The 105,642-nt window shown below is 59.6% G+C and carries 108 protein-coding genes (1 of these 108 cut by a window edge); 66 read left to right on the top strand and 42 right to left on the bottom strand.

The window, feature by feature from the left end:
- Positions 1-807: chromate transporter (locus tag C1949_RS08195; RefSeq protein ID WP_146040300.1), on the top strand; the 807-nt coding region annotated here is incomplete at its 5' end.
- A 6-nt stretch (positions 808-813) separates the two neighbouring features.
- On the opposite strand, the gene C1949_RS08190 is transcribed toward C1949_RS08195, so the two are convergent.
- The 3 genes from C1949_RS08190 to C1949_RS08180 all read right to left on the bottom strand — a co-directional run bounded on the left by C1949_RS08190 (position 814) and on the right by C1949_RS08180 (position 2,683).
- On the bottom strand, positions 814-1,467 hold the full coding sequence (locus C1949_RS08190; protein ID WP_104737988.1) for a 7-cyano-7-deazaguanine/7-aminomethyl-7-deazaguanine transporter: 654 nt from the start codon (positions 1,465-1,467) through the stop codon (positions 814-816).
- 207 nt (positions 1,468-1,674) lie between these two features.
- Positions 1,675-2,481, bottom strand: coding sequence for a M48 family metallopeptidase (locus C1949_RS08185; RefSeq protein WP_104737987.1), 807 nt, complete (start codon positions 2,479-2,481; stop codon positions 1,675-1,677).
- Between the two features lie 67 nt (positions 2,482-2,548).
- Positions 2,549-2,683: an entericidin A/B family lipoprotein gene (locus tag C1949_RS08180; RefSeq protein ID WP_104737986.1), complete on the bottom strand. Its 135-nt coding sequence runs from the start codon at positions 2,681-2,683 to the stop codon at positions 2,549-2,551.
- A 206-nt stretch (positions 2,684-2,889) separates the two neighbouring features.
- Between C1949_RS08180 and C1949_RS08175 the strand changes: the two genes are divergently transcribed.
- The gene (locus C1949_RS08175) at positions 2,890-5,028 is read left to right on the top strand and encodes a methyl-accepting chemotaxis protein (protein ID WP_104737985.1); all 2,139 of its coding nucleotides are present in this window, start codon (positions 2,890-2,892) and stop codon (positions 5,026-5,028) included.
- Here C1949_RS08175 and C1949_RS08170 read toward each other — a convergent pair.
- The 3 genes from C1949_RS08170 to C1949_RS08160 are packed head-to-tail and all read right to left on the bottom strand — an operon-like array spanning position 5,013 to position 6,105.
- On the bottom strand, positions 5,013-5,663 hold the full coding sequence (locus C1949_RS08170; protein WP_104737984.1) for an SOS response-associated peptidase: 651 nt from the start codon (positions 5,661-5,663) through the stop codon (positions 5,013-5,015). The two genes, C1949_RS08175 and C1949_RS08170, sit on opposite strands and share 16 nt — an antisense overlap.
- Complete coding sequence (locus tag C1949_RS08165) at positions 5,660-5,908, bottom strand: putative signal transducing protein (RefSeq protein WP_104737983.1); 249 nt, start codon at positions 5,906-5,908, stop codon at positions 5,660-5,662. Before C1949_RS08165 ends, C1949_RS08170 begins: the two co-directional genes overlap by 4 nt.
- A 2-nt stretch (positions 5,909-5,910) precedes the next feature.
- A complete protein-coding gene (locus C1949_RS08160) occupies positions 5,911-6,105 on the bottom strand; it encodes a CPXCG motif-containing cysteine-rich protein (protein WP_211287101.1) in 195 nt (64 codons plus the stop codon).
- Positions 6,106-6,220: 115 nt separating this feature from the next.
- On the opposite strand from C1949_RS08160, the gene C1949_RS08155 reads away from it, so the two are divergent.
- Complete coding sequence (locus C1949_RS08155) at positions 6,221-7,378, top strand: 1-acyl-sn-glycerol-3-phosphate acyltransferase (protein WP_104737981.1); 1,158 nt, start codon at positions 6,221-6,223, stop codon at positions 7,376-7,378.
- 12 nt (positions 7,379-7,390) lie between these two features.
- Here C1949_RS08155 and C1949_RS08150 read toward each other — a convergent pair whose 3' ends face one another.
- Positions 7,391-7,666 carry a hypothetical protein gene (locus C1949_RS08150; protein WP_104737980.1) on the bottom strand — a complete coding sequence of 92 codons (276 nt, stop codon included), beginning with the start codon at positions 7,664-7,666 and terminating at the stop codon, positions 7,391-7,393.
- A 278-nt stretch (positions 7,667-7,944) separates the two neighbouring features.
- Between C1949_RS08150 and C1949_RS08145 the strand changes: the two genes are divergently transcribed.
- The 7 genes from C1949_RS08145 (at position 7,945) to C1949_RS08115 (ending at position 14,365) form a co-directional block, all read left to right on the top strand.
- A complete protein-coding gene (locus tag C1949_RS08145) occupies positions 7,945-8,406 on the top strand; it encodes an outer membrane lipoprotein (protein WP_104737979.1) in 462 nt (153 codons plus the stop codon).
- A gap of 218 nt (positions 8,407-8,624) precedes the next feature.
- Positions 8,625-11,417, top strand: coding sequence for a monovalent cation/H+ antiporter subunit A (locus C1949_RS08140; RefSeq protein ID WP_104737978.1), 2,793 nt, complete (start codon positions 8,625-8,627; stop codon positions 11,415-11,417).
- Positions 11,417-11,743 carry a Na+/H+ antiporter subunit C gene (locus C1949_RS08135; protein WP_104737977.1) on the top strand — a complete coding sequence of 109 codons (327 nt, stop codon included), beginning with the start codon at positions 11,417-11,419 and terminating at the stop codon, positions 11,741-11,743. The genes C1949_RS08140 and C1949_RS08135 overlap by 1 nt, the downstream gene beginning before the upstream one ends.
- Positions 11,743-13,260, top strand: a complete 1,518-nt coding sequence (locus tag C1949_RS08130) for a monovalent cation/H+ antiporter subunit D (RefSeq protein ID WP_104737976.1) — start codon at positions 11,743-11,745, stop codon at positions 13,258-13,260. Before C1949_RS08135 ends, C1949_RS08130 begins: the two co-directional genes overlap by 1 nt.
- Positions 13,261-13,262: 2 nt before the next feature.
- Positions 13,263-13,763: a Na+/H+ antiporter subunit E gene (locus C1949_RS08125; protein WP_211287102.1), complete on the top strand. Its 501-nt coding sequence runs from the start codon at positions 13,263-13,265 to the stop codon at positions 13,761-13,763.
- The gene (locus C1949_RS08120) at positions 13,748-14,017 is read left to right on the top strand and encodes a K+/H+ antiporter subunit F (RefSeq protein ID WP_104737974.1); all 270 of its coding nucleotides are present in this window, start codon (positions 13,748-13,750) and stop codon (positions 14,015-14,017) included. The genes C1949_RS08125 and C1949_RS08120 overlap by 16 nt, the downstream gene beginning before the upstream one ends.
- Positions 14,018-14,026: 9 nt before the next feature.
- Entirely contained in the window at positions 14,027-14,365 is a 339-nt protein-coding gene (locus tag C1949_RS08115) for a Na+/H+ antiporter subunit G (protein WP_104737973.1), read from the top strand.
- A gap of 27 nt (positions 14,366-14,392) precedes the next feature.
- Here the strand turns inward: C1949_RS08115 and C1949_RS08110 are convergent, their stop codons facing one another.
- A complete protein-coding gene (locus tag C1949_RS08110) occupies positions 14,393-15,718 on the bottom strand; it encodes a Na+/H+ antiporter NhaC family protein (RefSeq protein WP_104737972.1) in 1,326 nt (441 codons plus the stop codon).
- 130 nt (positions 15,719-15,848) lie between these two features.
- Entirely contained in the window at positions 15,849-16,406 is a 558-nt protein-coding gene (locus C1949_RS08105; RefSeq protein ID WP_104737971.1) for an OmpA family protein, read from the bottom strand.
- Positions 16,407-16,560: 154 nt separating this feature from the next.
- On the opposite strand from C1949_RS08105, the gene C1949_RS08100 reads away from it, so the two are divergent.
- Entirely contained in the window at positions 16,561-17,202 is a 642-nt protein-coding gene (locus C1949_RS08100) for a hypothetical protein (protein ID WP_104737970.1), read from the top strand.
- A 25-nt stretch (positions 17,203-17,227) separates the two neighbouring features.
- Here C1949_RS08100 and C1949_RS08095 read toward each other — a convergent pair whose 3' ends face one another.
- The 5 genes from C1949_RS08095 to C1949_RS08075 form a co-directional block, all read right to left on the bottom strand.
- A complete protein-coding gene (locus C1949_RS08095; protein ID WP_104737969.1) occupies positions 17,228-17,929 on the bottom strand; it encodes an ABC transporter ATP-binding protein in 702 nt (233 codons plus the stop codon).
- A gap of 13 nt (positions 17,930-17,942) precedes the next feature.
- Positions 17,943-18,710 (bottom strand): high-affinity branched-chain amino acid ABC transporter ATP-binding protein LivG, encoded by a 768-nt coding sequence (livG, locus tag C1949_RS08090; RefSeq protein ID WP_104737968.1) that lies wholly within the window; start codon positions 18,708-18,710, stop codon positions 17,943-17,945.
- On the bottom strand, positions 18,707-19,963 hold the full coding sequence (locus C1949_RS08085) for a high-affinity branched-chain amino acid ABC transporter permease LivM (RefSeq protein WP_104738002.1): 1,257 nt from the start codon (positions 19,961-19,963) through the stop codon (positions 18,707-18,709). Before C1949_RS08085 ends, livG begins: the two co-directional genes overlap by 4 nt.
- Positions 19,963-20,889, bottom strand: coding sequence for a high-affinity branched-chain amino acid ABC transporter permease LivH (gene livH, locus C1949_RS08080; protein WP_104738001.1), 927 nt, complete (start codon positions 20,887-20,889; stop codon positions 19,963-19,965). The genes C1949_RS08085 and livH overlap by 1 nt, the downstream gene beginning before the upstream one ends.
- A gap of 112 nt (positions 20,890-21,001) precedes the next feature.
- Positions 21,002-22,129: a branched-chain amino acid ABC transporter substrate-binding protein gene (locus C1949_RS08075; protein ID WP_104737967.1), complete on the bottom strand. Its 1,128-nt coding sequence runs from the start codon at positions 22,127-22,129 to the stop codon at positions 21,002-21,004.
- Between the two features lie 308 nt (positions 22,130-22,437).
- On the opposite strand from C1949_RS08075, the gene C1949_RS08070 reads away from it, so the two are divergent.
- Positions 22,438-22,740: a DUF2288 domain-containing protein gene (locus C1949_RS08070; RefSeq protein ID WP_104737966.1), complete on the top strand. Its 303-nt coding sequence runs from the start codon at positions 22,438-22,440 to the stop codon at positions 22,738-22,740.
- Positions 22,741-22,767: 27 nt separating this feature from the next.
- Here the strand turns inward: C1949_RS08070 and phnE are convergent, their stop codons facing one another.
- The 4 genes from phnE to C1949_RS08050 are packed head-to-tail and all read right to left on the bottom strand — an operon-like array spanning position 22,768 to position 26,031.
- Positions 22,768-23,532 carry a phosphonate ABC transporter, permease protein PhnE gene (phnE, locus tag C1949_RS08065; RefSeq protein WP_104737965.1) on the bottom strand — a complete coding sequence of 255 codons (765 nt, stop codon included), beginning with the start codon at positions 23,530-23,532 and terminating at the stop codon, positions 22,768-22,770.
- On the bottom strand, positions 23,529-24,362 hold the full coding sequence (locus C1949_RS08060) for a PhnE/PtxC family ABC transporter permease (protein ID WP_104737964.1): 834 nt from the start codon (positions 24,360-24,362) through the stop codon (positions 23,529-23,531). Before C1949_RS08060 ends, phnE begins: the two co-directional genes overlap by 4 nt.
- Positions 24,362-25,165 carry a phosphonate ABC transporter ATP-binding protein gene (locus tag C1949_RS08055; RefSeq protein ID WP_104737963.1) on the bottom strand — a complete coding sequence of 268 codons (804 nt, stop codon included), beginning with the start codon at positions 25,163-25,165 and terminating at the stop codon, positions 24,362-24,364. The genes C1949_RS08060 and C1949_RS08055 overlap by 1 nt, the downstream gene beginning before the upstream one ends.
- Positions 25,162-26,031: a putative selenate ABC transporter substrate-binding protein gene (locus C1949_RS08050; RefSeq protein ID WP_104737962.1), complete on the bottom strand. Its 870-nt coding sequence runs from the start codon at positions 26,029-26,031 to the stop codon at positions 25,162-25,164. Before C1949_RS08050 ends, C1949_RS08055 begins: the two co-directional genes overlap by 4 nt.
- Positions 26,032-26,196: 165 nt before the next feature.
- Between C1949_RS08050 and C1949_RS08045 the strand changes: the two genes are divergently transcribed.
- Positions 26,197-26,988, top strand: coding sequence for a hydroxypyruvate isomerase family protein (locus tag C1949_RS08045; protein ID WP_104737961.1), 792 nt, complete (start codon positions 26,197-26,199; stop codon positions 26,986-26,988).
- On the opposite strand, the gene C1949_RS08040 is transcribed toward C1949_RS08045, so the two are convergent.
- Positions 26,989-27,414: a PA0061/PA0062 family lipoprotein gene (locus C1949_RS08040; protein ID WP_104737960.1), complete on the bottom strand. Its 426-nt coding sequence runs from the start codon at positions 27,412-27,414 to the stop codon at positions 26,989-26,991.
- Positions 27,411-28,664, bottom strand: coding sequence for a transporter substrate-binding domain-containing protein (locus C1949_RS08035; RefSeq protein ID WP_104737959.1), 1,254 nt, complete (start codon positions 28,662-28,664; stop codon positions 27,411-27,413). The genes C1949_RS08040 and C1949_RS08035 overlap by 4 nt, the downstream gene beginning before the upstream one ends.
- A 215-nt stretch (positions 28,665-28,879) precedes the next feature.
- Between C1949_RS08035 and C1949_RS08030 the strand changes: the two genes are divergently transcribed.
- Positions 28,880-29,731 carry an SDR family NAD(P)-dependent oxidoreductase gene (locus C1949_RS08030; protein ID WP_104737958.1) on the top strand — a complete coding sequence of 284 codons (852 nt, stop codon included), beginning with the start codon at positions 28,880-28,882 and terminating at the stop codon, positions 29,729-29,731.
- Positions 29,732-29,865: 134 nt separating this feature from the next.
- On the opposite strand, the gene C1949_RS08025 is transcribed toward C1949_RS08030, so the two are convergent.
- The 5 genes from C1949_RS08025 to rfbB all read right to left on the bottom strand — a co-directional run bounded on the left by C1949_RS08025 (position 29,866) and on the right by rfbB (position 34,272).
- Complete coding sequence (locus tag C1949_RS08025; protein WP_170063030.1) at positions 29,866-30,732, bottom strand: alpha/beta fold hydrolase; 867 nt, start codon at positions 30,730-30,732, stop codon at positions 29,866-29,868.
- A gap of 122 nt (positions 30,733-30,854) precedes the next feature.
- Entirely contained in the window at positions 30,855-31,733 is an 879-nt protein-coding gene (gene rfbD, locus C1949_RS08020; RefSeq protein WP_104737956.1) for a dTDP-4-dehydrorhamnose reductase, read from the bottom strand.
- Positions 31,733-32,278, bottom strand: coding sequence for a dTDP-4-dehydrorhamnose 3,5-epimerase (gene rfbC / locus C1949_RS08015; RefSeq protein ID WP_104737955.1), 546 nt, complete (start codon positions 32,276-32,278; stop codon positions 31,733-31,735). Before rfbC ends, rfbD begins: the two co-directional genes overlap by 1 nt.
- Positions 32,275-33,153 carry a glucose-1-phosphate thymidylyltransferase RfbA gene (gene rfbA, locus C1949_RS08010; protein ID WP_104737954.1) on the bottom strand — a complete coding sequence of 293 codons (879 nt, stop codon included), beginning with the start codon at positions 33,151-33,153 and terminating at the stop codon, positions 32,275-32,277. The genes rfbC and rfbA overlap by 4 nt, the downstream gene beginning before the upstream one ends.
- A gap of 21 nt (positions 33,154-33,174) precedes the next feature.
- Entirely contained in the window at positions 33,175-34,272 is a 1,098-nt protein-coding gene (gene rfbB / locus C1949_RS08005; protein ID WP_104737953.1) for a dTDP-glucose 4,6-dehydratase, read from the bottom strand.
- A 133-nt stretch (positions 34,273-34,405) separates the two neighbouring features.
- Here rfbB and C1949_RS08000 point away from each other — a divergent pair, with 133 nt between their 5' ends.
- The 34 genes from C1949_RS08000 to flhB all read left to right on the top strand — a co-directional run bounded on the left by C1949_RS08000 (position 34,406) and on the right by flhB (position 68,863).
- Positions 34,406-35,323: a GNAT family N-acetyltransferase gene (locus C1949_RS08000; RefSeq protein ID WP_104737952.1), complete on the top strand. Its 918-nt coding sequence runs from the start codon at positions 34,406-34,408 to the stop codon at positions 35,321-35,323.
- On the top strand, positions 35,313-36,047 hold the full coding sequence (locus C1949_RS07995) for a class I SAM-dependent methyltransferase (RefSeq protein WP_104737951.1): 735 nt from the start codon (positions 35,313-35,315) through the stop codon (positions 36,045-36,047). Before C1949_RS08000 ends, C1949_RS07995 begins: the two co-directional genes overlap by 11 nt.
- On the top strand, positions 36,031-37,431 hold the full coding sequence (locus C1949_RS07990) for a hypothetical protein (RefSeq protein ID WP_104737950.1): 1,401 nt from the start codon (positions 36,031-36,033) through the stop codon (positions 37,429-37,431). The genes C1949_RS07995 and C1949_RS07990 overlap by 17 nt, the downstream gene beginning before the upstream one ends.
- The gene (locus C1949_RS07985; RefSeq protein ID WP_170063028.1) at positions 37,431-38,174 is read left to right on the top strand and encodes a class I SAM-dependent methyltransferase; all 744 of its coding nucleotides are present in this window, start codon (positions 37,431-37,433) and stop codon (positions 38,172-38,174) included. The genes C1949_RS07990 and C1949_RS07985 overlap by 1 nt, the downstream gene beginning before the upstream one ends.
- On the top strand, positions 38,167-39,285 hold the full coding sequence (locus C1949_RS07980) for a DegT/DnrJ/EryC1/StrS family aminotransferase (protein WP_104737948.1): 1,119 nt from the start codon (positions 38,167-38,169) through the stop codon (positions 39,283-39,285). The genes C1949_RS07985 and C1949_RS07980 overlap by 8 nt, the downstream gene beginning before the upstream one ends.
- Positions 39,286-39,304: 19 nt before the next feature.
- The gene (locus C1949_RS07975) at positions 39,305-39,712 is read left to right on the top strand and encodes a sugar 3,4-ketoisomerase (RefSeq protein WP_104737947.1); all 408 of its coding nucleotides are present in this window, start codon (positions 39,305-39,307) and stop codon (positions 39,710-39,712) included.
- 82 nt (positions 39,713-39,794) lie between these two features.
- Complete coding sequence (locus C1949_RS07970; protein WP_104737946.1) at positions 39,795-44,117, top strand: glycosyltransferase; 4,323 nt, start codon at positions 39,795-39,797, stop codon at positions 44,115-44,117.
- A 253-nt stretch (positions 44,118-44,370) separates the two neighbouring features.
- Positions 44,371-45,570: a flagellin gene (locus C1949_RS07965; protein ID WP_104738000.1), complete on the top strand. Its 1,200-nt coding sequence runs from the start codon at positions 44,371-44,373 to the stop codon at positions 45,568-45,570.
- A 74-nt stretch (positions 45,571-45,644) separates the two neighbouring features.
- Entirely contained in the window at positions 45,645-46,049 is a 405-nt protein-coding gene (locus C1949_RS07960; RefSeq protein ID WP_104737945.1) for a flagellar protein FlaG, read from the top strand.
- A 97-nt stretch (positions 46,050-46,146) separates the two neighbouring features.
- Positions 46,147-47,601: a flagellar filament capping protein FliD gene (gene fliD, locus C1949_RS07955; protein WP_104737944.1), complete on the top strand. Its 1,455-nt coding sequence runs from the start codon at positions 46,147-46,149 to the stop codon at positions 47,599-47,601.
- Between the two features lie 4 nt (positions 47,602-47,605).
- Positions 47,606-47,974, top strand: coding sequence for a flagellar export chaperone FliS (gene fliS / locus C1949_RS07950; protein WP_104737943.1), 369 nt, complete (start codon positions 47,606-47,608; stop codon positions 47,972-47,974).
- 132 nt (positions 47,975-48,106) lie between these two features.
- The gene (fliS, locus tag C1949_RS07945; protein WP_104737942.1) at positions 48,107-48,490 is read left to right on the top strand and encodes a flagellar export chaperone FliS; all 384 of its coding nucleotides are present in this window, start codon (positions 48,107-48,109) and stop codon (positions 48,488-48,490) included.
- A gap of 10 nt (positions 48,491-48,500) precedes the next feature.
- The gene (locus C1949_RS07940) at positions 48,501-48,797 is read left to right on the top strand and encodes a flagellar protein FliT (protein WP_170063027.1); all 297 of its coding nucleotides are present in this window, start codon (positions 48,501-48,503) and stop codon (positions 48,795-48,797) included.
- A gap of 327 nt (positions 48,798-49,124) precedes the next feature.
- Positions 49,125-50,594 (top strand): sigma-54 dependent transcriptional regulator, encoded by a 1,470-nt coding sequence (locus C1949_RS07935; protein ID WP_104737940.1) that lies wholly within the window; start codon positions 49,125-49,127, stop codon positions 50,592-50,594.
- Between the two features lie 110 nt (positions 50,595-50,704).
- Entirely contained in the window at positions 50,705-51,961 is a 1,257-nt protein-coding gene (locus C1949_RS07930; RefSeq protein WP_229744284.1) for a sensor histidine kinase, read from the top strand.
- On the top strand, positions 51,948-53,369 hold the full coding sequence (locus tag C1949_RS07925; protein WP_104737939.1) for a sigma-54-dependent transcriptional regulator: 1,422 nt from the start codon (positions 51,948-51,950) through the stop codon (positions 53,367-53,369). The genes C1949_RS07930 and C1949_RS07925 overlap by 14 nt, the downstream gene beginning before the upstream one ends.
- 160 nt (positions 53,370-53,529) lie before the next feature.
- Positions 53,530-53,862, top strand: a complete 333-nt coding sequence (gene fliE, locus C1949_RS07920; protein WP_104737938.1) for a flagellar hook-basal body complex protein FliE — start codon at positions 53,530-53,532, stop codon at positions 53,860-53,862.
- Positions 53,863-53,890: 28 nt separating this feature from the next.
- Entirely contained in the window at positions 53,891-55,609 is a 1,719-nt protein-coding gene (gene fliF / locus C1949_RS07915) for a flagellar basal-body MS-ring/collar protein FliF (protein WP_373289748.1), read from the top strand.
- The gene (gene fliG, locus C1949_RS07910; protein ID WP_104737936.1) at positions 55,602-56,624 is read left to right on the top strand and encodes a flagellar motor switch protein FliG; all 1,023 of its coding nucleotides are present in this window, start codon (positions 55,602-55,604) and stop codon (positions 56,622-56,624) included. The genes fliF and fliG overlap by 8 nt, the downstream gene beginning before the upstream one ends.
- Positions 56,625-56,696: 72 nt before the next feature.
- On the top strand, positions 56,697-57,479 hold the full coding sequence (gene fliH, locus C1949_RS07905) for a flagellar assembly protein FliH (RefSeq protein WP_104737935.1): 783 nt from the start codon (positions 56,697-56,699) through the stop codon (positions 57,477-57,479).
- Positions 57,476-58,828 (top strand): flagellar protein export ATPase FliI, encoded by a 1,353-nt coding sequence (gene fliI / locus C1949_RS07900; protein WP_104737934.1) that lies wholly within the window; start codon positions 57,476-57,478, stop codon positions 58,826-58,828. Before fliH ends, fliI begins: the two co-directional genes overlap by 4 nt.
- Positions 58,821-59,276, top strand: a complete 456-nt coding sequence (fliJ, locus tag C1949_RS07895) for a flagellar export protein FliJ (protein WP_104737933.1) — start codon at positions 58,821-58,823, stop codon at positions 59,274-59,276. Before fliI ends, fliJ begins: the two co-directional genes overlap by 8 nt.
- 72 nt (positions 59,277-59,348) lie before the next feature.
- Positions 59,349-59,654, top strand: coding sequence for an STAS domain-containing protein (locus C1949_RS07890; RefSeq protein WP_104737932.1), 306 nt, complete (start codon positions 59,349-59,351; stop codon positions 59,652-59,654).
- 2 nt (positions 59,655-59,656) lie between these two features.
- Positions 59,657-61,390 carry an ATP-binding SpoIIE family protein phosphatase gene (locus C1949_RS07885; protein ID WP_104737931.1) on the top strand — a complete coding sequence of 578 codons (1,734 nt, stop codon included), beginning with the start codon at positions 59,657-59,659 and terminating at the stop codon, positions 61,388-61,390.
- A 38-nt stretch (positions 61,391-61,428) separates the two neighbouring features.
- Positions 61,429-61,764 (top strand): Hpt domain-containing protein, encoded by a 336-nt coding sequence (locus C1949_RS07880; protein WP_170063026.1) that lies wholly within the window; start codon positions 61,429-61,431, stop codon positions 61,762-61,764.
- Positions 61,765-61,854: 90 nt separating this feature from the next.
- On the top strand, positions 61,855-63,285 hold the full coding sequence (locus C1949_RS07875; protein WP_229744282.1) for a flagellar hook-length control protein FliK: 1,431 nt from the start codon (positions 61,855-61,857) through the stop codon (positions 63,283-63,285).
- 215 nt (positions 63,286-63,500) lie between these two features.
- On the top strand, positions 63,501-64,007 hold the full coding sequence (locus tag C1949_RS07870; RefSeq protein WP_104737929.1) for a flagellar basal body-associated FliL family protein: 507 nt from the start codon (positions 63,501-63,503) through the stop codon (positions 64,005-64,007).
- Between the two features lie 9 nt (positions 64,008-64,016).
- Positions 64,017-64,988: a flagellar motor switch protein FliM gene (gene fliM, locus C1949_RS07865; RefSeq protein WP_104737928.1), complete on the top strand. Its 972-nt coding sequence runs from the start codon at positions 64,017-64,019 to the stop codon at positions 64,986-64,988.
- Positions 64,989-65,022: 34 nt separating this feature from the next.
- Complete coding sequence (gene fliN, locus C1949_RS07860; protein WP_104737927.1) at positions 65,023-65,490, top strand: flagellar motor switch protein FliN; 468 nt, start codon at positions 65,023-65,025, stop codon at positions 65,488-65,490.
- Positions 65,490-65,927, top strand: a complete 438-nt coding sequence (fliO, locus tag C1949_RS07855; protein ID WP_104737926.1) for a flagellar biosynthetic protein FliO — start codon at positions 65,490-65,492, stop codon at positions 65,925-65,927. Before fliN ends, fliO begins: the two co-directional genes overlap by 1 nt.
- Entirely contained in the window at positions 65,924-66,676 is a 753-nt protein-coding gene (fliP, locus tag C1949_RS07850; protein ID WP_104737925.1) for a flagellar type III secretion system pore protein FliP, read from the top strand. Before fliO ends, fliP begins: the two co-directional genes overlap by 4 nt.
- 11 nt (positions 66,677-66,687) lie before the next feature.
- Positions 66,688-66,957 (top strand): flagellar biosynthesis protein FliQ, encoded by a 270-nt coding sequence (gene fliQ / locus C1949_RS07845; protein WP_104737924.1) that lies wholly within the window; start codon positions 66,688-66,690, stop codon positions 66,955-66,957.
- Positions 66,957-67,733: a flagellar biosynthetic protein FliR gene (gene fliR / locus C1949_RS07840; protein ID WP_104737923.1), complete on the top strand. Its 777-nt coding sequence runs from the start codon at positions 66,957-66,959 to the stop codon at positions 67,731-67,733. The genes fliQ and fliR overlap by 1 nt, the downstream gene beginning before the upstream one ends.
- Positions 67,733-68,863, top strand: a complete 1,131-nt coding sequence (gene flhB, locus C1949_RS07835) for a flagellar biosynthesis protein FlhB (RefSeq protein WP_104737922.1) — start codon at positions 67,733-67,735, stop codon at positions 68,861-68,863. Before fliR ends, flhB begins: the two co-directional genes overlap by 1 nt.
- A gap of 7 nt (positions 68,864-68,870) precedes the next feature.
- On the opposite strand, the gene C1949_RS07830 is transcribed toward flhB, so the two are convergent.
- Entirely contained in the window at positions 68,871-69,818 is a 948-nt protein-coding gene (locus tag C1949_RS07830) for a flagellar motor protein MotB (protein ID WP_104737921.1), read from the bottom strand.
- The gene (gene pomA / locus C1949_RS07825) at positions 69,818-70,591 is read right to left on the bottom strand and encodes a flagellar motor protein PomA (protein WP_104737920.1); all 774 of its coding nucleotides are present in this window, start codon (positions 70,589-70,591) and stop codon (positions 69,818-69,820) included. The genes C1949_RS07830 and pomA overlap by 1 nt, the downstream gene beginning before the upstream one ends.
- 151 nt (positions 70,592-70,742) lie before the next feature.
- On the opposite strand from pomA, the gene C1949_RS07820 reads away from it, so the two are divergent.
- Complete coding sequence (locus C1949_RS07820; RefSeq protein ID WP_104737919.1) at positions 70,743-71,459, top strand: SIMPL domain-containing protein; 717 nt, start codon at positions 70,743-70,745, stop codon at positions 71,457-71,459.
- A 3-nt stretch (positions 71,460-71,462) separates the two neighbouring features.
- Here C1949_RS07820 and C1949_RS07815 read toward each other — a convergent pair whose 3' ends face one another.
- Positions 71,463-72,242, bottom strand: coding sequence for an alpha/beta fold hydrolase (locus C1949_RS07815; RefSeq protein WP_104737918.1), 780 nt, complete (start codon positions 72,240-72,242; stop codon positions 71,463-71,465).
- A gap of 109 nt (positions 72,243-72,351) precedes the next feature.
- Between C1949_RS07815 and C1949_RS07810 the strand changes: the two genes are divergently transcribed.
- Positions 72,352-73,227: an alpha/beta fold hydrolase gene (locus tag C1949_RS07810; protein WP_104737917.1), complete on the top strand. Its 876-nt coding sequence runs from the start codon at positions 72,352-72,354 to the stop codon at positions 73,225-73,227.
- Here the strand turns inward: C1949_RS07810 and C1949_RS07805 are convergent, their stop codons facing one another.
- The 6 genes from C1949_RS07805 to C1949_RS07780 all read right to left on the bottom strand — a co-directional run bounded on the left by C1949_RS07805 (position 73,228) and on the right by C1949_RS07780 (position 80,021).
- A complete protein-coding gene (locus C1949_RS07805) occupies positions 73,228-74,808 on the bottom strand; it encodes a cation:proton antiporter family protein (protein WP_104737916.1) in 1,581 nt (526 codons plus the stop codon).
- Between the two features lie 168 nt (positions 74,809-74,976).
- Positions 74,977-76,407: an aspartate kinase gene (locus tag C1949_RS07800; RefSeq protein ID WP_104737915.1), complete on the bottom strand. Its 1,431-nt coding sequence runs from the start codon at positions 76,405-76,407 to the stop codon at positions 74,977-74,979.
- A 317-nt stretch (positions 76,408-76,724) separates the two neighbouring features.
- The gene (locus C1949_RS07795; RefSeq protein ID WP_104737914.1) at positions 76,725-77,114 is read right to left on the bottom strand and encodes an ectoine synthase; all 390 of its coding nucleotides are present in this window, start codon (positions 77,112-77,114) and stop codon (positions 76,725-76,727) included.
- A 13-nt stretch (positions 77,115-77,127) separates the two neighbouring features.
- Positions 77,128-78,414, bottom strand: coding sequence for a diaminobutyrate--2-oxoglutarate transaminase (gene ectB / locus C1949_RS07790; RefSeq protein ID WP_104737913.1), 1,287 nt, complete (start codon positions 78,412-78,414; stop codon positions 77,128-77,130).
- Positions 78,415-78,428: 14 nt separating this feature from the next.
- Positions 78,429-78,950: a diaminobutyrate acetyltransferase gene (ectA, locus tag C1949_RS07785; protein ID WP_104737912.1), complete on the bottom strand. Its 522-nt coding sequence runs from the start codon at positions 78,948-78,950 to the stop codon at positions 78,429-78,431.
- Positions 78,951-79,250: 300 nt separating this feature from the next.
- Positions 79,251-80,021 carry an SDR family oxidoreductase gene (locus tag C1949_RS07780; protein ID WP_104737911.1) on the bottom strand — a complete coding sequence of 257 codons (771 nt, stop codon included), beginning with the start codon at positions 80,019-80,021 and terminating at the stop codon, positions 79,251-79,253.
- Between the two features lie 233 nt (positions 80,022-80,254).
- On the opposite strand from C1949_RS07780, the gene speA reads away from it, so the two are divergent.
- On the top strand, positions 80,255-82,174 hold the full coding sequence (gene speA, locus C1949_RS07775) for an arginine decarboxylase (RefSeq protein WP_104737997.1): 1,920 nt from the start codon (positions 80,255-80,257) through the stop codon (positions 82,172-82,174).
- Between the two features lie 4 nt (positions 82,175-82,178).
- Here speA and C1949_RS07770 read toward each other — a convergent pair whose 3' ends face one another.
- Genes C1949_RS07770 through C1949_RS07760 form a run of 3 tightly spaced genes read right to left on the bottom strand, consistent with a single transcriptional unit; the run spans position 82,179 to position 84,570 of the window.
- Entirely contained in the window at positions 82,179-82,895 is a 717-nt protein-coding gene (locus tag C1949_RS07770) for a hypothetical protein (RefSeq protein WP_104737910.1), read from the bottom strand.
- Between the two features lie 11 nt (positions 82,896-82,906).
- Positions 82,907-83,587 (bottom strand): SDR family oxidoreductase, encoded by a 681-nt coding sequence (locus C1949_RS07765; protein WP_104737909.1) that lies wholly within the window; start codon positions 83,585-83,587, stop codon positions 82,907-82,909.
- 14 nt (positions 83,588-83,601) lie between these two features.
- On the bottom strand, positions 83,602-84,570 hold the full coding sequence (locus C1949_RS07760) for an alpha/beta fold hydrolase (protein WP_104737908.1): 969 nt from the start codon (positions 84,568-84,570) through the stop codon (positions 83,602-83,604).
- Positions 84,571-84,796: 226 nt separating this feature from the next.
- On the opposite strand from C1949_RS07760, the gene C1949_RS07755 reads away from it, so the two are divergent.
- The 3 genes from C1949_RS07755 to C1949_RS07745 all read left to right on the top strand — a co-directional run bounded on the left by C1949_RS07755 (position 84,797) and on the right by C1949_RS07745 (position 89,121).
- Positions 84,797-87,688 (top strand): HD domain-containing phosphohydrolase, encoded by a 2,892-nt coding sequence (locus tag C1949_RS07755; protein ID WP_104737907.1) that lies wholly within the window; start codon positions 84,797-84,799, stop codon positions 87,686-87,688.
- Between the two features lie 89 nt (positions 87,689-87,777).
- Positions 87,778-88,521, top strand: a complete 744-nt coding sequence (locus C1949_RS07750; RefSeq protein WP_104737906.1) for a lysophospholipid acyltransferase family protein — start codon at positions 87,778-87,780, stop codon at positions 88,519-88,521.
- Between the two features lie 219 nt (positions 88,522-88,740).
- Entirely contained in the window at positions 88,741-89,121 is a 381-nt protein-coding gene (locus C1949_RS07745) for a rhodanese-like domain-containing protein (RefSeq protein ID WP_104737905.1), read from the top strand.
- A 42-nt stretch (positions 89,122-89,163) separates the two neighbouring features.
- On the opposite strand, the gene C1949_RS07740 is transcribed toward C1949_RS07745, so the two are convergent.
- The 3 genes from C1949_RS07740 to C1949_RS07730 form a co-directional block, all read right to left on the bottom strand.
- Positions 89,164-89,619, bottom strand: a complete 456-nt coding sequence (locus C1949_RS07740) for a hypothetical protein (RefSeq protein ID WP_104737904.1) — start codon at positions 89,617-89,619, stop codon at positions 89,164-89,166.
- 79 nt (positions 89,620-89,698) lie between these two features.
- Entirely contained in the window at positions 89,699-91,072 is a 1,374-nt protein-coding gene (locus C1949_RS07735; RefSeq protein ID WP_104737903.1) for a sigma-54-dependent transcriptional regulator, read from the bottom strand.
- Entirely contained in the window at positions 91,069-92,571 is a 1,503-nt protein-coding gene (locus tag C1949_RS07730; protein ID WP_104737902.1) for a sensor histidine kinase, read from the bottom strand. Before C1949_RS07730 ends, C1949_RS07735 begins: the two co-directional genes overlap by 4 nt.
- A gap of 166 nt (positions 92,572-92,737) precedes the next feature.
- Here C1949_RS07730 and C1949_RS07725 point away from each other — a divergent pair, with 166 nt between their 5' ends.
- Positions 92,738-93,127, top strand: coding sequence for a DUF4168 domain-containing protein (locus tag C1949_RS07725; protein ID WP_104737901.1), 390 nt, complete (start codon positions 92,738-92,740; stop codon positions 93,125-93,127).
- Between the two features lie 75 nt (positions 93,128-93,202).
- Here the strand turns inward: C1949_RS07725 and C1949_RS07720 are convergent, their stop codons facing one another.
- Positions 93,203-94,099: a LysR substrate-binding domain-containing protein gene (locus C1949_RS07720; RefSeq protein WP_104737900.1), complete on the bottom strand. Its 897-nt coding sequence runs from the start codon at positions 94,097-94,099 to the stop codon at positions 93,203-93,205.
- Between the two features lie 122 nt (positions 94,100-94,221).
- Between C1949_RS07720 and C1949_RS07715 the strand changes: the two genes are divergently transcribed.
- The 11 genes from C1949_RS07715 (at position 94,222) to C1949_RS07665 (ending at position 104,151) form a co-directional block, all read left to right on the top strand.
- The gene (locus C1949_RS07715) at positions 94,222-95,334 is read left to right on the top strand and encodes an S-(hydroxymethyl)glutathione dehydrogenase/class III alcohol dehydrogenase (RefSeq protein WP_104737899.1); all 1,113 of its coding nucleotides are present in this window, start codon (positions 94,222-94,224) and stop codon (positions 95,332-95,334) included.
- Positions 95,335-95,535: 201 nt separating this feature from the next.
- On the top strand, positions 95,536-96,384 hold the full coding sequence (gene fghA / locus C1949_RS07710; protein WP_104737898.1) for an S-formylglutathione hydrolase: 849 nt from the start codon (positions 95,536-95,538) through the stop codon (positions 96,382-96,384).
- An 81-nt stretch (positions 96,385-96,465) separates the two neighbouring features.
- Positions 96,466-96,942: a 2-C-methyl-D-erythritol 2,4-cyclodiphosphate synthase gene (ispF, locus tag C1949_RS07705; protein WP_104737897.1), complete on the top strand. Its 477-nt coding sequence runs from the start codon at positions 96,466-96,468 to the stop codon at positions 96,940-96,942.
- Positions 96,935-97,990: a tRNA pseudouridine(13) synthase TruD gene (truD, locus tag C1949_RS07700; RefSeq protein WP_104737896.1), complete on the top strand. Its 1,056-nt coding sequence runs from the start codon at positions 96,935-96,937 to the stop codon at positions 97,988-97,990. Before ispF ends, truD begins: the two co-directional genes overlap by 8 nt.
- Positions 97,990-98,739 (top strand): 5'/3'-nucleotidase SurE, encoded by a 750-nt coding sequence (surE, locus tag C1949_RS07695; RefSeq protein WP_104737895.1) that lies wholly within the window; start codon positions 97,990-97,992, stop codon positions 98,737-98,739. Before truD ends, surE begins: the two co-directional genes overlap by 1 nt.
- Positions 98,740-98,741: 2 nt before the next feature.
- Positions 98,742-99,413, top strand: coding sequence for a protein-L-isoaspartate(D-aspartate) O-methyltransferase (locus C1949_RS07690; RefSeq protein ID WP_104737894.1), 672 nt, complete (start codon positions 98,742-98,744; stop codon positions 99,411-99,413).
- Between the two features lie 23 nt (positions 99,414-99,436).
- Positions 99,437-100,360 carry a polyprenyl-phosphate transporter gene (locus C1949_RS07685; protein ID WP_104737893.1) on the top strand — a complete coding sequence of 308 codons (924 nt, stop codon included), beginning with the start codon at positions 99,437-99,439 and terminating at the stop codon, positions 100,358-100,360.
- 52 nt (positions 100,361-100,412) lie between these two features.
- Positions 100,413-101,300 carry a peptidoglycan DD-metalloendopeptidase family protein gene (locus tag C1949_RS07680; RefSeq protein ID WP_104737892.1) on the top strand — a complete coding sequence of 296 codons (888 nt, stop codon included), beginning with the start codon at positions 100,413-100,415 and terminating at the stop codon, positions 101,298-101,300.
- Positions 101,301-101,542: 242 nt separating this feature from the next.
- Complete coding sequence (gene rpoS, locus C1949_RS07675) at positions 101,543-102,472, top strand: RNA polymerase sigma factor RpoS (RefSeq protein WP_407651861.1); 930 nt, start codon at positions 101,543-101,545, stop codon at positions 102,470-102,472.
- Positions 102,473-102,664: 192 nt separating this feature from the next.
- Positions 102,665-103,237, top strand: a complete 573-nt coding sequence (locus C1949_RS07670; protein WP_104737890.1) for a LemA family protein — start codon at positions 102,665-102,667, stop codon at positions 103,235-103,237.
- Positions 103,234-104,151, top strand: coding sequence for a GIDE domain-containing protein (locus tag C1949_RS07665; RefSeq protein WP_104737889.1), 918 nt, complete (start codon positions 103,234-103,236; stop codon positions 104,149-104,151). The genes C1949_RS07670 and C1949_RS07665 overlap by 4 nt, the downstream gene beginning before the upstream one ends.
- Before the next feature lie 3 nt (positions 104,152-104,154).
- On the opposite strand, the gene C1949_RS07660 is transcribed toward C1949_RS07665, so the two are convergent.
- A protein-coding gene (locus C1949_RS07660; RefSeq protein ID WP_104737888.1) for a putative bifunctional diguanylate cyclase/phosphodiesterase crosses the window boundary here: on the bottom strand, positions 104,155-105,642 show its 3' portion. 579 nt of this gene lie beyond the right edge of the window; 1,488 of the gene's 2,067 nt are visible here — the last part of the coding sequence; its start codon lies beyond the right edge, outside the window; it ends in the stop codon at positions 104,155-104,157.

The following is a 105,642-nucleotide window of genomic DNA, read 5'->3' as shown; positions in this document are numbered from 1 at the left end:
GTGGGCGGGCGACTGCGGCCATTGGCCTTTTCGCCTTCGGCGGCGGCCCAGGCGCCGTCTGATGGCGGCGGGGATGCGCTGCTGAATGATCATAGTCCGATACCTGAGCATGCCCGCTTCAACCTGTGGCGCCTGCTTCGAGTTTTGCTGGTCGGGGCTGCACTCTGGGCCTTGCCAATGGGCCTGCTGATGCTGTGGCAAGGCTGGCACGGGCCTCTGACCGAGATGGCCTGGTTTTTCACCAAGGCGGCGCTGCTGACCTTCGGTGGCGCCTACGCGGTGCTACCGTATGTCTATCAGGGCGCCGTGCTGCAATACGGCTGGCTCTCGCCGTTGCAGATGATCGACGGCTTGGCGCTGGGTGAAAGCACGCCGGGGCCTTTGATCATGGTGGTCGTGTTTGTGGCGTTTCTTGGTGGCTATCAGGGCGCGTTTTTGGGGGCTGACCAGGCGCTGGTTGGTGGCATGCTGGCGGCGCTGATGGTCTGCTGGTTCACCTTTCTGCCGTCGTTTCTGTTTGTGCTCGGCGGCGCACCGTTGATCGAGGCCACCCGTGGCGAACTGCGCCTGACAGCAGCCCTGACCGGCGTAAGTGCCGCTGTTGTGGGTGTTATCGTCAATCTGGCGCTGTACTTCGGCTGGCACGTTTTCATGCCGGCTGACGCCGCAGGGCCGGATTGGCTGGCGCTGGGAGTGGGGCTAGTTGCGGCCGGCTTGCTGTTCGGGAGGGGCTGGACGGTGCTGCAGACCCTGCTGCTGGGCGCTGCAGCAGGGCTGCTGTTGGGCTGGACTGGGTTGGTGCCCTGAGTCGGCTCAGGCGGCTGAGGTCGCCGGGCCGCCGAGACGATTCATCAGGGCGCGCAGCAGCACTCCATACAGAGGCAGGAACAACAGCATGCTGATGGTCAGCTTGATGGCGTAGTCGACCGTGGCGATCTCGACCCAATGCTCGGCCATGAACGGGTTGCTGCTGTGCCAGAAGGCGACCGAAAAGAAGGCAAAAGTGTCAGCCAGATTGCCTAGCACCGTAGACAGGCTTGGTGCGATCCACCAGGCCCTGATGCGTCGCAGGCGGTCGAATACCTGAATGTCCAGCAACTGGCCGATCACGTAGGCGACGAAACTGGCCAGCGAGATGCGCAGTACGAAGTCGTTGAACGATAGCAAAGCCTCAACGCCACGGTAACTGCCCTCCTGAAACACCACAGACACCACGTAAGACGCAACCAGCGCCGGCAGCATGACGCGCGCAATAACGCGGCGGGCGGCTTGTTTACCGAGCAGGCGAACGGTCAGGTCGGTAGCCAGGAAAATGAATGGAAAACTGAAAGCGCCCCAGGTGGTGTGGTAGCCGAACAGGGTGATGGGCAGCTGCACCAGATAGTTGCTGGCGATGATTATGGCAATGTGAAAACTGATCAGCAGTGCGAGCGCGCGGCGCTGCATGCCGGAGGTAAGTGCGGTCATGGTCTGTCCTTTTTTACGATTCGAGTCTGTTGACTCGCCGTTTTGTCAAATGGGGTGAGGGAACCCATATCGTTCGTCAGTGGGCGCGTAATGATGTTTCGACGGTCCCATGGCGACGGCGCGCAATTGTACGGGTTTTGCGCGGATTAACCAGAGTATTTGCTGCTTTCCGACCGGCGGAGCTGCTGGGCCGCCGGTCGGAAGGACTTACTTGGAAGCTTCGTACAAACCTTGGACGCGTGGAGCAGCGGCTTGCAGTGCCTGAATCCGGCCAGAGGAGGATGGGTGGGTACTCATGAAGGCTGGTGGCTCGCCTTCGGAAGCGGCCTGCATCTTTTGCCACAGACTGACCGCCGCTTGCGGGTTGTAGCCGGCGCGGGCTGCCAGTTCCATACCGATCAGGTCGGCTTCGCTTTCGTTGGAGCGGCTATTGGGCAAGGTCAGGCCGTATTGCACTGCCATCTGGGCTGCCTGGTTTCCACCTTCGCCCAAGCCCAGCAAGGCGCTGGCGAGCTGGGTGCCCATTTGGGTTGCATAGGCGCGGGAAATCGCCTCGCGTCCATGTTCACGCAGCGCGTGGGCAATCTCGTGGCCCATGATCTGGGCGATCTCGGCATCGGTCAGTTGGAGGCGGTCGATGATGCCCGAGTAGAATAGAATTTTGCCGCCCGGCGCACAGCTGGCATTGAGCTGATCGTCCTTGATCAGGTTGACTTCCCAGTCCCAGCTGCTGGCGTCAGGACGAAAATGCGGCACCTGCGCGATCAGCTTGGCGGCGATGCGATTGAGTCGTCGCACGGTGGACGCATTGGTATTGAGCAACCCCTGTTTCTTGGCCTCGTCGAGCGTTTCCTGATAGGACTCCGCGGCCATTTGATTGACCTCTTCACTGGACAGGCCGCTCATCATGTACTGGGTGCGGTTGACGCCAACATTGCCGCCCTGGGTGGTCTGCACGCTTTGGCAGCCAATCAGCAAGACGGTGGGGAGTAGAAGGGCGTATCGCAGTTTCATCGCTAACTTCCTTGATAGGTTGAGGGTAAACACTGCCGCTGCTCCCTAATCAGGCAGCGGCCCGAATTCATTTGCTGGCAGCACCTTCGATGCTATCGCCAACTTTTTGGATATCCTTGCCGAGGCCTTCCATGGTATTGCACCCGGCCAGGCTGGTGGCACCGAGCAAGACACAGAGCAGCAGTATCAGTGATTTGTTCATGCTCTATTCTCTCATTAGATGTTTAGAGGGCGTTGTATGTCGCCGGGCATTGCCCCGTCGCTGCAGACGTGACTGGAAAATATTAAGCCATTGGACCCGCATTTGGGTAAAACTATACAAAAGGCTGTAGATTTTTGGTCTCTGGCCGATAAAAACGATGAACCGGTATCTTTCGCCGCTCTGTTGCGCCAACGTCGAGGTATTACATGAAATTCAGGTCAATTCAGCTCTCCATCGCCGTGCTGGCCGGTGCCTGCCTGTTCATCGCCGTTGGGGTGATGACGCTGTATTCGGTTTACTCCACCGAGCGGAGTCAGTCGTTGGTGCAGCAACGCTCGCGGGCTTTGATTGATGGCTTGGTTAAGGATCGTGTGATTGCGATTGCCGCCGGTGAGCAGGCGCGTATTCGTCGCCATCTGGAGTACCCACTTGGCGTTGCATCACAGCTCGCGCAGCTTAATTCCATGCTCGGCCAAATTCAGGGTGACGGCATGCCTGCGCTGATGATGGGGCGCGAGGAGATGACGCGGGTTATTCGGATGACGCTGGAGAGTAATCCGAACCTCTGGGATGCCTACGTCGGTTGGGAGCCCAACTCGCTGGATAACCTCGATAGCTTTTTTGAGGGTATCGAGACTGATGGTTATGACGGCTCGGGCCGCTACATGCCGATGTGGTATCGCAACGATGACGGCAGCCTGAGCCTGGAGGCGCTGGGCGACATGGAGAGCGAAGTCGTCCTCGATAATGGTGTACGTACCGGCGAATACTATCTGTGTCCGCGCGAGACCAAGAGCAACTGTGTGATTGACCCTGCACCCTACCAAGTGGGTGGCAAAACGGTTCTGTTGTCTTCGTTTACCGTTCCGATTATGAGTGACGGCCAGTTCATGGGGATTGCCGGCGCTGATCTGTCGATGGACTTTCTGCAGGGTATGCTGCAAGCAAGCAATGCGGATCTGTATGGCGGGCAGGGTGAGCAGGCGTTGGTGAGCGGCAGTGGCCGCCTTGTTGCCTACACCGGTGATGGGGCCAAGCCGGGAGACCAGGCGTCGAAAGTGCTGGATGCCCAGGAGCTGGACGCGATTGCCAAGCTGGGGAGCGAACCGCTGTTTGAGGTGGATCACGAAGGCGTGTCGCACATGCAGCTGATCATGCCGATTACCCTCGAGGGCACTGGGGTTCGCTGGGCGTTGGTGATCAAGCTGCCGCTAGATGTGGTAATGAAAGACTTCAACCAGCTGGATGTTGAACTGACCGACATGCGTCAGCAGGACACATTGCTGCTGGCAGGTATTGGTCTGCTGGTTGCCCTGGCGGGTCTCGGTGTGATGGTGCTGCTGGCCTATGGCCTGGCCAAGCCGGCTCGTCAACTGGTTGCGATGCTGGATGACATCGCCAAGGGTGAAGGTGATCTGACCAAGCGGCTGAATGTGGATCGGGCTGATGAGCTCGGCTCTATTGCCCGTGGCTTCAATGCGTTCCTCGACAAGCTGCAGGGCATGATTCGTGAGGTCGTCGGCTCGGTCCAGCAGGTCACGGATGCTTCGGAGCACACTGCTGATATTGCGCTGCGTACCAATGACGGCGTTCAGCGTCAGCTCAGCGAGATCGATCTGGTCGCTACGGCGGTAACCGAGATGACTGCGACTGCGCAGGATGTGGCGCGCAATGCCTCGCAGGCCGCCAGTGCCGCGCATAACGCCGACGGGTCAGCCTCCCACGGGCGTGAAGTGGTGCGGGCAACCGCCGAGACGATTCAAAATCTGTCGCAGGATATCCAGCGGGCGGTCGACAGTGTGCAGTCACTGGCACGCGACAGCGAAAATATTACCGGCATTCTCGACACCATCCGCGGTATCGCCGAGCAAACCAATTTGCTGGCGCTGAACGCTGCCATCGAGGCGGCGCGTGCGGGAGAGCAGGGTCGCGGGTTTGCGGTGGTTGCCGATGAAGTTCGCAATCTGGCGCAGAAGACCCAGAGTTCGACCGAAGAAATCCAGCACATGATTGAGCAACTGCAAAATGGTACACGGGAAACCGTCAAGGTCATGGAGCAGAGTCGTGCCCGTACTGAGCAGAGCGTGTTGCAGGCGGAGGAAGCTGATGCAGCACTGACCTCGATTACCCAGGCGGTGTCGGTGATCAATGATATGAACAACCAGATCGCCAGCGCAGCCGAGGAGCAGAGTGCGGTTGCCGAAGACATCAACCGCAACGTCACTACCATTGATACGGTTGCCAAGGATGTGGCCAAGGGCGCAGGAGAGGCCTCTGAGGCCAGTGCGTCACTGACCAAACTGGCCGAACATCAGCGTCGTCTGATCAATCAGTTCAAGGTCTGAGCCGGGCCCGCGGGGCTGCAGCAATGCGGCCCCTGGGTTGCGGGGTTGCTGACGGCAGTACTGACCGGATAGGTCATTTCGATGCGGCTGTCGGCGTTCATGAGTAATGGTTGCAGGGCGCTGACAGCGGTGTGCTCAGCCAGCCAGATAGCCTGCTCACCGCTGTTCAATGCTACCGGCATGCGGTCACTCAGACGGCTGGCTAGGCCTTTGGCGGGCACCGTGATCAGGGCGCAGCTGTCCCAGAACTGGCCGTCATCAAGCTGATAACGTTCCCATATACCCGCCAGCGCCAGCCCCCCTTCTCGACGGCGCAGATACCAGGGCTGCTTGCGCGCACCCTGCTGCAGCCAGAGAAAATAGCCGTCCACCGGAATCAGGCAACGGCGCTGGGCGAAGGCGTGCCGGAACATCGGCTTCTCATGCAGATACTCCGCCCGGGCAGAGAATGTCGCGCGGCTCAAGTCCTTCAACCAGCCAGGGGTCAGATTCCACAGTACCGAGGTACACTCCAGTTTGCCGACGTGCTTGCGCAGGATCAGCACCTGTTTGCCCGGTGCCAGGTTCCACTGCGGCTGCCAGCCGGCCGGGAGGTCCGAATGGGGCGCGTTGAACTGGGCAAGACGGCCACTCATGAACGGGGCGCCTCCAAATCGTCGTCGCCGACCGGACTGGCGCTCAGGTAAGCGTGGATCAGTTCAAGGCTTCGGCTGCTGTCTTCGTCCGCTACCCAGAGTCCGAGCAGGTCGTGCACGGGCAGATCGCCAATTGCCCCCTGCAGATAGCCGCCACTGACATGGCAGCGGATGTGGTGATCAGCCAGAACGCCAGCCAGCAGCGTAGCCTCTGCCATGTCCGCAGGGCGGTAGATGCATTGCATGCTCAGTCCTGTTCTCGGCGCAGATCGACGTGATAGTCGTCGCCTTGCTCGTCAATCCAGACACTGACGTGAATCGGCTGACAGCAGACCTGACAGTCTTCGGTGTAGGATTGGGCTCCACCGCTCAGATCGAGCAGCAGGGTGATGGGCTCGCCGCAGTGAGGGCAAGCCAGATTGGCTTCTTCCAGTGCCTGCACTGTAAATACTCCTTGCGGCTTGTGTGTGACACGAAGTGTAGCCGCATCGTCAATCTGGCGAAACCACGGTTGGCAACGCATAATGCGCGGCTGACGACAAGACTCTGAGGGTGACATGAGCGAGTTCGAGGGCATTCGCCCGTACAACGATGCCGAAGTTCCGGGCGTGCTGGAGCGTCTGCTGTCTGACCAGGACCTGATGCGCATGCTGGCGGGCTACCGCTTTCCGCGTCTCAATCGGCTGCTGCCGGGGCTGGCTCGGTCGGTAGTGCAAATGGCGCTCAAGCGCGAAGCGCGCGGCGTTAAATCGGTTGACGACCTGCAGCACAGGCTGGAGCCCTATCTGGACCGCCTGATCGAGCGTAGCACCCTGACTGTCACCTACAGCGGCCTGGACAACCTGCGCCGTGATCAGGCTCACCTGTTTATCGCTAATCACCGTGACATCGTCATGGATCCGGCGTTCGTCAACTATGCGCTTTATCATGCGGGCCACCCGACGCCGCGTATTGCCATTGGTGACAATCTGCTGCAACGCCCCTTCGTTGCTGACCTCATGCGCTTGAACAAGAGCTTTATCGTGCACCGGTCGCTAACCGGGCGCCGCGAGAAGCTGCAGGCGTACCAGACCATGTCGGCCTATATCAGCCACTCGATTGCTGAGGGCCAGTCGATCTGGATTGCCCAGGCGGAAGGGCGTGCCAAGGACGGGTTGGACGAAACCGACTCGGCAATCATCAAGATGTTCTGCATGGGCCGCAAGAGTGAACCCTTCGCCGAGGTGATCCGCTCGTTGAGCATGGTGCCGGTGTCCATCTCCTACGAGTGGGACCCCTGTGATGGCATGAAGGCGCGCGAGCTGGAGCAGCGTGCGCGCGAAGGTAGTTACAGCAAGGAGCCGGGGGAGGATGACCGGTCCATTGCCATGGGGCTCACCGGGTACAAAGGGCGTGTGCATGTTGCCTTCGGCGAACCGCTGACGGCTGAATATGGGGATGCCAAGCTGGTTGCGGCGGCGGTGGATAGACAGATTCTCGGGCACTATCGACTGTATCCGAGCAACTATCTGGCGTTTGAGCAGTCCGAAGGCCTGCCAGCGGCTTTGGCCGACTGGCGCAAGGAATACGCAGCGGCTGATCTGGCTGCAGAAGAACAGCGTTTCCAGGCGCGCCTGCAGGCGTTGCCTGAGGCCCAGCGGCCATTCTGGCTGCTGCAATATGCCAATCCGGTACGCAGTCGTTTGCGGGTTTTGGCTGAGTCGGCTGGCGAGTAGGTCGGAGCGGGGTCAGACTTGGGTGCTGATCATGCTCAGTGTCAGAGCCATCGTCAGACATACGGTACCGACGCTGTAGAACAGACGGTTGATACGCTGGTCGCGTTGCAGGTTCAGGTCTGACGTGCTGGCTGGCAAGGTAGCCAGGCGCTGGCGGCCCAGGCTGCTGCGCAGTTGGGTGGCAATCCACAGCCAGCTGCCATTGATGGCGAAGAACAGCGCCAGACCGTTGAGGACCAGCGCCGGGTTTTCAAGGTAGTACAACCAAGCTGCCTGTAGTGGAAACATGGCAGAACCTCCGGTGTCTCGGATTCGGGCAACCAGGTTCTATTGGTTTTTTTGTTGGTTACGACGAAACGCAGAAGAATGTTTAGGCGCGCCGCTCTCAGCGCGTCTATTGATAAGCGCGGCCGATGTTATGCCACGGCGCGATTAAATTCGACTCGGATTGATCAAAATCCGATCAACGGTTTGCCCGCAAGACGGCCAGTATTGCCTGTTGACAATACAGCGCGCACCCTTGCGGAATAGGCCTGAGTAAAAGGCGCGATAACTGAGGTGTCGTTATGAAAAAGCGGTATGTGGTAACCCTGATGCTTAGCGCAGTTCTGGCGCTGGGTGGTTGTGCCTCCTCGCTGACCGGCGATGTGTACAGCCGTGATGACGCGCGTGCGCCGCAAACCGTGCGCATGGGGACAGTTGAGTCAGTGCGTTTGGTGCAGATCGAAGGCACCAAGACGGTCATCGGTCCGGCCGCGGGTGCGGCTATCGGTGGTGTGGCCGGCAGCAGTGTTGGTGGCGGCAAAGGCAGCGCCATTGCTGCCATCGTCGGTGCTCTGGCCGGTGGCGTGGCTGGCGCCGCTGCCGAGGAAGGTATCACCCGCACCCAGGGCGTGGAAATTACCGTCCATGAAGACGGCGGCTATACTCGTGCCTATGTTCAGGAAGTGGCAGAAGGCGTGAACTTTGCTCCCGGTGACCGTGTGCGCATCATGTCGGTGAATGGCCAGTCCAGGGTGGTCAAGTAGGCCCTGGCAGCCTCTGCGGGCGGCAATGCCCCGTTGCCGCCTCGCTGGCGCTACGCATTTTGTAACGGATTCAGCGGCTTGCGTTGATCGATGGTGTCAACTTGCCCCTATAATGGCTTGCACTTCCTGACCTGGATTGCCCGGCAATATATGCCTTGATGCGGTGTTGTCCGTGCTGGGTTGGAGGTCGCAATGGCCATATAAGGAGTAAGTCCTGCATGACCCTGGCGCTGATCGTCGTTCTTCCGCTGCTTGGCAGCCTGCTTCCACTGTTGTTCAAGAACCAAGGGCGCTCGCTCTGTGCTGCAATGGCCATGGTGGCCCCCGTTGTTGGGCTGGCGCTGCTTTGGCGTCATGTTGATGCGGTTTTTGCTGGCAACGCTCTGATTCAGTCCTGGCCCTGGCTCAGCGAGCTGGGTCTCAACATCAGTTTTCGGCTTGATGGCCTGAGCTTTCTGTTTGCCCTGATGATTCAGGGGATCGGCCTGCTGGTCATTCTGTACGCCCGCTATTACCTTTCCAAGAACGACCCTATGGGGCGTTTCTTCTGTTATCTCCAGTTGTTCATGTCGGCCATGCTCGGTGTGGTGCTGTCCGAGAATCTGCTGCTGATGATGGTGTTCTGGGAGATGACCAGCCTGTCATCCTTCCTGCTGATCGGCTACTGGTCGCATTCCACTGATGCGCGCAAGGGCGCGCGTATGGCGCTGGCCGTCACTGGTGCCGGCGGTCTGGCGCTGCTGGCCGGCATCTTGCTGCTCGGCCAGGTCGTCGGCAGCTACGAGCTGACAGATGTGTTCGCGGCGGGGGAGCAGATTCGTCAGCACGCGCTGTATCCGGTAATCCTGGTGCTGGTACTGCTGGGCGTGTTCACCAAGTCGGCGCAGTTTCCCTTCCACTTCTGGCTACCGCACGCGATGGCGGCGCCGACGCCGGTTTCTGCCTATCTGCATTCGGCGACCATGGTCAAGGCCGGGGTGTTCCTGCTGGCGCGCCTGTATCCGGCGCTGGCCGGCACCGACTTGTGGTTCTACATAGTCAGCAGCGCCGGTATGGCGACATTGCTGGTGGGTGCCTGCACCGCGCTGTTTCAGCATGATCTCAAGGGGCTTCTGGCCTACTCGACCATCAGTCATCTGGGGCTGATTACCCTGCTGTTTGGCCTCGACACCCGGCTGGCCGCGGTGGCGGCGGTATTCCATATCATCAACCATGCAACCTTCAAGGCCTCGCTGTTTATGGCTGCCGGAATCATCGATCACGAGACCGGCACCCGCGATATGCGGCGTATCAACGGGCTGCTTCGCTTCATGCCGCATACGGCGGCGCTGGCGATGGTCGCGGCGTCGGCGATGGCGGGGGTTCCGCTGCTCAACGGCTTCCTCAGTAAGGAAATGTTCTTCACCGAAACCCTGGAACAGCACATGCTCGGCAACTGGAGCTGGCTGATCCCGCTCGGGGCGACCCTCGGTGGGGTCTTCTCGGTGGCGTATTCGCTGCGCTTCGTGCACGACGTGTTTTTCAACGGCAAACCGGTGAATCTGCCCAAGTACCCGCCCCACGAACCGCCGCGCTATATGCGGGTGCCAGTCGAGATTCTGGTGGTCATGTGCCTGGCGGTGGGGCTGGCACCTGGCTTCACCGTTGCCGGTCTGCTGGCTGTGGCTGCCGAGTCGACAGTGGGCAATGCGCTGCCCGAGTACAGTCTGGCGATCTGGCATGGCTTCAATCTGCCGCTGCTGATGAGCTTTTCCGCTATGGTGCTGGGCATTTTGGTCTACTCGTTGCGCCGTCCGCTGTTCGACTGGTACGCCCGTCAGCGTGATGTGGATGCCAAGTTGGTCTTTGAGGCCGCTGTGCAGCGCCTGGTGCGCGGTGCGGGCCAGGTAACCTTGTTGCTGGAGAACGCCTCGCTGCAGCGCTACCTGCTCTGCCTGTTGTTTGCCGCGCTGGTGGTGACTGGCTTCTGGTTGGTGCAGCTGCCCGCTCTGCGTGGTTCGGTGGCGCTGACGCCAATTGACGGCGTGACCCTGGCGGGAGCAGTGGTGATGATGCTCAGTGCAGTCGCGACCGTCTACTGGCACCGTCTGCGGCTGGTCTCTCTGGTCATGCTCAGCGTGGTTGGTCTGGGTGTGGTGCTGGCCTTTGCCCGCTTTGCTGCACCGGATCTGGCGCTGACCCAGATCTCGGTCGAGGTGGTGACCATCGTTCTGCTGATGCTGGCGCTGTTTTTCCTGCCGGCGCGTACCCCGCGCGAATCTTCTGGCCTGCGCCGCAGCCGTGATCTGGTCATAGCGCTGCTGTGCGGCACGCTGGTCGGTGCGTTGGCCTTTGCCGTGCTAACCCGGCCGTATGACAGCATCGCCGACTTCTTCCTCGCCAACAGTGTCACCGGTGGTGGTGGTCACAACGTGGTGAACGTCATCCTGGTCGACTTCCGTGGCTTCGATACGATGGGTGAAATCAGCGTGCTCGCCATCGCCGCTATCGCCATCTACGCCCTGATCGACGGTCTGCGCCTGCGCATTCCCGGCGCCGACAGTCTTGGCAAGCCCTGGGCACACCGTGGCGACCTGCTGATGCTGGTTAATCTGTCCCACCTGCTGCTGCCGCTGGCGCTGATGATCTCGGTCTACATCTTCCTGCGCGGCCACAATCTGCCTGGGGGCGGCTTTATCGCCGGCCTGATCACTGCGGTTGCGCTGATTCTGCAGTACGTTGCCAGTGGCGAAGCCTGGACCTCCCAGCGCTGGCCAGTGAATTATCACTGGTTGGCTGGCGCCGGTGTGCTGATCGCCGGCGCCACGGGGCTGGGTAGCTGGGTGTTCGGCTATCCGTTCCTGACCAGTGCGTTTGATCATTTCCACATTCCGCTGATAGGCGACATCGAATTGGCGACCGCGATGCTGTTTGATCTGGGCGTGTACCTCACCGTGGTAGGCGCAACGCTGCTGATTCTGGCGAATCTCGGCAAGCTGTCGCAGCCGCGCGTAGCAGAAGGAGGATACTGATGGAATTGTTGTATGCCCTGGCACTGGCTGTGCTGACCAGTTGCGGGATTTACCTGATGCTGCGTGCGCGTACTTTCCCGGTAGTGGTTGGGTTGGCGCTACTGAGTTATGCGGTGAACCTGTTTTTATTCGCAATGGGACGGCTGGGTGATGCCGCTCCGGCAGTTCTCGGGAAGGCCGAGGTCTATGCTGATCCGCTACCGCAGGCGCTGGTACTGACGGCGATTGTCATCGGCTTTGCCATGACGGCCTACGCGCTGGTACTGGCGCTGCGGGCGCAGGGCGAGCTGGACAGCGATCACGTTGACGGCAAAGGAGACCATTGATGAGTCACCTGCCAATCCTGCCAGTTCTGGTGCCGATGTTTGCCGGTGCGCTGCTGCTGGTGCTCGGCGCAAGCATGGATACCAAACGGGCGCTGTCGTTGTTGGCGACCTTTCTGCAGATTCCGCTGGCGGCGATGCTGCTGGTCGAGGCAGGGCAGGGCATCAGTGTCTACGCGCTAGGCAACTGGATGCCGCCGTTCGGCATTGTGCTGGTGGTTGACCGCCTCAGTGCACTGTTGCTGCTGGTAACCGCGGTGCTGGCCTCGGCGGCGCTGATCTACGCGGTGCGCGGCGATGACGCTGCCGGACGCAATTTCCATCCGTTGTTCCAGTTTCAGTTGATGGGTATCAACGGCGCCTTCCTCACCGGTGACCTGTTCAACCTGTTCGTATTCTTCGAGATTTTGCTGATCTCGTCTTACGCTCTGCTATTGCATGGCGCGGGTTCGGCACGGGTGCGCGCTGGCCTGCATTACCTGTTGCTCAATCTGACCGGGTCGGCACTGTTTCTGATTGCCGTTGGCACCCTGTATGGTGTGACCGGCACACTGAACATGGCCGACATGGCACTCAAGGTGCGGGCGCTGGATCCGGCTGACGCGCCGCTGGTGGGCGCGGCGGGCATGCTGTTGCTGGTCGTCTTCGGTCTGAAGACGGCAGTCTTTCCACTCTACTTCTGGTTACCCCGTGCGTATGCTGCCGCCGGTGCCCCGGTCGCTGCTTTGTTTGCGATCATGACCAAGGTCGGGCTGTACTCGATTTTGCGGGTCTACACCCTGATTTTTGGGGCCGAGGCAGGCGAACTGGCGAACATGGCTCTGCATTGGTTGTGGCCGTTGGCGCTGGTGACATTGCTGCTCGGCGCGATCGGTGCACTGGCTGCCAGCACCTTGAGTGCCCTGACTGCTTACCTGGTGGTTGTATCGGTCGGCACTATGCTGGCTGGTTTGGCGCTGGGGACTGCTGAGGCATTGCAGGCGACGCTGTTCTACCTGATTCACTCGACCTGGATTACCGGCGCCATGTTCCTGTTCACCGGCATCATCCAGCGCATTCGCGGTCCACGTTTCTCGGCGCGGTTGGTTTCCGGGCCACAGTTGCCTTTCCCGATGCTGATGGGCGGTGTGTTTTTCCTTATTGCCATGTCCATCGTCGGGATGCCGCCGCTGTCCGGTTTCCTTGGCAAGTTGATGTTGTTGGGTGCGGCGGGGCAGGGCAACGCGGCCGCCTGGCTGTATGCGGCGGTACTGGGCAGCGGGCTGCTTGGTCTGGTAGCGCTCAGCCGAGCCGGCAGCACCCTATTCTGGCGGCAGACTGATCAGGCCGCCAGCGGTGAGCCGGTGGACGGTGCGCGCATGGGGGCTGTGGTTCTGCTGTTGCTTGGAAGCCCGCTATTGGTTGTGCTGGCCGGGCCTCTGCTGGGCTATTTGGGGCAGACGGCTGAGCAGTTGCTGCTGCCGCAGATCTACATCGATGCAGTGCTGTCGCAGGTACCAGTTGGAGGAGCTACACCATGAAAATGCCTGATCGCGTTTTCCCTCATCCCTGGCTGAGCGTTTCGCTGCTGATCGGCTGGCTGCTGCTGATGAATTCGGTATCGTTCGGCAATCTGATCATGGCCGCCCTGCTGGCATGCCTGATTCCCTGGCTGACCCATGTATTCTGGCCCCGCTCGCCCCATCGCTTGCGGTTTGGCCAGTTGCTGGTATTCGTCTGCCGGGTGCTCAGCGATATCCTGCTGGCCAATCTGCAAGTGGCTAGGTTAATTCTCGGGCCGCGCCGGCAGCTGCGGCCGGCGTTTGTCCACTATCCGCTGCAGTTGCAGCAGGATTTTTCGATCAGCGTGCTGGCCAGCACTATTTCGCTGACGCCCGGGACAGTGTCGGCCGATATCAGTCCGGATCGCAGTACCCTGCTGATTCACGGTCTGGATGTGGGCGATGAGCAGGCGCTGATCGATCATATCCGCCAGCGTTATGAAGAACCCATTCGGGAGATTTTCGAATGCTCGACACCGTAATTCTGCTCTGTCTGGGCATCATCACCGCTGCTCTGCTGCTGACCTTTGCCCGGTTAATCAAGGGGCCGGATCTGCCTGATCGGATTCTTGCGCTCGATACCCTCTATATCAACGGCATCGCGCTGATCATGCTGCTCGGTCTGTATCTGGACTCAAACCTGTTCTTTGAAGCCGCGCTGTTGATTGCAGTAATGGGGTTCGTCAGTACCGTTGCCATCGCCAAGCACTTGTTGCGCGGCAACATCATTGAATAGGAGCGTGCCATGAGCGATGCGAGCTGGGTGGAATGGCTGGTCGCAGCGTTGCTGCTGACCGGGAGCCTGTTTGCGCTGGTTGGCGCGATCGGGCTGTTCAAGTTGCCGGACTTTTTTATGCGCCTGCATGGGCCGACCAAGGCAACCACGCTGGGCGTGGGGGCGCTGGTGCTGGGGTCGATGGCGTATTTCAGTGCCCAAAGTGGCAGCATCAGCCTGCACGAGCTGCTGATTACCTTCTTTCTGTTCCTGACAGCACCGGTCAGCGCCAATATGCTGGCCAAGGCTGCCATGCACGAGAAGCTGCGCCGCGAGCCTCGCACTCGCGGCGAACCCTGGGACCAATAGGGACGCAGCAGGCTGCGTCCCGGGCAATCATGCCGCTGGTGTCGCGGGCTTGAGGCGCGGCAGGCCGAAGGCGATCGCCAGTACTGCCATCAGACCAAGCAGCCAGCAGTAGTGCACCTGGCTGATCAGCAGCATTGGTGACAGCGCCGCTAGCGAGCCGGCGAGCAGAATCTGTGCGCCATAGGGAATCAGGCCCTGAATCACGCAGGAAAAGATGTCGAGCAGGCTGGCGCTGCGGCGCGGGTCTACCTGGTAGTGGTCAGCCAGATCCTTCGCGACACTGCCGCTGATGATGATGGCGACAGTGTTGTTGGCGACAAACAGGTTGGTCAGGCTGACCAGTCCGGCGATCCCGGTTTCTCCGCTGCGACGGCCCGCAGAGCGTGAGGTCAGCGCCTGAATGCGCTCGCGTAGCCAGTCCAGCCCGCCTTCCTGCTTCATGATGGCCGACAGGCCACCAATCAGCATCGACAAAATAGTGATCTCCAGCATCCCGGCGAAGCCCTGGTAGATGTCGTTGCCGTAGCTGGCCAGCGCGTAGTCCGGCTTGACCAGCATGCCGGTCACGCCAGACAGGATGATGCCGGTCATCAGCACGATCATGACGTCGAGCCCGCACAGGGCCAGAACCAGTACGCTCAGATACGGCAGTACCAGCCAGGGGTTGTAGGCCTCAACGGCGGCGGCCCCGTGAGCATCGCCGACTACAAACAGCACTGCCAGGGTCAGCAGCATGGCGGGCAGGGCAATAATCAGGTTGAGACGGAACTTGTCGCGCATGCCGACACCTTGGGTCCGGGTGGCAGCGATGGTGGTGTCGGAGATGATCGACAGGTTGTCTCCGGCCATCGCTCCGCCAATTACCGCGCCAACCGCCAGCGGAATCGATAGGCCCGTAGCCTCGGCAAAGCCAAGGGCAATGGGCACCAGTGCACCGATGGTTCCCATTGAGGTGCCCATCGCAGTGGAAATGAAGGCGGCAATCACAAACAGGCCCGGCAGGATCAGGCTCGGTGGCAGTACGCTGAGGCCCATGTTCACGGTGGCGTCGACGCCGCCAATTGCTTTGGTCACGCTGGAGAAGGCGCCTGCCAGCAGAAATACCAGCGCCATAGTGATGATGTTGCGATCACCTATGCCGTCAATAAAGGTCTGCAGGTTCTCGCGGTAGCTCGGTTTGGCCAGCAGAAGCCCGAGGATGATGGCGGGCAGTATCGCGACCGGGGCCTTGATCTGATAGAACGCGAAGTCGGTGCCGGACAGGCTGTAGTAAATGCCGCTGCCGAGGAAAATCAGCAGGAACAGCAACAGCGGGAGCAGGGCTGAGGCCCTGGGATGTACGGGTTTAGGCATGGGTTGTCTCTGACAGCAAAGGGACACGTCGGGTCTGTCGACGATGGCCGCGCAGTGTAGCAGAGGCTGTCAGGCTCGAGTATGCAACTGGTCGGGAGCTGGCGGGTCACTGTGACCCGCCTGGTCAGACTCAGGGTGCCAGAGCAACGCGTGTAGCAGGCATACGCGGGGCAATGTTGATGACTACGCGGCGGTTCTGCTCACGTCCGGCGGCGGTAGCGTTGTCACCACGGGGGTCGGCTTCGCCCAGGCTGATCAATTCCATGTTGTTGCGGCTGACGCCGCCGAGTTGCAGCACACTGGCAACCGCTTGCGCGCGTTCCAGGCTGAGGCGCTGGTTGATGGTGTCATCGCCCAGGCTGTCGCTGTAACCGGTCACCTGAATGTGACTGTCGGTAGCGCCGCGCAGCAGCTTGGCAACCCGGGACAGTGGGACCAGCCCGGAGGGCAGCAGCAGGGTGCGCTTGGGGTGGAAGTTGCCATTGACCGGGATGATCAGACGTACGTTGTCGCCGTCGCGTTCAATCTCGTAACGCTCTTCTGCGGCAATGGTATTAAGTTCGTCGATGTGCAAGTGCACCCAAGGGGTGACCTGCGGCGGCGGTGGCGGAGGGGTTGCCTTGGTGCTGGAGCAGGCGGTCAGCAGAATCAGGGCACTTCCGAGTGAAATGGCAGAAAGCAGTTTCATTGTTATATATCCACACGCAGTTCGGGAACCAAATGCGCTTGCTGGAATCGCAAGCGGGACGATGCGGCACAGGTTACCATTGGCGTGGTGGTTTGTGAGCTGCCGTATGTCATGATTCACGCCTGAGTCCGCTTAACGCAAAGGAGTTCACAGATTGAGTCCGATTCGCTGGGGTATAGCGGCCTTGGTGTCGCCATTGCTGCTGACCGGTTGTGGCGTCATGCAGGGAGTCTGGAGTGGTGAACAGCAGCGGTTGAGCGGCTTGCTGGAGCGCAGCAACGGCGGTTTTGTACTCCGTGAATGTGGTAGCCAACGCGTGATTCCGCTGGTCGAGTCAGAAAACGTGAGCGCGATCTACCTGCAAGCCAGTCAGCCCGGCCAAACGGCGATCTTTACCGATCTGACCGGCCAGCTTGATCGGCATGGCCGTCTGCATCCTGATCAGGTGCTGCGCATGCAGTCACATGGGCGTGGCTGTAGTGATGACAGCGCACGTACCGCGCAGTGGGTTGCGCAGGGATACCAACCGGTCTGGCAGGCCTGGTTGTCTCCGGGCGGGTTGGTGCGTTTTGATGGCGAGCTGACTTACCCGGCGCGTTCCGTGGTGATCGAACAGCTACCCGATGGCGCACTGAATGCGGCCAGTCTGCCTGATCATCAGGTCGAGTTGTGGCTGTATCCGCAACCCTGCCAGGACCCGACGACAGGGGACTATTTCCACCTGCGCGCCACGCTGCTGGTCAACGGTGAGCAACTGCGTGGTTGTGGCTACCAGGGTGCTCTGGCCACGCCCTGATAGCCACAGCGGCTGCTGCCAGGCATCAGCCGCCGAGGTAGGCCTTGCGCACTTCCGGGTCGGCCAGCAGCGCCTCGCCGCTGTCTTCCAGCACGATATGACCGTGCTCCATTACGTAACCTCGGTCAGCCAGTTTGAGCGCCTGGTTGGCGTTCTGTTCGACCAGAAAGACGGTAACGCCCTGCTGGCGCAGCTGCTCGATGATATCGAAGATCTGCTGGATGATGATGGGCGCCAGGCCCAGTGACGGCTCGTCCAGCAGCAGCAGGCGCGGCTTGCTCATCAGTGCTCGGCCGATCGCGAGCATCTGTTGCTCGCCGCCGGACATGGTCCCTGCGCGCTGCTGGTAGCGCTCCTTCAGTCGTGGGAACAGCGTCAGCACAGTGTCGAGCTGAACCTGACGGGTTTCCCGGTCACTGAAAAAGGCCCCCATACTCAGGTTTTCCTCGACCGTCAGGCGCGAGAACACGCGGCGTCCTTCCGGCACGATGGCAATTTCCTTGCGCATGATTTCGGCGGTGGTCAGGCCGGTCAGTTCGTCGCCTTCGTAGCGAATACTGCCGGTTGTGGCCTTGGGGTCGCCGCACAGAGTCATCAGCAGGGTGGTTTTGCCGGCGCCGTTGGCGCCGATCAGGGTAACGATTTCGCCGCGACGTACCTCAAGGTTGACGTCATGCAGCGCCTGAATCTTCCCGTAGTGGGTCGACACGTTCTTCATGTACAGCATGCGGTGCTTTCCCTCAGGTCTCGCCCAGATAGGCTTTGATGACGTCCGGATTCTGCTTGATCTCGTCCGGGGTGCCGGCGGCTAGCGGGCGGCCCTGGTTGATTACGACGATGTGGTCGGAAATGCTCATAACCAGCTTCATGTCATGCTCGATCAGCAGCACGGTAATTTGGTGCTCATCGCGCAGTTCACTGATCAGCGTCTTGAGGTCGTCAGTCTCCTTCGGATTCAGGCCGGCGGCGGGTTCATCAAGCATCAGCAGTTTCGGCCGAGTCACCATGCAGCGGGCGATCTCCAGCCGACGCTGCTGGCCGTAGGCCAGAGTGTTGGCCGGGCGGTTGGCAAACTCGCGTAGGTCGACACGGTCTAGCCAGAATGCGGCGCGCTCCATCGCCTCCTGCTCGCTGCGGCGGTAGCCCGGGGTCTTGAACAGACCCGCCAGCAGGTTGGTTTTCATGTGCTGGTGCTGCGCTACCAGCAGGTTTTCCACTACGGTCATTTCCTTGAACAGGCGCACGTGCTGGAAGGTGCGGATCATGCCGCGACGGGCGACCTTGAAACCGGGCATGCCCTGAATCTCGCGGCCATCGAAGACGATTTTGCCGCCGCTCGGCTTGTAGAAGCCGGTCAGGCAGTTGAACACGGTCGTCTTGCCAGCCCCATTGGGGCCGATCATCGACACGATCTGACCGGGTTGGACGCTGAGGTGAACGCCGTCAACGGCCAGCAGGCCGCCGAAGCGCATGGTCAGGCCCGATACGTCGAGAAGGGGGCGGCTCATGTACGTAACTCCATGTGCGGACGGCTCATCGGCAGCAGACCCTGCGGTCGCCAGATCATCATCAGGACCATCATCAGGCCGAACAGCAGCATGCGGTATTCATCAAATTCGCGCGCCATCTCCGGCAGGATGGTCATGATGATCGCAGCCAGAATGACGCCGACCTGTGACCCCATGCCGCCGAGTACCACAATGGCGAGGATGATGGCGGACTCAATGAAGGTGAACGATTCCGGGCTGATGAAGCCCTGGCGTGCGGCGAAGAAGCAGCCAGCAAAGCCGGCGAAGCTGGCGCCGATGGTGAAGGCACCCAGCTTGACAGCAGTCGGGTTGATGCCCAGTGCGCGGCAGGCGATCTCATCTTCGCGCAGGGCTTCCCAGGCACGGCCGATCGGCATGCGCAGCAGGCGGTTGATCACAAACAGGGTGATCAGCACCAGTAGCAGGGCCAGCAGGTAGAGGAAGATCACCCGATGTTCAGAGTTGTAGCTGATGCCGACAAACTCATGGAAGCTCTGCATGCCTTCGCTGGCGCGGCGGCTGAATTCCAGGCCAAACAGTGTCGGTTTGGGGATGCCGCCGATGCCGTTTGGGCCGTTGGTCAGCCAAGTCATGTTGTTCAGCAGGATGCGGATGATCTCGCCGAAGCCGAGCGTCACGATGGCCAGATAGTCGCCACGCAGGCGCAGTACCGGGAAGCCGAGCAGGAAGCCGAACAGGGCGGCCAGGCAACCGGCGATCAGCAGACCAGTCCAGAAGCCGACATCGAAGTACATCGCCATCAACGCGTAGCCATACGCGCCAACCGCGTAGAAACCGACGTAGCCGAGGTCCAGCAGGCCGGCCAGACCCACCACGATGTTCAGACCCAGGCCCAGCATCACATAGATCAGCACCAGGGTGCCGAGGTCGGTTCCGCTGCGATTGGACAGAAACGGCCAGATGATGGCTGCGGCAATCATGAAACACCAGAAGAGACGGCGTATGGCCGGCTTGCTGGCAAACTGATTCATGCTTTCAGGTGCTTTGGGCAGGCCCGGCAGTCCCTTCCACAGCGCACTGAGCTGATCGCGGAACAGGTTAAAGCAGAACAGGAAGGCGGCGGCAGCGCCGATTTTCCAGTACACGTCTGGCCCGGCGCCAACCAGGGCTAGGGTTGTTCCCTGCTGATCAAGGCGTATGCCGAGCAGCAGGCCGGTCAGAATGGTAACGACGACGGCAGAGATGATCGCCGGTTTGAGGTTTGCGCGGATCATACCTTCTCCACCTCCGGGCGCCCGAGGATGCCACTGGGGCGGAACAGCAAAATCAGAATCAGCAGGCCAAAGGAGACCACATCCTTGTATTCGGTACTGAAGTAACCGGCGGTCATTGATTCGGTTACGCCCAGCAGCAGGCCACCAAGTACGGCTCCCGGGATGCTGCCAATTCCGCCAAGTACGGCGGCGGTGAAGGCCTTGAGGCCGGCCATGAAGCCGATGTAGGGATTGATTACGCCGTAGTACATGCCCAGCAGGACACCGGCGACGGCAGCCAGTGCAGCGCCAATAACGAAGGTCAGGGCGATGACGGCGTTGGTGTTGATGCCAAGCAGGTTGGTCATCTTCAGGTCTTCGGCGCAGGCACGACAGGCGCGGCCCATGCGTGACCGGGAGATGAACAAGGTCAGCAGGGTCATGGTGACCAGGGTCACGACGAAGATGACCATCTGCATGTAGGAGAGGGTCGCGTGGAAGCCATCGTGTGGCCCTAGGTCGACGCCGCCGCTGATCAGGGTTGGCATGGCGATGTCGCGCGAGCCCTGGGCTATACGCACCAGGTTCTGCAGGAAGATCGACATACCGATGGCGGAAATCAGCGGAATAAGGCGGTTGCCGCCGCGCAGCGGGCGGTAGGCGACACGTTCGATGCTGTAGCCGTAAGCGCTGGTCACCATCATGCTGATGGCAAACGCCGCGACGATCATCACCGGCACCGACTCGATACCGAACATCGCCAGCGCGGCAATGACGATAAAGGTGATGTAGCTGCCGATCATGTACACCTCGCCATGGGCGAAGTTGATCATGCCGATGATGCCGTAGACCATGGTGTAGCCAATGGCGATCAGGGCGTAGGTGCTGCCGACGGTCAGACCGTTGAGCAACTGTTGAATAAGGTAATAAAGGGACTCTGGCATGGCCATGACACCGAAGGGACAAGGGAAACAGTGCTGGTCCGCACAGGCGTGCGTTCGACGCTAAAAAAGCGGGCCTGCCAACGCAGGGTTGGGCAGGCCCGTTGCGGGTCGATTACTCGGTCAGTGCGGTCTTGCTGGCGTCAGCGTGCCATTCATAGACGACGAAGTTGAAGTCCTTCAGGTCGCCCTTTTCATCGAAGCTGAGAGTGCCGGTCGGGGTTTCGAAGCTGTTGCTGCGCAGGGCGTCAGCTACGGCTTCGGTGTCGGTGCTGTCAGCGATCCGAATACCGTCGGCAATGACCTGGACTGCTGCGTAGGCCGGGAACACGAACGGACCGGAGGGGTCTTCGTTTTTGGCCTTGAATGCCTCAACCAGGTGGGCGTTCTTCGGGTCCTGATCGAAAGCTTTCGGCAGGGTAACCAGCAGGCCTTCCGATGCTTCACCGGCGATCGCGGAGATGTCAGTGTTACCGACGCCTTCCGGACCCATGAAGCGAACGTCCAGACCCTGTTCGCCAGCCTGGCGCAGGATCAGGCCGAGTTCGGGGTGATAGCCGCCGTAGTAGACGAAGTCCACGTCGGCCTGGCGCAGCTTGGCGATCAGGGCAGAGAAGTCCTTGTCGCCGGCGGTGATGCCTTCGAATACCGGTACTTCAACGTCATTGGCCAGCAGCACATCACGCACGGCGGTAGCAATACCTTCGCCGTATTGCTGCTTATCATGGATGACGGCAACTTTCTGCGGGTGGATGTGCTCGACGATATAGTTGCCGGCGGTCGGGCCCTGCAGGCTGTCGAGGCCGATGGTACGGAAGACCATCTGGTAGCCGCGGTCGGTGATCTCAGGGCTGGTAGAGGCCGCAGTGATCATCAGGATGCCTTCTTCCTCATAGATATCGGATGCGGGCTGGGTCGAGCTGGAGCAGAGGTGACCAACCACAAAGCTGATGCCCTCATTGACGATCCGGTTGGCCACCGCTACGGCCTGCTTCGGATCACAGGCATCGTCAAACACCACACCTTCGAGCTGGGCACCGTTTACGCCGCCAGCGTTGTTGATCTGCTCAATGGCCATCTTGGCGCCAATGAACTGCATGTCTCCATACTGGGCAACCGGGCCGGTAACCGGGCCGGCCAGAGCGATCTTGATGGTGTCCGCTGCGACTGCACAGGTGCTGGCGCCAACCAGCGCCGCTGCGGCGATCATCCGGGAAAGTGCTTTTTTGTGTGCCATTTTCATGTCATCTGCTCACTTATGTTGTTATGCCGAAAAAGGGGTCGGTGCAGTGCTTCGTAATAGAACGCGACATCGGTTCGGAACTGTACCGGCGCAGTTTAGCAACCGTCCTGTGGCCAATGGAATCTGGGTTGTGCAAAAAATAAACCCATGTCCTCAAACTGCAATAATCTGTCTTTATGGCGACATCTTCGGATCAAGAATAGCCATTTATGCAGAACCTGCGTCATCTGAAGTACAACAGTGGCTTGCGTTACGGCGCGAGGGCATTAGTATTCTGCGGCTTAAACCAAGGGAGACTGTGAGCGAGTATGACGGTATCAGATGAAGCCTACGCGGCGATTCTTGGCGCGACTGCGCAGATCGAATGGAAGGTGCTGGAGCCGCATTTTGCCCGCGGCGACCTGCTGGCAGTTGATGCGGCGCTGGATCTGGTGCAAGTGGCGGCGGCGATGATGGAGGACAACAGCGAAGCAATCAAAGGCTGGATGGACTCTGGCAAGCTGCAGGTGGCAAGCGACAGTTGCGCCGCCGATTGGGCCGAGCGTGATCCGGATACCCTGTGGGCGGTGGTGATTCGGCCCTGGGTGCTGGTGCAGGAGCGGGCGGCCTGATCGGTCTGCTTAACGGTGGGCGTTTGTTTAGCCTAGTCGGGCACGTAACCAACCGCTCAAGGCATCGACCAGCAGCACCATCGCCAGCATCGCAATGATGACGCTGGAGGCTTTGGACTGCTGGAACAGGCTGAGTGTGACGTGCAGCATCTGGCCGAGCCCTCCAGCGCCGACAAAGCCGAGTACCGCAGCCATGCGGATGTTGTTTTCCCAGCGATACAGGGTGTAAGACAGCCATTGCGGCAGGACGCCGGGCAGGGTGCCGTACAGGAACGCGGTAATGCGCCCGGCGCCGGACTCACGCAGGGCAACGGCCGGAGCGGTCGGAGTATTTTCCAGCGCCTCGGCGAACAGCCTGCCAAGTACCCCAGTGGTATGCAGCGCCAGTGCCAGTGTGCCGGCAAAGGGGCCGAGCCCGGCAGCCAGCACCATCAGTGCCGCCCAGACCAGTTCCGGTACCGAACGTAGCGCGTTGAGGAGCAGCCGGCAGAGGCTGCGGGCGACAGCACCCATGCGGCCGGCAGCGAGCAGGCTGAGAACGGCGCCGAACAAGGCTGCCAGCAGTGTACCGATCGCCGAGATAGCCAGCGTTTCCAGCGCCCCTTGCCAGAGCTTGGCCAGCCACGCCGGGGTGGTATTGGGTGGGAAGAAGGCCGCCACATAGCGGGCCATCTGTTCGCGCCCATCGGCGGTGACCAGCGCACTGAAATCCAGTTGCAGCCAGATAAACGAGGCAGCAACCGCGCCGCATAGCAGAGTCAGGGTGACCAGGTTGGCCAGTATGCGTTTCATGCCAGCCTCCTGCGCAGGTGCAGGCTGATCTGGTCTGCGAACAGTACCAGCAGCAGGAAGGTCAGCAGGATGCTTACCACCTCACCACCGGCAAACATGCGAATCGACAGGTCAATCATCTGACCCAGTCCGCCGGCACCGACAAAGCCCATTACGACCGAAGCCCGTACTGCACACTCCCAGCGGTAGAGGCTGTAGGAAGTCAGCTCCTGTGCTGCATTGGGCAGCAGGCCATAAAAGAAGGCGGCAGTGCGCGAGCTGCCACTCTGCAGTAATGCCCGTGCCGGCGCCTGATCGACTGACTCGAGAATCTCGGCGTAGACCTTACCGAGCATACCGCTGTAGGTAATGGCAATGGCCAGCACCCCGGCGGTCGGCCCCAGGCCCACGGCCCGGACGAACAGCAGCGCCCAGACGATCTCCGGGATGCTGCGCAGCACAATCAACAGCAGACGCATCGGGTACCGCAAGGCCCGCCCCAGTCGGCTGGGCCGGCCCGTTAGTAAAGCGGAGACCGACAGCGCGCGGGTGGCCATCAGGCTGGCAGGGATTGCCAGTAACAAGGCTAGCGCCATACCGGCGGTTGCCATGGCGAGGGTTTCCAGCGTAGCGCGTACCAGCAGGCGGAGAAATTCGGCGTCGGTCGCCGGAGGCCAGAAGCCGCTGAGAAAGCGGCCCATGGTTTCCAGACTCTGGCTGTTGAACAGCGTCTGCGGACGAAATTCGGTTAGCTGCAGGCCGGGCCAGAGCAGCAGCAATATAACCGCCGTCAGCAGAGCGCGGGGCAGCGCGGCAGGGTCGCGTTGGCGCCAGTGGGCAGACGCAGGCATCACAGGCAGCGGACCGGCCGGGCAGGGTCGCCGGACAACGGCCTGGGCGTACCTGCTGACAGTGTGCTGTTGGCGTAGAGTGCGGTCAGGTCCTGCTCGCTCACCTCGTCAGCCGGTTTATCGAACAGCACCTTGCCAGCGCGCAGGCCGACAATACGTGGGAAGTGCTTGAGCGCCAGATCCACTGCATGCAGGCTGGCGATCAGGGGGAGCTGTCGTTCGCGGGCAACTTCACCCAGCAGGCTCAGCGTGTGATCGGCCAGCACCGGGTCCATCGCCGAAACTGGCTCGTCGGCCAGCAGCAGGTCCGGGCGTTGATACAGGGTGCGAGCAATGCCGACGCGTTGCTGTTGGCCGCCGGACAACTGATCGCAGCGCTCGAACACACGATCGGCCAGGTCCAGACGGGCCAGTTCCTGCCGCGCCCCCGGGATGTCCAGCGGGTAGCACAGCGAGACCAGTGCGCGCAGCAGTGACCACTGGCCCAATCGCCCGGCCAGTACGGCGGTGACCACCCGCTGTCGCGGTGGCAGAGGTGGGCTCTGGTGGATCAGACCAATGCGGCTGCGCAGGCGTCGTAGGGCGCCGCCACGTAGCCTTGCCGGGCGCTGGTTGAGCAGATCCAGCTCGCCGCTGCTGGGCAGCAGGCTGGTGGCGAGCAGCCGCAATAACGTGGTTTTTCCCGCACCGGACGGGCCAATAATGGCGACCTGTTCGCCCGGTGCCAGCGTCAAGTCAACTGCCTGCAGTGCCGTTTGCCCGTTGGGGTGGACATAGCCCACCCCGGACAGGCGGACACTCACTCCAGCAGGCCCGCTGAGCGTGCGGCTTCTTCAATGCCGGTGTAGTTCTCGGCGCTGGTCGGTACGAAGCGCGAGGCGCGTTGCAGATCGAGGATGGTCTTGTGCGCCGGGTTGGCCGGGTCCAGTGCCAGGAAGGCGGCACGGATGCGTTCAACCAGTTCCGGCTCCAGATCACCGCGCACCGTCCAGTTGTAATCGTAGTAGGTCGGGGTTGTGGTGTAGACGTGTACCTTGCTGGTGTCGACCTTATCCTGCTCAAGCAGTTTTTCCCAGACCGAGGAGTTCAGTACCCCTGCGTCTACCTTGCCGGACTCGACCCAGGCGACGGTGGCGTCGTGGGCGCCGGAGAAACCAACGCGGCTGAAGAAGGTATCCGGGTCAATACCGTCCTGTTGCAGGAAGTAGCGTGGCATCAGGTGGCCTGAGGTGGACGAGACCGAGCCAAAGGCGAAGCTTTTACCCTTGAGGTCGGCGTGGCTGTGTACGTCCGGGTCCGCGGTGATGAAGGTGCTGGTAAAGACTTCATCCTGTTCACGCTGTACCAGCGGAATGGCGTTGCCGGTGCGCAGCTTGGCTTGCACGAAGGTAAAACCGCCGAGCCAGGCCATATCCAGACGCTTGGAGCCCAGCGCTTCGACTACGCCGGCGTAGTCGGATACCGGTTGGAATACGACCGGGATGCCCAGTTGCTCCTGCAGGTAATTACCGAGGGGTTCAAACTTGCGCAGCAACTCGGTAGGTGCTTCATCCGGAATGGCAGAAACGCGAAGTTCGGTTGTTTCAGCGCTGGCAGCAGCAGAGAACAGGGTGGCAACAGACAGGCAAAGGCCTGCCAGCAGCGCGGCGGGGCGACGGCGTTCAGACATGATTTTCTCCGGTTCAATAGCGGAATACTCAAGCTCAAGCTTGTTACTTGGGCAGGGCGTGTGCGCAGTTTAGTGAAAAATGATGACGAGGCGAAGCACTGCTTCGATGCAGGCGCAATTGTTGTCGCTTGGATTACACTGCCGGTTTTCGCTCGGAGTCTTCCCATGCGCTGGCCGCTGGCTGCCAATCTGTCGATGTTGTTTTCCGAACTGCCTTTGCATGAGCGGCCGGCTGCTGCCTGCGCGGCTGGCTTTGCCGGGGTGGAAATCCAGTTTCCCTATGAGCTGGCGGCCAGTCAGCTTGAGCGTGAGTTGGCGCGTCTGGCGCTGCCGCTCGTGTTGATCAATGTACCTGCTGGTGACCTGATGCAAGGCGGAGCCGGGCTGGCTGCTGTGCCCGAATGCCGCGCCGGGTTCCAGGCCGCTCTGGAGCAGGCCGTGGCATATGCCGAGCGCGCTCGGCCGCAGCGCGTTAATGTCTTGCCGGGGCGGCTGGCCGATGGCGTTGAGCGGGAGGCCGCACTGGCCTGTCTGGCCGACAATCTGCGGCTGGCGGCCGACCGCTTTGCCGGTCTGGGGGTGGGCGTCTGCTGCGAAGCGATCAATCGGCTGGATATGCCGGGTTTTTTGGTCTCCAGCTCCGCTGAGTTGGACGATTTGCTGGCCCGGGTTGATCACTCGAATCTGTCTGCCCAGCTTGATCTTTATCACATGGTGCGCATGGGCGAGGCGTTGCCGGAGTCGATTGGCCGGTTGGCCGGACGGATTGGTCATGTGCAATTCGCTGACGCGCCGGGTCGCGGCGCGCCCGGTTCGGGTAGCCTCGACTTTGTCGGCGCAATGCAGGCACTTGATGAGGCCAACTATCGTGGCTGGCTGGCCGCCGAATATCGGCCGGGTGTGAACGACACCCTGGCGTGGTTGGCAGACTGGCGGGCGGCTGGCTGGGTCGGCTGATCAGACTCCGGGGCCACAACGTACTTCGCTGGCTCGGGCCAGCGGTTCATCGCTGTGATCATCATACAGCCAGCCCGCCGGGCGCCAGCCGCGGCGGGCCAGCTCAAAGCGGTAGTGTTGTCCGGGCATGAAGTTGTGTTTTACCGCCATGATGCAGGTGCGTCGACCGCTGTTAAGTGCGCCTTGTACCGATCCGCCGGTGGACACTTCAAATTCGAATCGGACCTGCAGCTCATGCTGGCCGGGCGTGAAGTCGTCGAAGCGCAAGCTGCGCTCTGGCACGCCGTCCAGCCTGTAGGCGCGTACCAGACTGCCGACATCAGCGTCCAGAGTAACCCTGACGCGGTCGCTGGCAAGCGGGGGCTGGGGTTGTGCTGAGCAGGCGGCAAGCAGCAGACATGCCGCAACCACTGACAGTCTGTTCATGGCGTTTCCGCCTTGATGTTGTGGGGTTCCAGGTCTTCCATGCGTAGCGCCTTCTCGATGTCCAGGCCGATGATAAGAACGCCAATCACGGCACCGCCCTGCGGGTCGTGAATGCTGGTACTGACGTGAACCTGAAAGCGGCGAGTGGATTGGTCATAGTTTAGCGTGCTCATGTAGGGCTGATCGGAAAAGAACGGATCGGCGAACTTGGTCTCGTCGCCCTGCCAGTAGTCGGTCGTGGGTTCGCTAATGGCAACGTTCAAGCCCTGTTGGTCGGTGACAATGATCTCACTGATGACGCCATCGTGCTCGGCCTGTTTGGCCCGCAGCCACTTGGCCAATGGGGTATTCAGAATGCGGTTGGTCAGTGGCCGCTGGTCAGCGGGCAGCCTTTGCTCCTGGCGCCACTGCTGATCCAGCTGCTCAATTTGCTGGATAGACAGCGTCTGATTGCGCTGGTTCTGCTCGGCGACCGCGGCGATAAGGGCTGGCTCGTGGCGCCACCGGTCAAACAGCGTGTCGTGAAGCCTGTGCAGTCGCTGGCGTTCATCGGCTCGCAGCACACCAAACTCGGGCAAGCAGCCGAAGACATGGTTATTGAATCGTTCGAGGAAGTCGGGATGTCTGCCGATGTAGTGATTGGAAAAATAGACGCCCAGAGTGGTGTACTGCTGGAAATGCGCAAACCTGGGACGCAGCACCGTGGGCTGTCTGGTCATTTCGATCCGCAGCGTTTGCTGGTCGGCGAGGAATGCATCAACTCGGTCGCGTTGCAGCAATTGCAGCAGTTGCCCGGTGCCGCTGACCAGCGGATCAACCCGATACCCGTGTTGCTGCAGCCACTCGACTTCGTTGCTGCCACGGATGCCGGCAACGCGCAAGCTCGAGCCTAGCCCCAGGCTCGGTGGCCGGCTGGCGCTGTTGCTGAACCAATACCACTTCTCCAGCGCAAGCGGGGCCGAAAGGGTGGCAAAGCTGCTCGCTCGATTCATTCGGGTGGCGGAAAAAAAACCTTCGGCCTTGCCGTCGGCGACCTCCTGGATCGCTCGTTCCCACGGTAGCACGCGAATCTCGTACTCGACTTGCATGGCGTCGAAAATACAGGCTAGCGCCTTGACTGAGCTGCCCGCCAGCCGGTCCCCTTCACGTACCTGATAGGGCGGAAAAATGTCGGTGTTCAGACGAATGCTCCCAGCCTGAGTCGTGCAGGCCAACAAAATCAGCAGTGGCAGCATCAATACGCGGAGCATCGGCGGCAGTTCCTGAAGGGTTCTTTATCAATATAGGTGAAATCGTCGGCGTTATCGGCGGTTGGAAATATTTCGATAAATCCGATTGCTGCTGTCTGATCAAGCAGACCGATAGCGCTGGTGGAACGGTGTTCGGCGGCGCATCCTATTCAGACAACTTATTATCAGCAAGTCTGCGCATAAGCGATGTAGTGCATTTTACGAGGAGACACAGCATGCAAGACCTTCAGGGCAAGGTGGCGGTAATCACAGGTGGTGGCAGTGGCCTCGGTCGCGAACTGGCGCTGTGCTGCGCGGCACGCGGCATGAAGCTGGTGCTGGGGGATGTGGACGAGCGCGGCATGCAGGAAACGTTGCGTCTGGTTGAAGACGCAGCACCAGGCACCGAATCAGCCACCATGCGTCTGGATGTCTCCAAGCTGGAACAGGTACAAGCGTTGGCCGACCTGTGCAAGTCGCGCTTTGGTGGTGCTCATCTGCTGTTCAATAACGCGGGCGTCAGCGTTGGTGGTGCCGCCTGGGAAAACACCCCGGATGACTGGGAGTGGGTGATGGGCGTTAACGTCTACGGCGTGATCTGGGGCGTCAAGGTGTTCACCCCGATGATGATTGAGCAGGGTGAAGGCCACATCGTTAATACTGCCTCTGCCGCCGGCTGGCTCAATGGTCCGAACATGGCGGTCTACAACGTCAGCAAGCACTCAGTCGTTGCACTGTCTGAAACCCTGGCGCTGGATCTGCGTGACGTGGGTGCCAACGTCGGCGTGACCTGCTTGTGCCCGGCGTTCTTCCCCACCGGTATTTCCGAGTCCGAGCGTAACCGTCCGGCTGACAAGGCCGATACGGTCGCCCTCAGTGAGGTTGCGATCAAGCGTAGCGAGATGACCAAGGCTGCAGTTGCCAAGGGCAAGATTCAAGCGTCCGACGTCGCCGAAATGACCGTCAAGGCGGTTGAGGCCAACCAGTTCTATGTGTTCCCGCATCGCAAGATCAAGCAGTTGATTGCCCTGCGCGCGCAGGCAGCGGACAACGAACAGACCGTATTCGACTCGCTGAATCCCCAGTAACAGGCTGCTCCGCTGCATGCCGCAGTAGCGGAGCAGGCGGTTTTTGGGCAGGTCGAGCCCCGGCTCGACCTGCAGGCGGGAATGCAGCACGTTGGCCGAGTTGAAACTCGGTCTTACTGTCTGTCGGGTGTTTTTCAGCCTGCCAACGCCAGTTTCTGCCTGGCGGCTCTGGCAGGCTCTCCCAGCACAAAACCCTCGACTGCGGCGCGGGTATCCTGCATCGCTGTTTTATGCTCCATCTCCAGAAAGTGCCCCGTATGCGCGACGCTCACGAAGCGCGCGTTGGTCGCCAACCGACCAAAGCTGCGGGCATCCTCCACGCTGGTGTACTTGTCCCATGCGCCATTGATGAACAATAGCGGAATGTCGATGTTGCGCACGCAGCTCATGTACTGCCCTGCGTCGAGCTCCAGTACCTGACGTATGTGGAACAGCATCTGGCTGTATTCGTGTTCATCCAGGCTGCTGACATGACGGAAATTGCAACGCTTGTACAGCGAAGGTAGATGTTCGCCGATGGTATCGTTGATCAGCAGGGCGATAGCCTGTCGATCACAGGCTGCCAAATGCGTCTTGCCGCGCGTCAGGTAGTCCTGCATGTGCGGGTTGAGTATGGGCGAGAAAGAGGAGATGACGGCACGCTGAATACGTGACGGCCGTTGCGCCAGCGCCAGCATGGTGGCCACGCCTCCCCACGAGAACGACATGACCTGATCGGCCTGGAAGTGTTCTATCAGGTCGAGCAGGATCAGTGCTTCATCTTCCTTGCCGATCAACGGCAGCGAGGGGTTGTGCGGGCGCGAGTGACCGCTGTACGGCTGGTCGAACAGCACCACATTGCACAGCGGCTGCAGATAACGCAGGGTCTGGCCGAAGGATGCACTGGTTGCCAGCGAGCCGTTGACCAGGATGATGGTCGTCTCGCTGGCGGGATTGGGGTAAAACCAGGTGTGCACCTGCAAATCACGGTGCACGCGAATAACAGCTTTCTCAGCGTACATGGGCACCTCGATGTCAGTAGGGGTTGCCGACGCGGTGCGCCGACCGGAGTGCCCCCAGCTAACCCCAGGCAGATGACAGGGGCGTTGCATCAGGTTGCCGTTTGTCTGTGTTCATCAGGGTGTCATTCAACAGCCTGTTGACTGGCCAACTCCTCGATCATCGCCCTTAGCGCTGGCCGCCAGTCAGGCTGCGTGATACCGCATTCGAGTTTCAGCTTGCTGCAGTCGAGTACCGACCAGCCGGGGCGACGGGCCGCGGTCGGGAACTGTGCACTGGTGATGGGAGACAGCGCCGGGCTCTGGGGTAATAGTCTGCAGGCGGTGGCGTCGGCGAATATCTGACCGGCAAAGGTGTACCAGCTGCAGCTGGGTGTCCCGCTCAGATGGTAGATGCCGCTGGCGTTCTCGTGGTCGGCCAGTTGCCAGAGCGCCGTGGCAATGGCCCCAGCAGGAGTCGGGCCGCCGATTTGATCGTCCACTACGCCGAGCTCCTTGCGCTCGGCACCGAGTCGCAGCATGGTTTTGACAAAGTTGCTGCCATGCGAGCTGAAGACCCAGCTGGTGCGCATTACCAGGCCGGCCCTGCCCAGCTCCAGAACCGCTTCCTCACCTGCCAGCTTGCTGGCGCCATAGACGCTGAGTGGATGACAGGCCGCTGTTTCCGGATAGGGCGCCTCAGCGTTGCCGTCAAAAACATAGTCGGTTGACAGCTGGAACAGCCTGGCATTGGCTTCGGCAGCGGCCGCTGCCAGGGCCGCTACAGCCGCAGCGTTGATCTGAAATGCACGCTCAGGTTCACCTTCTGCGTTGTCCACTGCGGTGTAGGCGGCCGCATTGATGATCAAATGCGGGCGCGTGTGAGCAATCCATTGGCGGACCTGCTCTCTGTTCTCCAGGTTCAACTCGGTAGAGTGTGGTGCAATGCACTCTACCGCATCAGGTTTGCAGTCCAGCAGGGCCTGCCCGACCTGTCCGCTTCCGCCAATCAGCAATACCCGCATCAAGTATTCTCGGTCTGAATCAGAGCGCGCAAAAGTGGGTGGTTGCGGTCCTTGTCAGACAATATGGGGTCGGCTACCGGCCACTCGATGGCCAGTTCGGGATCGCTCCACAAAACGCCCCCTTCGTCGCTCGGCAGGTAATAGTCGGTGCACTTGTATTCAAAGTCGGCGACATCGCTGGTGACGCAAAAACCATGGGCGTAGCCGGGCGGAATCCACATCTGCAGGTGGTTTTCGTCGGAGAGCGTGGCGGCGACGTGCTGGCCGAAGGTCGCTGACTGGGGATTAATGTCGACTACAACGTCGAATACACTGCCACGGCTTACGCGCACCAACTTGCCCTGTGGCCGGGTACGCTGGAAGTGCAGACCACGAAGCACGCCTCGGCCCGATCGCGAATGGTTGTCTTGAACAAAGGGCAGCTCGATGCCGATGTCGCGATAGCGCTGGCTCTGGAAGCTCTCCAGGAAGAAGCCGCGCTCGTCACCAAATGTCTGGGGTTGCAGCAACAGGACTCCAGGCAGTGTTGTCTGCTGTACTTTCATTGATCGCCTTCCTGCTGTAGCAGGCGGAGCAGGTACTGGCCGTAGCCCGTCTTGCTCAGGGCAGTGGCCTCTGCTTCAAGCTTCTCCGCCGATAACCAGCCCTGGCGAAAGGCGACTTCCTCAAGGCAGGCCACCTTCAATCCCTGGCGCGCTTCAATGGTCTGGACAAAGGCGCTGGCATCCATCAGTGAGTCGTGGGTTCCGGTGTCCAGCCAGGCAAAGCCACGCCCCAACAGGCTGACCTTGAGATCGCCACGGCGCAGGTAGGCCATATTGACATCGGTTATTTCAAGTTCTCCACGGGCGGAGGGCTTGATGTTGCGGGCGATCTCTATCACGTCGTTGTCATAGAAGTAGAGCCCGGTAACAGCATAGTTGGACTTTGGCGTTGCAGGTTTTTCCTCAATCGATATGGCGGTGCCGCCGGCATCGAACTCAACGACACCGAAGCGCTCCGGATCGCTGACGTGGTAGCCAAAAACCGTGGCGCCTGTTGCACGTGCCGAAGCCTCCTTGAGCATGGAACTGAAGCCGTAACCGTAGAAAATGTTGTCGCCAAGAATCAGGCATACGTTGCTGTCGCCAATGAACTGCTCGCCGATCAGAAAAGCTTGGGCGAGCCCGTCGGGTGAGGGTTGTTCTGCGTAGCTCAGCTGGATGCCGAAGTCGCTGCCGTCACCCAACAGGTTGCGGAAATTCGGAAGGTCCTGCGGTGTGGATATGATCAGGATTTCCCGAATGCCAGCGAGCATAAGTACTGACAGCGGGTAGTAGATCATCGGCTTGTCGTAGATAGGCAGCAGTTGCTTGGAAACACCGCGGGTGATCGGGTGCAGCCGAGTACCGGAGCCGCCAGCCAGAATGATGCCTTTCATGCGCGTTTCCTGTTGTTGGAGTCAGTGTTCGGTGTTGCCGAGCCTGTTCAACTTGTAGTTGCCGTTGAGAACATCTTGCCACCATCGTCGGTTAAGCAAATACCATTCCACGGTCTTGCGGATGCCGCTTTCAAAGGTTTCCTGTGGTACCCAGCCTAGCTCGCGCTGAATTTTTGACGCGTCGATGGCGTAGCGTCGGTCATGCCCGGGTCGATCTTTGACGAATGTAATCAACTCACGATAGCTGGTGATCTGTGCAGGCCGTTCAGCGGACGCCAGCTCGTCTAGCAGCGCACACAGCGTTTCGACTACCTCGATATTGCGTTTCTCGTTGTGCCCGCCGATGTTGTAGGTCTGGCCAACTTCTCCTCGGGTTGCGACCTCAATCAGCGCCCTGGCGTGGTCTTCGACATACAGCCAGTCGCGCACCTGAGCGCCGTCGCCGTACACCGGCAGGGACTTTCCTTGGAGCGCGTTGAGAATGATGTGCGGGATCAGCTTTTCCGGGAAGTGGTAGGGGCCGTAGTTATTGGAGCAGTTGGTTATGACTGTCGGCAGACCGAAGGTGCGTTGCCACGCACGCACTAGGTGGTCAGAGGCTGCCTTGCTGGCGGAATAAGGGGAGCTGGGTGCGTAGGCCGTGGTCTCGCGGAACAGATCTTCGTCACCTTCGAGGTCGCCGTACACTTCGTCGGTCGAAACGTGGTGAAAGCGAAAGCGGGCCTGGTGCTCTTGTGACAGGCCTTGCCAGTAGCCGCGACAGGCTTCCAGCAGGTTGTAGGTGCCGACGATATTGGTCTGAATAAACTCGTTGGGGCCGTCGATGGAGCGGTCAACGTGCGACTCGGCAGCCAGGTGCATGACGATGTCCGGCTGAAATTCCTGTAACAGCAGGCTCATTGCCGCCTGGTCGGTGATGTCCTGCTGGGCGAATCGGTAACGCGGCGACTCAGTGGCACCCGGAAGTGAGTTCAGGTTGCCAGCATATGTCAGTTTGTCGACGTTCAGTACCTGATGAGCTGTACTTGCCAGCAGAGTGCGGACTACGGCAGAACCTATGAAGCCGGCGCCACCGGTGATTAACAGTTTGCGAGCAGGGCTGTTGCTGTTGGCTGGCAAGATAATTGCCTCCCTTACCAAATCGGATGTTAAGTGTCAGGTTTTGGTCGTTACGCAGTTTATGTCAGGCAGCCCATGGATTGTTGGTAGATGATAAGTCGATGTAAAGAATTCCGGACGCCGGAGGTGGCGTGTGCTGAGCGTTAATCAGTTTGTGAGCCAGCCACAGGACAGGCTGTTTAATACCGAGGCATTCTTCCGTTTGCATGCGCCGGACAATGCCTGCTTTTTCCAATGGGTTCTCAAAGGGCGCGCGGTCATGTGCCTGCATGCCAGCGAGGTAAACCCCGGTTGCTGGCGGTCCCCGCGACGCGGTACCTATGGTGGGGTTAGCTTCTTTGCGGACGTTAGCGTGCAGGAGCTTGAGGCGTTTCTGGTTGCGGTACTGGAATATCTGCACCGACAGGGTGTTGAGCGCCTGGAAATACTGTTGCCCCCCATGGCGCACGCCGAGGAACGGGCCGCGGAGCAGTTTTTTGTGTTGCGCTCTTTGGGCTTCACCGAATCGCTCTGCGATGCCAACTATGCGATTGACGTGGACACCAGGCCGCTGCTGGAACACCTCAATTATGCTAATCGAAAGCGCTTGAACAAGTGCCAGCGTGAGGGCTTTGCCGCCAGAATGGCAGAGCCGACTGAGCTGCCGGCAATTTATCAGGTGATAGCGCGCAACCGGTTGGGCAAAGGGTATCCAATGACCATGACCCTCGCGCAACTTACCCAGATGCAGGTGCTTTTCCCGGAGCAGGTTCAGTTGTTTGCTTGTCATGCTGCACAGCAGATGGTCGCATCGGCGGTGTGTCTGCGGGTGTCGCCTGAAGTGCTTTATGTTTTCTATTGGGGCGATGAGGCGGCGTTTTCCCAGTTTAGCCCCATAACCCTGCTTGCCAGTGCCATCTATGAATACTGTCAACAGCAGGCCATCGCCCTGCTCGATATTGGTACTGCAAGCGCTGACGGTCAGGCCAATCACGGCCTGATTCGCTTTAAGCGGGGGCTCGGCTGCGAGGCTTCGCTGAAATTCAGACTGGAGAAAACCCTTGAGTCGTGACTTGCAGCAGTATCAACAGGACTATCACGCGTTGCCGTTCGAGGCGACGCAACTGTCGTTCCGGCGGCGCGTGGTTCTGGAGCAGATCGCCGCCTGCGAGCCGCGACGGCTGGTGGAAGTGGGTTGTGGATTGCGCCCGTTGTTCTGTGACTGGACTGGTTCAGAGGTGATCACGGTGGTCGAGCCGGCCGCCGAGTTTGCCTCCAACGCCCGTGTCCTGTCGGCTGATGACCCTCGTGTGCATGTCCTGGAGGGGCGTCTGGAAGACGTTGCCGATCAGCTCGATGGCGAACCCGATATGGTCATTGTCAGCAGTCTGTTGCATGAGGTTGAGCATCCTGAGGCGCTGTTGGCTGCGGTCAGACGGATCTGCGGTACTGACACGCTGGTGCATTTCAACGTGCCCAATGCGTATTCGATTCACCGCCTGCTGGCGGTCGAAATGGGGCTGATTGAAGACCCCTTTACTCTATCCGGCACTCAGACCCGCATGCAGCAGCACAGCACTTTCAGCCAGGAGTCGTTGCAGTCGTTGCTTGAGGCCAACGGTTTTGCAGTCCAGGACAGTGGCAGTTTTTTCATTAAGCCGTTTACCCATGCGCAGATGCAGCAGCTGGTTGATCAGGGGATGCTGACTGCTGACCACCTAGAAGGCTTGTTCAAACTGTGCCGGCGATTGCCGGCGTTCGGTTCGGAGATATATGCCAATGCCAAACTCTGCTGACGCCGATGTTGTATTGCTGGGCAACAATCTTGCCCTGATGGTCGCTGGACGAGAGCTCGCCTTGCAGGGGCGCTCGGTAATCATGCTTACCGATAGCAAGCGTCCCGGTGCCCATTTCACCGGAATGCGTATCGATAATTACGACTTCGATATCGGGATGGTGCTGTTTGAGCAGGTGATGCGTGGCGAACAGTCGACGGATGTAACTGGCTACGATGATCGGGTCCGCAACGATTCTGCGCGGTTTGCGGCGGTAGTCGCCGAATATGTCGGGCAGTTTGTGACGACGGTGCCGGTGCCTACACCGTCAGTATGGCTTGATGGGCAACGCCACCCTGACTTTGTGATTGCCAACCGGCTTGATTACTTTGCGTCCGCTGCCTGTCGCCCGGAGCTGGCTGAAGCTGTGGCTGCGCTGCCCGATCCGGGCGTGCTGCACGCTTCTCGCAAGCTGACGCCCGGCTATCAGTGGGTCAGCTATGAGGAGGCTTCGCTGGCAAACCATGGCGCGCCGCTGCACGCGTTGTTCGAAGGGCTGGTGCAGAAGATAACCCGCCGCTCCAGTCGCGATATTCTGGCACCCTGGCATCGCTTGGCGTGGCTGCCTCTCTACTACCCAGAGACCCTCAAGGCGGCGTTGCAGGGCGAGCCTTGCGGGTTGCCAGAATATCCGTTTCGCGCCGCGCAAGAGGGGTTTACCGGGGCGTTCGTCAGGGAGTTGCAGGCGAGCATGCTCGCTGCCGGCGTGACCCTCGTCGAGACTCCGCTTGAGCGCTGTGAACCTGAGGCCTGTGGTGGGCTGGTTACGACCGTTGATGGCAGTAGTTGGCGTGCCCCGGTGTTGGTCATGGGCCTGGCTCAGGGGCGGGCAGCCGAGCTGCTTGGGATTGGGCAGAAGCCGCCCGTGGGCGCCTCGGTGCGGATCTGCTTCGGGCTGATTCCGAGAACCAGTCTCTTAAGTCTGGACAGTTGTCTGTTGGTGTTGGATGAGCGGTATGCCATTTACCGTGTAACCAACCAGGATGTCGCGGCCGGGACTGACGATCCTCTCTGTCGAGTGACGGTCGAGCTGAATCCACAGTGGGCCGAGCACGTTTACCCTGGCCTGGATGATGCTGCATTGCAGAATAGGGTCTTTGCGGAGCTGGTCGAGTTCGGTGTTATCAGTCAGCCAGAAGACTTCCGCCTGCTGCGCAGTATCGATGCGAGCGGTGCGTTGCCATTTGCCGATCAGTCGCTGTTGGACTTCAGCCGCCAGCTTGGCGACGCCGCCGCTCAATGGCCTGGACTGGAGCTGACCGCGAGCTTGCTCGGAATGGGCGTTTCTTCATTCAACGATCAGATTATTCAAGGGCTCAAGCTGGCCCGAACCTGGAGCCATTGATGACGGATTCTCTGGAAAGTCTTGAGCATATCGCTCAGCGCTACCATCTCAGTGATGAGGTGCCGGACCGCTTTATTGAAAGTGCTTGCCAACACTACTGCTGTGATTGGATCGCTGGTCATCTGCAAGGCGCAGAAAGCGTGCTGGAACTGGGATATGGTGACGGAATAACCCTCTCTCGGCTTAGTCCGCTGGTTCCGAGTTACCGGGTAATCGAAGGCGCGAAGAGCCTCGCGGAGCGTGTGCGGCGTGAGCATCCGAAGGTTGAGGTTCTGCATCAATTGTTTGAGGAGCATCAGTCTGCGCAGCCCTACGACCGGGTCTTGGCGTTGCATGTTCTGGAACACGTTGACGATCCGGTTAGCCTGCTGCGCCACATGGCCAATTGGATGGGGCCGGATTCGGAGATGATCGTGGTCGTTCCCAACAGTGAGTCGTTGCACCGGCGTCTTGCGGTCTTGATGGGGCTGCAGCCAGAGCTGGATACGCTTAGCGCCCGCGACAAGGTCGTGGGACATCAGCGAGTGTATGACCTCGCCGGGTTGATTGCTGACCTTGAAGCCGGTGGTTTTGAGGTGATCGAGAGCAAGGGGTTTTTCCTCAAGACGCTGCCCAACTCAATGATGCTTGAGTACAGCGAGGGGCTGATCGCAGGGCTCAATGCACTCAGTGAGCAGTTGCCTGCGCAATTGCTTGCAAATCTGGCTGTGCGTGTCCGTCTGGCGAGTGCGTCCGATGGCTGATGCTCGTGTTCCGTTTCTCGATCTGAGAGCGCTTAACGAGCCTTTTCGCCCGGCAATTCGAGAAGCGTTGGACCGTGTTATGGATTCGGGTTATTACCTGCTCGGCGAGGAGGTTGCCGCTTTCGAGGGTCGGTTTGCGCGCTACTGCGGGTGCGCTGCCGCTATCGGCGTGGCCAATGGGCTGGATGCGCTTACCCTGGTGCTGAGAGGGTGGAAGGAACTCGGGCAACTGAGCGATGGCGACGAAGTCATCGTGCCCGCCAACACCTACATCGCAACGCTGCTGGCGATCAGCGCCAGCGGTTTGGTGCCGGTGCCGGTTGACCCCGATGCTGACTCTTTCAATCTTGACGCAGACGGTGTTCGGCGTGCGCTCACAGCGCGTACACGCGTGGTTTTGCCGGTGCATCTGTATGGTCGTATGGTCGACATGCCGGCGATTATGTCGCTGGCACAGGAGCACGGCTTGCTGGTGCTGGAAGATGCGGCTCAGGCGCATGGCGCGACGTGTGAGGGACAGCGGGCCGGCAGTTGGGGGCACGCTGCCGGTTTTAGCTTTTACCCGGGCAAGGTGCTCGGCGCTCTCGGAGATGCCGGCGCGGTGACGACCTCGGATCCGGAGCTGGCAGGCGTGGTGCGCTGTCTTGCAAACTACGGATCCAGTGAGAAGTACATTTTTCCCGTTAAGGGAAGCAACAGTCGGATGGATGAGTTACAGGCAGCGATTCTGAATATCAAGCTGAACGAACTGGAACAACATCTGACTGGGCGCAGGGCGGCAGCGCTGGCTTATCAGCAGGGAATTGCCAATTCTGCACTCAAACTGCCGACGGGTGTCTTAGACGAGCATGCCTGGCACCTTTACGTTGTGCGCTGTCGCGAGCGCGAGCGCTTGCGCGAGCACCTGACCCGCGAAGGTATCGGTTGCCTGATACATTACCCGCTGCCGCCACATCGCCAGGGAGCCTATGCTGATTTGAGCACCCGGGTCTTGCCGATTACCGAGCGTCTGTCGGAAAGCGTGCTCAGTCTGCCGATTTATCCTGGGGTGGACTCGCAGTCTGTCATTGATGCCTGCAATCGGTTCTCCGGTGCGGCTTGGTCCGAATAACAACACAGGAGACCTCACCTTGGCGCTGGACGATTGTCGAATTATCGAATTGCCGCAAGTACATGATCAGCGTGGCAATTTGACCTTTGTCGAGGGCGGACGTCACGTACCCTTCGATATACGCCGTGCGTACTATCTGTATGACGTTCCTGCCGGCTCGCACCGTGGTGGGCATGCCCATCGCGAGTTGTCTCAGTTGATCATCGCGATGTCCGGCAGCTTCGACATCTTGCTGGATGACGGGTGCGAAAAGAGAAAGTTCCACCTGGCTCGGCCGCATTATGGCCTGCTGATTACGCCGATGGTGTGGCGAGAGATGGACAACTTTTCAGGTGGTTCTGTCTGCATGGTGTTGGCCTCCGCGCACTATGACGAGAGTGACTATTTTCGCGATTACCAGCAGTTCTGTGCGGCAGCATCGCGCTGATCCATCAGTGCTGTTGCGATGACGTTTATTTATTGCCGGGGGGCTCTTTCTCACCCGGTTAATCCAGGAATCAGGGAATCCCATGCGCGTTGAAAAACCTGTTGATGTTTCCGTTGTTGTCATGTCGTACAACAATGCACGCTACATCGGTGAGACCATCGAATCGGTTCTGGCCCAGCAGGATGTTGAGCTTGAGCTGATCATTGTGGATGACTGCTCCACTGACGGCTCTTTGGATGTTGTCCGCCGCTACCAGAAAGACCCGCGGCTCAGCGTGCAGGTAAACGCTGAGAACCTCGGACAGACCGGCAACTTCAACAAGTGTGTGGTCTGCGGAACGGGCCGCTATGTTGTCGTGCTTGGCTCTGATGATGTTCTGTATCCCGGGCACCTGGCCGAGCTGGTCAAGGCCCTGGATGCCAATCCTGAGGCTGCCCTGGCCTATTCGCAATGTACGTGGATTGATGAGGCCGGGAAGGTGCTGAAGTATGTGGACCATCGCGGACACCTGCCCCAGTCCTATTCCGGTGGGCGAGATGAGGTTGTTGATTTGTTGTCATTCGACAACTACATCACGCCCTCGACGGTGATGCTGCGTCGCAGCATTTTGGATGATATTCGCCTCGAGAACGGCGATTACGCGCAAGAAGGGATGCTCGCGGGTGATTGGGAGCTGTGGGTTCGGATTGCCCGCCATCACCCGAACTTCGCCTTTGTCAGACGCTCGTCGGTAGGCTATCGGGTGCACGGCAACCAGGTATCTCAGGATTTTTATCGCTCCGAGCGGCCGCTATGGGAGCATCTGCACATCCTCGAACTGAACCTGCTTGATCTGGCGACTCGGCCGCGCCTGCAAGCGGCAGCTGAAAGGGTTTGGCAGTTGGTCGAGGGGCGCATGTCGCATTTCTCGCCAGAGGTGGTTGCCAAGTACCGCGACGATATTACGCGAGTGCGACGTTTGCTCTTTGCTCTTCCTGAGGTGGATGAGGCGAGTTCCGATTTTCTTTTTTCTGTGGTGGTGACCACCTACAACCGTCCGGCGATGCTGCTGGACGCATTACGCAGTCTGTCTGCCCAGACTCTGCGTGACTTCGAAGTGATTCTGGTGAATGACCACGGTGAGCCAGTGGAAGCGCTGCTGGGTGAGTTTGATTTTCCGCTCACGTATATCTACAAGGGGCGCAACGAGGGTTTGTCTGCTGCGCGCAACTCGGCACTGGCGCTGGCGCGCGGGCGCTACGTTTGCTACCTGGATGACGACGACTGCTATGCGCCATCTCACCTGCAGACGCTGCTTGCGGCGTTCGAGGAGCACGGCGAATGTGTTGTTTATACCGGGGTAGAATACGTTGCCGAACGTATTGAGGCGGGTGAACGGGTAGAGCTCTCGCGTGAAGTCCAGTTTGTACACGACAGTTATGACCGTGAGCGACTGTTCATTCATAACTACATACCGGTAAATACCTGGGCTCATCCGCGCTCTATGCTGCGCGACGTCGGGCAGTTCGATACCAGCCTGACCGCGCTCGAAGATTGGGACCTGCTGCTGCGCCTGGCGGCTCGCTTCCCTCTGGTGCATGTGGCGGACGTCACCGCCGAGGTGCGGACCCGGGAAGCTGGAAGCGGTTCGGATGATCATATGTTGAGCCGCGAACGAGAGCGGTTCGCCTCTTTATACCAGGAGATCTATCGACGCCATTCTGATTTGGCCAGTGACCGTGTTCGCAAGGGGCGAGCGCTTCAGCTCCGAAGCCTTGGGGTGACCGGCAAGGTCGATGCGACGCCAGTGCGCACCTGGCTCGCTTCTCGGGTGATGACGCCGGTGCAGCAGCGACTTGCGAAGGAGCACATTGAAGCGTGTCGATCCGCTGGCGCGACGCTGACTGTTCTTGTACTGGATATGGCTGCCGACGCAGCTGCGTTGGCGCGGTCGATCCGCTCACTGACCTGCGACGTCGATGCCGGGAACATCTCGCTGCATGTGTTGAGTACCGGCGCGCGGCCGGATAACTCGATGCCAGCCTGGAGTCAATGTGAGCAGCAAGACTGGGTCGAAGCGCTAAACCGTTTGCTGGCAGAGCTGACCTGCGACTGGGTCATGTTGTTGCAGGCCGGCGATGAGCTGGTTTCCAGCGGGGTGCAGGTGGTGTCGCTGGAATTGTTGGCCAACCCCGACTGCCGTGCCATCTATGCGGATGCGTTGTGGCACCAGGAAGGTGATGACCTTGGTCCCCTTTTGCGTCCGGACTTCAACCTCGACTACTTGTTGAGTTTTCCTCGTGGCCTGATCGGTAACTGGTTGTTCCGACGCACCGAACTACTGGGGCTGGGAGGCTTCGCGCAAGATAGTGGCGAGGCCATGGAGCTGGATGTGGTGTTGCGTCTGATCAACCAGCAGGGAGTGAGCGGTTTTGGGCATGTTTCCGAGCCACTGGTGCTGAACTCGGCATCACTGCTTACCGACTCCGTAAACGAGCGTGACGCCATCACCCGGCATCTGCGTGCGCGTGGCTATGACCAGGCTGCTGTTGTGGCGGTTCGGCCTGGGCAGTATCGGGTCGAATACGGACACAGCGAGCAGCCTTTAGTCTCCATCGTCATTATCGTACGAGACCAACTGGCGGCAGCCCAGCGCTGTGTCATGAGTGTGCTGGAGCATACTCGGTACCCCAGATATCAGATTCTGCTGGTGGATAACGCGAGCTCTGATCCGGCAACGCTGCAGTGGCTGCAGTCGGTTGAAGAGATGGCGAGTGATCAACTGCTGGTCCTGCGTTCAGCCACGGAGCTGTCCGACAGCGACCTATACAACCAGGCAGCCTTGAACGCCGAGGGTGACTATCTGTTGTTGTTACAGGCAGAGGCGGCGGTGCTGGAGGCCGGTTGGCTGGACGCGCTGCTCAATCATGGACTGCGGCCGGAGGTGGGCGCTGTAGGTGCCAAAGCGATTGATGCTGATGGCAAGGTAACCAGTGCCGGTCTTGTACTTGGGCTGCAGGGGCCCGCGGGCAGGGTGTTTGTCGGTGAGTCGGTCGATGCGCCCGGCTATATGCAGCGCCTGCAGGTTGACCTGAATCCAAGCGCGCTGGGTGCGGGCTGTGTGCTGGTCCGCAAGTCTGTCTACGTTGAGCTTGGTGGTCTTGACGCTGTCGAGTTTGATGGTCAAGCGGCGCTGCTGGATCTGTGCCTGCGGTTGACGGCAAACGGCCATCTGTTGGTCTGGACGCCGGCGGCTACGCTGTTGCTTGCGAGCACACCTGAGGCGTTGCCTACTGAGGTTGAGGACAAACTCTATCAACGTTGGCTGCCACGCTTGGCACGGGATCCTGCCTATAACGCGAATTTTTCCTTAGTAAGGAAGGGCGGCTTCAAGCTGACTGATACGCAGATTTCCTGGCGGCCGCTGGATATCTGGCGGCCCAGTCCAGTTGTGCTGGCGCACCCTGCCGACATCTTTGGTTGCGGGCACTATCGTGTGATTCAACCGTTCGGCGCGTTGTTGGCGGCCGGGCTGGTGGACGGTGCGCTTTCACAAGGGTTGATGCACCCTGCTGACCTTGAGCGATACAACCCGGATGTGATCATTTTGCAGCGCCAGATCGGTGACGAGCGTTTGGAAGCGATGCGGCGCATGAAAGCCTTCTCTCCAGCCTTTAAAGTGTATGAGCTTGACGACTATCTACCCAATCTGCCGATGAAGAGTGTTCACCGGGCACATATGCCCAAGGACATCGTGCGCTCGCTCAAGCGCGGTCTTGCGCTGGTAGACCGGTTCGTTGTTTCCACCGAACCGTTGGCTGAGGCGCTGAGTGGTTATCACCCTGATATTCGCATGGTCCCCAATCGGCTGGAGCCGCGCATTTGGGGCAACCTGCCGGAGTCTCTGCGGGGGCAGTCCGGAAAACCGCGCGTCGGCTGGGCTGGTGGCTCCAGTCATACTGGTGACCTTGAACTGATCATGGATGTTGTTCGTGATCTGGCAAGTGAGGTTGAGTGGGTGTTCTTTGGGATGTGTCCGGATGCGATCAGGCCCTATGTGCATGAATTTCATCCCGGTGTACGGATCGACGAGTATCCGCGTAAGCTGGCAAGCCTTAATCTGGACCTGGCATTGGCCCCAGTTGAAGAGAACCTGTTCAACGAGTGCAAGAGTAATCTGCGTCTGCTCGAATATGGCATCTGCGCGTACCCGGTCATCTGCTCGGACGTACGCTGTTACGCGGGTGATTTGCCGGTAACTCGAGTGAAGAACCGTTATCGCGACTGGATGGAGGCGATTCGCATGCACCTGGCCGACGCTGCCGCCTCAGCCAGCCAGGGCAGGGCCCTGCAGCAGGCGGTGCGTGCGCGCTGGATGTTGGACGAGCAGGGGCTCACCGCCTGGCAGCAGGGCTGGTTGCCCTGAACCGTTGGGCAGTGACGAACGGTCGCTAAAGGATTTCTGCCTGAGGTCGATACATGGATCGTGGCTGGCATGGTTGCCAGTCACGCTATAGCTGACTGGAAGAATTCGCCGATAAAAAATGAATTTCCTCCTAAAGCTTTCGGACAAGGTGTCGATAAAGTAATCGAATGCGAACTCAATGGGTGCCTGGGCAGGTCCGGCCCACGAGTCGCAAGCTCAGGCAAACATTTTCAGGTCCTTTGGAGGCAATACCATGGCCCTTACAGTCAACACAAACACAGCTTCTCTGAACGCTCAGCGCAACCTGGGATCTTCCTCCAACGCGCTGGCCACTTCTCTTGAGCGTCTGTCCTCCGGTTCGCGCATCAACAGCGCAAAAGATGATGCTGCCGGTCTGCAGATCTCCAACCGCCTGACCAGTCAGATTAATGGTCTGGGCGTCGCTGCGAAGAACGCCAACAGCGGTATCTCCATCGCACAAACTGCTGAAGGTGCTCTGCAAGAGTCCACCAACATTCTGCAGCGTATGCGTGACCTGGCTCTGCAATCAGCCAACGGCTCCAACGGTGAAACCGAGCGTGACGCTCTGAACGCCGAAGTGACCGAGCTGAAGAAAGAGCTGGATCGTATCGCCAACACTACTGCGTTCGGCGGCAAGAAACTGTTTGATGGCAGCTTTGGTACCGAAACCTTCCAGGTTGGTAGCGCTGCTAACGAAGCGATCAGCATCAAGCTGGATGAAGTTAGCACCAAAGAGCTGAAGAGCGATTCGATCAGCTCCGGTTCGGTTGCTGCTCAGGCCGCCGCTAGTGCTTCTGGTGCCGTTGCAGTCACCTTTACCGTGGCATCCGGCAGCGCTGACGGCACTGACCGTGTCTTCACCATCAGCGCTGAATACGCGTCTGGCGCAACTGCAGCTGAACAGACCCAACTGCTGGCAACCGTGATCAACGATGCCAACATGGGTGTGGGTGCCTTCGTACAGGATGATGGCACTATCTCTGTGGTTACTGACGCCGATGTTGGTACTGCCAAGGGCGAGCTGTCCTTCGCGTTTGCTACTGGTGCGACCGTGGCGGCAGCAGAGACTGCAGCTGGTTCTGCCACTGACGTAGCACTGGCCGACGTGACCACTAAAAACACTGTGAAAGATATCGACATCAGCGATGCGAAATCTGCTCAGGAAGCGGTCTACATCATCGACGAGGCGATTGCGTCCATCGACTCTCAGCGAGCTGACCTCGGTGCGATTCAGAACCGCTTCGAGTCGACCATCGCTAACTTGCAGAACGTGTCCGAGAACGCCTCTGCCGCTCGCGGCCGGATCCAGGACACTGACTACGCGGCTGAAACTGCAAACCTGACCAAGAACCAGATCCTGCAACAGGCAGGTACTGCGATCCTGGCCCAGGCCAACCAGCTGCCTCAGGCCGTTCTCAGCCTCTTGGGCTAAGAAACGATCCGGGGTAATATGCGGGGGGAGGGCTTCAGCCTTCTCCCCGCTTTGTCCGTTGCGAGGTAAGCACCATGGATATGGGTGTTATCAAACCGTTTGAAGTGACCCGTCCTGCCAGTCGCGCAGCTGCGGTGGAAGCGGGTACTGACGCAAGTCAGGTCAAGCAGATGGATGCTGCACAGAATCGTTCCTCCTCATCCGAACAGGTGGCAACCCAGACCCGCTCTGCGGTTGAGCAGTCACCCGAAGCCGAGCGCGAGAAGCTGCAGGCGGCAGTGTCGGATATTCAGGGTTTTGTCCAGTCGGTGCGCCGCGATATCAACTTCAACCTTGATGAAGACAGCGGCCGGGTGGTTATCAACGTCACCGAGGCAACCAGCGGCGATGTGATTCGCCAGATTCCCTCGGAGGAAGCGTTGCGGCTGGCCGAGAACCTGTCGGAAATTCGCAGCGTGTTGTTCGAAGCAGAGGCCTGACTCTGCTTGCCGGTTTGCTGGCACGTAACTTGCCTGATAGACCGGAACCTTCTTTTCGGCAGGCGATACGTCAAAAAACGGTCGCGAGGTAAGTACTATGGCTATTACCGGTATTGGCTCAGGTCTCGAAATCAACAAGATTGTCAGCGCTCTGGTGAGTGCGGATGGCGCGCCAAAGACGGCCCAGCTGTCTCGCCTTGAGAACGCAACAACCTCCAAGTTCACTGCGCTGGGTAGTTTTCGCAGTGCCTTGTCGACGTTTCAGTCGGTTCTGGAAAAGCTGAACAGCGCTGATCTCTACAATGCTCGCAGTGCAACCTCCGGTGACTCCAAGGTCTTCTCGGTAACGGCAGACTCGGCGGCTTCGGCAGGCAGCTATGACCTCCAGGTCTTTAATCTTGCCCAGACCAGCAAGGTGGCGCTGCGCGGGCAAGCCAACGCGACTGATCCGGTTGGTACCGGGACCCTGACGCTGTCTGCCGGCAGCACGTCAATTGATGTCGAAATTATCGAAGATAACAGCAGTCTCTCGGGTATTCGTGATGCTATCAATGCGAAAAGCGCTGACAGCGGGATTACAGCGACGGTTGTGACTGACCCTAATGGCGCAGGTGGCTCCCGTTTGGTACTCAGTTCCAATACTGCGGGCACCGGTAACGACATCAGTGTTGCCGTGACAACCGATGGCAGTGACACCGGTGACCTTAGTGTGCTGGCGTATACGCCGCCTGCAACCACGGATTTTGAACCTACCCCGAGCGATCCGATGGATCCGTTGGGGCCGCGCGTTGTTTCCTACGCGCGCGATGCCAATCTGTCGATCGACGGCCTGGCGATCAGCAGTACCAGTAATACGATCTCTGATGCTATCGACGGCGTCAGCATTACGCTGAAGAAGGCTCAAAGCCAGGAAGATATTGATGCCGGTTCGACTATCAGCCTGTCGGTAGGGCTGGACAAATCAAGTGTCCGGACCTCGCTGGAGTCATTCGTTGATGGCTATAACGCCATGATGAAGAGTATCAACTCCCTCACTTCGGTTACTCCTGTCGGTGGTGATGATGGCGAGCCGTTGGCCGCTGCTCTGGTTGGTGATGCATCTGTCCGTTCGTTGACGGCAGCGCTGCGTACCGAGATGGGGACGGTTGCCAAAGGCGATGTCAGAATTCTGGCTGACTTGGGCATTTCCACAAAGTCGGATGGTACTCTGGAAATTGATTCCGAGAAGCTGGATGACGCGCTTGAGAACAAGTTTGAGTCGCTAAGCACCTTTCTGGCCGGCGACGACGGTCTGATGAGCCGACTGAACGCGAAGATTGAGCCTTATACCAAAGACGATGGCATTTTGGAGAAGCGTACGACGTCTCTGCAGAATACGCTGTCCGGTATCGACGATCAGCGGGAGCGTCTGGAAGCGCGGCTGGCAAGTTTGGAAACACGCCTGCTGGCGCAATTCAACGCGATGGACACCCTGGTGGCTGGTTTGTCCAGTACCAGTTCTTTTCTGGCTAGCCAATTAGCCAACCTGCCTGGTATAGCGAAGGAGTCGTGAACTTATGGCAAACCCTATTGATACCTACAAGCAGGTAAATGTTACCCAGGAAGTGTCGCAGTATCGTGCTGTACAACTGCTTCTTGATGGTGCCATCGAGCGTTTGAAGCTTGCACGGCACGCACAGGCGCTAGGCAATTCAGAGCGTCGTGGTGTCGCGGTCAGCAGCACCATCAGCATCATTGGTGCGCTACAGGCTTCGCTGGACAAGGATATGGGCGGTGAGATTGCCGAGAACCTTGATGCTCTTTACGAGTACATGACGCGCAAGCTGGTCGGCGTAGCCGTAGACGACACGCCCCGCTCGCTGGATGAGGTGCAGCAGTTGTTGGGCGAGATCAAGGAAGCGTGGGACGCTATTGAACCAGCCTGAACCTGGTCCTGTGATTATTGGTTAACTGAGGAACCGGCCTGGGTTGGCCGGTTTTTTTATGCGAAGGCGCTTCAGCTTTTTGACTGCTAGCCGATACAGGGGCATGTGCCACAGCAACGCAGGATCTTGCAGATGAACGCCTACGCAGCAATGAAGCAATACCAGACGGTGAACGTCAACGCTCAGGTCAGTGAAGCGGACCCGCATCGGTTGATTCAGATGCTGATGGAGGGCGGTCTGCAGCGCATTGCTCAGGCCAGGGGGGCAATGCAACATGGTAATGTTGCGCTCAAGGGCGAACTCATTGGCAAGGCGTTGGGGATTATTGGCGGTCTGCGTGATTCGCTGAATGCCGATCAAGGCGGCGAACTGGCGCTCAACCTGGATCGACTTTATGCTTTCATGCAGGATCGTCTGAGTCAGGCCAACCTGAAAAATGACGTCAGTATGCTGGACGAGGTGGCGGAGCTACTGCGCGAAGTCAAGGCTGGCTGGGACGGCATCCGCCAATCGTGAGGATTCAAGCATGGCCAATGCTGTAGAAAAACTGCAGGAAACACACGCGTCGCTGATAGCGGCCGTGCAGGCGTGTGACTGGCAGCAGGTCGGTGAGCTGGACAAGGCTTGCCGTGAGCAGGTGCGCGCTGCAATGGAAGATCCTGCGAGAGATGATCAGCAGGTAGCGTCCACGCTTGAGGAATTAAGCGAAACCTACCGCGAGGTGGTTGCTTTGTGCCAGGCGGTTCAAGGCAAGCTTGCCGAAGAGCTGCAGGGGCTGCAGCGGGGGCGTCAGGGAGCAAAGGTCTATCAGATGTTTCGCTAGCCGACTGGTGAAACGTTCTCGATCGTCCCTACTGAGGCTAATACCGGTCGTGCGTCCGCTGGGTATCATGTTCCCCGGTGCTGGAGTGGCGTGATGCGAGGTTTGAGCATTTTCGTGCCTTTTTGCTCGACGTTGGTCGCCTCGGCTGTGTTTGTCAGGCCACCTGCGGGAATACCTGCCTGCCAATTTGGCGCCGACAGCGATGCGCCAACTATTTGACTCGCTAGTCGTTTCTGACTACATTATCGGACCATAACAGAGTGTGGCGCAGCGCCATCATGGTGATGCGCACTGCTCAAGCCTGCTAACAGGAATAGCGCCCCGTCTATGCTGCCAAACAATCATATTTTGCTGATTGATGATTCCGCTCAGAGTCGTCACGATCTGAGTGTCGTTCTGGAGTTTCTCGGGGAAGATGCAATCATCGCCGACAGTGCCGACTGGCTGCAGGTTGCCGCCAACCAGGTCGAATCGGCAGGCGAGGTCAAATGCGTCATTCTTGGGCGTTGCGATCTTGACCAAGGGCTGCCCGCACTGTTGGGTCAGCTCGACAAGTGGGACGAGAATCTGCCCGTCATCCTGCTTGATCCCAGTCAGTCGGTCAGTTGGCCGGACCATCTGAAGCAGCGTCTGCTCGCGGTAATGGAGCCGCCGCTCAGCTACAACCATCTGCTTGACGCTTTGCATCGTGCCCAAGTCTATCGCGAGGTGTTTGAAGAGAACGCCAACCGTCAGCGTCAGCGCGAACCCAATCTGTTTCGCAGTTTGGTTGGCACCAGCCGTTCTATTCAGTCGGTACGGCAGATGATGCAGCAGGTGGCTGACACCGAAGCCACCGTATTGATCCTCGGCGAGTCTGGCACCGGCAAGGAAGTAGTTGCCCGCAATCTGCATTACCATTCCCGCCGGAAGGACGCTCCCTTCGTGCCGGTCAACTGCGGTGCTATCCCGGCCGAGCTGCTGGAAAGCGAGCTGTTTGGCCACGAAAAAGGTGCCTTTACTGGTGCTATCACCAGCAGGGCAGGGCGTTTTGAGCTGGCGCAGGGTGGCACCTTGTTCCTGGATGAGATCGGTGACATGCCGTTGCCGATGCAGGTAAAACTGCTGCGGGTGCTGCAGGAGCGAACCTTTGAGCGGGTTGGTAGCAACAAGGTGCAGAGCGCTGATGTCCGCGTCATCGCGGCAACGCACAAAAATCTCGAGCAGATGATTGAGGATGGCACCTTCCGCGAAGACCTCTACTATCGTCTCAACGTATTCCCCATCGATATGCCAGCCATGCGCGAGCGTATCGAGGACCTGCCGTTGTTGCTCAACGAGCTGATCACTCGGATGGAAACCGAAAAGCGTGGCTCCATTCGCTTCAGTACATCGGCAATCATGTCGCTGTGTCAGCACGACTGGCCGGGCAACGTTCGTGAGTTGGCCAACCTGGTTGAACGCATGGCCATCATGCACCCCCATGGCGTAATTGGTGTTGGCGAGCTGCCGCGTAAGTTCCGCTATGTGGAGGATGATCAGGATGATCTGCGCCAGCTGCGAGAGACTGAGGATGAGCGCAGCGATGCCTTCAGCGGCTTGGTCGGCCTGGACAGTCCTGCGTTTCTGCCACCGGAGGGGTTGGACCTGAAGGAGTATTTGGCGGGACTGGAACAAACGCTGATTCAACAGGCGCTGGACGAGTGTGGTGGTGTTGTGGCGCGGGCGGCGGAGCGCTTGCGTATTCGCCGTACTACCCTGGTCGAGAAGATGCGCAAGTATGGACTCAATCGTGGTGCTGATGCGTCAGAAGACTGACGTGACTACGCTAATCTTTTTTTAAGATCCTGTTTTTAAAGGAGAACTTCTTCTTGGCATAAGGTTTGCTGTGCTTCCCCTGTGTGCTTCATGTATTCAGGGGATACCCCATGGCGGCCAACGTGCAACCCAATCAGAACCCGGCAGATTACCTCGACGATATCGTTCGTGAGGTGATGACATCGGATCGTGCGACCGACAGCGACCAGCTGCACGACGCGTTCGAACGCTTTCAATCGATGTCTGCCCAGTTGGGGGCTTCTCATGCGCTGCTGGAAAGGCAGGTTGTGCTGCTTAAACGGCAGTTGGCTGACAGTCAGGCCCAACGTACCCGGGAGCTGGCCGAAAAGGCTCGACTGGCAGGCCGTTTGCAGAATGTGCTCAATCTGTTGCCCGGTGGCGTCATCATTCTTGATGGTCGAGGCGTGGTACGTGAGGCTAATCCGGCTGCTCGCGAATTGCTTGGTGAGCCGCTTGAGGGGCAGCTGTGGCGCGACCTTATCCAGCAGCGCTTTGCCCCGCGCGAAGACGATTACCATGAAGTGTCGTTGCGCAGTGGACGGCGTGTCTCGCTGGCGACCCGTTCATTGGAAGGCGAGCCGGGTCAGTTGATTCTGATTCAGGACCAGACCGAGACGCGTGCGCTACAGTCTGAGCTGGCGCGCAATGAGCGTCTGTCCGCGCTGGGCCGTATGGTGGCCTCACTGGCACACCAGATTCGTACGCCGCTGGCCTCTGCGCTGTTGTACGCCGAGCATCTCGGTGATGAGACGCTGCCGACCGAGCACCGCACCCGTTTTTCCAGTCGTCTGCATGGACGGCTGTTGAGTATTGAGCATCAGATTCGTGACATGCTGCAGTTTGCCAAGGGTGATCTGCCAATCAACGATCTGCTGCCGGTTTCCATTTTTTTTGAATGGCTGCAGAGTCAGGCTGAAAGCGTCATCGAAGCGCGTGGCGGAATCTGTCGCTGGGTCAACCTGTTGCCACAGGATGCGATGCTCCGCTGCAACCGGGATACGTTGGTCGGCGCGGTCATCAATCTGATTGAGAACGCGCTGCAGGCAGGCATGCCGGCACCCAGACTGAAAGTCGTGGCGCGCCTGATCGAAGGGCAGCTGAGCCTGTGCGTGGTCGACGCTGGCCAGGGCATGACGGTCGAGCAGCTGGCACATATCGGCGAGCCCTTTCATACCAGCAAGCCGCAGGGCACCGGTCTTGGTGTGACCGTCGTCAAGTCGGTGGTGAGTGCCCATGGTGGTGCCTTTCATCTGCATAGCAAGGCCGGTTGGGGAACCAGTGCTGAAATCCTGCTGCCGCTGCGGTTGCTCCCTGCCGCGAAGGAGCTAGACCATGAGCAAGTCTGATATCCGTATCCTGCTGGTTGAAGACGATGCCAGCCTCAGTGAGGCTCTGGCAGATACCCTGCTGTTGGCGGGGTACGCCTGCGTTCAGGCGGCTGATGCCGAGTCGGCGATTACCCTACTCGGGCGCGAGCAAGTGAGCATGGTGGTCAGTGATGTGAACATGCCGGGCATGGACGGTCATGCGCTGCTGCGGACGTTGCGTGCCGATTATCCGCAATTGCCGGTACTGCTGATGACAGCTTATGGCACTGTGCAGCAAGCTGTCAGCGCCATGCGTGAGGGGGCTGTCGATTATCTGGTAAAACCCTTTGCCCCCAAAGCGTTGTTGGACCTGATAGCGCAGCACACCCAGGGGCGCCTGAGTTCGGCGCCGGGTAGCGGCCCGGTGGCGGTCGATCCAGGTAGCGTGCAGTTGCTGGAGCTGGCAGCGCGGGTGGCGGTCAGTGATTCGACAGTGCTGATTTCAGGCGAGTCCGGTACCGGTAAGGAAGTGCTGGCGCGCTATATTCACCAGCAGTCTTCACGTGCCGAACAGCCGTTTATTGCGATCAATTGCGCAGCCATTCCCGACAACATGCTTGAAGCAACCCTGTTCGGTCACGAAAAGGGGGCGTTTACCGGTGCGGTAGCCGCGCAGCCAGGCAAGTTTGAACAGGCCAACGGTGGCACCCTGCTGCTGGACGAAATTTCCGAAATGCCACTTGGGTTGCAGGCGAAACTGCTGCGCGTGTTGCAGGAGCGGGAGGTTGAACGCGTTGGCGGGCGCAAGTTGATTGAACTGAATATCCGCATCATTGCCACCACCAACCGCGATCTGCCTGCCGAGGTTGCGGCAGGCCGGTTTCGTGAGGACCTGTTCTACCGGCTGGGTGTTTTCCCGCTGCAGTGGCGCGCGCTGCGTGAGCGGCCGGCAGACATTCTGCCGATTGCCGAGCGCTTGCTGGCCAAGCATGCGGGCAAGATGAGCATGGCCAGTGTCAGTTTTTCGCCGCAGGCGGTTCAGGCACTAGAGGCGCATCCCTGGCCGGGCAATGTGCGTGAATTGGATAATGCGATACAGCGGGCGTTGGTGCTGCAGGCTGGTGGTGTAATTCAGCCGTCAGACTTGTGCCTGGATCTGCAGGCCAACGGCGGCACGCCGGTTTTGCGTAGGGTGCCAGCCAGTCGGCTTGACCCGCTGGTTGAGCAGCCGTTGGCTGATGCTGGGCAGGAGGCTGGTTGTGACCTGGGTACCGGTGTGCGGCAACGTGAGTTCCAATTGATTATCAATGTCCTGCGCGCCGAGCGGGGACGTCGAAAGGAGGCAGCGGAGCGGCTCGGTATCAGCCCACGGACGTTGCGCTACAAGCTCGCGCAGATGCGTGATGCAGGGCTGGATGTGGAAGGCAGTCTGTTCGCGGGCTTCTGACCCCTCACCCTATATTCCCCTTCTTCTGCGCCAGCCTCTCGGCTGGCGTAGGTCGTTTTCCTGTGCCCGTTGGCGCAGGATGCGCTTTTGGCATCAAACTTGCTGAGTACCCTGTAAAGCGACTGTAGCCGTCAAAAAACCGGACGGCCTGGAGGCAAACGTGACTCAGGGTGTTGAATTCAATCGATTGATGCTGCAAATGCGCACCATGCAAATGGAAGCCATGGGCAAGCCGCAACCGGTCAAGCCGACCGAGCCGAGCGTCAACGGTCCAGGTTTTGATGATCTGCTCAAGCAAGCCGTCGACCGCGTCAACGAATTGCAAAAAACTACCTCCGAATTGCAGACTGGTTACGAGCGTGGGGTCGAGGGTATCGATCTGACCGAAGTGATGATTGCCTCGCAGAAATCGTCCGTTGCTTTCCAGGCAATGACGCAGGTGCGCAACAAGATGGTTGCCGCCTACGAAGACATCATGAAAATGCCTATCTAATCTTATTTGAGCCCGACCGCCTGAGGAAATGACAATGGATTCCGCCAGCAACACTCCGGCTACCCGTGACCCGCTTGTCGCTGACCGCAAGCCGCTGATGGGGCTGACCTTTCTGGAGAACCTGTCGCAACTGCCGATGCTACGCCAGTTTGGTTTGCTGGTGGGGTTGGCGGCGAGTGTGGCGATCGGGTTTGCTGTCGTGCTGTGGTCACAGGAGCCGGAGTATCGGCCGTTGTACAACAGCATGGATGGCTTCGATGCCGGCCAGGTGGTAGAGCTGCTGCAGCAGAGCCGTATCGACTACAAGGTGGAGCCCAACAGCGGCGCGTTGCTGGTTCGCAGTGAGGATCTGGCTGATGCCCGCATGCGCCTTGCCAGCGCCGGTATTTCGCCCACAGACGGCAATGTCGGGTTCGAGATTCTGGATCGTGAGCAGGGGCTGGGCACCAGTCAATTCATGGAGACCACCCGTTACCGTCGCGGCCTGGAAGGGGAGTTGGCCAGGACCATCTCCAGCCTCTATAACGTGAAGGGCGCTCGTGTGCATATTGCCATTCCGCGCTCTACTGTTTTTGTGCGGGATGACCGCAAGCCCAGTGCCTCGGTGTTGCTGGAAATGTATGCCGGTCGCCGCCTCGAGCCGGCTCAGGTAATGGCTATCGTCAATCTGGTGGCAACTAGCGTTCCGGAGCTGGGCAAAGATGAGGTAACGGTTGTCGACCAGAACGGCAATCTGCTCTCCAACCAAAGCGAGCTCAACGAACTCACCGTGGCCGGTCGCCAGTTTGATTACACCCGTCGTCTGGAAGACACCTACACCCGTCGGGTTCACAACATTCTTCAGCCGGTTCTGGGCTCAGGTCGTTACAAGGCCGAGGTCTCTGCTGATGTGGATTTCAGTGCAGTCGAGTCGACCGCCGAAATGTTCAGTCCAGATGCAGCTCTGCGCAGTGAACAAGTTGTCAGCGAGGCGCGTGCCGCCAATGCGGGTCCGCAGGGCGTGCCAGGTGCGCTGTCTAACCAGCCGCCCGGCGCTACTCAGGTGCCGGAGCAGGTGATTGACCCCGCAACCGGTCAGCCAGTAGTGGCAGCGGTACCCCAGGATAAACGTGAGCAGGCTGTGCGCAACTACGAGCTGGATCGTCAGATCAGCCACACCCGCCAGCAGCAGGGCCGCCTGAAGCGGTTGTCGGTTGCGGTGGTAGTAGATGATCCTGCTCAGGTGGATCCGCAGACCGGTGAGGTCACCCGGACGCCAATCAGTGAGGCCGAGATGGCTCGGCTGACTCGCCTGGTGCAGGATGCGGTCGGTTATGACGCCAGCCGTGGTGACAGCGTCAGTGTCATCAACAGTCCGTTCGTGCCGGAAACCGAGCTGGAACCCCTACCGTCCATCCCATTCTGGGAACAGCCCTGGTTCTGGGACGTTGCCAAGCAGATACTGGGTATTCTATTCGTGCTGGTCCTGGTGTTTGCAGTGTTGCGCCCTGCGCTGAAGAATCTCACTGTCGCAGGCAAAGGTGGCAGTGACGGTTACCCTGCGCTGGCCGGTGGCGGGTATGATGGGATGGATGCTGCTCTGCGAGATGATCAGGTGAGCCTGTCCGGACCGGCTTCCAACCCGGTATTGCTGCCGCCGCCTGGTGCGGGTTATGAGCAGCAGCTCAACGCCATCAAGGGCCTGCTGGCCGAAGACCCGGGCCGGGTGGCGCAAGTCGTGAAAGAGTGGATCAACGCCGATGAGTGAAGAAGCCAGCAAACGCCATGCGAAGATGTCCAAACTGGACAAGGCGGCCATTTTCCTGCTCAGTCTCGGTGAGTCTGATGCTGCGGCGATTCTCAAGCACATGGGCCCCAAGGAGGTTCAGCGGGTCGGTAGCGCGATGGCCGGTATGCGTACGGTTCAGCGTGACCAGGTACAGGAGGTCATGGGCGATTTCATCGAGGTGGTGGGCGAGCAGACCGGCTTGGGGGTTGGCGCTGACAGCTATATTCGCACCATGCTGACCCAGGCGCTGGGCGAGGATAAGGCAAATAGCCTGGTTGATCGCATTCTGCTGGGTGGCAGCACCTCTGGTCTGGACAGCCTGAAATGGATGGAGCCGCGTGCGGTAGCTGATGTGATCCGTTTCGAGCACCCGCAGATTCAGGCAATCGTTGTCGCGTATCTTGATCCTGACATGGCGGCCGAGGTGGTCGGTTACTTTGATCACAAGGTACGGCTCGACATTTTGCTGCGTGTGGCAGCCCTCAATACGGTACAGCCTTCGGCCCTGAAGGAGCTGAACGAGATTCTCGAGAAGCAGTTCGCTGGTAACTCAAACACCTCGCGGGCCTCTATGGGCGGTGTCAAGCGTACGGCAGATATCATGAACTACCTTGAGTCGAGTGCCGAGTCTCAGTTGATTGAATCGATCCGTGAAGTTGATGAGGACCTGTCCTCGAAGATCGAGGACCTGATGTTTGTCTTCGACAACCTGGCTGATGTGGATGATCGTGGAATTCAGGCGCTGCTGCGTGAGGTGTCTTCCGAAGTGCTGATCGTTGCCCTCAAGGGAGCCGATGAGGCGATCAAGGAAAAAATCTTCCGCAATATGTCCAAGCGTGCGTCGGAGCTGCTGCAGGACGATCTGGAAGCCAAGGGGCCGGTGCGCATCAGCGAAGTGGAGGCAGCGCAGAAGGAAATCCTCACCATTGCGCGCCGCATGGCCGACGCCGGCGAAATTGTGCTGGGCGGCAAGGGCGGCGAAGAGATGATCTGACGAACGCAGCGCGCTGCCGTGTGCGTTTGGCGGTGGTATGCTGGCCGGGTTTTCCAAGCGGGGTAGGGTGTCATGTCGCAGGTCAAGAATGAAAGCGAGCTGTTGCGCAGCAGCGAGGTGTCGGCATTCAGTCGCTGGGATCTGCCTAGCTTTGACGCTGAGCCGCATCAGATCGCCCTGGAGCGCGAAACGGAGCCGTCTTCGGAGTCCGCGCCCGACCCGCAGCCTGAAGAAGAGCAGGAGCTTGAGACGGTCAAACCATTCACCGTCGAAGAACTCGAGCAGATTCGTGAAGAAGCCTACAACGAAGGCTTTGCAACCGGTGAGAAAGACGGGTTTCACGCTGGTCAGCTGAAGGGGCAACAGGAAGCCAAGGCCGTTCTGGCCAAGCGCACCGACGAGCTGGACGCGCTAATGGTTCAGTTGATGGCGCCGCTGAAAAAGCAGGACGAGCAGATTGAAGATATGCTGCTGGTGCTGCTCGAGCAGATGCTGCGTGCGGTGCTGCAGCGTGAAATGCAATCGGATCGTGATCAGGTGATGGGCGTGCTGCGCTCGGCACTCAAGGCACTGCCGGTTGGTGCCGAGAATATCCGTATATACCTCAATCCACTCGACTTTGACAGCATCAAGGCGCTGCGCGAGCGCCACGAAGAGAGTTGGCGCCTGCTTGAGGATGACCAATTGATGCCCGGTGGATGTCGCGTCGAAACCGAGCACAGCCAGGTTGACGCTACGCTGGAAACCCGGCTGCAGCAGTTGATTGAACAGCTCTACGAGCAGCGCCGCGAACAGCGTGCTCATCCGCCAGAGGCGGACTTGCCGATCCCGGACAGTGCGTCGGAGCAGGAATGAACACGCCAGAGCGCATCAGCTTCGCGCGTCGATTGTCTGGCTACCAGCAGGCGCTGCAGTTACCTGCCCAGCCGGTCGTTGAAGGCCGCCTGATCCGCATGGTCGGCCTCACGCTTGAAGCAGAGGGATGCAAGGCGCCGGTGGGAAGCCGTTGCCTGGTTATCAGCGACACGTTGCATGGCCAAAGCCAGATTGAGGCCGAAGTCATGGGCTTTGCCGGTAACAAGATTTATCTGATGCCGGTGGATCGACTGGAAGGCATGCAGCCCGGTGCCCGCGTCGTGCCTTCGGCCGGCGGCGGCAAGCTGCCAATGGGCTCGGGCATGCTGGGACGCGTGGTGGACGGCATTGGGCGTCCGCTGGACGGCAAGGGCGGCTTCAAGGCCGAAGACTGGGTCGATATCAACGGTCCAACCATCAACCCGCTCAAGCGCCATCCGATCGAGGAACCCCTTGATGTCGGTATCCGTTCGATCAACAGTTTGTTGACGGTTGGCCGCGGCCAGCGGCTTGGCCTGTTTGCCGGCAGCGGCGTAGGCAAGAGTATGTTGCTGGGAATGATGACCCGCTTCACTGATGCCGACATCACCATTGTCGGGCTGGTCGGTGAGCGGGGCCGTGAGGTCAAGGAGTTCATTGAGCAGATCCTTGGCGAAGAGGGGATGGCACGGTCCGTCGTGGTCGCCTCACCGGCCGACGACGCGCCGCTGATGCGTTTGCGTGCCGCGATGTATTGCACGCGCATTGCCGAGTACTTCCGTGATCAGGGCAAGAATGTGCTGCTGTTGATGGACTCGCTCACTCGTTTTGCCCAGGCCCAGCGTGAGATCGCCTTGGCCATTGGCGAGCCGCCGGCGACCAAGGGCTACCCGCCGTCGGTGTTTGCCCGGTTGCCGCAGCTGGTTGAGCGCGCTGGCAACGCTGAACAGGGCGGAGGCTCGATTACTGCGTTTTACACCGTGCTGTCCGAAGGGGACGACCAGCAGGACCCGATAGCCGATGCCTCGCGGGCGATTCTCGACGGTCACGTAGTGCTGTCGAGGCGACTGGCCGAGGAAGGGCACTATCCTGCCATCGACATTGAAGCGTCGATCAGTCGTGCGATGCCGCAGATCGTATCGCAGGACTATTTGCAGAAGGCGCAGCTGTTCAAGCAGCTATATGCGCGTTATCAGCAGAGCCGCGACCTGATCAGCGTTGGTGCCTATGCCGCCGGGTCCGATCCGTTGACAGACAAGGCGCTGGAGAAGATGCCGTCGATGCAGGGTTTTTTGCGCCAGGGATTGCACGAAAGTGTCTCGCTGCCCGACAGCCAAGCTGGGCTGGAACAGATTCTGACTAATGAGTGAAGCGCGGATTCGCCGCCTTGCTCCGGTGCTGGATATGGCGCTGGAAGAGGAGCGCAAGGCTGCCACAGTGCTTGGTCAGTGTCAGAAGCAATTCCAGGACGCCGAAGTTCGCCTGCGTGACCTGGAATACTATTGCAGCGAATACGCCAAAGGCTGGACTCAGCGTGGAGCCCAGGGGGTCGGGCGAGATTGGTTGATGAACTACCAGCGCTTCATGGCCCAGATGGAGGTGGCTATTGATCAGCAACGTCAGACCGTGCGCTGGCATGGCGAGAGCATCGAGCGCGCGCGGGACAACTGGCGGCAGCGTTACCAGCGCCTGGAGGCGCTACGCAAACTGATCGAAAAATACCGCCAGGAAGCTCAAGCCAGAGCTGATCGTCAGGAGCAAAAGCTGCTTGATGAATTGTCTCAGCGTGCCCACTCGCAACGGGTAAATAATTCCTGACAGTCGTCCGACGCTGTGCTAAAACGAGAAGTAATACGTCTCTTGTAGCGCGGCACCTGACAGGGAGAAAACATGTCGATTCAGGCGTCAATGTCCAGCGACAGCCAGGTACTGACCATCAGTGTAAATGGGCGCTTTGACTTCGGCGCGCATCAGGACTTCCGCAATGCTTACGAGCGCAGTGGCCTGACGCCGAACCAGTATGTCGTTGACCTTCAGGATACCGACTATATCGATAGCTCCGCACTGGGGATGTTGCTGCTGCTGCGGGATCACGCCGGCGGTGATGCAGCCGATATTCGCATCGTCCACTGCAACCCGGACGTACGCAAGGTCCTGAGTATCTCCAATTTCGAACAGCTGTTCTGTATCGAGTAACCATGACCAACACCAGCCCGAGCAGCGCACGCGCCGAGCAGAGCGCGCAGCCGTTGTTGGTGCTGGTTGCCGATGACAATCCTGCTGACCGGATGATCCTCGGGCGTCTGGTTGAGCGGCTCGGGCATCGCGTTTGCCAGGCCGAGCATGGCCAGCAGGCCGTTGAGCTGTTCATTCAGCAGTCTCCCGATATTGTCCTGCTTGATGCCCTGATGCCGACCATGGACGGTTTTGAGGCTGCTCGCCAGATCAAGTTGCACGCCGGGGAAGATCTGGTCCCGATTATTTTCCTCACCAGCCTGACCGAGACCGGAGCCCTGGTGAAATGCCTCGAGGCCGGGGGCGACGACTTTCTCACCAAACCCTACAATCCGGTGATTCTGGAGGCCAAGATTCGCGCCTTCAGACGAATGCGCGAGATGCACCAAACGTTGCAGAGCCAGCGTGATGTGATCGCCGGGCAGCACGCCGGGTTACTGCGTGATCAGGAGCTGGCCAAGATCGTCTTCGATCGGGTCGCCCATGCCGGGGCGCTGGATGACGCCTGCCTGCGGTATCTGCAGTCAGCCTATGCCATGTTTAACGGCGATATTCTGTTGGCAGCCCACCGCCCCTCTGGCGAAATGCATCTGCTGCTCGGTGATTTCACCGGGCACGGTCTGTCGGCTGCCATCGGGGCGATGCCGCTGGCAGAGGTCTTCTATGCCATGACGGCCAAGGGTTTCGCCCTGCGGGATATTCTGCTGGAGCTTAACGCCAAGCTCAGCAACATTCTGCCGGTCGGCATTTTCTGCTGCGCGGTGCTGATTGAACTCAATCCGGCCAAGGGGTTGGTTGAGGTCTGGAACGGTGGTCTGCCGGAAGTGATGATTCTCGGACGAGAGGGCCAACTGCTTCAGCGGGCCGCGTCGACCAACCTGCCGCTGGGCGTTGCCAGCCGGGTTCGCTTCAATCCCGAACCGGTGGTTATGGTGATGCATCCGGGTGAGCGTTTGTTGTGCTGGACTGACGGTGTCATCGAGTGCCGCAACGCGGCCGGTGAACAGTTTGGTGAGGACGGCGTATTGCAGGCAGTTGCCGCCCACGCGGGTCGCCCCGACGCCTTGTTTGACGGCCTGCTGGATGCGTTGGAGCGCTTTCATGGTAGCCCTGAAGACGACATCAGCCTGCTGCAGGTAGTGATGCCCTCGCGGGACCTGTCGCCACCGATACCGCCGGCCTCCTTGGGGACGGCAGCGCAGGGCGGACATGACTGGCAGCTGAACTACACCTATCGGGCCAATGCCATTCGTGAACAGAACCCACTGCCCTTTTTGTTGCAGACGCTGCTCTCGATTCCGGGGCTGCGCTGCCGTGCCGGGAGCCTGTTCACGGTACTGAGCGAACTCTACAGCAATGCACTGGAGCACGGCCTGCTCAACCTGCAGTCTGCGTGGAAGCAGGACTCTGACGGTTTCGCGCTTTACTATCAGGAGCGGAGTGCGCGGCTCAGGACGCTTGATGACGGGTGGATTCGGTTTTCGCTGGACCATCAGCCAGTTGCAGATGGCGGGCGACTGGTGATCGAGTGTGAAGACAGTGGTGCCGGGTTCTCGGCCGTCAGTGCGTCTGCTGACTATGCCGGGCGTGGGCTGGCGCTGATCAGAGCGCTCGCTGACGAAGTGAGCTTCAGTGCACAGGGAAGCCTGGTCAGGGTGGTCTTCCATTGGTCGCTTGGGCATACTGCTGGGCAATGACAGTTGACTCAGCTTCCGCTGATAAGGACCTCCGCGCGATGGCAGATCGCAAGCCAGATATAGATCTGAATGTGCAGCAGGGGCTGCGTGAGTTGATGCAGGACGATTACGCGCTACTGCTGGAAACCTTTCTTGCTGATGCGGACAACCGGTTGCGTCAATTGCACGACGCTCTTGGCAAAGGCGATATGGATGCGTTCCGCCAGGCCGCGCACAGCTTCAAGGGTAGCTGTGGCAATATGGGCGCGCTGGCGCTGGAGCAAGCCTGCCTTGAGGCTGAAGGTGCAGGTGTTGTGGGCGACCGCCAGGCTGCGAGCGTGCTGCTCGCTGATATTGAGCAGGCATTTACGCGCCTCAAACCGCTGCTCGGTTGATTCTTTCCTCCTTTCTTTTTCAGATTGGCCCGTCGTTTGCAGCTATTCCCCTGAATCATTGGCCAAGCCTTTTCAGGTGGAGATTACATCATGCCAATCGGGCAGAATCTGATGGCGCTTTTTGGCGCTGACTTTCCCCGTGACAGTTTTGCCGGTGTTGCTTCCGGCGGCAGCAAGGGCGCAGGCTCCGGCGCGGCAGCAGCGTTCTCGGCCATTCTTGCCGAGCAGACGCCAGAGGACCTGGATGCTCTGATGCAGCGGCTTGCCGAGGTAACCAGCGACGTCGACGCAACCCTGCCGTTGCCCTCGTTGATTGCCGCGGACGGCAAGGAATTGCCGGGTAGCATGCAAGGCTGGTTTCAACAGCTCGCGCAGGTGATGGGTAGCGTTGATGGTGATCGCGCCGAGGGCGTGACGCCCGGCGAGGGCGAGGACGTGGCGGGGCTTGATGCCGATGACCCGGACAGCATTCTGGCCGGTATTAGCCAGCAGTGGCAGCAATGGCTGGCTCGGCTGCCGAGCGATGGCGAGCCCTCGGCGGAAGAGGGGGGTGACGAGTCCTTGACGGCCGACAGTAATCCGGCGGTTGCGGCGTTGGCCGCCATTGATGCCGCGGCAAAGGCAGCCGCGGCGGAGTCTGGGGCGGACGATGTTCTGGCTAGTGGTGGTGGGCGCGGCACGACTGTTGCTGATCTGGCTGCCCAGTTGCGCGCAATTTTGCGTGGCGAAGCCCAAGCAAACGCTACTGCTGATGGCCAGGCGACTGCGCGTGATGGGAGCGCCAAGTCGGCAGATGCGGTTGTTGCGCAAGTTGATGCCAACCAGCGCCAGACGCAGGCGGACGTTCAACAGCAACGCGCAATGCAGTCCGGCGCTACTGAACAGCAGCCGGTTCCGGTTGGCAAACTGATTGAACAGCTGGAGTCGCGTCTTGCTGCGCGTGCCAGCAGTCTGGATAGCAATGCTATTGATGACGGTAAAGGCGCGGCGGCAGCTCAGGTGCAGAGCAACGGACAGGTGGCGATGACGGCGCGGCCGGTGACTGGCGCCACCCAGACGCTGGGGGTGCCGATGGGGCAATCCGGCTGGAGTGAGGCGGTAGTCAACAAGGTGATGTGGATGTCCAGTCAGAACGTCAAATCGGTTGAGATTCAGCTGGACCCGGCAGAGCTGGGACCGCTGGAAATCAAGATTCAGACTCGCGGCCAGGAACATCAGGTGCAGTTCGTGAGTCAGCACGCTGGCGTGCGTGATGCGCTGGAAGGGCAGATGCACCGGCTGCGTGATATGTTCACCCAGCAGGGAGCTTCACTGGTTGACGTCAATGTGTCGGACGGCTCGGCGGAAGGGCGTCAGTCGCAGGGCAGTTTCGCCGGGCTGGCTGATCAGGGCGGCGGTCGTGGTGATGGTGGTAATACTCCCGGGCGGATGGATGGTAGTGACGATGCGCTTGCCAGCGACCCGGCTGCCGTGTTGCAGACCCGGCTGACCGCCGCTCGGCTGGTTGATTACTACGCCTGATCCGGCGGCTTTCCTGCGTTCCTGCCGGGGCAGTATCAACTGCCCCGGATCTCTGCGCCCAACTCGGGCGGCAAAAGACATTTTTCCTGCAAGTCAGTATCCTATGGAGACTGCCAGTGAATCGGGCAGGGCTGTATGCTGCCGAGTTGCTGGCACGTAGAATGCATACACCTCCTTGAACAGCGGCTGAAAAGCCTAATTGACGGAATATTGGCATGGCGAAGCAAGCGCAACCTGTTGAAGACGACGCGCAGGAAAAGCCGGCGAAAAGCCGCAAGAAACTTTTTATCCTGATTGGTGTTGGCCTGTTGGCGCTGCTGATTTCAGCGGGCGGCGTGGCCTACTTTCTGCTCAGTGGCGACGACGCCCCGGTTGAGGAGGTCGCGGCTGAGCCGGTCAAGCAGGAGGCAATCTACCAGCCGCTGGATCCGGCGTTTGTCGTCAACTACGCCGTTTCTGGCCGGCAGCGTTATATGCAGGTCAGTGTGGTATTGATGGGTCGCGATGCGGCTGGCATGGCTAAACTCAATCAGCACCTTCCGCTGATTCGCAATCAGTTGGTCATGTTATTTGGCAGTGAAGAGTTTGAGGCGTTGACGACGGCTGAAGGCAAGCAGGCTTTGCGTGACAAGGCGACCCTCGCGGTTAAGGCGTTGCTTGAGAAGGAAGTAGGCGACCCCGTCATCGAGTCGGTGCTGTTTACCAACATGGTTCTTCAATAGGAGATACCGATGGCTGTACAGGATCTGCTGTCCCAGGATGAGATCGACGCCCTTCTGCATGGGGTGGATGATGGCGCCATTGATACCGATCTGGATAGTGACCCCGGTTCGATCAAAAGCTATGACCTGACCAGCCAGGATCGTATCGTGCGTGGGCGGATGCCGACGCTGGAGATGATCAACGAACGCTTTGCCCGCTATACCCGGATCAGCATGTTCAATCTGATGCGTCGCTCTGCCGATGTGGCGGTCGGCGGCGTGCAGGTTATGAAGTTCGGTGAGTACGTGCATACCCTGTACGTACCGACCAGCCTCAACCTGGTCAAGATGAAGCCATTGCGCGGTACTGCCCTGTTCATTCTGGATGCCAAGCTGGTGTTCAAGCTGGTTGACAACTTCTTCGGTGGTGACGGTCGCCATGCCAAGATCGAGGGGCGCGAGTTCACCCCAACCGAGCTGCGTGTTGTGCGCATGGTGCTCGATCAGGCATTTGTCGATCTGAAGGAGGCCTGGCAGGCGGTTCACGACGTACAGTTCGAGTACGTCAATTCTGAGGTGAATCCCGCCCTGGCGAATATCGTTAGCCCGAGCGAAGTGGTTGTGGTGTCCACGTTCCATATCGAGCTTGATGGTGGCGGCGGTGATCTGCACGTCACCATGCCGTATTCGATGATCGAGCCGTTGCGCGAAGTGTTGGATTCGGGCGTGCAGTCAGATGTCGATGAGCATGACGAGCGCTGGGTACGCGCTCTCCGTGAAGAGATAACAGGGGTCAAGGTTCCGCTCAACGCGACCGTGGTAAAAACCCAGCTCAAGCTGAAGGACCTGCTGAGTATGCAGCCGGGTGATGTGATTCCAGTCGAGATGCCTGACTATATGGTGCTCTGTGCCAACGGCGTGCCAACGTTCAAGAGCAAGCTGGGCTCAGTCAAGGGCAATCTGGCGCTGCAGATTCTCGGGCCGCTCGCGCGACCGCGCTGATCGACCATAACAATCAATGACAGGGGGCAGCGAGATGGCTGACGACAACAAACCCGACGAAATCAGCCCGGAAGAGCAAGCGCTGGCTGACGAGTGGGCGGCTGCGCTGGACGAAGCCGGTGACGCTAATCAGGACGACATCGATGCGATGCTGGAGCAGACTAGCGCGCAGCCACGCATGCAGATGGAAGAGTTCGATGCGCCTGCGCGTACCGGTGGCGAGGATATGGACCCCGGCGATAGCCCGAACCTGGACGTGATTCTGGATATTCCGGTCACTATCTCGATGGAGGTGGGGAATACCGAGATCACCATTCGCAACCTGCTTCAGCTCAATCAGGGCTCGGTGGTCGAACTGGATCGGCTGGCGGGCGAGCCGCTGGATGTGAAGGTCAATGGTACGTTGATTGCGCATGGTGAAGTGGTGGTGGTGAACGAGAAGTTCGGTATCCGCCTGACTGACGTCATCAGTCCTTCTGAACGCATCAAGAAGCTGCGTTGATGCGGGGGCTGATGCTGGCGTTGCTGCTGGTCCTGCCAGTCGGCGTGAATGCGCAAAGTGGCGAACCGGCGGCAGCGGCAATGAGCAACGTCGGTGGCGGCTCGCTCGCGTTGCAGCTGGCACAGCTGGCGCTGGGGCTCGGCTTCGTGGTCGGGCTGATTGTCTTGCTGGGCTGGTTGTTGCGCCGGGTCGGGCCGCTGGCTGCCCAGGGTGGACAACACATTCGTCTGGTCAGCAGCTTGCCGCTCGGGCCGCGCGACCGCCTGCTGCTGGTTGATGTTGGTGGCAAGCAGATGCTGCTGGGGGCTTCACCGGGGCGGATCAACACGTTGCATGTATTTGATCAGCCGGTGGCTGACCTCAATGCGGCTGTAGCCGGCAACAGCGATTTCGCGCGCAAGCTGCAAGCCTTGTTGAAAAGGGAAGATCAGTCATGATGCGCTGGCTCGGACTTTTGCTGGTGCTGCTGGCACCGTCGGTACTGGCTCAGACGGCAGCGGACCCGCTCAGCTTGCCAGCCATCACCTTGAGCACGGATAGCGAAGGTCAGCAGACCTATTCGGTCAGCCTGCAGGTGCTGCTGCTGATGTCTGCGCTGACCTTCATTCCGGCATTCGTGATGATGATGACCAGCTTCACCCGGATCATCATTGTCTTTGCCATTCTGCGTCAGGCCCTGGGGTTGCAACAGACACCGTCCAGTCAGGTTCTGATCGGTCTTGCGCTATTTCTCACCCTGTTCATCATGGCGCCGGTATTCAGCAAGATCAACGAGGCGGCGCTGCAGCCGTATCTCAACGAGCAGATGCAGCCGCAGGAGGCCTTGCAGGCCGCGAGCCTGCCGTTGCGTGAATTCATGCTGGCGCAAACCCGCGAAACCGACCTTGAACTCTTTGTACGTCTGGCCAAGCGCACCGATCTGACCGGCCCGGATGACGTGCCTTTCCACATTCTGGTGCCGGCGTTTGTGACTTCCGAGCTGAAGACAGCCTTTCAGATCGGTTTCATGATCTTTATTCCGTTTCTGGTGATTGATCTGGTGGTGGCCAGCGTCCTGATGGCGATGGGTATGATGATGCTGTCACCACTGATCATTTCGTTGCCGTTCAAGATCATGCTGTTTGTGCTGGTGGATGGCTGGGCGCTGATCATTGGCACCCTGGCTGCCAGCTTCGCTGTTCCCTAGGAGGGCTGCAGATGACTCCCGAAGTGGCAGTAGGATTGTTCAGTCAAGCGCTGTGGCTTACCGCTGTGGTCGTTGCCATTGTGGTCATGCCAAGCCTGATTGTGGGCCTGATCGTCGCGATGTTTCAGGCCGCCACGCAGATCAACGAGCAGACACTGAGCTTCCTGCCGCGTTTACTGATTACCTTTGTCACGCTGATCTGGCTTGGCCCTTGGTTGGCGGCGCAGATGATCGAGTTTACCGATAACCTCTATCGCCAGATCCCGGGATTGATTGGCTGATGATCGAACTGTCCAGCGCCGAAATCAGTCGCTGGGTAGCGAGCTACCTGTGGGTGCTGTTTCGTATTGCGTCCCTGCTGATGACGATGCCGGTAATCGGTACGCAGCTACTGCCAACACGGGTACGTCTTTATTTTGCCCTTGCCCTGACTATGCTGATCGCTCCGCAGGTCGGCGAGGTGCCGATGCTGGATGCATTGTCGTTGCGTACCTGGGTGGTGATTGGCGAGCAGATTTTGATCGGAGCTGCTATGGGATTTTCCCTGCAGCTGCTGTTCCAGATCCACGTGCTGGCGGGCCAGATCATTGCTATGCAGATGGGGCTCGGTTTCGCGTCCATGAACGACCCGACCACGGGGATCTCGGTGGCGGTGGTGGCGCAGGTTTTTACCATGCTGGTCACCTTGCTGTTCCTGGCCATGAATGGACATCTGGTTGTGCTGGAAGTCCTGACTGAAAGCTTCACTACCTTGCCGGTTGGTGAGAGCCTGGGGCGGTTGGATTTCCAAGCGCTGGTGTTGCGCTTCTCGTGGGTGCTGGCTGCCGCGATTTTGATTGGTCTGCCGGCGATTACGGCGCTGCTGATCGTCAATATTTCCTTTGGTGTGATGATGCGCGCGGCACCGCAGCTGAATATTTTCTCCATCGGTTTCCCGCTGACGCTGGTATTTGGTCTATTCATCATGTGGGTTCTGATGGGTAACGTGCCGGGGCAGTATCAGGAACTCGCCGCCGATGCACTGATCTGGCTACGTGGACTGGTGAGGGCGAGCTGATGGCAGAGTCAGACAGCGGTCAGGAACGCACAGAGGAGCCCACGGGCAAGCGACTTAAAGAGTCGCGCGACAAAGGCCAGGTTGCTCGATCACGCGAGCTCAATACGTTGGCCGTGGTGATGGCGGCGGCGATTGGCTTGCTGATGCTTGGGCCGGGCATGGTCCAGAAGCTCATGGACATCATGATTTTCAACTTCGCCCTGGAGCGCGAGTCGCTGTACGGCACCGACGCCATGGGGCTGCACCTGTTTGCATCCCTGCGTGAGGGGCTTGAAGTGCTTGGCCCGCTGTTTGGAGTGCTGCTGGTGGCCTCCATTGTCGGGCCTATCCTGCTCGGCGGCTGGCTGTTCAGTGCCAGTTCGCTGGCTCCCAAGTTTGAGCGCATGGACCCGCTGGCGGGCCTCAAGCGGATGTTTTCGGTCAAGGCGCTGGTTGAGTTGCTCAAGGCGCTGGCCAAGTTCCTCGTGGTCCTTGGTGTGGCGCTGGTTGTGCTGCAATTACGCACCGAAGACCTGCTCAGCATGGCCAATGAGCCGTTGTCGGCAGCGATCATCCATTGTGCCTGGGTGTTGGGCTCGTCCTTGCTGATTCTGTCCTGTTCGCTGATTCTGATTGCCGCTGTGGATGCGCCGTTCCAGCTATGGGATCACAAGCAGAAATTGCGTATGACCAAGCAGGAGGTCAAGGACGAATACAAGGACTCGGAGGGCAAGCCCGAGGTCAAGTCGCGTATTCGACAGCTGCAGCGCGAGATGGCGGAGCGTCGGATGATGAGCAATGTGCCGCAGGCCGACGTTATCATTACCAACCCGACCCATTTCGCTGTAGCGCTGAAATATGATCCGATGGCTTCCGGTGCGCCGGTGCTTTTGGCGAAGGGTGCTGATTTTGTCGCCCAGCGTATTCGCGAGGTGGCGAACGAGAACGAAATTATCATCCTGGAATCACCGCCATTGGCCCGGGCGGTGTATTACAGCACCGAGATTGACCATGAAATTCCGTCCGGTCTCTATCTCGCGGTGGCACAGGTCCTGGCGTACGTATTCCAGTTACGCCAGTACCGCGCGGGTCAGGGCAAGCGGCCGGGGCCGATGCCTGATCCGAATATTCCCGACGATCTCAAGCACTGACCCTGTTTCAGGGCGCGGTGGGAGGCGGGCTGTCGGGTGGCGGCTCGCTGGATGAGGGGGCATTATGGAGCTCGAGGTCCTGAATCAGGTCACCCAGGTCTTCCTCCATCAGACGACGCAGCTCTGCTTCGTATTCTTCTATCGAGCCTGACAGGTCAAGAATGATCTCGACCCGGCGGTTAAGCGCACGGGTTTCCGGCCACTCATTGCTGGCACGAGGGCGGGTCTCGGCGTAGCCCTGTACCCGCATGCGCTCCGGCTTGATAGTATCGTTGAGCAGCAGGGCGTTGGCGACCGATGAGGCGCGCGCTGCGGAGAGGTCCCAGTTGGACTGGAAGCGGTTGGTGTGGATCGGAATGTTATCCGTGTGTCCCTCGATGGTGATTTCGCCCGGCAGCTTGGCCAGTACTTCGGCAATACGGTCCAGCATGTCGCGAAAATCGTCGGTCATGTCGGCCGAGCCGGAAGGGAAGGAGCCCTTCTCCTCTACCCGAATGATGATCCGCTTGCGGTCGTGTTCCAGTTGCAGTCGGCCCTGCGCCAATTCGTTTTCCAGTACGTCACGCAGGGCGTCCATGCTGGTATCGATCTGTTCCTTGGTGGTTTCCTGAACCTGCTTCTGGACGTCTGCTTCCATTTCCTCGCGCAGGGTATCCAGCTTTGGATCCTGTTCGGTGGTCTGCTGGCGCACGCTATCGACGGGGGTGGGTTCGGGCTTGCCCGGTGAGAACTTGTCGAAAATCGGACTGGTGCCCATCGGGATTTCCAGCGCGGGCACATCGCGCTGTACGCCAAAGGCGGCTGATAGTTCGCCGGCGATCTGCTTGAACTTCTGCGCGTCGATTTCGGAGAATGACAGCAGCAGTACGAAGAAGCACATCAGTAGCGACATCAGATCGGCGAAGGTCATGACCCATGCGGGGATGCCGGGGCTGTCGTCTTCCTGCTCTTCCATCAGCCTTCCTTCGCCTCGTCGTTCGCCTTGCTGCGTTTATCGGCAGGCAGGTAGCTGCTCAGCAGTTGTTCGATAACACGGGGGTTGGTGCCTTCCTGAATTGCCAGAATGGCGTCGATCCACAGTGATTGCATGCGTGCTTCTTCGGTCATGCGCAGGGCCAGCTTGTCGGCGATTGGTAGGCAGACCATGGTTGCCAGCATTGCGCCGTACAGCGTGGTGAGCAGTGCGACTGCCATGGCCGGACCAATAGACTTCGGGTCTTCCATGTTGGACAGCATCTGAACCAGGCCGATCAGCGTACCGATCATGCCCATCGCCGGGCCGACGTCACCCAGCGCAGAAAAGATCTTCGCCCCCCAGCGGTTGCGTTCCATGGTCAGCACCCGCTCCTTTTCGAGGATGGCCTTGACGGTTTCCTGCGGATGGCCGTCGATCAGCAACTGAATACCGCTGGCGAGGAAGGGGGAGGCGATTTCCTTTTCTTCAAGGGCCAGCAACCCGGACTTGCGGGCAATGGTGGCGAGTTCAACCAGTTCGTTGATGCTGGTTTCGGTATCGGGGAGCTTGAAACGAAAGGCTCGGCCTGCAACTTTAATGGCGCCAATAAATTGACCGACATTGAATTTGGCAAGCACCACAAACAGGCTGCCACCAAAAACGATCAGCATTGATGGCACATTGAAGAACACCTGGGCACCAGTGCCCAGTAGAATGGATGCAGCGATGATGCCGAGTGCGCCGATCAGGCCAATCAGGGTTGCGAGATCCAAACGGGGACTCCTGGGATGTATTGCGACGGGGTGGACAGCAATGGGTGCCCGCACTCGGGCTATAGCGGCTATTCTAAGTTGGATAGCCAATATTGCAAACGTCAGATGCATTTAGGATAGTCGGATATTCACCAGGTTTCGAGGAGATGTCATGGCGGTTTTCAGTCGTGTTTCGCTGTGGTCAGTGGTAGCGGCGGCCTTGGTAGCGGGAGGGCTTGCGTTTATCGGGGTCAGTCTGAAAACCGGGCTGCTGGAGTTTCGTGGCGCCGACCGGGTTGTCAGTGTCAAAGGATTGGCAGAGCGTCAGGTGGCGGCGGATCTGGCACTGTGGCCGATCAATTTCAGCGTTACCGGCGACAGTCTGGACCGTCTGCAGGACGATGTTGAACATCAGCAGGGGTTGGTGCGTTCGTTTTTACTGCTCAAGGGGTTCGAGGAAAAGGACATTCAGCTTTCGATGCCCAAGATAGTCGATCAGCATGCCAACAGCTATGGTGCCAACCTTCCGCCCGAGCGCTATCGCGCGGAAGTTACTGTGCTGGTTCGCACCGCCGATGTTGATGGCGTCAAGGCGGGCATGCAGTCGGTCGGCGAACTGGTCAAGTCAGGGGTTGCACTGACCCAGAGCTACGAGTTTCAACCCACCTTTCTCTTCACCCAGCTTGATGCGATCAAGCCCGATATGATTGCAGATGCGACCCGTGATGCCCGTGCGGCGGCGGATCAGTTTGCCCGCGACTCCGGGGCTTCTGTCGGCAGTATTCGTCGTGCTTCCCAGGGCTATTTCTCAATCGACGATGTGGATCCGTTTACTCCGGAAGTGAAGCGCATCCGCGTTGTCACCAACATTGATTACAGTTTGGAGTAGGGGTTAACCCGGTGCGTGTCTGCGGACAAAATCGCTGATCGTCCGGGGCCAGTGCTGCAGGTCGTTTGCGTCGCTGATGATCTGCAGCTCGGCCAGGGGCAACGCTGTGGCCAACTGCTCTGCGGTTTCCAGCGGATGGATCGGGTCATCGCGCCAGGCAAGAATCAGCGTTGGTACTTCCAGCTGCTGCAGCGCGCTCACAGCAGGCAGGTCGCAGGCGCAGGCGGCGTCGAGTATTGCCATTAGTGCGTCTGCGCGCATGCCGCTCAGGGCCCGCAGTGACGCGCTTGCGTGATCAGGATGGGCTTGCAGCAGCCAGTTGGGCAGAGCTGGGTTCTGTGCCGCTAGCCTGAGCAGGCTGGCAATACCGCGTTGTTCAATGAGGCGTTGCATCTGCCGGTAGCGGCGTACCTGATTCGGTCTCGTTTGCCAGGCCGTCGGCGGCGTCGCCAGAATCAGGCAGGAAGTTAGTTCCGGCTGTTTCAACGCCGCGAGCAGGGCGCTGGCGGACCCCATCGAGTGCCCCCCCAGGGCGCGTGGTGTTGTGGCGTGTTCACTGGCGACCCCGAGCATGTCGTCCGCCTGGCTCGTCCAGAGATAGGCTGAACTGGCGGTGCCCCCCGGTGAATGGCCATGTCCGCGTGCGTCATAGCGTATCCGGCGTATGCCGTCTTCCTGAGTTGGGTGAAACCAGCCGGTGGTGTCTTCGAGCGTCATCGAAAGCATCAAGCCGTGCGCCCAGATCAGCGAGGGGCCTGAGCCGGATACTGTTGTCTTCAGCATGTAGGTGTCATCATCAAGGCCGAATTGCCAGATTAACAGACGGGTATGCCGCTGACAGCCGCAAAGGGGCGAATTAGACTGGCTGACTTGTTTTTTGGGGAGTTGCTGAATGGATTTGTTGGCCTGGGCTCATGAAAGCAGTGCTGGTTTCACCTTGCGCGGTTGGCATAGCCAGCCGAGTGGTAAACCGGTTCTGCACTTTTTGCACGGCAATGGTTTTTGCACCCGGACCTACGAACCGATGCTGGCGTTACTGGTTGAAGACTTCGATCTCTGGCTGTGCGACCTGCAGGGCCATGGTCAGAGCGATCATGGTGGTCGCTTCGTTGGCTGGAACCGCAACGCGGAGCTGGCTGCAGAGGCATTTTCCGAACAGGGCAAGGTGTTCGGTGACGCGCCGCGGATGGCATGCGGGCACAGCTTTGGTGGGGTTTTGACTGCCTTGATCATGGCTCGCCAACCGGACCTGTTTCTGCGCACGGTACTGCTTGATCCGGTGTTCTTTCCGCCGGGGCTGATTGCATTGCGGCGTGGTCTCGGGTTGTTCGGCTTGCACGATCATCCGGTGGCAAAACGTGCTGCTGCGCGTCGGGACTACTGGCCAGACCGCACGGCGGCGCATGCCGGGCTGCACAACCGCGGCATGTTTAAGGGCTGGGACGAGACTGCCTTTGAGGCACATATTGCCCATGCGCTGCGTGACCGGGAGGCGGGCGGGGTAGAGTTGTGCTGCCGGCCGAGTCGCGAGGCTGAGGTATTTCGTACGATGCCGTCGGCACTGTGGTCGTCATTGCGGCGGTTAACGACCCCGACGCAGATCGTCTATGGTGATAGCACCTATCCGTTTGTCGGGCGTGCGGCGCGTCGTCTGGCCGCCAGCAATCGTCATGTAACAGCGCATCAGACGGCGGGCGGTCACTGCTTTATGCTGGAGCATCCGGCCAGTGCCGCTGCCGCGGTACGCGCACAACTGCTGGGGGAGTAGTCATGCCCGCTTGGCCTGCTCGGTAAGCAGCGCGCTGCGTTCCTGGATGCTTCTGGCCACGTGCTCTGCTAAGCCGGTGCCCGCTTCGCTCATGGTCAGGTAGGTGTGATCGGCGCCTGCCTGAATAATGCGCCGCGCGATATCCTCGTACATGGCATGCGAGACAATCAGGCCGTCGAAGCCGCGACCGCGCAAGTTGTGGACCGTAATCGTCTTCGCCTCGGCATCGTTCATGGCGAGGATCACCGAGTGAATGTTCGGCATATCCAGATTCTGCCAGAACACCGGGTCTTCGGCGTCAGCGAACAGGGCCTGTCGGCCTGACGCCAGGCTGCCCTCAACGGCGACGGGGTCGGAGTCGAGGCCGATGACGCGGTAGCCTTTCTCCGACAGGTTGTCATAGGCGGCGCGGCCGGTGCGGCCCAGCCCCATGATCAGTATCTGTGCATCGCCCAGGGTGATTGGCTGTTCGTCGGGGTGGCGAATATCCCGCTCAAAGCGAGTCAGCAGCGGCGCTATGTATTCATAAATGCTGTGCACAATGCGGTTGAGCGGTGCGGAAATGACAAAGGAAAAGGCAACCGTTAGCGCCAGTGGTATCAGCCACTCAGGCAGTACCAGGCTAGCCATGATCAGGCCGAACTCGCTGTAGTTGGTAAGAGTAAGGCTGCTGAGAAAGGCACTGCGTGCGCGCAGCTTGAAACCGGTGAACAGAAAGAAGAACAGGGCGGTTTTCAGCGGTAGCAGCAGAGTCAATGCCAGCGCAAACAGGATGGCGTGCTGATCCGGCAGGCCGCCCAAGCCAATCTGGAGAAAGAAGCCAACCAGAAAGACTTCCTTCAGGCTCCAAAGTGACTGCGATAGCTCACCAGCGCGTTTGTGGTTGGCCAGCATGGCGCCAAATGCGAGTGCGCCCAGCTCGGAGCTTAAGCCCAGTGCTTCGAAACCGGCACCGCCGACTACCAGTGCCAGCAACAGGCCGAGCAGTACCATCAGCTCCTCTCGGCCACTCAAATCCAGCAACTTGAACAGTAGCGGGCGGCATAGTGGCAGGATCAGTACCATCAGAGCCCATCCGGAAGGTGTCTGGCCGCTGGCAATGCTGATCGCCACCAGGGCGATCAGGTCCTGCATGATCAGTACGCCGATCGCGACCCGGCCATGGAAGGCGCGTAGCTCGCGTTTGCTTTCCAGCACCTTGGCTGCCAGTACGGTACTGGAAAACGACAGTGCCATTGCCAGCAGTACGGCCTGCTTGACCGGCATATCAAGAAAGAACATGAACGCTGGTAGAAACAGGGCAGTAGATAGGCCAAAGTGCAGCAGGCTGCCGCCGATGACTTCTGGTCGGGCGAGGTTCTTAAGTTTGAGTTTGAGGCCGACCGTAAATAGCAGAAGCAGCACGCCGAGGTGGGCGATGTGATTGAGAACGTAGCTGTCTTCGGGGCCTACACCGACGCGTTCGCCAAGCGCAGAGAGTGCAAAGCCGGCACCAAGGTAGCCGATCAGGGGAGGGAGGCCGACCTGCTTGAACAGCAGGCCCAAGCCGAAGGCAAAGGCAATCCAGACCGCTTCAATCACAACCGCATTCCATTTTTTGTGTGGGGATGCCCCCAGTCATGGCCGCGCTGTGCGGCCTCCTCTGGCCAAACTATATAGAACTCGGTGCGGCTTTGCCGAGTGTGTGGAGCCAAAATGCACAAACCCGGCAGTTGCCGGGTTTGTGCTGATGCGTCAACGAGGTGCAAATCAGGCGGCGACGATCACATCGCCGTGATTCTCCGGCTCGATCAGTGCGCGGTGTAGCGCAGCAATCGCGGCGTCATAGTCCTCTTCCTGAACCACGCATTGCATCTCTACCTGGCGTATCGACTGGTGCACTGCCTGGATGCTAATGCCTGCTTCGGCCAGGGCAGCCACAGTCTTGGCCAGAATACCTTTGACCTTGAGGTCCGAGCCGATCGCTGAAACGATAGCGACGTTATGCACGTTGACCTCGGCCATCGGGTAGCGCTCTTCGATTAGGCGCGAGGCGCGGTTGATCATCTTGCGTGACGCCGAGACGTAATAGGTAATGCTGTTGGCATCTGAGTCCTTGTTCACCACGTACAGCTTGAGCTTTCTCAGCAGCTTGGTGATCTCCAGATCGTATTCAACGTCGCCCAGCATCTCTTGGTCGAAGACTTCGATGCCAAATACGTCTTTACGGCCGGCGATGATCTCGACGCAGGGCTTCTCACTGCAGTAGTCCTGGCTAATCAGTGTGCCACCGTGATCCGGCTCGAAGGCATTCTTGATGCGCAGGTGGATGCCTGCGCGGCGCAAGGTACGCGCGGCCTTGGGATGAATCGCTTCCATGCCGAGGTTGGAGAGCTGGTCGGCCACGTCATAGTTGGTACGCCCGATGGTAACCACTTTATCCACTCCGACCAATGTCGGATCGGCACTGGATAGATGGTATTCCTTGTGAATGATGGCTTCACTGGCGCCTGTGGTTGCCGCGATCTGGGCGAATGTGATCTCGCTGTAGCCGCGGTCGAAGGTGCTCATCAGGCCTTCGCTGCAATGGGTATAACCAGTCGCAACAACCAGTTCGTTGTTCAAGTCGATACCGTCAAAGCTGTCGCGAACCATTTCCTGAAAGGTTTTCGGCTCGCGTTGGTTCCAGCCGGTCAGGTCGGCCAGTCGAGCGTTTATGCCCTTTTTCTTCAGCGCCAGTACGGTATTGAAGGCGCTGTGAGCCTCGCCCAGTGAAGCCAACATTTCGCGGACTTTCATCAGGTGTTCGGTCAGCTGGAAGTGGCCATAGGAGCACAGTTGCTGCAGGCTAACCATGCAGTCACGAACGTCGCTGATGCGGCCTTCAATGAAGCGGTTGGCGGCTTGCAGCTCGTATTCGCCCTCGAACAGTTCAGCGTTCTTGGCGGTCATGGCCTGCTGGACGTTGTCCAGGGCTTCCAGCCAGGCGTCTTCGTTGTGGGCGTCGGCGAAGCGCTCGTACACACCGGGCTCGCCGGTTTTCTTGTGTTCGAGCAGCATGTTGGTCATGCCTGAATAGGCAGAGACCACAAAAATGCGCTGGTACAGCTCAGCACCCTGACGTTGGCCAATGAAAATGTTCTGCAGTACTTCCTCGAAGCGGCTCATTGAAGTGCCGCCGATCTTCTCTACTGTATGCATGGTCCTGGTTTCTGTCGTTGGTGAATGCTGTCCTGCCATTGGCAGGTCGGAGCCTCATGCTCCGCCGCGAACGCCGGCCGTTAATTGCCCTTTTGGGCGTAGCCGGCAGATTATCCACATCAAGCTGCCGTCGGAATAGATGTCTGAGTGAATCTATTTGTTGCATTTGACGCGCGGCGTGTGGGACGCGGTCACTGTCTTTGTGAGCCGCTGCCGGAGTCGAGACCTGTTTCAGGGTGACTCCGGCCGGCGTGACCCTGAGCGCGGTTGTCTCCTGTCTGGAGAGCGTTCAGGTCACGCGGCGGCGTAGGCATGACTCAGTCCATATCAACCGGGTAAACGCCGTCTTTATCATGAACTTCCTTGCCGCTCAGTGGCGGGTTGAAGACACAGGCCATCTTCATGTCTTCGCTGCCACCACGCAGCATGTGCTCGTCATGCTTGTCGAGGATGTAGAGCGTGCCTGGACGGATCTGGTACACCTTGCCGTCGGACAGGGTCTCGATCTCGCCGTTGCCACTCATGCAGTAGACCGACTCCAAATGGTTCTTGTAATGGATGTGGGTCTCTTTGTTGGCATAAATGGTGGTGATGTGAAACGAGAACCCCATGTTGTCGTCCTTGAGCAGCATCCGGGTGCTTTCCCAGGTCTCGGTGGCGACACGGCGCTCGGAGTTTTCACAGTCTTGCAGTGTACGTACGATCATGAATTCGGGTTCCTTACGAAGCTTGGTTGGCTACCTGTTCTGCCATGACTTTGGCAAAGGCGGCATCGAGAATTTTCAGGGCCTTGTCGATCTGCTCTTCGGTGATGGTCAGCGGGCACAGGCATTTGACTACCTGGCTATGGTTGCCGCTGGTTTCGATCACCAGACCGTTGGCGAAGGCTTCCTTGCAGATCGCGGCTGCGATGTCGCCGTCCGGGCAGTTGATACCGATCATCATGCCGCGACCTTTGACATAGAGAGAGTCGGGGCCGTGTTTGCGGACAATCTTCTGCATGCCTTCGCGGATGCGCTGGCCCTTGGCCTGAACGCTCTTGGCGAAGCTGTCGTCCGACCAGAAGTGCTCAATGGCGGTGGCTGCGGTAACAAACGCGTGGTTGTTGCCGCGGAAGGTGCCGTTGTGTTCACCCGGTTTCCACTGATCAAGCTCGTTGCGCATGACGACGATGGCAAACGGCAGACCGAAGCCGCTCAGCGACTTGGACAGAGTGATGATATCTGGCTTGATGCCCATCTCTTCAAAGCTGAAGAAGGTGCCGGTACGGCCGCAGCCTGCCTGAATGTCGTCAACAATCAGCAGCATTTCGTGCTTGCGGCACAGTTTCTCCAGTTTGCGCATCCATTCGGCCGATGCGGTGTTCAGGCCGCCTTCGCCCTGGACGACTTCCACGATCACAGCGGCAGGCTTATCGATGCCACTGCTCGGGTCACTGAGCATCTTGTCCATCATGGAGATGGTGTTGACCTTGTCGCCGAAGTAGTTGGCGTAGGGCATACGGCTGATGTCGGTCAGCGGTACGCCAGCAGCGCCACGGTGATGGCCGTTACCTGTGGCTGCCAGTGCACCGATGGTGCAGCCGTGGAAGCCGTTGGTGAAGCTGATCACGTTGCTGCGGCCGGTCACTTTGCGGGCCAATTTCAGGGCCGCTTCAACGGCGTTGGCGCCGGTCGGGCCGCTGAACTGGACCTTGTACTTGTCCAGGCCGCGTGGCTGCAGAATCACTCGTTTGAAGGTTTCCAGGAAGTGCTCTTTGGCTTCGGAGTACATGTCCAGTCCGTGTGTCAGACCGTCATCTTCCAAATACTGGATCAGCGCCTTCTTCAGGACCGGGTTGTTGTGCCCGTAGTTCAGGGTGCCAGCACCGGCGAGAAAGTCGATGTAATGCTTGCCTTCACGGGTGATTAACTCAGCGCCGCGGGCCTGTTTGAAAATCACCGGGAACGAGCGGCAGTAGCTGCGAATATCCGATTCGTTTTTTTCGAACTGTTCAAAGGTATTCATGAAATCTCCTGATCTCAGTGCTGAGCGTCGTTGGGTGCTGATTGGGTAAAGGGGCCGGCGCGATAGATGACTTCATCATCGTGCTCGCCGTTGAAATGGGTCTGGCGTGAGAACAGCACCTCTGTGCTGTAGTCAGCGCCTAGCTGGCGAAACGCCTTCTTGAACAGCGCCTCGGATGCCTCGTTGCCGGGGGAGATCGTAGTCTCCAGACGATTTACACCTTCAGGGCGCAGACGCTCGATCAGCGCCAGCAACATCTTGAGAGCCAAGCCTTGGCCGCGCATGCGGCTGTCTACCGCGACCTGCCAGACAAACAGCGTGTCCTGGCGTGCGGGTGGGCGGTAGCCGGAAATGAAGCCAACCAGATCGCCGTCCGATGTTTCCGCAGCGATGGCCGTGTCGGCGAAGTCGTGACACTGCAGCAGGTTGCAGTACACCGAGTTGGTGTCCAGCGGCTTGCAGCGTTCGACGAGACTGTTAAGAGCGAAGCCGTCCGTGCTTTTTGGTTTTCGTAGTGTTACGGGTATAAGGGACAAAACGAGTTCCTAATGCTTATGCATAAATGCTTTTTTAATAATAAACACATCCAAAAAATTATCTCAACCGCCTGTAGGCGCTGATTTATATGGGTTTTGCCCGCTTGTCATATATTTATAGCTGTTAAATAGATGTGTCATGAAAGTGTTTTTTAGTATAAGGATTTTGCCTGAAAGCCAGCTGCGACAAGGCCTGCGTCTGGATTGGCGCATAGGGCATCGGGAAGAGGGGGAAGGGCGTGTCGGAAGGGGGGCGCACCCGCTCGTCAGAGCGGGTGGCAAAAGTACTGCATTTGAACGTTACAGGGTGAAACCGCCGTCGATGGGAATGATGTTGCCGGTCATGTAGGCACCGCCTGTGCCCGCCAGCATGATTGCCAGTGCGGACATTTCCTCTTCACGGCCCCAGCGCTTCATCGGAATGTGCTGGCAGTCTTCTGCCATTGCCTGTGGGTCGTTATGGATGTGGCTGGTCATCTTGCTTGGGAAGCGGCCGGGAGCGATGACGTTGACGTTGATATGTTCGCTAACCAGTTCGCGGGCAAGGTTGCGCGACAGTTGATGCACCGCCGCCTTGCTCGGGCCGTAGGAGTAGGCCTGCTCACCGAACGAGCTGATGCCTGCAACTGAACCGATGTTGATGATGCGAGCCGGATTCTCTGCGCTGGCGGAACTGCGCAGCAGCGGCAGCAGTTGCTGGATACAGCTGAATACCGAGATCACGTTCAGTTGCATGACCTTTTCCCAGCCGGATACCGGGAACTCCTCCAGCGGGGCGCCCCAGCTGGTGCCTGCGTTGTTGACCAGAATGTCCAGACGCTCGGTAATGCCGCGCACATCTTCCGCCAGTTGGCGCGCGCCTTGCTCGGTAGAGAGGTCAGCGGCCAGGGCGGTGCAGTCGCCGTACTGGCTCAGTTCCTCGGCGGTTTGCATGCCCTCGGCGATCTTGCGGCAGCAGATGATGACGCGGGCGCCGGCTTCTAGGTAGCCCTGGGCGATCATGCGGCCGATGCCGCGGCTGCCGCCAGTGACCAGCGCGGTGCGGCCGGCAAGGCTGAAGTAGTGCTGCATGGGTGTCTCCTTGATGTAATCGGATGGGGTAATAGCCCGGTCCTTACGGTAAACCAGCGCTCGCTTCAGGCCCTAGGTTTATCCAGAGCGCAAATACTGGCTCATGGGTCGACGATGACCTTCGCTGTGATTATCTGGCTTTTGGCTTATCCTTTGGCACATCAGCCAGCGGAACTGTTGTCATGTATGACGTTCACAATGGCGAGCCTGTATTTGAGCAAAGTGAGGTAGTGATGGGACCTGTTCGACGTTCGCGCAAAGAAGACGCATCTGCCTGGACCGTGGCTGACAGCCGCAGCGTTTACGGCATTCGGCACTGGGGTGCCGGCTATTTCAACGTCAATGAACAGGGGCATGTGGACGTCATGCCACGCGGGGCCGAGGGCGGCAGCATCGACCTGCATGAACTGGTTGGCCAGCTGCGAGAAAGCGGCTTGGACTTGCCGCTGCTGGTACGTTTTCCGGACATTCTGCAGGCGCGGGTGCGGCAATTGACCGGTGCCTTTGATCGCAGCATTGAGGCGCTGGATTATGGCAGCGGTTATACCGCGCTCTATCCGATCAAGGTTAACCAGCAAGAGGCCGTGGTTGAGAATGTGATCGCCACCGAGAATGTCTCCATCGGGCTTGAGGCGGGCTCCAAGCCGGAGTTGATGGCGGTGCTGGCGCTGGCACCCAAAGGCGGCACCATCGTTTGTAATGGCTACAAGGATCGCGAGTTCATCCACCTGGCGCTGATCGGCCAGAAGCTGGGTCACAAGGTGTTCATCGTTATCGAAAAGGAGTCCGAGGTTCGGCTGGTCATCGAAGAGGCAGAAAAGCTCGGAGTGACGCCCAATATCGGTTTGCGCGTACGCTTGTCTTCGCTGGCGTCCAGCAAGTGGGCCGACACCGGAGGGGAGAAGTCCAAGTTTGGGTTGTCGGCGGCGCAGTTGCTGCGCGTAGTGGATGCCTTTCGTGCTGCAAATCTGCAGGACGGGGTGCGCCTGCTGCACTTCCACATGGGGTCTCAGATCGCCAATCTGGCGGACTATCAGCATGGCTTCCGTGAAGCGATTCGCTACTTCGGTGAGCTGCGCGCGCTGGGCCTGCCGGTCGATCATATCGACGTTGGTGGCGGGCTGGGGGTCGACTACGACGGTACCCACTCGCGCAACGCCAGCTCGATCAACTATGACGTCAACGAGTATGCCCAGACCGTAGTCGGCATGCTACGCGACTTCTGCGACGAGCAGGGCTTGCCGCACCCGCATATCTTTTCCGAAAGCGGTCGGGCGATGACCGCGCACCATGCGGTGCTGATCGTCCAGGTGACTGATGTTGAGCGCTACAACGATGTCATGCCGCAGATTGACGACCTGGAGGCGTTGCCGCTGGTGGTACGCAACCTGGTCAGGCTGCAGGATCAGCACGATGTCGAGATGGTGACCGAGACCTACTGGCGGGCCACCCACTATATGGCGGATGTAGCGGCGCAGTATGCTGAAGGCAAGCTGACGCTGTCGGAGAAAGCGCTGGCCGAGCAGTGCTACTACGCACTGTGTAACCGTCTGCATACCCTGCTCAAGGCGCGCCAGCGTTCACACCGTCAGGTGCTGGACGAGCTGAACGACAAGATGGCCGACAAGTACATCTGCAACTTTTCGGTATTCCAGAGCCTGCCGGATACCTGGGCGATTGATCAGGTACTGCCGATTATGCCGCTGGATCGACTGGAGGAAGAACCATTGCGCAGGGCGGTGTTGCAGGATCTGACCTGCGACTCCGATGGCAAGATCCGCCATTATGTCGATGAGCAGAGTATTGAAAACAGTCTGCCGGTACACGAGCTACGCGAGGGTGAGGATTATCTGCTGGGTATCTTTCTGGTCGGCGCCTATCAGGAAATTCTCGGCGACATGCACAACCTGTTCGGCGACACCGACTCGGTCAACGTCTACCTGCGCCCGGATGGCAAGGTAGTGCACGGTGGTATCGAAACCCACGACACCATCGAAGACATGCTTCGCTACGTGCACTTTGCGCCGGACGAACTGGTGACACTGTATCGCGACAAGGTCTCCGGCGCCCGCCTGAGTCCGGCCGAGCGCACGCGCTTTGTGGACGCGCTGCGACTCGGCCTGACGCGTTCGTCTTACCTGAGCGCTGAGTAAGAGGTCAGGCGGCCTGCTTCTGCAAGCTGATCCAGGTCGCTTCGGCCCAGCCCACCGGTTGGCCGGCGGCGTCGTAGAGGGCCGTGCCGGCGTGGTGCTTGCGCCCGTCGTGGGCGATGGCCCAGCCGGCTACTACCAATTGCTCTCCCACCTTGATTGGCCGCTCGATATGCGCCGCGAAGCGGCCTAGCAGGGCGACGCCTGCCTGTTCCCTGACCGCAAAGTACCCAGGGCAGTCCAGGGCCGCCCAGAGGTACTCTGGTGCCACGCTGCCGTCGCCCGCATCCAGTGTGCTGTCGGGTGTCCAGGGGCAGGCAACAGTGCTGGTGCGGCCGCTGACCGGGCCGGTGTGCAATAGCAGACCGTCGTGTTCGCAGCGGTTGGTGCCGCAGACAAAACAGCCCGGCAGGCCGTGGTCGTTATAGCCGCTGAACCGTGGCCGCGCCGCTTCGGCGTCGGCCAGGCTGATCGCAGCAGGTGGCGTCAGCTCCAGCTGGTAGGGTTTGGCGCTGCCGAGCAGGGTATCGCCCTGCAGCAGGCGAGCACCGTCGCTGTCGCGCACAATCTGCAGTTCGGTATCCAGCGGCGGTGGTGCGTGCAGGGTGACCTGGCAGGGCTCGGCCATGGCGTTGGCCAACAGGCCGCAGACGTAGCCGCCGTTGCCGCTATTTGGCGGCCCGCAGAAGCGCTTGCGAATGATGGTCGGGATGGTGCTTTGCATGAACATTTTCCTTAATGGCTCCAGCCGCCGCAGACCGGGAACACCTGGCCGACAAAACAGTTGGCGGCGTCCGAGCACAGGTAGGCGGCGAAGTGGGTATCTTCGTCTGCCGAGACCAGGCGTCCGAGCGGCACTTCACGTTGCAGTCGGGCCTGAAACGCCGGGTTGGCCTGAATCTCGGGCGGGAAGTAGGTTGGGTTGTCGACAAAGTTCTGAGCGATGGCATTGACCTGGATGCCCTTGGCAGCGACTTCTGCGCCGACCGCTTGTACCCAGGCCAGCTGCGCTCCGCGCGCGGCGCTGTAGCTGGAGGCCCGCTTCATGCCGCGCAGGGCAGAGGCACTACCCATCAGCAGTATCTTGCCGCTGCCACGGTTGATCATGGAGGGCAGAACGGCCCGCGCGAAGCGGGGCAGCGGATCGACCATGTGGCGAAATAGCAGGCCCCATTCCTCGTCTGCCACCTGATCGGCAGGTGTGCTCGGCGCAGGTACCCCGAGATTGAGCAGTAGTACGTCAACCTCGCCCGCTTCAGCAATCAGCTTCTGTGGTGCTTTCGGGTCCAGAAAGTCGCGCTTGTCGGCGATCACGTTGGCACCGCAGGCCTCCAGCGTGCGCTGCAGCGCCGGGCCCATGAAGTCGCCTGCCTGGGTCAGCAGGATGCGCTTGTTGCTCAGGTCGCACAGACTCATTGTTCTTCTCCCTGTCAGCTTGCCGGGAAATGGCGTTCCAGGAACGGCAGCAGCAAGCTGTTTACCTGCGCTGGCTTCTCTGCCTGGATCCAGTGTCCGCAATCGGCAATCACGTGCTGCTCGACCTGCGGCACCACGGCCGGCATTTTCTTGATGGTATAGGCTTCAAGTGTACCGACTGGATCGCGGTCGCCGATCAGGAACAGTGCGGGCTGCTCGATTTGACGGCCGGCCAGCGCTTCGGTGCGCTCCCAGTTGCGCTCGAAATTGCGATACCAGTTTACCGGGCCACGGAAGCCGCTTTGCTCGAAGGTTTTAACATAGACGTCGAAGGCCTCATCCGAACACCACGCAGGCGGCTTGCCGGGATCGGTGTAGTCGTCCAGCCAGGCCGCGTCCGCTGGCTTGTCCTGCACCAGTGCGCCGCCTTCCTGGCTATCCAGGCCGTGCATCATCAGGCGCATGGTGCGCGGAATGTCGGCCGCCAGCTCGGCCTCTGCCAGCCCCGGTTTCTGGAAGTAGAGGATATAGTGGAAGCGGTCCTTGTAGGCCTCGCGCATCATGTTGATGGCCGGCTGGCGCGGTCGCCCGCCGAAGGGTACCGACATGCCGCAGACGGCCTTGATACGTGCCGGTTCCAGCAGAGCCAGGTGCCAGGCGACCGGTGCGCCCCAGTCATGCCCGATCATGGCCACCTGCTGATGGCCAAAATGGTTCATTGCGCCCTGGATATCGGCGCACAGGGTGATCAGGTCGTAGGCCTCGACCGCTTCCGGTGCTTCGGTTGCGCCATAACCGCGCATTTCCGGTGCAAACACGCGGTAACCCTGTGCCGCCAGTGCAGCAATCTGGTGGCGCCAGGAATACCAGCACTCGGGGAAACCGTGTAGCAGCCAGACCGGCGTGCCGCTTTCGGGACCGGCAATATGCACGCTGAGCCTGATGCCGTTGACCTTGATCAGCTGTTGTTGTGTCTGCTGCATGCTGCTCTCCAAAGAATCAGAAGCCGACACTATGGCAAATCGGTGCCGTAATGGCGCGATTGTCGCATGCGCATTCATCAGCCGAAGTGGCGAATATCCGTTTGGTGCATGATTCGCGGAGAGTGGCTCTGAGCTGGTTGCGAACATGATGCGATCCTCCGTCGCTGAGCTATGCTCATCATGTTGTGGAAGCTGGCGCTATCCAGACAGGGAACAGGATCAGGCAATGAAAAGAGTGCGTCCGTGGATTACGCTGCAGGGGCTCATTGCCGTGTCCATTGTTATCTGTCTGCTGACAATGCTGGCAGTGACTGCCTTCCAGGGCTATCGCGGCGCGCGAGCGGTACTGGTTGCGGCGGCGGCTGACTCCGCCAGGCAGTTCGGTGCTTTGTTGGATGAGCGTGCGGATCGTCTGCTCACCCCGAGCGAGAACGCCTTGCGTCTGTTGGTTCACGATCCGCTGGTCAGCGCGCGAACCCTCTCTGACCGGGTTGACCGGCTGCCGGCGTTGGTTCAACTGCTGCGTGATGGCACTGCGGTCAGTGCTGTTTATGCGGGCTATCCGGACGGCGATTTCTTTCTGGTGCGCAGGGTGCCGGAGGGCGGGATTGATGGCTACAACTTGCCTGAAGGTACCCATTTTCTGGCGCAGTCCATTGAGCGCGACGGTGAAGGGCTCCGTGGCCGCTGGCTGTTCTTTGACAAGGAACTGCACCAGATGGGAAGTCGGCCCGTTCCGGAGTATCGCTACGACCCCCGTACTCGTCCTTGGTATCAGATGGCGCAGCAGTCTGCAGAGGTTGTGCTGACTGAGCCCTATCTGTACTTCACTACCCACCAGGTTGGCCTGACCATGGCGCTGCGCAGCCAACTGACCGCTACCGTGCTTGGCTTGGACGCGGCAGTCGATGACTTGGCCGTCGAGGTCAAGGACATGCACCTTACGCCAGGCACCGAGATGGCAATCGTCAGTGGCAATCGCGTTGTTGCCTACCCTGATGTTGATCGCTTGATCGTGCTGGAGGGGGCGGAGTCTCCCAGACTGGCGACCATTGATGAACTGAACGTGCCGGTGTTGAGCGAGTTGGCAGCGATGCGCATTGGTTCCTCGGAGGTCAGGCGCCTGCCGAGAGAGGATGGTGACTGGTACGTCATCAGTTTGCCGTTGAGCCGGATTGGTGAGGATCTGGGGCGTGTGTTGATCGCCATGCCCGGCAGGGAGCTGCTGTCCGGCGTAGTCAATATTCTCAAGCACCAGGCGGTCTGGGCACTGGTGCTCATGTTGCTGCTGGTGCTGATTGGTTGGGCACTAGGGCAGCGACTAGGAGGGCCACTCAAATCGCTGGCTGACCAGGTTGGCTATCTGGCCGACATGGATTTCAGCCAGAAGATCGGCGTGCGCTCGCGTATTCGTGAAGTGAGTGAACTGGGCCAGGTGCTAGGGCGAATGGCGAGTGCCATTCATCACTTTCAGCAAATTTCACTGGCGCTCAGTCGTGAAGCTCGGCTTGAGCGAATGCTGGATGAGGTGCTTGGCCATCTTATCGAAATGGCCAAGGGGCGCGGCGGCGCCGTGTTTCTGTACGAAGAAAAGAGCGCTGAGCTGGTACTCGCCAGCGGTATTAACGCTGACCATTACCCTCAGTCGATTCTTCTCGACGAGGAATTGCGCAGCAAGCCGGAGCGGGTGCTGGCGACGCGGCTTGATCGCGATCACCGTTATCTGACGTTGGCATTGCGTGATCGGCGGGAAAGCCTAATCGGTGTGCTGGCAGTGGAAGTGTCGCCGTTGCTATCGGGCAAGGCCCTCCGGAGTTTGCGGCAATTCCTCGACAGCCTGTCCGGCACGCTAGCGGTTGCTATCGAGACGCGGCAGCTGTTCGATGACCAGCGGCGCTTGATGGAGTCAATCATTCGCCTGCTGGCAACGGCGATTGACGCCAAGTCACCCTATACCGGCGGCCACTGTGATCGTGTGCCACAGTTGGCTGAGATGCTGCTCAATCGGGCGTTGAGTGCAGAAAACGGCTCGCTGGCGGACTTTTCCATGGACGAGGATGAACGCTATGCCTTCAGAATCGCCGCGTGGATGCACGATTGCGGCAAGATCACCAGCCCGGAATACGTCGTTGACAAAGCGACCAAGCTGGAAACCATCTACAACCGTATTCACGAGATTCGCACGCGCTTTGAAGTGCTCTGGCGTGACGCCGAGATACGCTATTGGCAGGGGCGAGCAGACGGGCAGGATGAAGCGGCACTGGCCGCTGAGCTGGCCCAGACCCATGCGCGTCTGCAAGCCGAGTTTGCCGAGGTGGCCAAGGCTAACGTTGGTGGCGAGTTCATGCGTGATGAGGATATTGCGCAGTTGCAGCAGATCGCTCGGCAGACCTGGACGCGGCACTTCGATGATCGGCTTGGCCTGTCGCAGCAGGAAATGCGGCAGCTCGAAGCGGTACCCGAATTGCCGCTGCCGGTGGTTGAGCAACTGCTCAGCGACAAGCCGGAGCACAAGGTGCCCTGGGGGGATCGCAAGCCGCCGGTTGCCAGTGATGATCCGCGCAATGAGTGGGGGTTCGATATGGAACCGCCGGAATACAGTTTCGACCTGGGTGAGCTGCACAACCTGTCCATCCAGCGTGGAACCCTCACAGCTGAGGAGCGGTTCAAGATCAATGATCATATTGTGCAGACGCTGATCATGCTCAGCACCTTGCCGTTCCCGCGTGCGCTGCGCAATGTGCCGCAATTGGCCGCGACGCATCATGAGAAGCTTGATGGGACCGGTTATCCGCGTCGGCTTGGCGAAGATCAGCTGTCAGTGCAGGATCGGGTGCTGGCAATCGCTGATATCTTTGAAGCGCTGACGGCGGCCGATCGCCCTTACAAGTCAGCCAAGACCCTGTCTGAAGCGGTCAAGATCATGCTGTTCATGGCTAAGGATCGGCATATTGACCCAACACTGCTGGCGCTCTTTCTGCGCACCGGTGTGCACGAACAGTACGGACAGTTGTTCCTGTCCGGTTTCCAGCGTGATGACGTCGATGTCAGTGAGTGTCTTGCCCAGTTGCGTGAATGGGGGCTGATCTCGGAGCAGGATAGCCAGCCGCTGGCTTGACCCTAGATGACGGAATTGTGGCAATCTGTGCCATCCTGCCGATGGTTGCTGGCGCGGCAGGGGTCGATAGCCATAACAAGAGAGTGGTCATGCTGAGTCTGTCACCCGTTGCTGAATCTGCCACCTTGCTGCGCCGTGTTGGCGTTGTGGTTGGCTCTGTGCTGGTTACCTTGGGGTACTGCCTGGACGTCATCTGGAGAGCCGCATTCAGGCAGCTGGATCGGGCCCGGGTTGACCGCTACACACGCGGCTGGGCGAGCAAATTGCTGAGGCTGGTGCGGCTGCAGGTTACGGTATACGGCAAAACGCCGGACTTCGCAGACGGTCGCCGCTATATCATTCTCTGCACCCATGCCAGCCACTACGATATTCCGGTCAGCTTCGTCGCTTTGCCCGGCTCTATCCGTATGCTCGCCAAGGCCGAGCTGTATCGGATTCCGGTGCTTGGGGTCACCATGCGGTTGGCTGAATTCCCTTCAATCAACCGCCACAAGCGCAATCAGGCGATAGCCGACCTGGCTCGGGCGCGGAATATGATGGAGTCCGGGATTGTGCTCTGGGCAGCGCCGGAAGGGACGCGTTCACGTACCGGGGAGCTGTTGCCGTTCAAGAAGGGGTGTTTTCATCTGGCCCTGGATACCGACGCAATCATCGTACCGGTTGCCATTCGCGGTATTCACAATGTACTTCCGGCACGCAGTTGGCGTTTCAATCTAGGCCAGCAGGTGTCGGTACACATCGGTGAGCCGCTGGACGCCAGCAGCTATGATCGTGAGCAACTGCCAGAGCTGATGGCAGAAACCCGGCAGCGTATCGCGGCGTTGCTGGGGTAGCTGGGCTTGGTTTCCCTTGCGCCCCTGTTTTCGGTCAGGTAAGTAGGCTGGCTTATCTCCGGCGAGCTTGTTATTCCTTTTTGTGCTATGCATAGAATCAAAATAAAGTTTATATTTTTCTTAATTGAGAGCTCGTGAAAGTCCGGCACATGGCTGTCTTGTGTTGCCGGTGCGGTGCATGCGGGCTCGAACCTGCCATGTCTAACACCGGAGTCACTTATGAAAACCGCCCATGATCTGGTCGCCGCCGCCAAGGCGCGTGTCAATGAGGTTGATTTGACGGCCGCTGACGCAGCCATTCAGGCTGCCGATGTGCTGATTGATGTACGCGAGGCGGACGAGTTTCAGGCTGGCCATATCCCGGGCGCGATCAACATCCCTCGTGGGTTGTTGGAATTCAAGCTCAGCAATGACCCGGTGTTGTCGGCTCGTGATCAGAAGCTGGTGCTTTATTGCAAAAACAGTGGTCGCTCGGCGCTGGCAGCCAGTTCGCTGCAGGAGATGGGATACCTGGACGTGCTGTCGATTCTGGGCGGTTTTGATGCCTGGGCTGAGGCCGGCAAGCCGGTGGCCGGTGCGGCTTTGCCACCATTCGAATAACGCTTTGTTGGTACCGGCGCGGCGCTACGCTGTCGCCGGTGCCTAGCCCTGATCCTCGAGCGCCAGGTGAAACTGGGCACCCTCGGCTTCAAGCGGTGTGAGCAGGGTGGTGCAGTAGCCCAGTTCATCGAGCAGGTCGCGCACCTTGGCGCTGTTCAGTCCACTGTGCGGGGTTTTGCGCAGGTGCTGCTCCAGCGCCTCTAGCGTGCTCATGCCGGCGGCAACCGGTTGCCAACTGACGTCTTCGATACCCCACACCTGGCCGGTTGCTGGGTCAACCTCCGGCACCTCCGCTGTGCGCCCTTCTTCACCAAGCATGGCAACGGCGGCTTGCAGCTCAAGCGCGGTGGTATCAATGAACTGGCTCAGTTCGGCGACACCTAGCGTACGACACAGGCCATCGAGCAGTTTCAATTCGTTGCGCAGGGTGCAAAGAAGTCGGTCTCCCGGCTGGAATTGATGGTCCAGCAGGGCATTCAGCCGCAGGGCGCTTGCCACATTGTGCTCCTGAGTTGAGAGGTTATTCGAGGTTCGGGCCTACTGTAACCCAGAGCGCGGCTGTCCTGCATCGCCGCACTCATTCTATCCAGCGGTAGAGGGTGCGGCGGGTGATGCCAAGAATGTCCGCTGCACGACGCTTGTTGCCACCGGTTGCGCTGAGCACCTGGTGGATGTATTGCCGTTGTACCGTCTCCAGGCTGGGAAGCTGGTCCAGCGCTTCGCCGGTGAGGTTGTCGAGCATCGGTACCGCTGGTGCGCCGGGAAGGTCGGCCTCGTTCTGCTGCAAGCGCTCAGGCAGGTTGACGAGCTCGATCAGGTTGCCGGTACAGAAGGTGGCCGCACGTTCGACTGCATTCTGCAGCTCGCGCACATTGCCCGGGAATGGGTGGCGCTGCAGCGCTGCTCTAGCGTCGTCGCTGAAGCCTTTGATCTGGCGCTGCTGTCTGGCATTGAATCGTGCCAGGAAGAAGTCGGCCAGCGCGTGAATGTCTTCGGCGCGTTCACGCAAGGGTGGAACTTGCAGGGTGAATGTTTCCAGTCGGTAGAACAGGTCTTCGCGGAAGCTGCCGTCGGCAACACAGTCGGTCAACTGGCGGTTGGTCGCGGCGATTACACGCACATTCAGCTGGATCTCGTGGTCGCTGCCCACCGGGCGCACCTTGCCATCCTGCAGGGCGCGCAATAGCTTGGCCTGCAGGGCGAGCGGCATTTCTCCTATTTCGTCAAGCAGCAGGGTGCCGCCGTCGGCCTGCTGGAACAGGCCCGCGCGTGCCTTGCGTGCCCCGGTGTAGGCTCCGGCGGCGTGGCCGAAGAACTCGCTCTCCATCAGCTCGCCCGGGATACCGCCGCAATTGACAACCATATAAGGGGCGCTGGAACGGGCGCTTTGCTCATGCACTGCGCGAGCGACCAGCTCCTTGCCGGTACCGCTCTCGCCCTGGATCAGAACCGGGCCATCGGCGCCTGCGACCTGGCGAATGTCCTGAAACAGCCGGCGCATGACGTTGCTCTGGCCGATGATCCCGTGAAATTGCTCAAGGGCCATGATTGAACGGTAGCGCTGCACTTCGCGGCGCAGGCGGCGATTCTCCAGCAGTCGACTGGCTGTCAGCAGAAAATGATCCATTTCCAAGGGTTTGGTCAGGAAGTCGTCTGCCCCTTCCTGCAGCGCCTGCACTGCCTGCTGAACGGAACCGAAAGCGGTGATGATCAGAATTGCTGGGGCGGGGCTCGCGCGTTGGGCGACAGGGAGCAGGCTGAGGCCATCGGCACCTGGCAGACGCAGATCGCTGATCAGCAGATCGACGTCACCCTGCTTAAGCAGGGCGTGGGCGGCTTCGGCGCTGGGACATGGGGTGACGCGGTAGCCTTCGGCCTCCAGCTCCTCCTGCAGTAGTTCACGTAGCCCTGGGTCGTCCTCGACCAGCAGCAGGTGTTCGGTGTGACTCATGCGGTGCTCTCTCTGTTGGTCGGCAGCAGCAGGGTGGCTCGGCAGCCGCCAAGGTCGCTGCTGCCCAGTTGCAGCTCGCCGTCGTGCTCTTCGGCGATGGTGTCGACGATTGCCAGCCCGAGTCCGGTGCCCTCGCCAGGCGGCTTGGTCGTGAAGAACGGTTCCAGCAATTGCGCATGCGTCGCCTCGGGCAGGCCCGGGCCGTCGTCTTCGATATCGATGCGCAGGTAATCCTGTTGTTGACTCACCGTTACCCTCAGGCAGGACCGGCTCGCTTGCAGCGCATTGCGCAGCAGGTTGAGCAGGGCGAGCTCAAGCCGTGCCGGGTCAACAGTGATGTTGGGCAGGTGGGCTGAGGCAAGAGGCACTACCTCCAGCTGGCGCCCAGCATCGTCCAGCTCTGGCGTTATCGCCGCAGTGGCACTGTCCAGGATCTGTCGTAAAGAGGTGGTGCGCGGCTGCACGGCGCTGGGTCTGCTGTAGTCGAGCAGTTGGCGAACGGTGCGAGTCAGTCGCGCAACCTGGGCGCGAATGGCATTGAGTTCGCGGGTCTGGGCGGCGCTTGTATCGCTGTTTCGCTGCAGTCGGCGGGCGCGGCCATCAATGACGCTCAACGGTGCGCCGAGCTCATGGGCTACACCGCGCGCCATGCCGCCGATGGCGGCCATCTTTTCCTGGTCCTTGAGCTGTGCCAGCAGCCGGGTTTCCGCGAGGCGGTGCTGGTCAAGCTCCTGCTGCGCCTGCTCGATACTGTCTAGCATCTGGTTCAAGCCGCGAGCCAGGGAGGCGACCTCGGTCGGTCCTTCCAGCGCCGCCCGGTGTGCGTGATTGCCCGCCGCTACGTGCTGCATATGTTCCAGTAGGCGGTCCACGTGTCGCCCGACGCCGCCGTAGTGGCCGAGCATGACTGCGCAGATAATGCCGATAGCCAGTACCGCCCAGGCTAGCCAGGCGATGATCTCCAGTTGATCCAGCGCCCGCCCGAAGTCGCTGGCGCGCCGGCTGATCTGAATCAACCCCTGAATATTGCCGCCGGCATCAAACAACGGCATGAAGTGGGAGAACAGGTTGCGTCCGTCTACTCGGCTGAACCCCTGTTGGGCCTGGCCGGTGGAGACGATCAGGTCAGGAATGGCGGTGCGCGACAGGTCGCTTTCGGTGGTCCCTGCTGCGCTCAGGCGCACGCCATTCACATCGAACACCGACGCGCCATAGACCTCGCCGATGATGAAGACCGAGCTCAATGCCGCTTCGATCGCTTGCTGATCCCCCTCGCGCAGTGCATTGCCAATAGGGATGCTGATGGCTCGGCCAATCAGTTCAAGGTCATCTTTCAGGCGTTGTTGTTGAAACTGGCTTGCCTGCTCCAAACCGAAGCGGATACCGAGCGCTGTGAGCAGCAGCAGGGGCAGCACAACAAACAGCAGGACGGTGCGTTGCAGGCCGCTGATACCTGTCCAGGCTAGCGGGTCATATTTGAACGGATATTTTTTGCTCATGTTTAAAAAAGATACGTTTTGATGGCTGATAGTTCCGGCTCCGGTGTGGTTTTATTTTTTTTGATTTTTGTTTTTATTTTTATAAATCATATGGTTATGGTGTTTTCTGGGTTTTTGGCACGGTCTCTGCTCTGTGACTGGTGAACTTCAACGAAGGAGAAGCACCATGATGAATCTGAAAAAACTGACCGCTGCTCTGTGTGTTGTGACCCTGAGTGCGGGTGCTCCGTTCGCTATTGCGCAAACCGCAGGTGGAGCCGCTGGCCAGCAATACGGCGAACCGTCCGCAGCCGCGGCAGCTGCGCCTGTGTCTGAAGCCGACTTGGAAAAATTCGTCAGCGCAGAAGAGAAGGTCAACGAGATTCGCCAGGAGCTGACCGACGAACTGGGCGCGGCCAGTGACCAGGAACAGGCGCAGCAATTGCAGTTCGATGCCCAGCAGGAAATGGTTGAGGCGGTTGAGAGCTCCGGTATGGAGGTTGCTCGCTACAATGAAATCGCCTCGCGCATGCAGACCGATACCGAGTTGCGCGAGCGTGCGCAGCAGTTCAACTGATTTGATTGACTCACGGGAAAGGGGCTTCGGCCCCTTTTCTTATGGCCGCAGAGAAGGTGGTTTGCCCGGCAGTCGTTAGCTGCTGTGCTGGTATTCCGGCCGTCGGGCAAGTCCTTGTTTGAGGTGGTCGACCAACTGCCGGACCTTAGGCGATAGATGCCTTTGCTGTGGATACAGTGCCCAGACTGCAGTATGCGGTGGCTGGTGCTGGGGCAGCAGGGCACGTAAAGCGCCGCTGCGCAGGTGCTCCTGCACGTAATAGTCGGGCAACTGACACAGGCCGAAGCCGCGCAGGGCGGCGTCCAGTACCGCCTGACCGCTGTTGCAGCGCCAGTTGCCATGTATACGTACGGGCAGTTCGCGACCGCGCTGTTGAAAGGACCAGACGTCGCTGCTGCCGATCAGACAGTTGTGGCGCGGCAGCTCCGAGAGGCTGTGCGGCGCGCCAAAACGCTCCAGGTATGACGGTGCGGCGCACAGGTACATATGCCGCGGCGCAATGCGGGTGGCGATCAGGCTCGAGTCCTGCAGCCGGCCCAGACGAATGGCCAGGTCGTAGCTGCCGTGCAGCAGGTCAAGGGTCTGGTTGGTCAGGGTCATTTCCACTCGCAGCTGCGGGTGCTGCTGCATAAAGTTGTTGACCAGCGGCATGATGAAACTTTCGCCGTAGGCTACCGCGCAGGTCATGCGCAGTAGCCCTTTGGGCTCGCTGCCCAGATCGGTGATGGCCTGCAGTACTTCGTCGCGGGCGTCGATCAGGCGTTGGCAATGCTGCAAAAAGGTCTGGCCGGCCTCGGTCAGGCTCACGCGGCGGGTGCTGCGGTAGAACAAGCGGCTCTGCAGGCGGTCCTCAAGGCGCGCGATCTGCCGGCTGACGTGAGAGGAGGAGACGCCCAGCCGCTGCGCTGCGCCGGTGAAGTGGCCCGACTCGGCGACGGCGACGAATTCGTCGATACCTTCCCAGTTGCTCATGCCCAGTTGCTCATGATTATCCCTGTACAGCAATAATGTTTTGTCTAGTGGGTGATTATCCACGAAACTGCTCTCTACTACACTTGGCAGCCTGTGTTTCCCTCATCCAATGGAGAGTCCCCATGATCAAGTCCCGCGCCGCCGTGGCCTTTGCGCCGAATGAACCCCTGCAGATTGTCGAAGTGGACGTCGCGCCGCCGCAGGCCGGCGAGGTGCTGATTCGCATCGTCGCCTCTGGTGTCTGTCACACCGATGCCTACACCCTGTCCGGCCAGGACAGCGAAGGCGTGTTCCCCTGCATCCTCGGTCACGAGGGCGGTGGTGTGGTCGAAGCGGTCGGTGAGGGCGTGACCTCGGTCGAGGTCGGCGATCACGTGATTCCGCTGTATACCGCCGAGTGCCGCGAGTGCAAATTCTGCAAGTCCGGCAAGACCAACCTGTGTAGCTCGGTGCGCACCACCCAGGGCAAAGGCCTGATGCCCGATGGCACCAGCCGGTTCAGCTACAAGGGCGAGCCGATCTATCACTACATGGGTTGCTCGACGTTCTCTGAATACACCGTGCTGCCGGAAGTCTCGGTTGCCGTGATTCCGAAAGAAGCACCGTTGGAGAAAGTCTGCCTGCTGGGTTGTGGTGTCACCACCGGCATCGGGGCGGTACTGAATACCGCCAAGGTAGAAGCGGGCGCGACCGTCGCCATCTTTGGTCTGGGCGGTATCGGCCTGGCCGCCATCATCGGTGCCAAGATGGCCGGTGCCAGCCGCATCATCGGTATCGACATCAACCCGGCTAAGGAAGGTATTGCCCGTGAGCTGGGGTTGACCGAATTCGTCAATCCGAAGGATCACGATAAGCCGATTCAGGAAGTCATTGTCGACATGACTGACGGCGGCGTGGATTACAGCTTCGAGTGTATCGGCAATGTGCAGCTGATGCGCGCGGCGCTGGAGTGCTGCCATAAGGGTTGGGGTGAATCCACCATCATCGGTGTGGCGCCGGCTGGTGCCGAGATCAGCACCCGCCCGTTCCAGTTGGTGACCGGACGCGTCTGGCGTGGCAGTGCATTCGGTGGCGTCAAGGGCCGTACTGAGCTGCCGGGCTACGTCGAGAAATCCCAGACCGGTGAAATCCCGCTGGACAGCTTTATCACCCACACCATGGGTCTGGAGCAAATCAACGACGCCTTTGAACTGATGCACGAAGGCAAGAGCATTCGTACCGTCATTCATTTCTAACCCAGCCGCAAGCGGCAAGCAAAACCACGTGGCGTCGAATTGCGTGGACTTTCTTGGGGCGACGATTGGTAGAAACGCTTCTAGAAAGTACTTGACGCCCTGGTCGCCAAGCCAATCGTGATTACGCTTGCAGCTTGCAGCTTGCAGCTTGCAGCTTGCAGCTTGCAGCTTGCAGCTTGCAGCTGAAACCGGAGGTTTCTTATGAACGACATTGAACTGGTCAGCGCCAACAAGAGCTTTGGCGGTTGGCTTAAGCGCTATCGTCACCGTTCCCAAGTGCTGCACTGTGACATGGTGTTCGGCATCTACCTGCCGCCGCAGGCGGATCAGGGCAAGCCGCTGCCGGTGCTGTACTGGCTATCAGGTCTGACCTGTACCGATGAAAACTTCATGCAGAAGGCCGGAGCGCAGCGTCTGGCGGCCGAGCTGGGCATGGTCATTGTTGCCCCGGACACCAGCCCGCGTGGCGAAGGGGTGCCTGATGATGCCGAAGGTGCCTATGACTTTGGCCTGGGAGCAGGCTTCTACGTCAATGCTACCGAGCAGCCCTGGGCGCAGCATTACCGCATGTATGACTACGTGGTGCAGGAATTGCCCGGTCTGATCGAAGAGCACTTCCCGGTGTCGGATCAGCGCTCGATCAGTGGCCATTCGATGGGGGGGCACGGCGCGTTGATCTGTGCGCTGAAGAACCCCGGTCGCTATCGCTCGGTCTCGGCCTTTGCGCCGATCAGCAACCCGAGCGAGTGCCCCTGGGGGCACAAGGCGCTGGGCCGGTATTTGGGTAACGACAAAGCTGCATGGAAGGCGTGGGACGCCTGCGAGCTGCTGGCTGGCGCGACCGAGCGCCTGCCGCTACTGGTTGATCAGGGTGAGTCCGACAACTTCCTTGCCGAGCAACTCAAGCCCGAAGCTCTGGAGGCGGCGGCAGCGGCAGCGGGTCACCCGCTGACCCTGCGTCGTCAACCTGGCTACGACCACAGCTACTTCTTCATCGCCAGCTTTATTGATGACCACCTGCGTCATCATGCGGCAGCGCTGGGGCTGTAGCACTCCGACAAGTCTGCCCGACCTGTCCCTTGTCATGTCGAGGCGGTAGAATCGCCGCCATCGACTGACGGGAGGCACCACATGCGCATTGGCCACGGCTACGACGTTCATCGCTTTGGCGACGGCGACTTCATCACCCTTGGCGGCGTGCAGATCGCCCATAGCCGCGGGCTGGTTGCCCACTCCGACGGCGATGTGCTGCTGCACGCGCTGGCCGATGCCTTGCTGGGAGCGGCGGCGTTGGGCGACATTGGTCAGCACTTTCCTGATACCGATCCTGAGTTCAAGGGCGCCGACAGCCGGGTGCTGTTGCGCCACGTCATGGGTCTGTTGCGCGAGCGCGGCTGGAAGGTCGGTAATGTCGATGCCACTATTGTCGCGCAGCGACCGAAGATGGCGCCGCATATTCCGTTGATGCGCGAGCAGATCGCCGCGGATCTGGGCGTGGCGCTGGATCAGGTCAACGTCAAGGCTACCACCACCGAGAAACTGGGCTTCGCTGGTCGCGAGGAAGGGATTGCCGTGCACGCGGTCGCCCTGTTGCTAGCGCATGACTGAACAGCTGCTTGGGCCGCGCGCCTGGGGTGAGAGTTGTGGCCGGGCGACTCTGAAAGCCACGCCGGACGACTTCCGCGTGACCGAGGTGCTGGATATCGCACTCAGCGGTTCAGGAGAGCATCTCTGGCTACTGCTGGAGAAGCGCGGCCTGAATACCGAAGAAGTCGCTAGACAGCTGGCGCGCGCCGCCGGTATTTCTCTGCGCAACGTCAGCTACGCCGGCCTGAAGGATCGTCAGGCGGTGACCCGGCAGTGGTTCAGCCTACAGCTGCCGGGGCGTGCAGACCCGGATTTCAGCGCGCTCTGGAACGACCAGCTGCGCTGTCTGGAGCAGACGCGCCATCAGCGCAAATTGCAGCGCGGTGCCCACAGTGCCAACGGGTTCTTTATTCGCCTCACTGATCTGGTGGCCGATCAGCAGCAACTGGACGCGCGTTTACAGGTTATCGCCCGTGAGGGTGTGCCCAACTATTTCGGCCCGCAGCGCTTTGGTCTCGATGGCAGCAATCTGCATGATGCCCGCCGCTGGGCCGGGCAGGGTGGATACCCGCCAGCACGTGGTACCCGGTCCCGACTGCTATCGACAGCGCGTAGTCTGCTGTTCAATCGTATGCTCGCCAGGCGGGTGGAAGAGGGTAGCTGGAACCGGATTCTCGACGGCGACCGCCTCGCTTTCACCGATAGTCGGAGTCACTTTCCTGCCAGTGAGCTGGCGGCGGATGACCCGCGGCCGGCAGCGCTGGACCTGCATCCGACTGCCGCGCTGTGGGGTACCGGTGCCCTGGCCAGTGGCGGCGCCGTCGCACGGCTGGAACAGCAGGTGGCGACGGCCGAACCGGAACTGGCCGCCTGGCTCGAAGGGGCTGGTCTGGAGCAGGCGAGACGGATTTTACGCCTCCCCATTCAGGGACTTACGTGGCATTATCCGTCCACCGATTGTCTCGAACTGGAATTTACCCTGCCTACCGGCTGCTTCGCCACGGCGTTGCTGCATGAGCTGCTGGAACTCTCCAGTACCCCCGGTGGCGGGCTGGAAACGGAAAACTGATGCGTATTCTGATTGCCAACGACGATGGTGTGCTGGCGCCGGGTATCAAAGCCCTGCACGGTGCACTGGCCGATTATGCCGACTGTGTGGTGGTGGCTCCCGCAGAGGACCGCAGTGGTGCGAGCAGCGCGCTGAGTCTGGACCGGCCGCTGCGGCCCTTCACTCTGGAAAACGGCTTTATTGGTATCAACGGAACCCCGACCGACTGCGTGCACCTGGGCCTCAATGCGCTGTATGAAGACAGCATCGACATGGTGGTCGCAGGCATTAACCTGGGAGCCAACCTGGGTGACGACGTGCTCTATTCCGGTACGGTTGCTGCCGCGCTGGAGGGGCGCTTTCTGGCCCGTCCGGCCATGGCGTTTTCGTTGACCGGCCGGCAAACCGACAACCTGCCGGCTGCCGCCTACTTCGCCCGGAAGATGGTCGAGGCGCATGATCAGCTCGATCTGCCGCCGCGTACGGTGCTCAACGTCAATATTCCCAATCTGCCGCTGGAGCAGATCAAGGGCATTCGTCTGACCCGTCTGGGCCACCGCGCGCGCGCCGCCAAGCCGGTCAAGTGGGTCGATCCGCGGGGCAAGGAGGGGTACTGGATCTCGGTCGCCGGTGACGCCGAGGACGGCGGCGAAGGAACGGATTTTCACGCCGTCATGCAGGGCTACGTGTCGGTGACACCGCTGCGTGTCGACAAGACGCTGTACGAGGTGTTTGACCACCTGGAGAGCTGGCTGGGCGGGTTGGACTGAGCATGGCACATGACGACCTTTACCGTGCCGGTATCGGCATGACCTCGCAGCGTACCCGTGAGCGGCTGCTTGAGCGGTTATTTGAAGAGGGTATTCGTAACCTGCACGTGCTCGAAGCGATGCGTCGCACGCCGCGTCATCTGTTTGTGGATGAAGCGCTGTCGCATCGAGCCTACGAAGACACTGCGTTGCCGATTGGCCACAACCAGACCTTGTCGCAACCCTATATCGTTGCCCGCATGACCGAGTTACTGCTCGGCGGCGGGTCGCTCGACAAAGTCATGGAGGTCGGCACTGGCTCCGGTTACCAGACCGCCATTCTGGCCAAGGTGGTTGAACGGGTATTCAGTGTTGAACGGATTTTGCCGCTGCAGGAGCGCGCCAAGCGTGTGCTCCGGGATATCGACGTGCGCAATGTCGTTTTCCGTCATGCAGATGGTAATTGGGGCTGGCCACAGTACGGCCCCTACGATGCCATTCTGGTCACTGCAGCACCGGCTGAAATTCCGCGCGAGCTGCTCGGTCAGTTGGCTGACGGCGGTCGCCTGGTGATTCCGGTCGGCGAACGTGAGCAGCACTTGATGCTGGTTATTCGCCACGGTGACGAGTTTACCTATCAGCAGGTCGAGCCGGTGCGCTTCGTGCCGCTGCTGGCTGGCGCCATTCACTCCTGAATTCTCATCCCAAGGACGCCTCCGTGAAGGAATACCTCTTTATCTTTCTCCGTGGCGTCGCCATGGGCGCCGCCGACGTTGTGCCTGGGGTGTCGGGCGGCACCATTGCCTTCATTTCCGGCATCTACGATCGCCTGCTGGCGGCCATTGCGGCCTGCACACCGGACAAGTTGGTATGGCTGTTACGCGGCCGGTTTGCCGATACCTGGCGGGCGGTTGATGGCGCATTTCTGGTTACCCTGCTGGCGGGCATACTCTGCAGCATTGCCACGCTGGCACGCCTGATTACCTATCTGTTGGCGCATCACGGACTGCTGGTGTGGTCGTTTTTCTTTGGTTTGATTCTGGTCTCGGTCTATCTGGTTGGGCGCGAGATTCCCCGCTGGAATACGGCTGCGGTTGTTGCGGCAGTGCTTGGCGGGGTATTTGCTTACCTGATCACCGTTGCTTCGCCGTTAGCGCTGAGTGTTACTCCCCTGAACGTTTTTCTCGGCGGTTGCATTGCGATCTGCGCAATGATCCTGCCCGGTATTTCCGGCAGCTTTATTCTTTTGTTGCTGGGCCTGTACTCCGGTGTTTTGCACGCAGTCAAAAGCGCCGATCTTGGCCTACTCGGACTGTTCGCACTGGGCTGCGTGACCGGACTGCTGAGCTTTTCGCGTTTATTGTCCTGGCTGCTACGCCATGCGCGCAGTGTTACGCTGGCATTTTTGACCGGATTGCTGGTCGGTTCACTGAACAAGGTCTGGCCGTGGAAACAAACACTCACTTGGCGGGTCAACAGCCATGGCGAGCAGGTTCCGCTGCAGGAGATGAACCTGCTGCCGCATCAGTACGCCGAGCTGACCGGTGAGCCATCGCTCTGGCAGGCCGGATTGGCGTTGATGGTGCTCGGCGTGGTATTAGTGTTGTTATTAGAATGGTGGGGACGGCGCGCCGCAGCCTGAGAGGCGCTGCGCGCGAGCCCCACACGCGATACTGAACGGGAGCCAACCAGGAATGGGGCTGTGTGTGCGTTGCGGGCATGGGGCCGTTGAGCCGGTAAAACGTGCCGGTATAGTGTTATTGGCGGCGCTGCTTGCCGCATGTGCAGGGCCTTCCGGCACCGTTCCCATCGACGAGCGCGGCCGTGGCGGCATGCGCGCGCAGGCGGTGACGACCGGCTATCACACCGTTCAGCGGGGCGAGACGCTGTATCAGATTGCGTTCCGCTATGGCTGGGACTGGAAGGCTCTGGCCAGCAATAACAACTTGCGCGCGCCCTATACCATCTACCCGGGTCAGCGTATCAGTCTTGGACGTCGCGCCGCCTCCCGTGCGCCTGTCGTTGCGTCTTCGCCCACCGTTTCCACGCCAGCGGCTTCCAGCACCTCATCAACCCCCAGATCCACTGCTGTACGCAGCACCCCCGCGACCACCAGCACGCCGCGTTCAGGCAGCACTGCCAGTACTGCAGGCGCGACGGCAGCCCCGTCTGCGACACGGTCTGCAGGCAGCTCCTCTACGCCAGTCAGTGCTTCCGGCTGGAGCTGGCCTGCGCGTGGGCAATTGCTGGCGCGCTTCCAGTCAAACGGGAGTTTGAATAAAGGGATTGATATTGCCGGACAATTGGGTGAGCCTGTGAAAGCAGCTGCTGATGGAGCAGTAGTCTATGCTGGACGAGGTCTCATCGGTTATGGCGATATGATCATCATCAAGCATGACGAGACCTACCTGAGCGCCTATGCGCACAACAGCCGTTTGCTGGTTGAAGAAGGTGATCAGGTCAAGGTTGGACAGGTCATTGCCGAAATGGGTAGTAGCGGTACTGATCGGGTGAAGCTGCATTTCGAGATCCGGCGCAAGGGTCAACCTGTAGACCCGTTGGCGTATTTGCCCCGGTCTTGATGGTAAGGTGTCGGTTGTGGTGCCATGGGTTTGTCACGTTCTGCGGGCAGTCTGTGAGAACGTGACTGGTCTGTTGCATCGCAACAGTCAGTAGGGACGCACTGCCCATAATGGGGTGTGATTTGATGGGCTGTGTCGTTGCCGCGTTTTACTGGAATTGGGGCACGCATATGGCAGTAAAAAATAAGAAACAGCCAGAGCAGGTCATATCGCTGGACAGCACGTCGCAAGACAGCACCATCATGGATGATGAGGAGGTGAACGAGATGCCTGTGTCCGTAGATAACAAGCGGATTACTCCGCGCAACCATCGACGCGAGAATGCGTTCGACTTCACCAAACAGCTTGACGCCACGCAGCTGTATCTCAACGAAATCGGTTTTTCTCCCCTGTTGACCCCTGAAGAGGAAGTCCATTTTGCCCGCTTGGCGCAAAAGGGTGATCCGGCAGGGCGCAAACGCATGATCGAAAGCAATCTGCGATTGGTCGTCAAGATCGCCCGGCGTTACGTCAACCGGGGGCTCACACTACTCGACCTGATCGAGGAAGGTAACCTCGGCTTGATTCGGGCGGTGGAAAAGTTTGACCCGGAACGTGGCTTTCGTTTCTCGACCTATGCGACCTGGTGGATTCGCCAGACTATTGAGCGGGCAATCATGAATCAGACGCGGACGATTCGTCTGCCGATTCATGTGGTCAAGGAACTGAATATCTATCTGCGGGCCGCCCGTGAGCTGACTCAGAAGCTCGACCATGAGCCCTCGCCGGAAGAAATTGCCCAGTTGCTGGACAAGCCGGTCGAAGACGTTAAACGCATGCTGGGTCTGAACGAGCGGGTCGCTTCGGTCGACATGTCACTTGGCCCTGACTCGGACAAGACGCTGCTTGACACTCTCACGGATGAACAGGGCTCGGACCCGTGTGATCTGCTGCAGGATGACGACCTCAACGCCAGCATTGACCAGTGGCTTGGAGAGTTGACGGAAAAGCAGTGCGAAGTGGTCACGCGACGGTTTGGTTTGCGTGGCCACGAGAGCAGCACGCTGGAGGAAGTCGGGCGCGAGATCGGTCTCACCCGCGAGCGTGTACGACAGATCCAGGTCGAGGCGCTCAAGCGTTTGCGCGATATTCTCGAGCAGCATGGCCTGACCGGAGAGTCGCTCTTTCAGTAACCACCACAATGTGTCGCCATTCGGTGACCTGAAAGCCGTCAGCCTTTTGCGCGTGGCGGCTTTTTTTTAATCTCTTTATAGTGACCCCTTGAGTCTGCCAGGGACTTGGGCGAGCGGGTGTGTCCGGACGTGGCGGGTTCGCACGGTAACGTGCAGTGGTCAGGCGGGATCAATGGAACAGGAGAGCAGGTAATGGAACTTACAACGGTTATTGTGTTGGTCGTGCTGGGTGTTGTGCTGTTGTACGCGATCATGCTGTACAACCAGTTGGTGAGTGTGAAACACGCGGTCAGTCAGGCCTGGTCCAATATTGATGTCCTGCTGCGGCAGCGTCATGACGAGCTGCCCAAGCTGGTCGAAGCCTGTCGTCGTTACATGCAGCACGAAACCCAGACCCTGGAGCGAGTAATTGCAGCCAGGGGGGCGGTTGCCGCAGCGCGCGCAGAATCCGACGTGAAAGGTGTCGGTCGTGCGGAAAGCGCCCTTCGGGCGGGGCTGGGGCAGTTGTTTGCATTGGCCGAAAACTATCCTGACCTGAAGGCGAGCGAGTCATTTCAGCATTTGCAGGAACGAATCACCGGGTTGGAAAGCGGAATCGCCGACCGGCGCGAACTGTATAACGCTGCGGTGAACATCAATAATGTCCGTATCGAACAGTTCCCCGAGGTGCTGCTGGCTCGGCTATTCGGTTTCAAGTCGGCCGAACTGCTGCAGTTTACCGCTGAAGAAAAGGCTGATGTCGACATTAGGGCCCTGTTTTCATGATTGATGTGCACGGCGTCCTGTTGCTGTCGCCGGCTAACTACTACCTGCTCAGCTCAATCATTACCGCCGTCGCGCTGGCCTGTCTGTATTTCATGCTGACGCGCCTGCGGCGCGCGCGGTGGCTAGAGGACACCCCAACCTCAAAGGTACGCTCGGCGGCCCAGGGGCTGGTCGAACTGCAGGGTACGCTTGATGCTGGAGGGCATACACAGCTCATCTCGCCGCTCGGCGAGATCGACTGTCTGTGGTATCGGTTTCGCGTCGAGGAGTATCGACGCAGCGGTAAGAACAACAACTGGCACACTGTCGAGCAAGGCAGCTCAGATCGGCCGTTTCTGCTGCGTGACGACACCGGGAGTTGCTGGGTCATGCCCAGTGGAGCCGAGGTGCACCCGCGTCACTGTCGGCGCTGGGAGGGTAGCCAGCGCTGGCCGGCTGGCAGTTCAGTGAAGAAGGGATTGCTGGCGACGTTAATTCGCAAGCGCTACCGCTATACCGAGGAGTGGTTTGCAGAGGGCGAGCTGCTTTATGCGCTCGGTTGGTTCGAAAGTCGTGGTGGCGGTCGCGATGAGTTTGACCGCCAAGCGGCAGCGCGGCAGGTGATCAGTGGCTGGAAAGCTGATTACGATGATCTGCTCACCCGCTTTGACCGTAATGGTGATGGCGAACTCGATATGCAGGAGTGGGAGCGGGTTCGCCAGGCTGCTGCTGGTGAGGCGGGGCGGTTGGCGAGGGTCGACGGTCAGCGCCCACTCGTACACGCTCTCGGCAAGCCGCCACGGCGTGGTTTGCCCTTTATCCTGTCTGATCATCACGAGGAAGACCTGGCCAAGCGTCTGCGCCGAGGCGCGTTTTTGGGGCTGGTGGGTCTGGTGATCAGCGCACCGCTGGCCTGCTGGTTCTGGGTCGGCTGAGGTTCAGCTCAACTCCGAGCGCCGGGCCTTTTCAGTTGCATGGTTGTAGCTGTGCAGCCAGTCGGTGAACGCTGTGGCAGAGAGCGGGCGGCTGTAGTAGTAGCCCTGCCCCTCATTGCATCCCTGAGCAATGATGTAGGCTTCCTGCTCAGCCGATTCCACCCCTTCGGCAATGACTTCCATGTTGAGACTGCGGCCAAGTTGGATGATGGCGCGGACGATGGTTGCGTCGTCTTCGTCGACCAGCACATCCTGAACGAAGCTGCGATCAATCTTGATCTTGTCCAGCGGCAGCCCGCGTAGGTAGCTCAGCGATGAATAGCCGGTGCCGAAATCGTCAATGGCAATCTGTACGCCCGCTTTTTTCAAGCTGTTGAGGTGGCCTGCGGCAGCGGCTATGTCTTCCATCAGGCCGGTTTCGGTGACCTCCATCTCGAGACAGCGTGCTGGCAGCTTGTAGCGCTGGATCAGGTTGGTGACCACCCGGGAAAGCTCGCTGTGGTGCAACTGCACGGTCGACAGGTTGACGGCCATGCGTAGCTCGGTCATCCCGCTGTCGTGCCAGAGACGCAGTTGGCGGCAGGACTGATCCAGCACCCACTCGCCAATTTCGATGATGCTGCCGTTCTGCTCCGCCAGCGGAATGAACAGGTCTGGTGGCACCAGTCCGCGTTCCGGGTGGTGCCAGCGCAGCAGTGCCTCCACGCCAACTACGCGGTGATCGTCAAACGCGATTTGCGGTTGGTAGACGAGGTGGAACTCGTTGCGTTCCAGTGCGCCGCGTAGCTCCTTGTCGAGCTCGCGGCGCACGCGCATCTCGCTGTCCAGGCTGGCAATGTAAAACTGGTAGCGATTCCGTGAGCGTGCCTTGGCCAGCATCATCGTCTGTTCAGCCTTCTGCAGCAGCTTCTCTGCGTTATCGCCGTCGTCCGGAAACAGGGTGATGCCAATGGTCGCGCGCAGGCTGACGGTGTGTTCACCAATATCGAACGGTCGGCCCAGATCATCAAGGATGGTCTGAGCTAGTTCGGCTGCCTCGTATGGCTCACTGACGCCGGTCTGAACCAGGGCGAACTGGTCGCCACCCAGCCGTGCGAGGCTGCCGAGCCGCCCGCTGTTGGCGCGCAGGCGGTCAGCGACGGTGACCAGCAGGCTATCGCCGGACTGGTAGCTGAATTGCTCGTTGATTTCCTTGAAATCGTCCAGCCCGCAGCAGAGCACGGCAACACCGCGTTGGCGCCGGCCTGCGTCGCTGAGAATACGGCTGAGCTGCTCCTGCAGCATGCTGCGATTTGGCAGGCCGGTCAGATGATCGTGCTGGGCCATATGCAACAGGTTGGCTTCAGCTTCGCGCCGGCGATTGCTGTTGCGCTCGATGGATTCAAGTAACTCGTTGGCCTTGTTGATCCACAGGCCAAGCTCGTTCTTTTCCTGGCCCGGCAACATGGGGATATGCATCTTCCCGGGGTGGTCGGGGTTGATGTCACTGAT

Origin of the sequence: Halopseudomonas oceani (assembly GCF_002903165.1) — a bacterium.
Lineage (GTDB): Bacteria > Pseudomonadota > Gammaproteobacteria > Pseudomonadales > Pseudomonadaceae > Halopseudomonas > Halopseudomonas oceani.
This window is presented reverse-complemented; position numbering and strand designations above follow the sequence as displayed.

Bases quoted from the DNA above. Each gene is read 5' to 3' on its own strand.
- C1949_RS08150 (WP_104737980.1), bottom strand. From the start codon at position 7,666: ATGTTTCCACTACAGGCAGCTTGGTTGTACTACCTTGAAAACCCGGCG.
- C1949_RS07935 (WP_104737940.1), top strand. From the start codon at position 49,125: ATGCTGCCAAACAATCATATTTTGCTGATTGATGATTCCGCTCAGAGT.
- C1949_RS08050 (WP_104737962.1), bottom strand. From the start codon at position 26,031: ATGTCTGAACGCCGTCGCCCCGCCGCGCTGCTGGCAGGCCTTTGCCTG.
- livH (WP_104738001.1), bottom strand. From the start codon at position 20,889: ATGCCAGAGTCCCTTTATTACCTTATTCAACAGTTGCTCAACGGTCTG.
- C1949_RS07885 (WP_104737931.1), top strand. From the start codon at position 59,657: ATGACCAACACCAGCCCGAGCAGCGCACGCGCCGAGCAGAGCGCGCAG.
- C1949_RS08120 (WP_104737974.1), top strand. From the start codon at position 13,748: ATGCTCGACACCGTAATTCTGCTCTGTCTGGGCATCATCACCGCTGCT.
- C1949_RS07970 (WP_104737946.1), top strand. From the start codon at position 39,795: ATGCGCGTTGAAAAACCTGTTGATGTTTCCGTTGTTGTCATGTCGTAC.
- C1949_RS07735 (WP_104737903.1), bottom strand. From the start codon at position 91,072: ATGAGTCACACCGAACACCTGCTGCTGGTCGAGGACGACCCAGGGCTA.
- C1949_RS07810 (WP_104737917.1), top strand. From the start codon at position 72,352: ATGGATTTGTTGGCCTGGGCTCATGAAAGCAGTGCTGGTTTCACCTTG.
- C1949_RS08140 (WP_104737978.1), top strand. From the start codon at position 8,625: ATGACCCTGGCGCTGATCGTCGTTCTTCCGCTGCTTGGCAGCCTGCTT.
- fliM (WP_104737928.1), top strand. From the start codon at position 64,017: ATGGCTGTACAGGATCTGCTGTCCCAGGATGAGATCGACGCCCTTCTG.
- fliJ (WP_104737933.1), top strand. From the start codon at position 58,821: ATGAGTGAAGCGCGGATTCGCCGCCTTGCTCCGGTGCTGGATATGGCG.
- C1949_RS07795 (WP_104737914.1), bottom strand. From the start codon at position 77,114: ATGATCGTACGTACACTGCAAGACTGTGAAAACTCCGAGCGCCGTGTC.
- C1949_RS07930 (WP_229744284.1), top strand. From the start codon at position 50,705: ATGGCGGCCAACGTGCAACCCAATCAGAACCCGGCAGATTACCTCGAC.
- C1949_RS07665 (WP_104737889.1), top strand. From the start codon at position 103,234: ATGATTGATGTGCACGGCGTCCTGTTGCTGTCGCCGGCTAACTACTAC.
- fliN (WP_104737927.1), top strand. From the start codon at position 65,023: ATGGCTGACGACAACAAACCCGACGAAATCAGCCCGGAAGAGCAAGCG.
- C1949_RS08135 (WP_104737977.1), top strand. From the start codon at position 11,417: ATGGAATTGTTGTATGCCCTGGCACTGGCTGTGCTGACCAGTTGCGGG.
- fliP (WP_104737925.1), top strand. From the start codon at position 65,924: ATGATGCGCTGGCTCGGACTTTTGCTGGTGCTGCTGGCACCGTCGGTA.
- C1949_RS07715 (WP_104737899.1), top strand. From the start codon at position 94,222: ATGATCAAGTCCCGCGCCGCCGTGGCCTTTGCGCCGAATGAACCCCTG.
- C1949_RS07725 (WP_104737901.1), top strand. From the start codon at position 92,738: ATGATGAATCTGAAAAAACTGACCGCTGCTCTGTGTGTTGTGACCCTG.
- ispF (WP_104737897.1), top strand. From the start codon at position 96,466: ATGCGCATTGGCCACGGCTACGACGTTCATCGCTTTGGCGACGGCGAC.
- C1949_RS07730 (WP_104737902.1), bottom strand. From the start codon at position 92,571: ATGAGCAAAAAATATCCGTTCAAATATGACCCGCTAGCCTGGACAGGT.
- C1949_RS08110 (WP_104737972.1), bottom strand. From the start codon at position 15,718: ATGCCTAAACCCGTACATCCCAGGGCCTCAGCCCTGCTCCCGCTGTTG.
- C1949_RS07965 (WP_104738000.1), top strand. From the start codon at position 44,371: ATGGCCCTTACAGTCAACACAAACACAGCTTCTCTGAACGCTCAGCGC.
- speA (WP_104737997.1), top strand. From the start codon at position 80,255: ATGGGACCTGTTCGACGTTCGCGCAAAGAAGACGCATCTGCCTGGACC.
- C1949_RS07770 (WP_104737910.1), bottom strand. From the start codon at position 82,895: ATGCAAAGCACCATCCCGACCATCATTCGCAAGCGCTTCTGCGGGCCG.
- C1949_RS07990 (WP_104737950.1), top strand. From the start codon at position 36,031: ATGCCAAACTCTGCTGACGCCGATGTTGTATTGCTGGGCAACAATCTT.
- C1949_RS08075 (WP_104737967.1), bottom strand. From the start codon at position 22,129: ATGAAAATGGCACACAAAAAAGCACTTTCCCGGATGATCGCCGCAGCG.
- C1949_RS08185 (WP_104737987.1), bottom strand. From the start codon at position 2,481: ATGAAACTGCGATACGCCCTTCTACTCCCCACCGTCTTGCTGATTGGC.
- fliO (WP_104737926.1), top strand. From the start codon at position 65,490: ATGCGGGGGCTGATGCTGGCGTTGCTGCTGGTCCTGCCAGTCGGCGTG.
- C1949_RS08060 (WP_104737964.1), bottom strand. From the start codon at position 24,362: ATGCCTGCGTCTGCCCACTGGCGCCAACGCGACCCTGCCGCGCTGCCC.
- C1949_RS07690 (WP_104737894.1), top strand. From the start codon at position 98,742: ATGGCACATGACGACCTTTACCGTGCCGGTATCGGCATGACCTCGCAG.
- rfbD (WP_104737956.1), bottom strand. From the start codon at position 31,733: ATGCGGGTATTGCTGATTGGCGGAAGCGGACAGGTCGGGCAGGCCCTG.
- C1949_RS07880 (WP_170063026.1), top strand. From the start codon at position 61,429: ATGGCAGATCGCAAGCCAGATATAGATCTGAATGTGCAGCAGGGGCTG.
- fliD (WP_104737944.1), top strand. From the start codon at position 46,147: ATGGCTATTACCGGTATTGGCTCAGGTCTCGAAATCAACAAGATTGTC.
- C1949_RS08170 (WP_104737984.1), bottom strand. From the start codon at position 5,663: ATGAGTGGCCGTCTTGCCCAGTTCAACGCGCCCCATTCGGACCTCCCG.
- C1949_RS08025 (WP_170063030.1), bottom strand. From the start codon at position 30,732: ATGTACGCTGAGAAAGCTGTTATTCGCGTGCACCGTGATTTGCAGGTG.
- phnE (WP_104737965.1), bottom strand. From the start codon at position 23,532: ATGAAACGCATACTGGCCAACCTGGTCACCCTGACTCTGCTATGCGGC.
- C1949_RS08035 (WP_104737959.1), bottom strand. From the start codon at position 28,664: ATGCTCCGCGTATTGATGCTGCCACTGCTGATTTTGTTGGCCTGCACG.
- truD (WP_104737896.1), top strand. From the start codon at position 96,935: ATGACTGAACAGCTGCTTGGGCCGCGCGCCTGGGGTGAGAGTTGTGGC.
- C1949_RS07925 (WP_104737939.1), top strand. From the start codon at position 51,948: ATGAGCAAGTCTGATATCCGTATCCTGCTGGTTGAAGACGATGCCAGC.
- C1949_RS07755 (WP_104737907.1), top strand. From the start codon at position 84,797: ATGAAAAGAGTGCGTCCGTGGATTACGCTGCAGGGGCTCATTGCCGTG.
- fliQ (WP_104737924.1), top strand. From the start codon at position 66,688: ATGACTCCCGAAGTGGCAGTAGGATTGTTCAGTCAAGCGCTGTGGCTT.
- C1949_RS07980 (WP_104737948.1), top strand. From the start codon at position 38,167: ATGGCTGATGCTCGTGTTCCGTTTCTCGATCTGAGAGCGCTTAACGAG.
- surE (WP_104737895.1), top strand. From the start codon at position 97,990: ATGCGTATTCTGATTGCCAACGACGATGGTGTGCTGGCGCCGGGTATC.
- fliR (WP_104737923.1), top strand. From the start codon at position 66,957: ATGATCGAACTGTCCAGCGCCGAAATCAGTCGCTGGGTAGCGAGCTAC.
- C1949_RS07760 (WP_104737908.1), bottom strand. From the start codon at position 84,570: ATGCAGCAGACACAACAACAGCTGATCAAGGTCAACGGCATCAGGCTC.
- C1949_RS08030 (WP_104737958.1), top strand. From the start codon at position 28,880: ATGCAAGACCTTCAGGGCAAGGTGGCGGTAATCACAGGTGGTGGCAGT.
- fliS (WP_104737943.1), top strand. From the start codon at position 47,606: ATGGCAAACCCTATTGATACCTACAAGCAGGTAAATGTTACCCAGGAA.
- C1949_RS07800 (WP_104737915.1), bottom strand. From the start codon at position 76,407: ATGCATACAGTAGAGAAGATCGGCGGCACTTCAATGAGCCGCTTCGAG.
- fghA (WP_104737898.1), top strand. From the start codon at position 95,536: ATGAACGACATTGAACTGGTCAGCGCCAACAAGAGCTTTGGCGGTTGG.
- rpoS (WP_407651861.1), top strand. From the start codon at position 101,543: ATGGATGATGAGGAGGTGAACGAGATGCCTGTGTCCGTAGATAACAAG.
- C1949_RS07680 (WP_104737892.1), top strand. From the start codon at position 100,413: ATGGGGCTGTGTGTGCGTTGCGGGCATGGGGCCGTTGAGCCGGTAAAA.
- fliH (WP_104737935.1), top strand. From the start codon at position 56,697: ATGTCGCAGGTCAAGAATGAAAGCGAGCTGTTGCGCAGCAGCGAGGTG.
- C1949_RS07750 (WP_104737906.1), top strand. From the start codon at position 87,778: ATGCTGAGTCTGTCACCCGTTGCTGAATCTGCCACCTTGCTGCGCCGT.
- fliI (WP_104737934.1), top strand. From the start codon at position 57,476: ATGAACACGCCAGAGCGCATCAGCTTCGCGCGTCGATTGTCTGGCTAC.
- C1949_RS07745 (WP_104737905.1), top strand. From the start codon at position 88,741: ATGAAAACCGCCCATGATCTGGTCGCCGCCGCCAAGGCGCGTGTCAAT.
- C1949_RS08175 (WP_104737985.1), top strand. From the start codon at position 2,890: ATGAAATTCAGGTCAATTCAGCTCTCCATCGCCGTGCTGGCCGGTGCC.
- C1949_RS08145 (WP_104737979.1), top strand. From the start codon at position 7,945: ATGAAAAAGCGGTATGTGGTAACCCTGATGCTTAGCGCAGTTCTGGCG.
- livG (WP_104737968.1), bottom strand. From the start codon at position 18,710: ATGAGCCGCCCCCTTCTCGACGTATCGGGCCTGACCATGCGCTTCGGC.
- C1949_RS08115 (WP_104737973.1), top strand. From the start codon at position 14,027: ATGAGCGATGCGAGCTGGGTGGAATGGCTGGTCGCAGCGTTGCTGCTG.
- C1949_RS08125 (WP_211287102.1), top strand. From the start codon at position 13,263: ATGCCTGATCGCGTTTTCCCTCATCCCTGGCTGAGCGTTTCGCTGCTG.
- C1949_RS08045 (WP_104737961.1), top strand. From the start codon at position 26,197: ATGCGCTGGCCGCTGGCTGCCAATCTGTCGATGTTGTTTTCCGAACTG.
- C1949_RS07820 (WP_104737919.1), top strand. From the start codon at position 70,743: ATGGCGGTTTTCAGTCGTGTTTCGCTGTGGTCAGTGGTAGCGGCGGCC.
- rfbC (WP_104737955.1), bottom strand. From the start codon at position 32,278: ATGAAAGTACAGCAGACAACACTGCCTGGAGTCCTGTTGCTGCAACCC.
- C1949_RS08040 (WP_104737960.1), bottom strand. From the start codon at position 27,414: ATGAACAGACTGTCAGTGGTTGCGGCATGTCTGCTGCTTGCCGCCTGC.
- ectB (WP_104737913.1), bottom strand. From the start codon at position 78,414: ATGAATACCTTTGAACAGTTCGAAAAAAACGAATCGGATATTCGCAGC.
- C1949_RS07960 (WP_104737945.1), top strand. From the start codon at position 45,645: ATGGATATGGGTGTTATCAAACCGTTTGAAGTGACCCGTCCTGCCAGT.
- fliF (WP_373289748.1), top strand. From the start codon at position 53,891: ATGACAATGGATTCCGCCAGCAACACTCCGGCTACCCGTGACCCGCTT.
- C1949_RS08095 (WP_104737969.1), bottom strand. From the start codon at position 17,929: ATGCTGTACATGAAGAACGTGTCGACCCACTACGGGAAGATTCAGGCG.
- C1949_RS08105 (WP_104737971.1), bottom strand. From the start codon at position 16,406: ATGAAACTGCTTTCTGCCATTTCACTCGGAAGTGCCCTGATTCTGCTG.
- C1949_RS07940 (WP_170063027.1), top strand. From the start codon at position 48,501: ATGGCCAATGCTGTAGAAAAACTGCAGGAAACACACGCGTCGCTGATA.
- C1949_RS08180 (WP_104737986.1), bottom strand. From the start codon at position 2,683: ATGAACAAATCACTGATACTGCTGCTCTGTGTCTTGCTCGGTGCCACC.
- C1949_RS07670 (WP_104737890.1), top strand. From the start codon at position 102,665: ATGGAACTTACAACGGTTATTGTGTTGGTCGTGCTGGGTGTTGTGCTG.
- C1949_RS07875 (WP_229744282.1), top strand. From the start codon at position 61,855: ATGCCAATCGGGCAGAATCTGATGGCGCTTTTTGGCGCTGACTTTCCC.
- C1949_RS08155 (WP_104737981.1), top strand. From the start codon at position 6,221: ATGAGCGAGTTCGAGGGCATTCGCCCGTACAACGATGCCGAAGTTCCG.
- C1949_RS07815 (WP_104737918.1), bottom strand. From the start codon at position 72,242: ATGCTGAAGACAACAGTATCCGGCTCAGGCCCCTCGCTGATCTGGGCG.
- C1949_RS07870 (WP_104737929.1), top strand. From the start codon at position 63,501: ATGGCGAAGCAAGCGCAACCTGTTGAAGACGACGCGCAGGAAAAGCCG.
- C1949_RS07720 (WP_104737900.1), bottom strand. From the start codon at position 94,099: ATGAGCAACTGGGAAGGTATCGACGAATTCGTCGCCGTCGCCGAGTCG.
- flhB (WP_104737922.1), top strand. From the start codon at position 67,733: ATGGCAGAGTCAGACAGCGGTCAGGAACGCACAGAGGAGCCCACGGGC.
- C1949_RS07890 (WP_104737932.1), top strand. From the start codon at position 59,349: ATGTCGATTCAGGCGTCAATGTCCAGCGACAGCCAGGTACTGACCATC.
- C1949_RS07780 (WP_104737911.1), bottom strand. From the start codon at position 80,021: ATGCAGCACTACTTCAGCCTTGCCGGCCGCACCGCGCTGGTCACTGGC.
- C1949_RS07765 (WP_104737909.1), bottom strand. From the start codon at position 83,587: ATGAGTCTGTGCGACCTGAGCAACAAGCGCATCCTGCTGACCCAGGCA.
- C1949_RS07985 (WP_170063028.1), top strand. From the start codon at position 37,431: ATGACGGATTCTCTGGAAAGTCTTGAGCATATCGCTCAGCGCTACCAT.
- C1949_RS07830 (WP_104737921.1), bottom strand. From the start codon at position 69,818: ATGGAAGAGCAGGAAGACGACAGCCCCGGCATCCCCGCATGGGTCATG.
- fliS (WP_104737942.1), top strand. From the start codon at position 48,107: ATGAACGCCTACGCAGCAATGAAGCAATACCAGACGGTGAACGTCAAC.
- C1949_RS08130 (WP_104737976.1), top strand. From the start codon at position 11,743: ATGAGTCACCTGCCAATCCTGCCAGTTCTGGTGCCGATGTTTGCCGGT.
- rfbA (WP_104737954.1), bottom strand. From the start codon at position 33,153: ATGAAAGGCATCATTCTGGCTGGCGGCTCCGGTACTCGGCTGCACCCG.
- C1949_RS08165 (WP_104737983.1), bottom strand. From the start codon at position 5,908: ATGCAATGCATCTACCGCCCTGCGGACATGGCAGAGGCTACGCTGCTG.
- C1949_RS08190 (WP_104737988.1), bottom strand. From the start codon at position 1,467: ATGACCGCACTTACCTCCGGCATGCAGCGCCGCGCGCTCGCACTGCTG.
- C1949_RS08070 (WP_104737966.1), top strand. From the start codon at position 22,438: ATGACGGTATCAGATGAAGCCTACGCGGCGATTCTTGGCGCGACTGCG.
- fliG (WP_104737936.1), top strand. From the start codon at position 55,602: ATGAGTGAAGAAGCCAGCAAACGCCATGCGAAGATGTCCAAACTGGAC.